We start from the raw sequence: 115,343 nt of genomic DNA, 5'->3' as shown, positions 1-115,343 counted from the left end.
TTGGCAGTTCAACAGGTGGGCCGCAGGCGTTGTTTGAAGTGTTGCGCGGGCTTGCCGGGGTGCGGCAGCCAATTTTTATTACGCAGCATATGCCTGCAACCTTTACCACGATCCTTGCTGAGCATATTACCCGTTTAACGGGGTTGAAATGTCAGGAAGCGCAAAACAAAATGCCGATTGTCGCCGGACAGGTTTACCTTGCCCCTGGTGATTACCACATGACAGTCGAAGGGCGCGGTACTTCGCGCCATCTTATGCTGAACCAGAATCCGCCAGAAAATTTCTGTCGGCCGTCTGTTGATCCGATGCTTCGGAGTATTGTGGCAAGCTATGGTGGAAATATTCTAACCGCGATACTGACCGGAATGGGTCAGGATGGTATGTTGGGTGGTCGCGACGTTGTAAATGCCGGGGGAATGGTCGTGGCGCAGGACGAACAAAGCAGTGTTGTATGGGGGATGCCAGGTGCGGCCGCGCATGCGGGTATCTGTTCTGCGGTTTTACCAATTGGTGGAATTGCGGCCTATATCAAAAAATTTGCGGGGGGTCGTTAACCCACAATGATGAAGCCGGATGACTTCGATTTTGTAAGCAGGCTGATAAAGTCCAAGTCCGGGCTCGTTCTGAGCGAGGACAAGACTTATCTGCTTGAAAGCCGGCTGATGCCCATTGCGCGTAAGCGCGGGCTTAAAGACCTTGGCGAATTAATTGGCGCGATGCGCGGTGGCGACCGTAATTTGGTCGAAGAAGTCGTCGATGCAATGACGACCAATGAAAGTTTCTTCTTCCGCGATACCAAACCGTTTGATCAATTCCGTCATGTTGTTTTGCCACACATGATCAAGCAACGTGCGTCCAAACGCCATTTGCGGATTTGGTGTGCAGCAGCGTCTTCGGGGCAGGAGCCCTATTCGCTGGCGATGATCCTGGATGAATTCAAAACCCAGCTTGCCGGTTGGCGGGTTGAAATTATCGGGACGGACATTTCGCGCGAAATTTTGACAAAGGCGCGCGCAGGGCTGTATTCCCAATTTGAAGTTCAAAGGGGACTCCCGATTGGTCTTCTGGTCAAATATTTCCAGAAGAAAGAAGACCAGTGGCAGATTTCATCGGAAATCCGTTCCAAGGTTCAATACAAAGAATTCAACCTTCTGGAAGATTTCCGACCGCTTGGGCAGTTTGACATCGTTTATTGCCGTAACGTGCTGATCTATTTTGATCAGCCGACCAAAAGCGATGTTTTGGCGCGTGTTTCGGCCTTGATGCCGGATGATGGTTTTTTGTTCCTTGGGGGCGCAGAAACCGTCCTTGGGATTTCAGATAAATTCAAACCGCTTGCCCGTCAGCGTGGGATTTACCAGTTGAACCGTCCCGGTGCACCAGAAGTTGACCTGACCGCGCTTGAAAAGGCGCAGGCAAGTGGCACAGCCGCCGCAAGCAGTGGTGCTGCAGGTGCCGCAGCAGGCGGATTGGCGTTTCCCAAGCCCAAGCATATGCAAACAGGTGCCGCTGCGGCAGGAACCGCAGCCCGACCGGCAACGACGGGTGGCCTTCCGCCACGCCCGACGACAACCGGTACTGCAACCGCCCGTCCGGGCCTGACAGGCACGACCGCACGTCCGACGACGACGGGGACGGCTGGAGCAACTCCACCACGTCCGGGCACGACCGGAACCACAGCACGTCCAGGAACAACCGGAACGACAACGCGGCCGGGTGGTGTCGGGACAACTGGTACTGGTTCAACTGCCCGTCCGGGAACGACAGGAACAACCGGTTCTACAGGCTCGACATATCGCAGGCCGCTTGGCACCGGGACCGCTGGAAGTGGCACTGGAACCACGCCGACGCGTCCTTCAAATCCGTCAAGCAGCACAGGAAACTCTTCTGGTACGACGAGACCGTCAACCACGTTTGATCGATCACGTTTCGGCAAACCCGAAGACAAGAAATAGTCCGCTCGCCGTATTTGAACCGACTGTTTTCGCCAAAGTGCGGCGTCGGAAAAAAACATCGCAATAGATACAAAAACGCCCCGGTGCAGATCCGGGGCGTTTTTTGTGTAGCGGGCACTGTTGTTGTAACTCTTCTGCACAACGGAGTTGCGCGAAAAGTTATATTTTATGCCACAGCACTGTTCGTGTCCGGGTCGCGCAGGACATAGCCCCGGCCCCAAACCGTATGGATATAGTTGTCGCCTTTGGTAGCAGACTGAATTTTCTTACGCAGTTTGCAGACAAAGACGTCAATAATCTTGAGTTCCGGCTCGTCCATACCGCCATAAAGGTGGTTCAGGAACATTTCCTTGGTCAGTGTCGTGCCTTTACGCAGCGACAACAGTTCAAGGATGCCATATTCCTTGCCGGTCAAATGCAATGGTGATCCATCGACGTCGACCGTGCGTGCATCAAGATTAACGTTGAGTTTTCCGGTCGAAATCATCGACTGGGCATGCCCACGTGAGCGACGGACGATCGCCTGTACGCGTGCCAGAAGTTCTGTTTTTTCGAACGGCTTGGTAAGATAGTCATCCGCACCAAAGCCAAGACCTTTGACCTTGTCTTCGGTTTCCGTCAATCCCGAAAGGATAAGAACGGGGGTATCGACGCGTGCGTCGCGCAAACGTCTTAAGACTTCATAGCCGTCTATATCAGGCAGCATCAAGTCCAGAAGAATGATGTCATAATCGTAAAGTTTACCGATCTCGAGACCATCTTCCCCAAGATCCGTCGTGTCGATCACCATGCCTTCAGACTTGAGCATTAGCTCAATGCTATCAGCATAGGTGTTATCATCTTCAACCAGCAGCACCCGCATGTCTCTGCTCCGTTACCGTGTTCCGCAATAAGTCCGTGTTAATCCGGTTATTCGACAAGCGCCCCAACGATTGTCGGCGGGAATTTCTTTCCCATTTCGTTAACGATACGTTGCTTTGCGACTCGTGGCAAGCAGCCGAGTCGCATCTTGTTAACTTTTTTTCATCGTAAAGGGCGACTCGGGACCGGAATGTGAGTTTTCCCAACGGTTTGCTGTATTAATACGCAAAGACCGATAAAGACAAAAAAGTTGTCTTTTTATCGTCTACACAGCTTTTTAATACCGAATATGACTATATATTTGGGACGACGCGGTGCGATTTGCCACCCCTTGACCATTGGGGGTGATCAAAATTCCGTGTTAAAACAAGTATGAACCACCGCAACCGGAAAAGATCCAGAACGTGTTCCAGATCGGTCGAAACATCATCGCAGAACTTCGCCGCATTCCCGACTACCGCGTGGTCGGGCGGGTTACCGCGGTTTTGGGCCTTCTGGTGGAAATCGGCGGGGTTGAAGGTGCATTGTCCGTCGGGGATCGCTGCAAGGTCAAACGGCGCGATGGCAAGGGAGTGATTTGCGAGGTTGTTGGGTTTCGCAATGAACGCGCGCTTTTGATGCCGTTTGGTATTCTTGATGGCATCGGGATCGGCTGTGAAGTTGAATTGGGCGATACCCAGCCACAGGTTTACCCCGATGAAAGCTGGCTTGGGCGTGTGGTCAATGCATTTGGCGAACCTGTTGATGGCAAAGGCCCGCTAAGCGAAGGCAGCAAAGCCTATCCAATTCGCAATATGCCGCCATCGGCCCATTCGCGTCAGCGTGTTGCCGGCAAGATTGATCTGGGTGTTCGGGCAATGAATACCTTCCTGACCTGTTGCCGCGGGCAACGTATGGGGATTTTCGCCGGGTCGGGTGTCGGTAAATCCAGTTTGCTGTCGATGATGACGCGCCATACCACATCGGACGTATCAGTGGTTGGTCTGATCGGCGAACGTGGGCGGGAAGCCCGCGAATTCATTGAAGATGATCTGGGCGAAGAAGGTTTGCGTCGTTCGGTTGTCGTGGTAGCGACATCGGATGAGCCGCCCTTGATGCGGCGTCAGGCAGCTTATATGACCATGGCGATTTCGGAATATTTCCGCGATGTCGGGCGTGATGTGCTGTGCATGATGGATTCTGTCACCCGTTTTGCCATGGCGCAGCGTGAAATCAGCTTGTCAATCGGGGAGCCACCGGCATCGAAGGGCTATACCCCGACGGTCTTTGCCGAATTGCCACGTCTGTTGGAGCGTGCTGGTCCGGGTGGACCGGGGCAGGGATCAATCACCGGGCTGTTTACCGTTCTGGTCGATGGTGATGACCATAACGAACCGATTTCTGATGCGGTGCGTGGTATTCTTGACGGGCACGTAGTGTTGGATCGATCCATCGCCGAGCAGGGCCGATATCCGGCAATCAATATCCTGCGCAGTGTGTCGCGTACGATGCCCGCCTGTAACAGCGAAGAAGAAAACCATATCGTGTCACGTGCGAGGCAATTGCTTGCGACCTATGACGATATGGCCGAATTGATCCGGCTTGGCGCGTATCGTCTGGGAACGGACCCCAAAGTCGATGAAGCGATCCATTATTTCCCGCTGATTGAAGAATTTCTCAAACAGCGCAAGACCGAATGTACACGGCTTAATGAAGGCTATCTTGATCTGGCGCGCCGCCTTGATCTGTTGGCACAGCAGCCCGAAGACCCACGTGTCGCCAAAGGGGCCCAATCGCAAAAAACACAGCAGGCCGCCCAACCGGCCGCCGCCGCGCCGCAAGGCATTCCAGATGAAATGCCGCCCCATCGGCCTGCTCCACCGCCATCAACGGGTCCGACGATTACCCGCGGGTCAAAGGTCAATAGCCGGTCCAAGGCGGGCAATACAGCCGACCTTAATGATGCCAAACGTGCCTTGCGTCGCGACCAAGGCGAGAAACCGCAATGACGTTCTTTGCTTTATGCGACGGCCGGTTGAGAAAGGTTTCTGGGCTGATGGCTTCTGAGGACAAGGGGTAACCCATGGCCAAGGACTTCAAAACACTGGTGCGGATGCGCAAATGGGCGCTGGATGAAAAACAGCGCGAATTAGGCGAGATGCAAGGTGTGTTAAATAACCTTCTTGCCGAGAAAGACGCGCTTGAAAAGGCGGTGATTGCCGAACAAAAGGTTGCTGCTGAAAACCCGGAACTTGCCGGTTTTGCCTATGGCGGCTTTGCCAATGCGGTGATCGCCGAACGCGAAGCGATTACGAAAATGATTGCCGAGCAGGAAAAAAAGATCGACGTCTTTCGCGATGAAGTTGCCGATGCCTTCAAGGCAATGAAAACAGCCGAGATCGCCGAACGTAACAGGGCAGAAGCCGCGCAAGCCGAAGAAGACCGCAAAGAGCAGGAAGAGCTGGACGAGATCGGCATGCGTTCTGCGACACGGGATGACGGACTTGTTTAGGGTAACGACCCGCTCAATCAGGCAGAAACATCCACGCCCGTCTCAATCCCGGTAACATCACGCAAATCACGGGTCGAAAGTGAAAACACTGTCTTGGGCGTGCCCGCGGCCAGCCAGACGGTGTCTTTTTCCAGAAGCTTCTTGTCAATCAGCGTTTCCACCGGCTTTGCATGGCCAAAGGGCGGTACGCCGCCAATCACATATCCGGTGGTTTCTCGGACTTCGGTGGCCTCGGCTTTGCGGATCGGCAGACCAAGAAGGTTTGCCGCCTTGTTCATATCAACCTGATCCGCCCCGTTCATGACGATCAGGATCGGATTGAGTGTTTCCGTCACAAAAACAAGCGATTTACCTATGTCGCTGACGTTACAGCCAATGGCCTTGGCAGCATCGACAGCCGTGTGCGTGCCTTCGGGAAATTCGAACACGTCGATTTGCGTAAGACCATTTTCCTCAAAGGCATTTTGTAAACATTGAGGTGGGGCAACTTTCTTCATCAGCCGTTCTCTTGTGCACGGTTTTTGAGTTTGCGCTTGCGATTGAGAAGGTTGAGCGTTTCGACAGACAGGCTAAAGGCCATTGCGAAATAAATGTAGCCTTTGGGCACGTGAATTTCGACACCATCAAGCAACAAGACAAACCCGACCAGAATTAAAAACGATAAGGCCAGCATTTTGACAGAAGGGTGTTTTTCAACAAAGTCGCCAATGGTCTTAGCCGCCGCCAACATCACCAGAACCGACAGGATAACGGCAATCACCATGATGGATATGTGATCCACCAAACCGACCGCCGTAATCACGCTATCAAGCGAGAAGATCATATCAAGCAACATGATCTGAACGATCGTCATGGCAAAACTTGACATCACTTTGCCGGGTCCCTGTTCTTCGGGTTCGTCAATGGAATGGTGGATTTCCTTGGATGCCTTGGCAATCAGGAACAACCCGCCAATAATCAGGATTAAATCACGTCCACTGACCTCCTGCCCGAATGCTTCAAACAAAGGCGCGGTCAATTGCATGATCCAGGTAATGCCTGCCAAAAGGCCCAAGCGCATCCCCATTGCAGCCAACAAACCAATGCGTCTGGCCGATGCCTGCTGCTTTTGCGGAAGTTTGGAAACAATCACGGACAAAAAGACGATATTGTCGATGCCCAGAACAATTTCGAGGGCGGTCAGGGTGGCAAGTCCCATCCACATATGTGGATCGCTCATCCATTCGAACATGATTTCATTCCCAATATAGGCTGTGATGGCAATAACCGGATCGGTGATAAGGTGTGTGTCAACACGTTCTAACGCAAGCGTGAATTGATTTTGCCGGGCGAGTATAGAAAAACTGGCATCCATAAAGTCAAACAGCTCACCCGACCGCATCCCATATAGAAGGGTGAAGGGGGCAGTTGATCATAAGGTGAAAAAGGATTGTTCAAGATGCGATTGAAAATGCGCGCGTTTGTTTCTGCCCTGACTTTGGTAACGGGCATTGCCACCGCATCTGTATCCGTTCCGGCCTTTGCCGACCCGGCACCAGATGTTGGCAACTGGCAATCGGTTCTGGATCAAGCCCGTGGTCAAACCGTTTACTGGCATGCCTGGGGTGGGGAACCGCGCATTAATGATTATATCGCATGGGCGGGTGAACAGGTTCGCGAACGGTATGGCGTGACGGTTGTTCAAGTGAAATTGACTGATACCGCCGATGCTGTGACCAAGGTTTTGACGGAAAAGACTGCCGGTGTTGATGACGGTGGTGCGGTTGATATGATCTGGATTAATGGTGAAAACTTTGCCGCGATGAAGCGCAACGAATTGCTGTTTGGTCCGTGGGTCGAAGAAACGCCGAATTTTGACTATGTCGATGTTGCTGGCAAACCCACCGTGATCAATGATTTCACATTGCCGACCGATGGGCTTGAAGCACCGTGGGGCATGGCACAGGTCAGTTTTTATTATGATACAGCCAAACATGACGAGGTGCCAAAATCAGCACAGGCATTGCTTGAGTGGCTGGTGAAAAATCCGGGTCGTTTTACCTATCCGCAACCGCCAAACTATATGGGATCGACCTTCCTTAAACAGATCCTGACCGAACTGGTGAAAGACCCGAAAGTCTTGCAGCAGCCTGCTGATGAAGCGGATGCGCAGAAAGTTCTGGCACCGCTTTGGGGATATCTAGAAGATTTGCAGCCGCTGTTGTGGCGCAACGGGCAGGCCTATCCACAGAACGGCGCATCGATGCGCACCCTTCTTGCTGACAATGAAGTTGATATCGCCTTTTCGTTCAGTTCCGGCGAAGTGTCATCGGCGATCGAGGCGTTTGAACTTCCAGATACTGTGCGATCCTATGTCTTTGATACAGGAACTCTTGGCAATACCAACTTTGTCGCCATCCCCTATAACGCATCGGCCAAGGCCGGGGCCGTGGTTCTAGGCGATTTTCTGATGTCGCCTGAAGCACAGCTGCGTAAACAGGACCCACAATATTGGGGGGCTGATACCGTCCTTGCGATGGATAAACTGCCCGATGACATGCGCAATGCCTTTGCCAATCTTGATCTTGGCATTGCATCCCTTTCGCCTGCCGAGTGGGGCACTGTTTTGCCCGAACCCCATCCAAGCTGGATGGGGTTGGTCGAACTTGAATGGCAAAAACATTACGGCGCGGTTCAATAATCGCGCATGTTGCGATTTATTCCGATCCTGACAATTGTGATTATGATCGGCCCGGTTTCGGCTGGGTTGATTGGCACATTGTTGCCTGCATTTGGTGTTTTGCCAGCCCTTGGCGGCGATAGCCCCAGCCTTGATGCGTGGGCGAGGCTCTTTGTCCAGCCGGGCCTTGATCAATCCATTCGGTTGTCCTTGGTCAACGGGCTTGCTGCGACCTTGATATCGGTTGCGATTGTTTTACTGTTTTGTGCCGCGTGGCAGGGCACACCGGTTTTCCGCATGATGCAACGGGTGCTGTCGCCAATTTTATCCGTGCCACATGCAACGGCGGCATTTGGGTTGGCATTTTTAATTGCGCCATCTGGCTGGATCGCGCGTGTCGTCGCACAGTCTGCCGGATGGGATCGACCAGTCGATATTGCAATTATCCATGATCCATTGGGGATGGCGATGGTGGCGGGATTGATCGCCAAGGAAATCCCGTTCCTGTTTCTCATGACGTTGGCGGCCTTGCCACAAGCAGAAACAGAACGCACAGCGCAAGTCACCGCAACATTGGGATATGGCCGGATTGCCGGATGGTTCAAGGCGAGTTTGCCGCGCATCTACCCGCAAATCCGTTTGCCGATACTGGCCGTTCTCGCCTATTCGACGTCGGTTGTCGATGTCGCGATGATTTTGGGGCCGACCACACCAGCCCCCTTGGCTGTGCGGATTCTTGGATGGTTGTCTGATCCTGATCTGGCATATCGGTTTATGGCATCAAGTGCAGCAGTGCTTCAGTTGCTGATCGTGATTGTCGCGATGGGGATATGGATACTTGGTGAAAAGACTGTTGGCTTTGCTGGACGCCATTGGGCCGAAGATGGGCATCGATTGAAACGGGATGACGGAATTCGGCGTTTTAGTGCCGTTCTGGCCGTGATTGCAGCAGGGACGGTTATCCTTGGTCTTGTGATCCTGTTGGTTTGGAGCATCGCCGGGTTTTGGGCTTTTCCTGATGTGTTGCCCCGCAATTTCAGTTTCCGGCTTTGGATGCGAGAGTTTGATATGATCGGGGGCAGCCTCTGGGCTACATTGCTGATTGGTATTCCGACGGTTCTGATCGCGGTGGCACTTGTTTTAGGCTGTCTGGAAAATGAAATACGCATGGGGCATGGACCAGGGCGCGGGGCCATATGGCTGATTTACGTGCCGCTTCTGGTGCCGCAGATCAGCTTTATGTTTGGATTGCAGGTCTTCTTTACCCTGATCGGGTTGGAACGCACATTATATGCCGTCGTCTTGGCGCATCTGGTGTTTGTATTGCCTTATGTGTATCTGTCGCTTTCTGATCCGTTTCGCGCCCTTGATCCACGCTATGGGCAAACGGCCTTGTGTCTGGGGGCAGCGCCAAACCGGGTGTTTTGGCAAGTTCGTTTGCCGTTGCTTACCCGTGCAGTTTTGACAACCATGGCGGTCGGGTTGGCGGTAACGGTTGGTCAGTATCTGCCAACTTTGTTGATCGGGGCCGGTCGATTTGCCACGGTAACGACCGAGGCGGTCGCACTGGCATCTGGCGGAGATCGCCGGATGATCGGGATTTATGGATTGCTGCAAATGGTGCTGCCGTTTACCGGATTTGTCGGCGCACTTTTGATACCAGCCGTTCTGTTCCGTCATCGACGGGGCATGAATGTGCAAAGCAAAGGATAAGGAATGCCAGTTTCGGGCAAGACAGGTCTTGAGTTACGCGATGTGCGCATAAGCCTTGATGGGCGAGAACTATTGAAGGTCAATTTGACCATCGCACCGGGCGAGGTCGTGACCCTTATGGGGCCAAGCGGATCGGGGAAATCAAGCTTGCTTGGCCATATCTGCGGAACGCTTTCAGCCCAGTTCACGATATCGGGCGAAGTTATCCTTGATGGCATGACCCTTGATGGCTGCGCGCCGCAGGATCGCCATGTAGGCATTCTGTTTCAGGATGATCTGTTGTTCCCGCATTTATCGGTTGGTGGCAATCTGGCCTTCGCGCTGCCATCGCAGATCAAGGGAAAAGCAAACCGTCGTGAGCGGGTTGAAGAAGCCCTGATCAGTGCCGGTATGGAAGGTTTTTATAATCGTGACCCGGCAACGCTTTCGGGTGGGCAGCGCGCACGTGTTGCCCTGATGCGGGTTTTGGTGTCAGAACCTTGCGCGCTGTTGCTTGATGAACCATTTTCAAAACTTGATAGCGGGCTTCGTGATCAGATCAGGTCATTTGTTTTTGATCTTGCGCGCGAGAACGGGCTGCCGACTTTGATGGTAACCCATGATCCCGAAGACGGCGCGGCTGCCGGTGGCAGGGTTATCAATCTCGCCTGATATTTCGGTGTGACCCGTAATACAGGCAGTGCCAAATTTGCTGGCAACCGGCGTTGATTGGCCCTATAGCATCTTACCGCCCAAAATATTTTGTGCTTAAGTCATCAGATTAAGCAGCTCGTGCGGCATGGAGAATGTCGTCAATGTTTCCAGATGAAATGTATGCTGTTGTTCCAGATGCCCTTGATGGCAGTACGTGCGAACGCCTGATTAATGGTTTCGCCAAGGACATGGATGATGGCGGACTTGTTCAAGGACAGTCAGCAACGCATATCCGGCAATCGAAAATCACGTGGTTTAACGAAGAAGAGGAACCGGCTGTGTCACGCCGGATCACGGATCTTGTTGCTGATGTGAACCGCAACTGGTTTGATTTTTCCCTGACCGACTTTGCCGAAGACGCCCAGATTGCCTGTTACGTTGGCGATCAGCGCGGTCATTATGACTGGCACAGTGATATCGGATCGTCTGAAGTTGCCCGGCGGCGCAAGATGACCTTGGTTATTCAGCTTTCCGAACCTGATCAGTATGAAGGTGGCTTGCTGCAACTCAATCCGGCAGGGCATTTCATTGATGCGCCAATGGAGCGTGGAACGGCGATTTTTTTCCCAAGCTTCGTTTTGCACCGGGTTGCGCCAACCACAGCGGGCCTACGTTATTCCCTGACCCAATGGGTGCATGGAAACCCGTTTCGCTAAACCCTGTTTAATACCGTTCAAGCCGATCCAGAAGACGCGGATTGCCCCATTTGGGCTGACGGTCTTCAAGGGCTGCTTCATGATGGAAAATCTGATCATTGTCAGCGGTCTGTTTGTCCAGTCGCAGACTGATCCAGCGCGGTACGAGTTCATTGTTGAAATCGTCCATCAGCAGCACTGCCGCACTTTCGAAATTCTCAAACGCGATATTTGATATTTCGGCATAATATTGCGCAAGGTCGTCGGTCTTAAGGATCAACCGATCCGGGACATAGCGCAGCGTCATGCGGGCAGGGAAAACGTTTTTCGCACCGGTCAGGTTGCTTTGCAACGTCACGACATAATCAACCTGCGGGCCCGGATTTGTTTCCGTCAGGATCAGGTTTCGACGTTGATAAATTTCAAGCATGTCTTCTAACCGTTTCTAATTTTTAAGATCATGAAGAATACGCGCCTGTTCTTAACAGGAAAAGCATTCATTTTTGGGCGTTGCGGGTAGTTTAAGCTTCGATCCCGTGATGGGAATTGGGGCCGCTGTTATTGCCCGTCGGGGCAATATGGACAAAGCGCGACCCGTCCTGAAACAGGATGTGGCCTTTATATCCCGATATTTGCAATGCTTCGCGGAAGATGCCGCGAATATCGTCACGGTTATGCGGTTGCAGCGGGTTTTCCGTGCGAATGATCAGATCAAATTTGCTGTCTTCGCCTTTGACCAATCCATCAAGTTGGGTATGGCCGACGGCGCTAAAGGACAGATCAAGCAGGAACCGGGTTCCCTGATCATCTTTTTTGTCGGGATCATCTTCGCGGTCACCGTGGCGCCAGCCCAGTTGAAGCTGTTCGATCCTATCGCCCATATTGAACGGCATCGCCATCACACGCCAGCCATCCGGGCGATCGTCGCTTGCCATGGCGCGCAACTGGGCAAAGTCGCCTTCAAGCCGTTTCAGGCCGCCGCCATCAAGATCAGACAAGCTTGAAAGACTGTTCGCCGCACGATCCCCCATCCAGCCACGGATACCGCTGCCCGGGCCTGTCATTGCGGCAAAAAAGAACATCATGGTGGTGGTCAGTTTCGGGCCAGCCTGCGGCAGATTGTTCAAAAGCGACATGGCCGCACCCGGGTCATGCTGCTGAAGGGCTGTGATGGCCGTTTGCAGGCTGCTCCAGTCGCGTGACAGGGCGGCATTCTGACCACGTGCAATCAGTTCCGCCTCGGTCATCGGCATGGAGGTCGTAACCTTGCCACTGCCCGATGCATCAACGCTAAAGGATAAGGTTGCCCCAACTGGGGCAGGTACCGGCAGTTTGATCCCGACGATGCCAGCCGATGTGCGCAAAGCGGTAAATCCCTGCGGCAACATGCGGGCTTCGGCGCTATCAGATGGCAAAACGGTTCCGCTTAGCAACAAGGCGGGACTTGGTTGCCCGGCAAGTTGAGGTGTTGCCCCAGCCGTCGTCATACCAGCCGCCCCACCAGCAGCAACCAGTCCACCTGCGCCGCCCGCTGTGGTACCACCTGCAGCGGCATTTAAGACATTGGCGGCTTGCTGCGGTGTTACAGTGCCCTGACCAAGGAAGATGACTTGCGTCTGACTTCCGGCAGGCAATTGCGTGCCGTTGGGCATGGTCAGGATCGACGTCGTCATGGCACTAAAGGTTTGACCGGGTGTAAGGGTGGTGGCGGTGATGTTGCCAGTTGAAAGACCACCAGACGTCCCAGGGGTGAGGGTTTGCGGCAGAAGTTGCAGGCGCATGCCATCGGCAGGATTTGCGCCCGCTTGTCCTGTGCCGGGATTGGTTGTTGGAATGCGGGCCCAGATCAGATCGCCAAGATTACCCGGAAGTTGTGTCGGGACTTTTACGGTGACCTGCCCAAGGGCGGTGGCCAGTGTCAGTTGATTGCCAGATTGCGATTGCACCGATGCCTGCAAAAGCGTTTCCACAGGCAGCTTGGCCAAGGCCGCAGCAACCTGTGGCGATGTTGCATTGGTAACGGTCGCGGTGACCTGTGCCGGGACCGATCCCTGGCCCGATCCCTGGCCCGATTGTGCCGATGCGCCCGCCGAGGCCTGACCACCGACCGAAGGACCGGGTGATATGGCTTGTGGCGGGAGCGTCATGGCACAATTACTCCTCGAGAAGGATTTGTGCGATGGCCTCTATATCGTGGGCGGCATCGCAATTTGGATGACGGGTCAAAAGCGGCGTTTGATTCCGAATGCATTCGGAAACACGCGCATCAGCCCGGATGACACCCAGAAGCGGTGGCGAAATCTTAAGGAAGCCCTCGCAGGCTTTCAGAAGTTTGCTATAGATCGCCTGACCTTCTTTTTTATCCTTGGCCATGTTGATGACGACCCGAATATCGGTTTTCGGGCGGGCCATATGCGTGATTTTGATAAAGGCATAGGCATCGGTCAAAGAGGTCGGATCACCATTGGTTATGACAATCACCGTGTTGGCAAGTCCGGTCATTTGACGGACACCCTGATCAACACCAGCACCCAGATCGATCAGAACCTTGTCATAGGCCTTGCCAGTCTGAAGCAAATCATCAGACAGGGCCTGAAGCCGGGAGGCTGGAAGGTTGGCAAGGCTGCCCGATCCACTGCGACCGGCAACAATGTCAAAACCGCCATCGGGGAAGTGGGTGACGGCCTCTTTCAGGCCGATACGGCCAGCAATGACACCGCCCAGATCATGTTTGGGCATCAGGCCAAGCTGAATATCGATGTTTGCCAGACCAAGATCGCCATCAAACAGAAGCGCCTTTTGCCCTTCGAGAACCATGGCATGGGTCAGGGTAATCGAGAACCAGGTCTTGCCCACGCCGCCTTTACCAGATGCGACGGCAAGAACATTGCGGCCTCTGGTGCGCGGGGCAGATTTGGGTGCAGAATCAGACTTGGTAGTCATTTCACGACCTCGGAGAAGCTCGGTTTTGCGGTATCCGCGCGATGGGATGGTATCAGAAGTTTTGCCAAGGCAAGGGGACTTAAGGCAGTTAAACCGTCCGCAACCTGAGCTGTCATACTGACATTACAAAGGGAAAGATTTCCTGAATCAGCCCCATATAGCGCACCGCCAAGGCGGGCTGCAACATCCAGACGTGAAATCATCACGCGTGTTGCACCACCATCGGCAAAGGCATTGGCGATATCAGCAGACTCATCTGCATCAATTCCTGCCGGGTTAACCAATATCGTTTCGCTTGGTATTGCCTGCATGAATTCACAAAGCGTGCCAATATCATTTCCAAGATACGGATTGCAGCTTGCTGTATCGACCAGAATGACATCCGCTTCGCGGATATCGTTAAAATGGTTTTTGAGTTCGTCAGGCGATTTGGCTTGTATCAGATCAATTTTTAAAATGCGGGTAAAGGCTTCAAGCTGCGCAATGCCGCCAGCACGTTTGTAATCGGTTGAAAGAACAGCAACTTTGCGTTTTTTCATCACCGCACGTGCAGCCGTTTTGGCAACGGCCAGCGTTTTACCTGATCCCGGGGGCCCGACAAAGGCCAAGGCACGCGGTGTATTTTTTTCTGGCAGCGGCGAAAAATCAAAAATTTCGTCAAGCGCACCGGCCAATAATTGCTGTGCCGATGCCGCGGCTGTTTCGCGTGCCATCAGGTTGCAAATACGAATGCGCAGCCTTTCAGGCAAATTGTGCCGTGTAAGTGCTGTTTCGACCATATCAAGCTGTTCTTGCAATGCCGGGGCAGGGCCACTGTCATCGTCGAAATCAGGATCATGATCAAGGGCCGCTGTCAGACGCACACCGCTTCCGGGGATGTCCTGGGTTGATACAATGATCGCATCATTGCCCATATGCTCTTTTACAAGCGCCATCGCCTCGGTCATTGTGGGGGCGGTAAAGGTCTTAAGACGCATTTATTTCCCCCCAATCATTTCTGCGGGCATTCAGAGCCATCTGCATGAAACCAACCAATCAGACCTGCCCCAGTGTTTTAAGTTGTGCTTTGGGGTGAATTTCATTTTGTGACATCACCACCGTGCTTGGACGGAATCGTTCAACAATAGAACGAACATAGGGACGAATGCCCGGACTTGTAAGAAGGACAGGCGATTCTCCCATCATACCCAAGCGTTCAAATGTTGTGCGCACCTTATTGATAAATTCCTGAAGCTGGCTTGGCGGGATGGAAAGCTGTTTTTCCTCGCCCGATCCAACAAGGCTTTCGGCAAAAATCTGTTCCCATTGCGGTGACATGGTCACAAGCGGGATAACACCTTCCTGATTGGTGTTCACATCTGATAACTGACGGGCCAGACGGGATCGCACATGTTCGGTCATAAAGGTCGGATTGCGGGTAAAGGCGGTTGCCTCGGCCACACCTTCAAGGATGGTTGGCAGGTCACGAATGGACACGCGTTCGATCAAAAGGTTTTGAAGCACTCGCTGAACACCACCGACGGAAACCTGACCCGGAACGATGTCTTCGACCAGTTTTTTCTGATCGTCATCAAGTTCATCAAGCAGCTTTTGCGTTTCGGCATACGACAGCAATTCTGGCATGTGGTCTTTGATCACTTCGGTAATGTGCGTCGTGATCACGGTTTGCGGGTCAACCACGGTATAGCCACGGAACATGGCTTCTTCCTTCATGCCCTGTTCGATCCACATGGCAGGCAGGTTAAAGGTCGGCTCCATGGTCTTTTCGCCCGACAGGGTAATTTCTTCGCCGCGCGGATCCATGACCAGAAGCATGTTCGGGCGCAAGTCGCCCCGGCCTGCCTCGATCTCCTTGACCCGAAGGACATAGGTATTGGCAGGGAGCTGCATGTTGTCCTGAATACGGACAGATGGCATGACAAAGCCCATATCACCGGCCAGTTGGCGGCGAAGTGCCTTGATCTGATCGGTCAGTTTTTGACCCCGTTCGGTACTGATCAGCGACAGCAACCCATAGCCCAGTTCAAGCCGGACATAATCCATGCGCAGCGCATTGGCGATGGGTTCTTCGGCGGGTGGGGCGGCGGCATCGGCTGCGGCCTGCGTTTCTTTCATCTGTTCGGCGTCGACAGCGTTCTTCTGGCGCTTGCTCATGTAATAGGCGAGATAGCCCAACCCGATCGCAAGACCGAGGAACCAGACCATCGGAATACCCGGCAGAAGCGACATGCCACCCATCAGGGCAGCAGCAACACCAAGAGCTGCGGGATAGTTACTGATCTGGCCAAAGACGGCTTTTTCTGTCGCGCCATCAAGGCCACCTTTGGTGACCAAAAGACCCGCTGCGGTCGAAACGATCAGGGCCGGGATTTGCGATACCAGACCATCACCAACCGTCAGAATGGTATACACCTCGGTGGCTTCGCCAAGGGAAAGCCCCATCTGCGCAGTGCCGATGATGATGCCACCAACCACGTTGATAAACGTAATCAGAATACCGGCAACGGCATCGCCACGGACAAACTTCGATGCACCATCCATGGAGCCGAAGAACGAACTTTCGTCTTCAAGTTCCTTACGGCGCGCCTTTGCCTGTTCTTCGTTGATGATTCCCGACGACAAATCGGCATCAATCGCCATCTGTTTGCCGGGCATGGCGTCAAGGGTAAAGCGTGCTGCGACCTCGGCAATACGGCCAGAACCCTTGGTGATAACGACGAAGTTGATGATCACCAGGATGGAAAATACGATAATCCCGATGACAAAGTTTCCTGAAATCAGGAAGCTGCCAAAGGCCTCAATCACCGCACCGGCGGCATGTGTTCCTTCGTGACCATGACCCAGAATAAGCCGGGTTGTCGCAATGTTCAGCGCCAGACGTAACGACGTTGCCACCAGCAAGATCGTTGGAAACGAGTTGAATTCCAGCGGTTTTTGAATGAACAACGATGTCATCAGGATCAGAACAGAGAAACTGATCGACAATGCCAGCATGAAATCAAGCAACCATGGCGGCATCGGGAACATCATGACCACAAGGATCATGACAAAACCAAGCGCCATGGCGATATCGCCACGTTTCATCGCCGATAAGACACGGGACTGAATGATTGCGCCTATATTGACGCCGCCGGGCGCACCACCACCGGGGCCGTTAGAGCCGCCCGATCCAGTCGGTGTGATGTTTTGACCTTCGGCCATGGTGTTTGCTTGTAATCCTGTTGGTTGCTTTGTGTCTGGTGCGCTTTGTTACCCTTTGATACGGGGGCGCTAACGACAAGAAATCCTGTTAGTCGTGGCCGTCACCCGGTGCCGGAACTGCCAGTCCATCGTCGGTATATTGGCGCAATTTGTTGCGCAATGTCCGGATGGAAATGCCAAGAATATTGGCGGCATGGGTACGGTTGCCAAAGCAATGCTTAAGCGTATCAATAATCAGATCACGTTCAACATGCGCAACCGTCCGCCCGACCAAGCCCGCTGTTGCCGATCCATCGCCCGACCCACCTTCTGCATCAGAACCAGCCGCGCCATCATCATCGATTGTTTCAGGCGTGATCGGGGCTTGCGCCGGTGGTTGCGTTTGTGGGCTTGGCTGATAGGCCGATGATGCTGCCCCATAGGCCGCATTGGCACTGGCATAGGCCGAGTTCGCCCGCGCAGATGCAGGTGAGGGTGCCGGTGCACTTGGTGCCTGCGGTGCGGGCGCAGGTGTGTGTTCACTGTTCGGGGATCCGGAAAGCATGATGGCTTCTGGGCCGATTTCATTGGGGCCCGCAATCAAAACCGCGCGATGCATGGTGTTTTCAAGTTCACGCACATTGCCGCGCCAGTGATGGGACTGCAGACGCGCGATGGCAAGCGGGCTAATCGGGCGTACGGGGACATCATTGGCTTCGGAATATTTTTTAACGAAAAACTCGGCCAGTACCGGGATGTCATCAGGACGTTCGCGCAAAGCAGGAATATCGAGATTAACAACGTTCAGGCGGAAATACAGATCTTCGCGGAAATTGCCCGCATTGACTTCTGCCTCAAGATTACGGTTCGAGGTTGCCAGAATACGGACGTCGATCTTGACCGGGGCTTTGCCGCCCAGACGGTCAATTTCCTTTTCCTGAATGGCGCGCAGAAGCTTGGCCTGAAGGCGCACATCCATTTCGCTGATTTCATCAAGCAAAAGGGTGCCGCCATTGGCTTCTTCAAACTTACCAACGCGTCGGGCCTGTGCGCCGGTAAAGGCACCTTTTTCATGCCCGAAAAGTTCGGATTCCAAAAGATTGTCCGGGATCGCAGCACAGTTTACGGCAACAAATTGCTTATCCGCACGGTTGGATTTGCGATGGACAAAGCGCGATATGATTTCCTTGCCGGTCCCGCTTTCGCCTGTGATCAGAATGGACGCCGAACTGTTGGCGACCTGCGATGCCAGACGTAGGGTTTCGGCCATGCGGGCATCGCGGTGGATCAGGGCGTGACTTTCTTCGGTGACGGCTTCGAAAATGGCGGCGATCAGGTCTGCTTCTGGGGGAAGCGGGATGAATTCCTGCGCACCGGCTTTAATCGCGTTGACAGCACCATTGACGTCATTGCCAATGCCACATGCAACGACCGGTACATTGATGCGTTCCTGACTGATGCCGACGATCAAGGCGGCAACATCCAGTGTGATGTCAGCCATCACCAGATCAATACGGTTGCCTGCCCGCAGGATATTAAGCGCAGTTGTGACGCTTTCGGCCAACTGGACCGAAGCGCCCCGCGCCATTGCGATCTTGCTGGCTGCGCCTATTTGTCCGCCCAGTCCACCAACGATCAGTACCTGCATAGTCTCATCTCTTTCCGATCAGTTCCAAGCGGCCCCGAATGCCAAAAGAATATGTCGGTTCTCGGGGCCATCTTATTCACGTTTATGATCAATCGAAATAGCTGACGCGTTTTGATGGCGGCAGAATCGAATTGATCAGCATTTCCAGTCGGCGCGGGTTTTCCTGACGGCCAATGGAAACGGCACCGACCATATAGACCGAATTTAGCAATTCTTCATCGCCAGAGTTACGTTCAAGTTTCCCGGCAAGTGGGACAAAGACCATGTTGGCCAAGACTGCACCATAGAAGGTTGTCAGAAGTGCGACGGCCATGGACGGACCAATTGACGACGGATCATCAAGGTTACCAAGCATCTGCACCAGACCGATCAGCGTCCCGATCAAACCCATTGCCGGGGCGACGTCACCGGCTTTTTTCATGATGTTGGCACCTTTTTGGTGGCGCCCGATGGTTGCGTTCATGTCTTTGCGCATGATGGCTTCGACTTCTTCGGCAGGGGTGCCGTCGACGACCAAAGACAGACCTTTCCAAAGATATTCTTCGCTTTGCAAGCTATCAAGATGCCCCTGAAGCGACAAAACGCCGCCTTTGCGCGCGATTTCTGCAAGTTGCAGGATCTGGAGTGCGGCATCGGCCGGGTTGCGTGATTTGTGGAAAATCGTTCGCATCAGGACTTTGCCTGATCCAAGGAACTCGCCAAGCGCAAAGCTCACAGCTGTAATCGCGGCAGTACCGCCGATAACAATCAGAACAGAAGGGATATCGATAAAAGCACCCGGTGAGCCGCCAAAGATAATAGCCGCAATCACAAGCGCGAAGCCAATAATCAGTCCCCCGACTGTCGCAATGTCAAACGACGTTTTAGTCCCCCCTTCGGCCATAGTCGCAATTCCTCTCTTACGTTAGCCTTTTTCAGACTTAATGATTTCCGTCATGGTGACGCCAAGCCGATCCTCAACAACCACGACTTCGCCGCGCGCGACGAGACGGTTGTTCACATATATATCAATAGCTTCCCCAACCTTACGGTCAAGTTCTACTACAGCACCACGACCAAGTTTCAGCAATTGGCTGACCTGCATGGTTGCTTTTCCAAGGACCGCCGAAACCTGAACGGGAATATCGTAGACGGCTTCCAGATCTTTGGATGTTTTCATCTGCTCACCGCCAGAGTCGGCAGCGGCCAGAAGTTCAGTGCCTTCACCCTCTAGCTCAATGTGATCATCATCAAGTTCCGAGAGTTCTAGATCGTCATCATCAGCCATTTTCGTCTCCTGCGTCTTTGGTTGGTTGCTTCACAGCAGCCAAATCTTCGGCTTCGGTCGGGTTCACGGGCATTTCTTTTTCCGCACTTTCAGTCTGTCCCCTTTGACTTTCGGGTGCGGGCGGTGCCGGTTGAGGTTCCGGTGCAGTGACATTTTTCTGTTCCGGAACACCAGATTCTTCTGGTGTCTGGGCAGGCTGCCCTGCGGCATTATCTGCCTTGGTTATCTCATCAGCATCGTCTGTCGTTGCCTCGTGGCTCGGTTCCGGTGCCTGTTGTGCGTTTGGTGCGGCTGCTTTTTCCTGATCTTGCGGAGTTTCCAGCATGCTGTCAGCTTGTGGCACCGCATCATTCAATGATGTTTGCACATTCCGTGCATCGGTGCCATTGCCTTCTTTGGAACCATTGTCGACTTGGTTTTCCGTTGGGCCCACATCTGCGGACGGTGCCGGGTTTTGGGGGTCTGTCATTGCGGATGGCATTGACACAGTGTGAGAGTGTTCACTGCCTTCCGATGATCCACTGGTGGTGTCGGATATTGGGTTAGTACCTTCCGAACCCTGTGTTGTGTCGTCAGAACCAGCCTGTTGGGCAGAACCTTCTGGGGCGTTACCTGTTGTTGACGGAGCTACTTGCTCAGTCAGGTCAGGTTGTGCCGGATTTGGTGTGTTGTCCGAAACATTTGACGGGGCATCTGCGGCATCTACTGGCGTATCATTATTTTTAGGTTCTGAAAGACGTGTTTCCTGAAGATCCAAGTCGCCCATGTCACTTTGTAAAAGGCCATGATCTGCGGCGTGAAGTGAAAGAGCGTTATCAATGATCTCGTTGATTTCGGACCACACACGGGCCGTATCGCGAACAGCGGTGCCATCGCCCCAAGATACCATGCAATCGCCAATGGCGACGTCTGGTTCACCCACCACGATCACCTTGCCGGAAAAGCCACGTGACAACGCAATGCGTTCTGATACCGCAGCGAGTTCCTGTTCAAGGTCAGGATGAACTTTTATCAGGACCTTTGGGGCATCAAACAGATTGGCAAGGCACTGACGAACGATATCTTCGATTTCGGTCAGTTCATATTGCTTTGACCAAGTCGGTGCCAGTTTCCGTATGACGGCAAGGGCGACGTGAATGGCATCCTCATTTATTTTTGCATTCGCGCGTTTTTGCTGCTCGTCAATCTGGTCTAGTTTTTCGGCAATGACGGATTCAACATCGCCAATGGCTTTCTCAACCGAAGCCATCACTTCCTGATGACCTTGCTCAAACCCTTGGGCATGGCCTTCGGTCAAGCCTTGCGCATGGCCTTTTTGCTCGGCCTCGGCGACCATCTGGGCTGCTTGTTCTTCGGTATAGACGGGGGGCGGTGGTGGTGGCGTGTCGTCTTTCTTCTTTTTTTTTCTTTTTGCCAAACGCGTAATGCTCGTCATCGCCTCCGGATGAGCGAATGACATTGTCTGCATCATCAAAACTTAGAGAAAATGTGAACTTTTCAATGGCCGTCATATCAAACTGCTAAACCGCCTTGAGCGACAAAAGGAAGGCAGCCACAGGGCTGCCAGTGAGCCGACGACTGTTCGGAGAATCAGGTCTCCTGATACAGCCAGTTGCGAATGATCGAAAGAGCTTCTTCCGGGTGCTTTTCCACGATCTCGCCGATTTTCTTGACCGAGGATGCTTTCACACGGCCTTCAACCTGCGACAGGTTGATCAGTTCTTCGCCGTCATCCATACCCGGTGCCATTGGTACTGGGGCAGGGCCGGCAAGGGCCGGGGTCCCATCTGCGGTCATATCATCAGACAAAAGCTGTCGCTGAGCCATATCGGCGGCACTTGGCAAGGTTTCGAAGGCACGGGTCAGAAGCGGGCGAACCACCAGCAGGATGACCAGAATGGCAACGATGGCCAGAACCAGCATCTCGGCGATGCGGAAGATTTCAGCTTTATCAAGCCCAAGGAAGGTTTCAATATCTTCATCTGCGAATAGATCGTCGGTATCAGCAAACCGCATATTGATGACTTCAACCTGATCGCTACGCTGTGGGTCATAACCAATAGCGCTGCGTACGAGGGCGGCGATCTTTTCAAGGTCTTCCGGTGCGCGTTCCTCATAAAACCGCTCACCATTTTCGTCGGTGGTGTATGTGCCATCGACCAGAACCGCCACGGTCACGCGGGAAATCTCACCGATTTCCTTGACCTGCGTGGTGGTAGTTTTCGAAATCTCATAGTTCACCGTTTCTTCGGAACGGTTTTCCTGACTTTGGGTTCCAGAACCAGCCCCGCCACCAAAGTTGGCATCTGGTAGATTGTTCTGAAGCGTTACAGGGTCAGTACCCTCTGTTTCGGAGTTAGTTGCATTCTCTTCAATGGTCTGGCTGGACCGAACAACCCGTTCATCAGGGTCATAGCGTTCATTTGCTGTGGTGACCTTGTTGAAGTCCATTTCAACAGAAACTTCGGCACGGACTTCGCCATATCCAAGGGAACGCGACAAAAGGTCTTCGATGGTGTTGCGCAGGCGGCTTTCGGTGCGAATACGCATTTCATCGGCAGATTGTGTCAGGAAAGTCGAAGACTGCTGTTCTCCATCGCCACGGGCCAACAAACGACCACGTTCATCAATGATGGAAACTTTGCTTGGGTTAAGCTGTGGAACAGCAGCAGCAACCAAATGCTGAATTGCGATAACCTGTTCAGGTTTAAGTTCGCCACCGGCCATTTTTACGGCGATAGATGCACTGGCTTCCTGAGTCTCACGCGAGAACATTTGACGTTTGGGCAGAACCAGATGGACGCGGGCCTGCTGGATCGACTGGATCGAGCTGATGGTGCGGGCAAGTTCGCCTTCCAGTGCGCGAACATGATTGATGTTCTGCTCAAAACTGGTGGCGCCAAAGCCGTCGGCATTGTCAAAAACTTCATAACCAACCGAACCGCCAGCAGGCAGGCCGCCTTCGGCCATGCTCAGGCGCATGCGGTTGACCTGATCGGCAGGTACAAGGATTTCAGTGCCGTTATTAAGAAGTTGATAATTGACCTGTTGATCTTCCAGACGGTTGACAATCTGGCTGGCGTCGCCTGGATCAAGATCACGATATAGTAGTTCCATATTCGGAGCGGAAACACGCAAGATCAGAAAGGCAAAGAACACAAGCAGCAATACGCCCACGCCACTGATAGCCATCAGGCGTGTAGGTCCCAGACTTTTGAATGTTTGTAACAAGCCGCCCACGTTCGACTGCTCCGAAACGAAATTTTACCACTGTCCCCAATGCGGGTCGGTCCATACGGAAATCGACCAGCATTAACAACGAATAGTTCTCCATGCTGAAGAACAGGTTAACAACCGGCAATTTTTGCCGAGTTGGATGATTCAATTTTGCCAGTGATTTGAATCATTTGTATCTTTGTTAGCGTCTTTCGCCAGCTCTTAATGTAGTGAGTCATCTTGTCAAAAAGAAGCCCGGCATGTGTGCCGGGCGAGTCGTTCAGCGGATATTTCACCGCAGGGCAGGTTAACACCCTGCAATGAAACCTAATTACCGTTTGATTCGAATAAGTTCGTCAAGCATCTCGTCGGTCGTGGTAATCGTTTTGGTGTTGGCCGAATACGCACGCTGGGTAACGATCATGTTGGTGAATTCTTCACCCAGATCGACGTTTGATCCTTCAAGGGCCGATGCCACAACGTTCCCTGCACCATTCAGACCCGGTTCACGTAACAGATAGTCACCCGATTCACGGGTCTGGCGGAATACGTTACCTGTGTGGTTTTCCATTTCATCAGCGGCTTCAAACGTTGCAATGGCCAGTTTGTAGACCGGGCGTTTGACACCGTTGGCGAATTCGACCTGAAGGAAACCTTCTTCGGTCAAGGCATAGTTCACCATGGTCCCGGCTTGCGCACCGTCCTGGTTGATGAAGTGGGTGGTGTAGCTGACAAGGTTACCGTTGGCATCAGAACCGGCGGCAAACTGGGTAATCCCGTTGCCAAGACCAATGGTGCCGAAATCAAGGTTGATCGCACTATCATCCGAACCGTTTGTCCATTCGGCTGAAATGTCCGCATCGGTCAAATCACCGGCGGTCCCAACTGTGACCGCCCCAATGGTCGCGGCAACCCCGGTAAAGGTCTGAAGGTTGCCTGAACCGTCAAACGTAACGGTCCCGGCCTGGATCAGGCCGTTTGGGTGATCTGTGGAATCAAGTTGGCCAGCGGTCGTTTGACCGGTTAACTCAAAGCCCCAACGGTTTTGACCAAGTTTAACAACCTGCAAATTGACGGTGTGGGCAGAACCCAGCGAGTCATAGATTGTAACCGGCATCGTGTTGTCTTCGGCAACGGACCCTGATGCAAGATCACCCGCAGTATAGGTTGCTGATAGTGTGCCGGGAACAGTACCAAAACCTAATGCGGTTAGTGGGGTGCCCCCGGAGTTGGCGAGAACGACGTCTTGGTCTGCAAACGCGCTAGTAAGGGTCAACGTATCGTTGGTTCCGGTGGTTGTGGTCGTGGCTGAAATCCCGGTCACAGCACTAATGGCAGCGGCAAGAACTTCAAGCGTGTCACCAGTGTTGATCGTGATGGTCGTGGTTGTACCATTATGAGTGATATCGATACTGTCGCCGTTGGCGATGCCGGCTATTGCTGTCAAGTCAGTAGTATCATAGTCGATGCCAACCGTCGTCGACACGTCGGTTGCACCAACAACAGCGGTTTCATCGGAGTTCAAGTTTGCCCCAAACTCAATCGATGTGGTCGAAGCAGCTGCTGTCAGGATCGAGTTGATATCAAGAACCTGCAAATCGGTAACCGCGGAGCTGTTTGAGGTCGTCACGTTACCCGCTGTGTCAAGAAGCTGCCCGTCGCGATCGGTTGCCCAACCTTGAACATAGTAACCGGCGGTGTTGCGCAAATAACCGTCATTATCGGGTTTGAAATCACCTGCACGGGTAAAGAACAACTCGTCATTGCTGCCCGGCGACGCAGTATTGCGGACGATGAAGAAGCCATCACCGGAAATTGCCGCCGCCGTGGTTGACGAGGTTGCCTGCAGCAAACCCTGTTTGCTGATCAGAGCTGTCGGGTGGAACCGAACGCCACCCGGTGTATAGCGGGTGTCTGAAGCGGCCTCGGTCACAAGGGTCGAGAAACGCCCGATGGTCCCCTTATAACCGATTGTATTAAGGTTCGAGATGTTGTCCGAGATGACGCCCAGATTCTGAGACTGCGCGTTCAGGCCGGAAACACCGGATATCATTGCACCAAAAAGGCTCATCTTGGACTCCCGACAACCAAATAGATATGTCTGCTGTGTTGAGAAAAGAGATCATTGCAGGGTGGGTTAATACCCTGCAAAGAAACCTAATTACCGTTTGATTCGAATAAGTTCGTCAAGCATCTCGTCGGTCGTGGTAATCGTTTTGGTGTTGGCCGAGTACGCACGCTGGGTAACGATCATGTTGGTGAATTCTTCACCCAGATCGACGTTTGATCCTTCAAGAGCAGATGCCACAACGTTCCCTGCACCATTCAGACCCGGTTCACGTAACAGATAGTCACCCGATTCACGGGTCTGGCGGAATACGTTACCTGTGTGGTTTTCCATTTCATCAGCGGCTTCAAACGTTGCAATGGCCAGCTTGTAGACTGGACGTTTAACGCCGTTGGCGAATTCGACCTGAAGGAAACCTTCTTCGGTCAAGGCATAGTTCACCATGGTCCCGGCTTGCGCGCCGTCCTGGTTGATGAAGTGGGTGGTGTAGCTGACAAGGTTGCCGTTGGCATCGGAACCGGCGGCAAACTGGGTAATCCCGTTGCCAAGGCCAATGGTGCCGAAATCAAGGTTGATCGCACTATCATCCGAACCGTTTGTCCATTCGGCTGAAATGTCCGCATCGGTCAAATCACCGGCGGTCCCAACTGTGACCGCCCCAATGGTCGCGGCAACCCCGGTAAAGGTCTGAAGGTTGCCTGAACCGTCAAAGGTAACGGTCCCGGCCTGGATCAGACCGTTTGGGTGATCTGTGGAATCAAGTTGGCCAGCGGTCGTTTGACCGGTTAACTCAAAGCCCCAACGGTTTTGACCAAGTTTAACAACCTGCAAATTGACGGTGTGGGCAGAACCCAGCGAGTCATAGATTGTAACCGGCATCGTGTTGTCTTCGGCAACGGACCCTGATGCAAGATCACCCGCAGTATAGGTTGCGGACAAAGCGGCCGGAAGTGTTGCAAAGCCCAATGCTGCAAGCACACCATCCGGATCAGCAAAAGTCACGTCCTGATCAGCAAAAGAACCGGTAACTGTCAGTGTGTCGTTGGTGCCGGTTGTCGTGGTTGTTGCTGTGGCGCCCGTCACGGCACTGATTTTTGCCGCCAGACTTTCAAGCGTATCGGTGGCGGCGATGGTAATGGTTGTTGTCGTACCGTTATGGGTAATATCGAATGTGTCACCCGTCGCAATGCCAGCAAAACCGTTCAGAAGTGTGGTGTCATAATCGGCACCAACAGTGGTCGAGGTATCCGTTCCACCAACAACAGCGGTTTCATCGGAGTTCAAGTTTGCCCCAAACTCAATCGATGTGGTCGAAGCAGCTGCTGTCAGGATCGAGTTGATATCAAGAACCTGCAAATCGGTAACCGCGGAGCTGTTTGAGGTCGTCACGTTACCCGCTGTGTCAAGAAGCTGCCCGTCGCGATCGGTTGCCCAACCTTGAACATAGTAACCGGCGGTGTTGCGCAAATAACCGTCATTATCGGGTTTGAAATCACCTGCACGGGTAAAGAACAACTCGTCATTGCTGCCCGGCGACGCAGTATTGCGGACGATGAAGAAGCCATCACCGGAAATTGCCGCCGCCGTGGTTGACGAGGTTGCCTGCAGCAAACCCTGTTTGCTGATCAGAGCTGTCGGGTGGAACCGAACGCCACCCGGTGTGTAGCGGGTGTCTGAAGCGGCCTCGGTCACAAGGGTCGAGAAACGCCCGATGGTTCCCTTATAACCGATCGTATTAAGGTTCGAGATGTTGTCCGAGATGACGCCCAAGTTCTGAGACTGCGCGTTCAGGCCGGAAACACCGGATATCATTGCACCAAAAAGGCTCATTGTTCTTCTCCTGCAAGTACAGGGTGTTAATCAAATCCGGATGAGTGCCCTTAGGCAGCTTCGTCCTGCGCGTCGTTGTTTCCGGAACCGTTATCGGTTGTATCTGTGCTGCTCGCGCCCAATTTTACGTTGGTAAGCGTTGAGAACGGCACGGATACATCACCAATGCGAAGGTAAATGTCGGTATCGTCAATATCGACACTGTCGACAGATCCGATGATCCCAATCGCAACAGATGCCGGTTTGCCTTTTTCATCGGCAAAGGTGTCGCCATTTGCGGCCTTCGGTTTGAGGACAAGTGTGTAAGCACCTTCGGCCTGTTCAACACCACTGTTGTTCTTGCCGTCCCAGGTAAAGGTCTGGAGCCCGGAAACATCGGTGAGTTCTTCAGAATAAATCGTTGCACCGCTTTGATCCTGAATCTGCAATTCCAGACGCGGAACTTCAGGGGAAACATTGTATTTGTATTTAAGCTCGCCATCTTCTTCGAGCCAGTTGGTATCGCCAACGGCTTCGATTTCAGCACCGACATAAGACAGTGCCGAAAGCTGACGCTGCTGACTTTGCATCGAGATCAGGTCTTCGAGGTTTTTGTTGCTCTGAATACCTTGCTCTACCTGTGCGAACTGGCTCAGTTGGTCGGTGAATTTATCACTTTCCATTGGCGAAGTCGGGTCCTGATTTTGCAGCTGTGTCGTCAGCAATGTCAGGAACGTATCGAAGTTCTGAGCAAGCTGATTTGACGAACTGCTCGACGCGGCGTTGGTATCCGACGAGGAAAGTCCAACATTTGTCAGGGATGAAACGGTCATGGGATTTTCCCTCTACCTTCTCTAAATCCGGATATCGACAAGGCCATTGGGATTAATCCCATAGCCAATGCCAACATGTTCGGCGAGTTCAGCTCCGCTCAGGACATCGCCATCTTCCGGGCTACTGCCCTGATTAGCGGACATCTGAGATTGACCTTTGCCATCCTGACTTTGGCCGCCTTGATCTCTGTGTTCAAAGGTGAAGCTTTGACTGTCTGCATTCAGGCCGGCATCCTTAAGAGCCTGCTGCAATGCACGTGAATCCTGACGTAACAAGTCGAGTGTTTCACGTGTATCGGCCTGAATGACACCTTGGATACGACCATCGTGGCCGATCTCCATTTTTACATCCACACGTCCGAGATGTTCGGGACGAAGCTGGACTGAAATCTTATCAACGCCGTCACTGGCGGCGTTCTTGATCGAGACAGCAACTTGCTGCTGAACCTGTTGTGCCGGGGCATGGCGCGCAGTTTGTGCGGTTTGCCCACCGGTATTGGTTTGCTGCAATGTGCTGGTGGTGTTGAGTTGGCCGTTTGCCGCCTGCGTTGTAGCTTCGGTACCGCCAGTTGCGGTTACGGCACCTGCTGCTGCTGTGTTGGTTTGAGCAGCGGGATTGTTCTGTATGGTTTGCGTGCCAGCTGCTGCCATGGCCTGTTGGGCTGCCTGGGCAGTTTGTGCCGGGTTGCTTGCAGTTGCCTGTTGAGCACCGGCAGCATTCGACGACTGGCTGTTTACAGATGCGTTTGAAATTCCAGAGGTATCGGATTTGGCTTTGCCATCACCGCTCATGGAATCGATAACACGCGACAGGAACTTGTCTGATGAAAGCTCATCACCTGCTGCGTCGTCGGCACCATTCATCGCCATTTTGGCGGATGCGCCAGCGGCAGGCTGAGACAAGGCGGTTGAACTCATCAAGCCATCGGTTGTGGCTTCTGCAGATGTCGCGTTTGCCGCCATACCGGCTGAGTTTTGCCCCGCAGCTGCTGCATTAGAAGCAGAGCCCTGTGCAATGCTGGATTTAGCATTCGCCAAAGCAATTTCTTCGGGGGAGCCAGGAAGCGGGACGGAGGACTGGACAGTTTGCACTGACTGGTTAGGATCCGTTATACCAAGCTCTGTCTGGGAAGGATCACCAGCAGTATCTTGCGCAACATTGCCATCGTCAGCTTGTGCGACGTCTTTGCTATCGCCATCAGAGGCAGCGTGATCATCGGGTGCGCTGTCAGAGTTATCTGCATGTTCCATATCACGATGAACGCCATCGTCGTCAGTATGACCGGCGTCCAGATCATGATTATCATCAGATTTAGAATCATCGACCTTGGCATGGTCATCACGATGATCTTGATCCGCACGAACAGGTTCGTCATCGCGACGATTGTCGGATGCTGAATAGTCGCGATCAGTGTTGTGTTCGCTGCTACGCTTTGCGTTCAAATCGGCGCGGTTTTCGTCCCATGTACTCTGGGCAGATTTTGCCGCGTCATGTTTGATCTGACTTTTGCGCTCAGACCAGTTTTCTGTGACTGACGCCATTACATCACCAAAGCCCGAAGCCGCGCTATTGCTGGCGGGTGTACCGGGAATGGAAACGGTTGGCATAATGCTGTTTGTAATCGCAGAGCTGTTCATGACCTTGGTCCTTATGGAAACAGTGTCAGAACAGTTGCAAGCGGCGGGCCAGTTTTGATCGTTAATAAATTGTATAGATTTTCAGGGCGTTAGGCTGCATTCGCCGGCAGGGGAAAATTTTACCGAGAGGGGCGAACTTGATGAGCGGGCAAAAATGATCACGTTGCCGGGTTTCTTCAAGGTTGGCTTGTTTCTATGTCTTAAAACAGGGTCGCGTATGTGAAAAAGGCCCTCGAACAATCGAGGGCCTTTGAAAATCTAATCGTGATCGCAATCGGGCGAACCCTAAGCTGATATAGAAAGCCCAGGCTTAGGCGGCGCAACGTTTTCAGTATCAACTGCTGCTGAAGATTTAGGAGAAGATTCAGCGTTTGTAAAGTGTTGACCTTGCTGTGCGCTCATGACGGCCTGACGCAATTCACCTTCGCTTTTCTCGGCAAGCTCGGCCCATGCATCGCGAAGAGGGGTCAATAGCATAGAGACCTCAGCCGCAGCTTCAGGGTCATTATGACGATCAACATCCATCAAGCGAAGTAAGCAGTGTGTATAAAGCTGCTCAAGATTCGCGGCGATCTCCCCACCTTGGGCCATGTCGAGAGTGTTTGAAAGATGAGCAAGAAGTTCCTGGACATTGCAATTAGCATTGCATCGCGCTTGAATGTCTTTGCGCTCAATCGCGTTTTGTACTTCTTGTAAGCGAGACAAGATCTTTTCATACAGCATGAATACCATCTTGGCTGGTGTTGCTGTATTGACCTGTTGTTGCCTGTAAGTATGGGCGGCGTGTTCGTTCATACGACACTCCTTGGTATGCGGTGCGTCTCCGTAGTGTGCATGTATGGCAGATAAAAGTTAACTACTTTCTTTTCCTGCTGCCATCAATTCGTCGAGAGAACTCTGAATATTCTTCATTCGCGAAAGGGCTGCTTCCATCGCAATGAACTTATCCATCAGGACTTCACGTTGTCGCGCAAGGCTCTCGTCTATCCGTCCAACTTTATCCTCGTATGACGTATTCTGGGTTTCTAGATCCGCAATTGCTTGCGTAAGAGTCCCGTTTTCATCGTCAAGCATGGAGTCCAGTGCAAAGTACAGCTGTGATCCGATACCGTTTGTTGTGGTAACAGATGCGGTATCCGCTGCGTTTTTATCACCACTATAGAACAGACGAAGTCCGTCTTCCGTGACGATTGAAGAACCGGTCACCGTGGCGGTTAACCCTGCGGTGGTGACACCATTGACCGTAATATCATAGGTGACGCCATTGATAGCACCAGCAGCGGCATCAATGTTGAAATCGTAGGTCGCGGCACCTGTCTTGTTGCTAAAACCAGTCATCGAGACATCTGAATTGTCCGATGTTCCTTTGAACAAGAACAGTTCCATCACTTCGCTTGGGTTGTTCAATAGCGCTTCGTTCAGGGCTGTCTCATCAACCTCTAGCGTTTTTTCAAGGCTTGAGTCCTCGGTTGCGCCATAGCCCAAGAAAGAAATGCCGACTTCCGCAAGAACAGTGTAATCATCCTTATCTACCCGGTCCGTCACGCCATCCGCAAAGGTGCCTGCGATCTGTTGCAATGAGGCTTCTATGCTTTTAACGGCGGAATTTCCAAGAAGCACGGCATCGTCGGAGGCTTTGAATGTGGTCGGATCAACATAAGTCTTGTCGTTGATAAACGACTGCACGGCATTATAAGCTTCAACGAAGTCAAGAATTGCGGTTTTGGCCTGATTGAGGTCCTGCTCGACTTCTATTGTTACTTTTGTTCCAGGTTCTGCATCATAGAGACTGATCGACAGACCATCAATTAAATCGGAAAATTCGTTTGAGCCACGCGTGACAGCAATCCCATCAAGCTGGATCATTGCGTCATTTCCATCATCAATAACGTTTGTAGCGTTGATAGTTGTTGGGTCACTTAGAATGCCAAGGCTTTGCAGTACATTACCGCTATCGTCACTAAAGGACATGCGATTATCAACACCTTCTTCCGTGGAGGTGAGAATAATTGTACTTTCAGTCGCAGACACCTTCACAACAGATGCCTGAACACCTGTGCTGTCCTTGATGTTGTTAATTTTGTCGCGAATTTCTTGAAGGCTATCGCCCGCAGCAACTGTTACGGTCGAACTACCAGCCCCACCGGTCACGGTAAAGCTACCTGTTCCAGTGATCCCGGTTATGTCCGCGCTTGCCGCGACAGCCTGAGTATCACTAGACAGTTTATGCTTACTAGCTACTTGGTCAATTTCAAAGGTATAGCTACCGCTTTCGGCAGCGTTTGAAGCGGCAACACCGATCAAAGATCCAGCGGAGGTGCCGTCTGAGGAGGCAAAAATCGTTTTAGATTCGAAGATGTTTTTCGAATTGTCGAAGCTTGTAGCACCGTACAGGTTCGCCATCGAGTCTTTGAGCGTACCGACCAGTGTCTGAAGCTCTTTCAGCGCTGCTATTTTCTCGTCGTTTGCTTCAACACGCTTTTCGAGATTATCGGCCGGAATGCGACGGGCAGCAATCATCTGGTCGACGGTGTCGACGAAATCAATGTTAGACGAGCCACCAGACAACTGGACACGGCCGTTTTCGCCGACATAGATATTATTTAGATTTAAGCTGCTCATCGGTTTAGCTCCCTGGGCGTCTTCAGTTGGCTGTCGCTAGTAAGCGTGCTGTGCCACTATTAAATGGCCGAAGCAAGAAGCGTGCCTGCCGATAACCCAATCGCTTGATTAAATTTCTTCGTCCACAACGCTGCCGAGATATTCACGCATATGCGAAAATAGTTGCTGCAGCTCTTTAGACGGAAGTTCGCGCAGGACTTCTCCGCTAGCGCGATCCATGATTTTTGCAACAACACGACCTGTGTCCTGGTTGAAGTTTAATTCAACACGTGCATCGTTGTTTGCAATTTCGGGGATATCAAGATTAGCCAGAGCTTTTTGAAGTTTAAAGCCTTGACTACTACCTGATCCCTTCGACCCAAAGGTCGCGAGATCAGTTTGAGCTGAAACATTGATTGCAGGCGCAGAAGGGGTAGAAGAAGGCTTGCTGCTCTGTGCCGCTGCACTACTGGAAGTATATGTGTTGATAAGTTCCATCTGACCCTCCTGTGCCACGCTGGAGTAAAAGATAAACCGGAAATGGGATGAGGGAAAGCCCTCATCCCAACTCGGATATCAGGATTACTGCAGGAGACGCAGCAGGTTCTGCGGCATCTGGTTGGCCTGAGCCAACATGGCAACACCAGACTGAACCAGGATCTGCTTGGAAGTGAACTTGGTCATTTCGGCAGCAACGTCAAGGTCCATCAGTGTTGAACGGGCCGCTTCGTTGTTTTCTTGCGACGAGGCCAAGTTTTTGGCTGCGAAGTCAAGACGGTTCTGGCCCACACCAACGTTGGAACGTGCAGTCTGCAGAGTATCGATGGCGGTATCAAGACCGGCAATCGAGGCCTGAGCACCTGCAAGTGTGCTAACATCAAGGGCTGCAACACCAAGTGCTGCGGAGCTAACCGATGTCAGGTTGAAGGTGAGACGGTCAACTGCCGCATTGTTACCAGAGCCGATCTGGTAGGTCAGCGAAGCTGGACCGGTCTGGGCTGCAACGTCAAACGTGTTGTTGGCGGTGATGTCAGTACCAAAGGCGAATGCGGAGTTCAGGGTAAGCGTAATACCAAGTGCACCGAATTCAACGTCTGCGGTCTCGGCGCCAGCCAAAGCGGTAACACCAATGTCGTCCAAGTCAACCGACTGCGAGAAGTTCGCTTGGTTGGTGTTGGTCAGGGTCATGGTGTTGGTGGCGTTGTCGAAGGTGATCGAGATCGTATCAGCAGCTACAAGGCCAGCATCACTGTTGATTTTGAAGGCAGCAATACCGTCTGCTGCTTCAATGTTGGTACCAACTGCGGTAGGATCGACACCAAAGGTAGTCTGACCAGAAAGCAGTTGAATGCCGTTGAAAGAGGTCGAGTCAGCAACACGCGATACTTCGGCGTCAAGCGCCTGAAACTCATCGTTCAAGAAGCCACGTTCAGTGGTTGACAAGTTGTCAGATGCGGCCTGAACAGCCAAAGTTTTCATACGGGTCAAAACGTCGTTGATGGTAGACATGCCGCCATCGGCAATCTGCAGCATCGAGTTTGCCTGGCCAACGTTAACCGTAGCGGTTTTGAGAGCTTCAACCTGTGAATTTAGGCGAGCACCAATTGCCATGGAAGCAGCATCGTCACGTGCGGAAACGACGCGGGTACCAGAAGACAGTTTGGTAAGGGAACGGGTCGCCATTTCATCAGAACTGCTCAGATTACGGTGAGCAACGTTGGCGGCATAGTTGGAAATGATATTAAGAGCCATTTTATTTCTCCTACATGGATAGCTCGGAATAGCTTCTGCTACTCAAAACCTGGCGACATTGCCAGACTATCATCGAAAAGATCTTCCTGATCACACGATGACGGGTGCTTTCGTAAGTTGAAATATACTTATGTATGGCTTGGCTGTCTAGCAAAAAGTGAACAAAAAATTAATTTTATAAATCAATGCATTAGTCGATTTGTCGTGGAGGGGTAACGCCGTTGAGTCGAATAGTAGTCTGCTTAATTGCATAAAAATAGTCAATTCTGGTCAAATTTACGAATCGACTGATTGGGAGGCTGGCGGGCCAATCTCTACTAGGGTCTGGACTCAATTGGCCCAACATCTGATTGCGAAAATCCGGACCATATTAAGGAAGTTTTCTGCTGACTTTTCGTATCGGATAGTCAGCCGCCTCATATCCTTCATACGGCAGAAGAAACGCTCAACAAGATTGCGTTTGGCGTAAAGACCCGCGTCATGAGGGATAGGCTTTCTAGCATTTGCCTTGGCGGGGATCACTGGCAAGGCACCTTCATCCTCTATCTCCCGACGGATACGTGCACTGCCATAGGCCTTGTCGGCGACAATGGCCAATGGTGGTTTTGTCCAATTCAGGAAGCAGTCGATCATCTTGCTGTCATGGAGTTGTCCGCCACTGATCGCAAGGCGTAACGGGCGACCGAGTACATCTACAGCGGCGTGAACTTTACTTGTCCTGCCGCCGCGTGAGCGTCCAATACCCTCTGCCAGTTCCCCTTTTTTGAACCAGCCGCGGCGCGGTGAGCCTTCACTATTGAACTGTCGATAAAGACAAGCGCATCTTCATGTTCTGATGCTAGGGCCTCGAATATCTCGCGCCATATGCCGCGCTCTCCCCAGCGGACATAACGATTATAGACTGTCGTAGGCGGACCATATCTTCCTGGAAGATCCCGCCAGGGCGCGCCGGTTCGAAGAATGTAGAAGATGCCATTAAGAACTGTTCTGTCGTCCCGCCGTTTCGGCCCACGACCGTCAATAGGAAGAAGCGGAGCAATGATCGTCCATTCTTTATCGCTCAAATCAAATCGTGCCATGTGATAACTCCCTTTCCCAAAGGATGAATCACATTCCGACTATAAATTTCAAGCGTTCCAATTGGGTTCAGACCCTAGTAGTATAAGGCGGAGATAATGAAGGAGGGCTCGTGTGAGAGCCCTCCTGTTATAATGTATTTTATTATTCTGCTTCGTTGTCAGTAAGCAGAGCTTAGCCTTGAAGCAGACGGAGCAGATTCTGAGGCATTTGGTTGGCTTGTGCGAGCATGGCGACACCCGACTGAACTAGAATCTGCTTGGAGGTGAACTGGGTCATCTCCGAGGCAACATCAAGATCCATCAATGTCGAACGGGCCGCTTCATTATTTTCTTGCGACGAAGCCAAATTTTTGGCTGCGAAGTCAAGACGGTTCTGGCCCACACCAACGTTAGAGCGTGCTGTTTGCAAGGTGTCAATCGCGGTGTCGACGCCGGTTATGGCGGCCTGAGCACCTGCAAGCGTGCTAACATCAAGGGCTGCAACACCAAGTGCTGCTGAGCTAACCGATGTCAGGTTGAAGGTAAGACGGTCAACCGCTGCATTGTTGCCAGAGCCAATTTGATAGGTCAGCGATGCCGGGCCGGTCTGGGCTGCAACGTCAAACGTGTTGTTGGCGGTGATATCTGTGCCGAACTGGAATGCGGAGTTCAGCGTAATCGTAATGCCAAGTGCACCGAATTCAACGTCTGCGGTCTGAGCACCAGCCAAAGCGGTAACACCAATGTCGTCCAAGTCAACCGACTGCGAGAAGTTCGCTTGATCGGTGTTGGTCAGGGTCATGGTGTTGGTCGCGTTGTCGAATGTAATCGAGATCGTATCAGCAGCTACAAGGCCCGCATCACTGTTGATGGTGAAGGCTGCAATACCGTCGGCGGCTTCAATGTTGGTTCCGACGGCAGCCGGATCTACACCAAAGGTCGTCTGACCAGAAAGCAAATTGACGCCGTTAAAGGACGTTGAGTCCGCAACACGGGAGACTTCTTGGTCGAGTGCCTGGAACTCGTCATTCAGGAAGCCACGCTCGGTGGTTGACAAGTTGTCTGATGCTGCCTGAACCGCCAAAGTTTTCATCCGGGTCAAGACATCGTTGATTGTTGACATGCCGCCATCGGCGATCTGGAGCATCGAATTTGCTTGCCCAACGTTGACCGTGGCTGTTTTAAGCGCCTCCACCTGTGAATTCAGGCGGGCACCAATTGCCATCGAGGCCGCATCGTCGCGTGCAGAGACAACGCGTGTGCCTGATGAAAGTTTGGAAAGCGAACGTGTCGCCATTTCATCTGAATTGCTCAGGTTGCGGTGAGCAACGTTGGCGGCATAGTTGGAAATGATATTGAGAGCCATCTTTCTATTCCTACGTTAGTTGCGTGCGACGGTCTTCACTTGTTACCAGTGCATCACCGGGCTGTGTGGCAATTCGGAATCTGTCCCCAAGCCCGCTGCTCAGAATGCAATCCTGAGTGTTATCGTACTATCTGGAGGTGGTGAACGCAATAGTTGTGCCAGTTTTAGGATTTAAGTGTTGTATAGCTTGGATTTCGTTATACTAAAGAAAATCATAATGTTGTGTTGTTGAGCCGTGCCAACTTACCCATGAAAGTTGTGGGCAAAATTTACCGTGCAGTTTTGCGACACCAGAACTGGTACATGCCCCTGAAGGTATCAGGAAAGCGTTCTTCAAACCTATGCCACCGATTAAGCACTAGGCTTGGGGGGCATTCAGGGTTCTCTTTTCTAAATTGAACCAGTGTTTGTGGTGTTGGCGTTTCAAATCCGATAAATTCTAATCCCAATGTATCTAGGGCGCGCGCAATTTTCGGAATGGTGAAGCGATGTTCCTGTACGTGAAAAATTAAGTCTCTGCAAGGGCTTAGGCTGTAAAAGTCGCCTCGCATACAAAGTTGTATCAGTTCAGGGTCACCTTTTTCAGCAGCCGCGACGATATCTTGCCGGCAACGTCGGATTTCGGATGCGGAGGCACCATAGCCCCCTTGTTCGATGAAGTTACGGGCGGCAATAATGTCTGGTCGGCCCTTCTCGCTATACAAGCCGATTTTCATGAGGCCGTTATCACGCAGAAGGCTTACCAAAACCTCCCATCCTTTAAGTGGCTCGGCCATATGATGAAGAACGCCGCCGCATTCAATCATATCAAACGTTTTGCCAATCTTGCCGAGTTGGAGGATGTCGCCCTGAATGTATTCAATGTTTTTCAAGCCCATCTCGCGTGTTTTACGGAACGCGTAAGAAAGGCTTCCAAGACTGAGATCGACAGCAGTTACTTTCGTGCCTGAAAACCGTGATGCAGCCTGAATGGCATGTTGACCGGTTCCGCAACCTGCAACGAGAGTATCCGGAGCCTGCGGTGCAGTGTACTCATCCAGCTTGAAAGAAAGAGGCGGGGCACAGAGCACATCTTTTATGGGTTTCGGTGTCAGACGAGATGTGTGAACCCAGCGAGGATAAGGATTTTCCTCGTATTGTGCGCGAACGCTTTGCGATGTGGCATCTTGTATTTCTGTGATTTGTGGGATTGTCTCGCTCAATTCTCTTTCAGTCGCAGGTTCAGTGACTTGTAAGCGGTAGGCTTGTGATATTTGACCATCATTCTCAGGAACTGGTATGTCCGATTTCCACGGGATATTTTTTAGCGGTTCGTAACAGCCGACGAGCAACCATAAATATGGCGAAATATCTTGATTTCGTGCAAACAGATCTTCTATTCGGTATTTCAGATCTTCAAGATTCCCTTGTTCTTCTTCGTCGATGGTGTAGGCATATTCATTGATAAAACACTGTTGTGCCAGAGCCGCGATGAAATCAATCTCGTTGTGGAGATCCTCGCCCTGCGACATTTTGGACAGCAAAGCCCGGCGAAGGGCGGTCAAAAGCCGTTCGATGCGTAAGTCTGCAATCGGTACGCGGGCCAGCAAGCGCATGAAAAGTTGAGACTGCGTTAGAATCTTTATATCACTCAGAAATGAAGGAGCATCACCCGACATCGTATCGGACGTGTCAAGAAGGCGTGTAAACTCCTCGCGATGCCGTAAGGCACTGACGATCGGGAACATCAGAGTTGCTGGTGACAAATCATTCTTTTCGAGAAGTGCCAGCAAGGAAGTTTCGAGGTCATCATTTGTGCTGGAAAAGGTCATGCCTGAAACGCAATCACTGAAGGCTGTCCAGTGGCGATCTTCACCTGGGCAGAAATTTGTCGCTTGGCTATGAAGTTTTAGAGCTTCTTGATGACGTGACAGGAATTGTAGTGCGATGCCCGCCGACGTAAGTACATCAGCATCCATCGGATTGATAGCTCGCGCTTTCAGGTAGCTTTCAAGAGCTTCTTCGTATCTTTGTTGTTTGGTAAGGATATCACCAATGGCTTTGTGGCCTTCAGCGCTATTGGGAACAAGGCTTACTGTTTTACGATAGCAATCAAGACCTGCGTCTAGCTTGTTGTTGGAGGCAAAAAGGGCGCCAAGGTTTTTATGTGCAGCGGCATAATCAGGCTTTATCGCAATGGCGCGGCGATAGCTTTCTTCTGCATCAGCCGTTTTCGCCGTTGCATTTAATGCGACGCCCAAATTGTTGTTTGCTTCTGCGTTATTGGGAAAAACAGAGAGTGAATTCTGTAAGAATTCCACCGCTTTGTCATGTTGACCAGATTGCAGAAACGCCACTCCTAATAAATAAAGAGCCGTCGGTTGCTTTGGGTCCGTTGACAGGATTTGAGCATATGTTTTCACGGCGTTTGACAAGTCGCCGCTGGCATGATGCTTTTTCCCGACAGAAAGAAGATGTTGTACTTCTTCGGAAACTACAGGCAACGCGGCCGAGGGGGGCCGCGTTGTTGATTTCGAAGTATTTGATCGGGATTTTTTTTCGTTGCGTCGGCGTTCACTTCTGTTCATTTGGTGCCTAGTCTTTATTAAAGGTCCAATTGTACAGGGTAGCGATCATTGCGCATGACATGCTGCCAAGCTACTTGGCGTCCTGTATCAACAATGATCGGCGCACGTACATTGGTTGACATCGTAACGCCTTTTCCGCCTGGCGCACTGCGAATGGTAACAACCATCAAGATTGCCATGTCTGAAGCGCTGATCGCGAGGCTTTTCTGCGCAACCACCAAATCTTTATCATCATAAACATCGCTTTCCATATTATATGGCGCAACGAAGAAAGACAGATTGGCATCTGTCAGGCTTTGATAAAGTTTGAACTGATCAAGGGCCGCATTTGGGATGTTGGCCAACCCAAAGACGTGATGGTCCGGAAAGCCAAGAAGGCCCACAGGCATATAAATGCCTTTATCCCAACTGAATTCAATGTCGCCAAAGCGTGTTTCCACGGTGACCGATTCAGGTGTTTCGTTTTCGGCGACGTTTTCGGTTTCCATATCCCGTGATACTCCGACGGTCGAAAGGTTTTGTCTGAACGCTGTGTTGAAAGTATTAGGCCAGCAAAACAGTTAAAAATACATTTCACTAATCAATGTAATCAGCGCAAATAGTTAGCCAAAGACAAATCTGCTGCCCTTGATATTGCGATAAAGCTCGCCTGCAAGGCCGTTTCATGCTGTGTCAGTTCAGCAAGCGTCAATGGGACGTCGACGGTTTCAATGTCACTGATGGCTTGTGCAGCAAACACTTTGAAATCTTCGTGACGTGTTTCAAAGCGTTCAATATTGGCAATATCAAGCCCGATCTGACCTTGCACGTTAGGTAGGTCTTCAATGGCCTGGGAAACGAAGCCAATGGCTACGACAAGTGCATCTTCATCTTCAGTCCCGGCCGCGATGCCAAGTCCTTGAATTAACTTCTGAAAGGCTGGGTTGTCGCCCAAAATTCCATAAGAGACGTTATATCGGTCATCGACCCGCACGTCCAAGACCTGTTGGTCGCCATTGTAATAGTCTGTATCTTCGCGGGGGTTAGGAATTTTTTCCATTCCCAGAACGGTCAGAATATCACCAGCGCCAGTTTCCGTGATCGTTATCGACCCATTGCCAACATTTTCAATGTTTAGGCGCGTCGTGCCTTCACCGCCCAAACCACGCAATGACGCCATAGCGCCGTTGGTCGTGACACTGTTAATCGCAGTCATAATATCGTCGATGTCATCGGTGGCAGCATTATAGTTTACTGTCGAGGTGACGCTGTTGCCATTGACGTCGGTGCTGACGATCTGAAGTTGTCCGGAGGTCACACTCAAGCCAGCTAGGGTTGTTGAGTTGGTGAGGTCGTTGTCACTCGAACTTATATAGTTGTCCGGCGCGGACATCTTTTCAATGTCTACTGCAGGTTCTTCTGAGCGGCCACCTGAAAACAGATAGCGGCCATCAAGATTCGTATTAAGCAGGTTGGCAATTTGTTCAAGTGCCTGAGTCGCCTGACTGCGCACATTAACATCAGCAGCCTGCAGGTTTGAGCTGGCCTGAATCAGCAATGTTTTCATCTGCGTTGCGACAGTAATCATACTGTCGACGGCAGTTTCCATGCTTTGCAAGCGCAATTTGGTTTGCGTAGTGTTGCGTAGATATTGCTCAGTACGGGTATATTCACCCTCAAGATTCAGCAGGCGCTGTGTGCTGTCTGCAATACCGGCATAGTTCCGCGATTTATAGCCGCTTGACGCCTGGTTTTGTAAATCAGTTACGCGCGATGCGTTCCGGATCGCGAGATCCGAAAGCAGGGTATGGTTTGTATAGGTTGCGACACGAGATACCATGGCGTCCTCACTATTCTAAGTCGCAGTTTAAACTGCATTGAGCAATGCATCAAACATTTCATCAACCGTCGAAATGACTTGGGCCGATGCGGTGTAGGCGCGCTGGAAGATAATCAAATCTGACATTTCTTCATCAAGGTTCACGCCGGCCTCGTTCTGGATGCGGGTGCTCAGATCTGTCACAAGGCTGGATTGGAATTCATAGGCGTTTTCAGCAACTTTGGTTCGGGTCGCAGCGGTCGCGACAATGCTGGCGGCAAAGTCGGTCAAGGATGTGCGTTTGCTCGAAAGGCCATCGGTTGCTTCAAACTGGATATCGGTTCGTTCAAAGGTATTGCTTAGCGATAGTGCAGCACTGTTGTCACCTTCGTGAATACCAAATTCGATACCAAGGCCAAGTACAGTGGTGATTGCATCTGCGTTGGGCAGGCCATCATCACTGAAATAGAATGGATCGCCATCCGCATCTGTGATGCTGAGTTTGTAGCCACCAGCCTGACTGTCGAAGATAACGTCAGCGGTGATGTTGTTATCGGTCAAGGTCGCACTGTTATTGATCGCATCTGCAATATCTTGCAGTGATGTCGTGGTGTCATAATCGATATCAACGTCGGTGAAGGCACCGCTGACAGTCAGGGTGTAGTTCAATGGCGGTGGAACAAGTGGGCCAAGGTTCGGAATTGCTGCATCCGGGTCAACGACTGCATTGGAAGTTTTGTAAGTGTCAGCATTCATTTGACCTCGGACAATACGTGACGGATCATTCTGAATGGCTGATGAGATGGTCATGTTGCCCGCAAGGCTGGGCTGATCTTCAGTCAGGCCGATCTTTGCCGCCATCGTGCCGGAATCATTGATCGAGATATTAGAAGTGTAATCGACGACCAAGCGAAACCTGTCGCCATCTTCGACGATGAAAGCCGTGGTTTCGGAATCAGCAACCGTCATGCCGGCCCCTTGAAGGGCGGTGCGGATACTATCGCGGACATCTTCAAGTGAATCGGTTGCGGTATAGTTGACTGTAATTCCGCCAACTAAAACACCGGATCCGGCTGAAATGGTGAATGAGCTCGCCGTAGCATTAAGTGCTGTGGTTGAGCTGCTTTGCGCGGTCGAGGTGATCGTGTCAGAACTTTTGGCTGTCGCAACGAAATCATTCAGTCCAAAATAATGCGACATGCCTTGCTGACGGCCGTCACCCGTAGTGATCTGACTGTCGAGCTCGTTGATGGCGACCCGGTTACCGTCCTGACCCTCGATGACAAGTTTATTGTCAATCAGTGATGCCGTTAGATAAGTACCGGCGTCCGAACCGTTGATTGCATCAATGATGCCCTGGACCGTCGCAGGTGTTGTTGGAAGGGCTATGTCTGACCAACTGTCGGACGCAATAAGTTGCCCATCTGCATCCAGTGCGGCAACGCGGAATGCACCAGTTGCCGTCAGTGGGTCACTGGTCGCGACCGTACGGTTTCCCGACAGGTTGGTCGGTGGCGGGAAGGATGTGCCCTTGTTGTGTTCTTCGTTAATAGCATCGCGCAATTCACCGGCAAGTTCATTGATCTGATCATTGAGTGCGGGGATTTCCGAATCACGCATTTCAAACAGACCCTTGAGTGTGCCTGTGCGCAGCGTATCGGTAATGTCTACACCGTCCAAGGACAAACCAGAGCCACCTGTGCCGGGTTCAAAACCGGCTGTCTGGGTAAAGGAAAGCGAGTTTGGGGTGCGGTCCAGCAATGTATTGGCGCCAGCAGCCGAATAGATCACCATCGAGCCATCACCGCGGGTAAAAGTTGTGATGTCGATGATTTTTGAAAGCTGGTTTAATTTCTGGTCGCGCTGATCTTCAAGCTCGGTCGTTGGCTGTTCAAGGTTTGTCAGGCGGATAATACCGGTATTAAGATCTGCAATCTGGCTGAGCAGGGTGTTTGCTGTGTCTACTTCATCAGTAATCTGGTCATCAATATCGTCACGCATGTCTTGAAGCTGGGTTGAAAGCTTTTCGAATGATTCCATCACTTGGATGGCGCTCTCTATCGCTTCAATACGTGGGGATGTTTGGTCGGGGGTAACGCCAAGCTGCTCAAACGCATCGGCAAGATCGCTGATGCGTTGGCTGATTGCTGCATCTGACTGGGGCGTACCAAACAGAGTTTGAACACGCTGGAAGAATTCAAAGCGAACTTCTTCGCGACCGGCTTTGCCAAGCTCGCCGCGAACTTCGCGTACCAAGCCTTCATTGACGTTGCGATAGATATCGGCAACCTGAGAGCCCGCACCGATGCCGTCAAGGGTAAGGGTTTCCTGGCCTGCGATCTTTCTTGAATAGCCTGCCGTATTCACGTTCGAGATGTTCGAAGACGTGATCGCAATACGGCTCTGTGCCGTGTTAAGGCCAGTAATAGCAGTGTTGAGAGCCTGGGTCAGTGACATGATACGTGCCTTTGCCCTTAAAGCGTTTCATTGACGCTATATGCGCCGCCGGAGGACTTGTTGATTGTTCGACCATAGCCGCCCAACGATGCTTTGCTGGCTTGTGCCGAACGGTTATATGTCGTGCATTCTTCTTTTGATTTGTCATTGACCGCACGGACAATGGCCTGAACCATCCGCTCGTTGGTGGCTTTTGCTGTCTGAAGGGCAATCATGTTGCGCCGTGCCGCTTCCTGAAATTCGGCCTGAAGTTCGCGCAGTTCAGCACGGTCTTCTTCGGGCATGGCGCGAAGTTCTTCACCTTGACTGCGCAATTTAACGACCAATTGTTCATACTGCATCGACAGGGCAGATTTTTCTGACAGGAACTGTTCATATTCTTCCGGTGCGAGTGTTCGCAGGCCCGTGGTTTCACGTTCCAGAAGGGACATCAGGTCGTAAGTGACGCTTTTCAGCTCTGTAACCAAATCTTGAGTGGTCATTTTTAGCCCTCCTGGATTCTGAGGATTTCACGTGTGACAGCATCTGCAATTCCGATGCCACCTGCGCTTGTCATTTCTTTGGCGTATTCATCTACAAGCATGGAGCGCATCACGGTCTCGCCGTGCCCACCGCCAAAAAGCTCGTTGGTCTGCACACCCTCAAACATGTGGCTGAGCATCTGACCTAGAAACATTGATTCGAATTCTTTTCCGGCTTCGCGGGCTTCTTCGTCGGTCTTGATATGACCGTCCGTAAGCGTATTCATCCGCGAGGTTATGCTGTTCTGAGAACCGTACTGAGCGCTGGCCTGAGCCTGCGCCATCATGGCGGTTGCGCCGTCGGTCATCATCACATCACCTCGATTTCAGCCTGAAGGGCACCAGATGTTTTGATTGCTTGCAAAATAGTGATCATGTCACGTGGCCCAACGCCAAGGCTGTTCAGGCCATTGACCAGTTCCTGAAGGCTGACGCCGCTATTAAGAACGCCAAGCTGATTGTCTTCACCTTCATCGACGTCAACATTGGTGCGATCGACGACCTCGGTCGTGCCAGCATCAGAAAACGGTGAGGGCTGCGAAACCTGTTGGCTTTCCGTAACGCGGATGGTCAAGTTGCCCTGCGCAATTGCGACACGGTTAATTCGGACATTTTCACCCATAACAATGGTGCCAGTGTTTTCGTCGATGACGACACGGGCAATCTGATCAGGTTCAACGCGAAGCTGTTCAATATCAGTTAAAAGGGCGACGACATTTTGATTGTAGCGTTCCGGAATGTTCAGGCGAACTGTGCCCGGATCGCTTGCACGGGCAGAAACTTCACCGAGATAGGCATTAATTGCATCGGAGACGCGACGTGCCGTCGTGAAGTCCGGATTGCGCAAGATAACCGACATGTCTTGCATGGAGTTCAGATTAAAGTCGATTTCGCGTTCAACGATACCGCCGCTTGCAATACGTGCAGATGTCGGAACACCCTTTACAATGGTTTCGGCATTGCCACCGGCGGAGAAGCCACCAACAGCAAGGTTACCCTGTGCAACAGCATAGACTTCGCCGTCCGCACCGACCATCGGGGTCACCAGAAGGGTACCGCCCTGCAGGCTTTCGGAGGTGCCGATTGCGCTGATGCTGACATCAATACGTGCACCCTGACGCGAAAATGGAGGAAGCGTTGCAGTGACCATAACAGCCGCAATATTATCAGAATCAACATCTTCGATTTGTTCACGGACGTTGATGCCTAGACGTTCGAGCATGGCGACCATGCTTTGGCGGGTAAATTCTGCATCGCCAAGATCGTCACCCGTGCCATTCAAGCCAACCACAAGGCCATAACCAACCAGCATGTTGTCACGTACGCCTTCGAAATCGGCGATGTCTTTAATACGTGATTGTGCATGTGCAGGGGTAAGCTGCGTCAGGGCGAGCATTCCCAATGCGACAGTCAATGTCGCTTTACGTGCTATTTTGCCAAGACCTGTGATCATATTCTCTGTTCCGCTTTGACTTGGGATGGCATGCATCCGGCAAATGGTGCGATTGATCATTGAACCGCGTTTGCAAGCTTAATTGCGAAAATCGTGCCAACTGAGGCTTTCCGGGGTTGGCGATGACTAGCCTGCTGAAAACTGTGAAAAAACACGGTTAAATGCAGATGTGGGGACCATTGGGGCATCCTGTTTGTGTCTACCCGGCATTTTTTTCCCGTTGCGCGGTTCCCGTGATTGAGGGAGACTCTATAAGGAACGTAAGCGCGGTGGTCGGGATTGTTCCTGATCTGGCCGCACGGTCGGTTTTTTTGTAAGAACAAACTGACCACAGTGATTACAAGATAGTACCACAACAGAACGGAAACGGGTCATGAAGGTTAGCGGTTCCAAGGCGACCAATGCGGGCGGAACATCACGCAAAAAATCGTCAGGCACGTCTGGTAGCGGTAGTGGTTTTGCTGATGCCATGCGTTCTGTTGGTTCGTCTGGTGAAACTGGTGGTGCATCGGGTGTTCATAGTTCCGGGTCCGTAAGCGCACTTGATGCGTTGCTGGCTTTACAGCAAAACGGTGATGCACTCGATTCCCCGAAAAAGGCAGCGGTCTTAAGGGCCAAAAGTATGCTTGAGCAGCTTGAAGCCGTTCGCGATGGTTTGCTGAGTGGGGCGCTATCAGGGCCGCGCTTGCAGCAGCTGATCGGGTTGATGGATCAGCAGCGTGAAACGATTGATGATCCGGAACTGTCTGCGGTTTTAGACGAGATTGATCTGCGTGCCCGTGTCGAACTTGCGAAACTAGAGGTTTCAGGGCTGATTTAGCTGTTTAATTTCTGGTGTTTTTTATCGAAAATCCGCAGTAATCCGCCTGTTCTAGTGCAAATCAAGATTTATTTGTACAACCGGCTTGCGCCGTTAGCGTGCTGCCTCTATATTGCCGCGCGATCGATGAGTCCTGTATAGAGGGCATACATGACTATCACATTACCACCAGACTATCGTCCTGCTGAGGACGAAGAGTTTATGAACCCGCGCCAGCGGGAATATTTCCGGCAGAAACTTCTCGCTTGGCGGGCTGAACTTCTGCACGAATCTTCGGAAACATTGGCGAACCTGCAAGATGGCGGGCTTCAGGAAGCCGATCTGAGCGACCGCGCGTCTGCGGAAACCGATCGGTCACTTGAACTTCGTACTCGTGACAGGGCGCGTAAGTTGATTTCAAAAATTGATGCTGCTTTGCGTCGAATTGAAGACGGATCATACGGTTACTGTGAAGAAACTGAAGAGCCGATCAGCTTGAAAAGACTTGAAGCTCGTCCAATTGCGACCCTGAGCATTGAAGCACAGGAACGCCACGAACGGATGGAGCGCACACGTCGCGACGATTGATCGCGCCGGGTGTAAAAAAGTATAGGGATCGGGCATCGCCCGATCCACGTCATGCAACGTCATGGCCTTGTGGGAGATTACTGGTTAGGGATAACCAAAATCAAAAAGCCCGGTCTTTATGGCCGGGCTTTTCCTTATTTATCCATCTGTTTTTAAACAAAAAGACCGCCCGAAGGCAGCCTTTTGAAGATGTGTTTAGATGATGGCACGATGTCGGCTGATCGGAACCAGGCAAAGGATCAGCCTTTCGTGCGCCCAACTGGTTAGAACGGTAAGATAATGTCGAGAACTTCACTGCCATAGCGCGGTTGCTGGACATCCGAAATCGTTCCGCGGCCCCCATATGAAATACGCGCCTCAGCAATTTTGTCATAGCCGACTTCATTGCCTGAGCTAATGTCTGCCGCACGAATCACACCGGCAATCTGAACTTCTCGGACTTCGCTGTTGACCCGGATTTCCTGACGGCCGTGAATAACGTAGTTCCCGTTGGGTAGAATCTGAATGACGATTGCTGCAACACGTAAGTTGATTGCTTCGGTTCGATCCAGCGTACCATTACCACGGTTGGACGAATTGCTCGACATATTAAGCGCGTTGGTCGGGTCAATGGTTTCTGGCAGAACCTTGGTAAATTCTGCTTCAAGGCCAAACAGATTGGGGACACCAAGATCTTCGGAATTCGTGCGAGACCGCAGGGTGTTGTTTGACAGGTTTGCATTATCGGACATTTCAACGACGACCGTCAGAATGTCGCCAACCTGATTGGCACGCTGATCTTTAAAGAACGACCGTGCGCCAGAACGCCAAAGCGAATTCGGATTGCTTTCTGCGACCTGCGGGGCAGGCATCGGCAAGCTTACCGGTCGATAGCTTTCGGACTGGGTCGGGTTGTCGATGGACGACAGTTTTGGTGGTGCGCCAACTTCGGACAGTCGTTTCATCGCATTGCAGCCCGAAAGCAAAGCTGTTGCGCTGATCAGTCCGGTGACAATGGCGACACGGCGCCATGATATCTGTGCATATTTGCCGGGCATAAGTTCCTCCTGGGTTCCTGCGTATGTCTACGCAAGGACCATGCCAGTTACATAAAGGTTATGGAGGAAAAGCTTGCCGGGTCGAAAGCGTGATCGACGGAAAGCTTACTGCGACATGGCGGGCAGGGCGCGGACTTCGTTTTCGGCAACAACTTCTACCTGAATGGTTTTGTTGCTTGTTTGATTGATCACCCGGATCACGTCTCCCTTGGAACCGTTTTCAAGGGCTTTTCCCCGTGCGGTTAATGACATATTGGCCGTCACCAGACGGATGATGACTAAGGATCCGCGACGCACGAGGATTGGGCTAGTCAAATCACGAAACATCATCGGTTCGTTGGGATTGGTTGGGCGGATTACTTCCTTGCCGATCACATCATTGATGTCTCGGATTGCGTTGGACGGTACGCGTTCAGTTCGGAAATCGCGATATTCGACCTGATCTGGACGGATAATATGCCCGCGCGAAACGGGTTCCACGAGCACAGGGACGGTCGATAGGGGGTAATATTTGCCGCTGATCCTGTATGTGCGCTGCTGTGCGGTTTGTTCGCCGGTTGTAACACTGGCGACAAAACGTTGCGTGCGGGAGTTGACTTCAATGCCACTGACCGTAACGTCATTAAGGGCGTCAACCGGAAGGTGGATTTGAAAGTTTTCACTTGAAAGATCAACCGTAAAGGGCTGTCGAATGCCGTGGTCGATCAACGCAATTTCAACAGCGTCACGGATTTCATCAATCGTGATGGTCTGACTTGCCCGGGTGACAACGACCTGATCGGCTGTTGTGCGCGGACGCCAGGTCACGTTGTGTCGTTGGGCGATGCCATAAAGCCAGCGATAATCGAGAACAACTTGTTTGCCCGGTTGCGGCGCATGGGCAACAGCGATGTCGGCTTGTTGTGGGTCTATGCCAGAAAAGATATCCCCAAGGGTCACATATTCTCCGTCAATCAACGCATCAGGTTTCAGCAGGATGTTTTCAGTGATCTGCTGGCTGTTACGCGAATTGCTGCCTTGGGAGGATTGCGCAAAGGCACTCTCCGTCGAAAGACCGAGTGACAATAATGCGAGCGTGAGGATTATATTCTTTATCTTCATGCGCCTACTATACCACGTAACGGTATACATCGCGTAAACACAGTTTGCGCAAGTTCGCGACCTGTAAGACCGCGACTTGCGCAAAATAAAGCCTGTATCCAATTCACGATATTAACGCAGGTTGCTGACTGCGCTCATCATCTCATCGGTGGTCGAGATTGATTTGGAATTCATTTCATAGGCACGCTGTGCCTTGATCAGGTTGGTGATTTCCTGAACCACGTTGACGTTTGAGGATTCAAGATACCCTTGCTGAACCGTACCAATGCCAACATCACCCGGCACCCCGGTATTTGCTTGACCGGATGCTTCTGTTTCAAGGAACAGGTTATCCCCAAGTGCATCAAGGCCCGGTGGGTTGATAAAGGTGGCAAGCTGAATTTGCCCCAGATTTTGCAAGGCAACCTGACCATCAATCTCGGCGTAGACTTCGCCGGTGCTGTTGATCGTTACCGATGTTGCGTTATCGGGTACCGTGATGCCCGGCTGAACGGCATAGCCATCCTTGGTCACAAGTGCGCCAGAAGCATCAAGCTTGAGCGTACCATCGCGGGTATATGCGGTTTCACCACTTGGCAGATCAATCTGGAAATACCCGCGTCCCTGAATGGCAATGTCCAATTCGTTTTCGGTCAATGACAACGTGCCTTGGCCCATGTAACGACCAATCGCTGCAGTTTTTACACCAAGACCAACCTGAACGCCGGTTGGGACGATGGTTCCGGTATCTGAAGACGGGGATCCTGCACGACGCAGGTCCTGATACAGCAGGTCCTGAAATTCTGCGCGCTGGCGTTTATAACCAGTCGTCGTCATGTTGGCGATGTTGTGCGACGTTACATCCACGTTAATGGACTGAGCCTGCATTCCCAAAGCGCCGATATCAAGTGACCGCATCTGTCTTCTCCTTCGATTGCGCTAAGCTTGCGCTAAAATTTCGTTCTATCGGGGGTCGGCGACCGCTTAGGCGCGAATATCCCCAAGTTTATTGATCATGTTGCGCATCCGCTCGTTCTCGCTTTCAAGAGAACGGGTGACCGACTGATAGGTCCGCAGAACATCAATCATCTGCGTCATGGAGCCGATTGGGTTGACGTTGGATTTTTCAAGAGCGCCTTGCACAATGCCCGCGTTTTCAACTTGCTCAATGATGACGCCGTCCTCTTGATTGTCAGGCGCGCGGTAAAGGGTGTCGCCGGTAACGATCATGCGTTGGACATTATCAACGGTGACAACTTGCAATTTGCCGATTTGGCCAATGTCGGTCGAAACTGTGCCATCGCCCTTGATCTCAATCTGGCCGTCGGCTTCGTTGAAGAAAATCGGCTGATCTGCATCACTTAAGACCGGGTAGCCGTCGTTGGTGATCAACTGTCCGCCGGGATCGAGTGTAAAGTTACCATTGCGGGTGTATTGCGTACCTGACGGGGTTTCGACAGCAAAGAACATGTCCGGCTGGCTAAGTGCCGCATCAAGTGGTCGGTTGGTATGTTCAATATTGCCAACCGTGGTGTCACGGTATTGCGATATGTCCTGCACAAGAGAAATCTCGCGTTCGCCACGGAATGGGGCATCGCCGTTTTTTGCCACCCAGTCGGTGAACATCATCCGCTGCTCTTTGTATCCGGTCGTGTTCATGTTCGCCAGATTCTGCGAGATATTGTTCATCATGCTGCGCAGCGACTTTTGGCGTGACAGTGCGATGTATGAAATATTTTCCATGGTCCATTCCCTTGTGGGGCTGTAATTCTGCTCATCACAAATGCGAAAGCCGTGCCAATAAGATCAAGCAGTTGAAATTAAACATAAAAATATGTATCCGGCATTTGTTGCCGTGCGATTTTGGGCGTGTTTGGCAGAAACTGCCGTAACACCCTTGTCGCAAGGGGATAAAGTTTCCGAGTGCTTGCACTAGATAAGGATATACAGCCTCAAAAGAGATATAAGGCGGGGCCCCAAAGAAGGTGTTTGCAAGGCCTGTCAAGCGCCAGAAGCTTGCAAATATTAGCGATTTGGTGTGTTTCACCTGTCAAGCTTGCGGGTAAAATGTAAAGTTACTCCGATACAGACTCATCATTTTGATTGGTCTGGCGGTGGGACTTTCTGATTGTTGGCTGGATCATCAGATGTCACGCAGGGGGAATCTGAACTGTGCCTTAGCAATCGGAAGCGAAACGGATTTTTAACGTGATAGCGTTATGGCTGTTAATGCGGCACAGTGTTTGCTGGATATGAAGGCAGAACTTCAAAAGCAGGAATTTGCGAAGCGATGGGCGAAGAATCCGACGAAATTGAAATGGACGAAGGTGGTGGCCGCAGCAAGAAGATGCTGGTCGTGGTCGTTTTGCTTGTCCTGCTTTTACTTGGCGGTGCTGCCGCAGCGTATTTTACCGGGCTGCTTCAGCCGGTGATTGATATGTTGACCGGCGGCGACGGGACGCAGACCGAAGAAGTGATCTCTGAAGATTCAATCGAAGAGGCACCGGGTGTTCCGGAAAATGTCGGCTTTGTCGATCTGCCGGAAATTCTGGTCAACCTGAATACGGGCGGTGGCAAGCAAAGCTACCTTAAAATCCGTGTCAGTCTGGAGGTCGCCGATCAGGCCATGTTGCCGCAGGTCGAGACGATGATGCCGCGCATTGTTGACAACTTTCAGGTTTATCTTCGTGAATTGCGACCAGAAGATTTGTCAGGATCGGAAGGGATGTTCCGATTGCGCGAAGAGTTGATGATACGTGTTAGTGCTGCTGCCAAACCGGCGAAAATTAACGACGTTCTGTTCAAGGAAATGCTGGTACAATAAGCTTGTAGCAGCCCGAATGCCTAAATCAGGAAGTAATCGCTGATGGCTGATGATGACGATGATGATGCACTCGCCGCTGAATGGGAAGCCATGGCAGGCGATGACGATGGTGGTGGAGATGACGGCGGCGAGGATATGGCCGCCGAATGGGAATCCATGCTCGGTGACGAGGATGAAGAAGGCGAAGACGAACCTGCCGTCGGAGGCACATCTGCGCGTGTTCTGAACCAGGATGAGATCGATAGCCTTCTTGGTTTTGATGACGGTTCAGGTGCGGGCGACCAATCAGGCATTCAGGCGATTATCAACTCGTCGATGGTGGCTTATGAACGACTTCCGATGCTTGAAGTCGTGTTTGACCGCCTTGTCCGCATGATGTCGACATCGCTGCGTAACTTTACATCGGACAACGTGGAAGTCTCGCTCGATAATATCCTGTCGCTGCGTTTCGGCGATTATCTCAACTCGATCCCGTTGCCGGCGATGCTGGGCGTTTTCAAGGCCGAGGAATGGGACAACTATGGTCTTCTGACGGTTGATTCCGCGTTGATCTATTCGATCGTGGACGTTCTGTTGGGGGGGCGTCGCGGTACGGCTGCAATGCGTATCGAAGGCCGCCCTTACACCACGATTGAACGCAACCTTGTTGAACGTATGATCCATGTGGTCCTTGGTGATCTTTCGGCTGCGTTTGATCCTTTAAGCCCGGTAACGTTCCGGTTTGAGCGTCTTGAAACAAACCCGCGTTTTGCAACGATTGCCCGTCATGCCAATGCCGCGATTGTCGCAAAATTGCGGATTGATATGGAAGATCGCGGTGGTCGTCTTGAACTGCTGATCCCGTATGCAACGCTGGAACCTGTTCGTGAACTTCTGCTCCAGATGTTCATGGGCGAAAAGTTCGGTCGTGACTCTATCTGGGAAAACCACCTCGCAAACGAACTGTGGCAGACCCATGTTAATCTATTAGCTGTCCTTGATGAACAGGTGATGCTGCTGGGCGATGTCATCAATCTTGAAGTCGGCAACCGTCTGGTTCTTAATACCAGTCCGACATCACCTGTCGAAGTAAGGTGTGGTGACGTTCCCCTGTTTAAGGGAATGATGGGGCGCAAGGGTGACAGGATCGCTATTCAGGTTCGCGATCGTGCGCGCATAACCGAGGAAGAGAAGTGATGGACTTCGCGTTCTATCTGGACATTGTAATGATCGTCCTGCTGGTGGCGACGATTGTGTATGCGGTGATTTTGAACCGCAAGCTCGCAGCGTTCCGCCGCAGTCGCGAAGATATGCAAAATTTCCTGACGGCTTTTAATGCCGCGAACGAGCGGGCTGAAACCTCGATCAACGCACTTAAGGATATGGCCGAACAGTCTGGCGAACGGTTGCGTGAAGACATTGAAAAGGCAAGTGCGCTGAACGAAGATCTGACCTTTATGGTTGATCGCGGCGAAAGCATTGCCAACCGTCTTGAAAAGGCAGCAAGCGATGTTAACGCAGTGCGCCGTTCCGGCAATGCCGGGGCAGGACATGAGCAAGTCAATGTTACCGCAGGCAGAAATGCATCAAGTCCGTCCGGTGCCGGGAACAGCGGCGGTTCGGGCGGATCAAGAGGAGCGGGTAAAGATCGTCCTGACATCATTGATGATCGTGACCGGGTTGGTGTTGAAACCCGTGCCGAAGAACTGGCTGCACGTATGGTCGGCGATATCGAGCGCGGCTCGAAAGGCATGAGCAATGATCGCCATGACCGTGATGATCGGACGGTTGGCGGTGATTCTGGTGGCTATGATGATCTTGATCGGTTTTCTGGCGGGGGTAACAAAGGGCTGTCGGGTTCCGATATGTATGATCAGGACGAAGATGCCGGTCGTTCAGAAGCAGAACGCGAATTACTTGCTGCTTTGCGGTCGGTTCGCTGATTGTTTTCGATGACGTCGGGGATGTCGCGCCCTTGTTATCATGACATTTCTTTTTATCTAAAGAGAGTGATGTCATTCTGTTAGAATAAGAGAATTCAAGCGTGAAGGAGCATGGGCACAGTGTGCCAAATTGCTTAGGTGAGTGAATGTCTGGTGTGCGTATCTTACCATTGGTTATCCTTGTTGGGCTGATGGTGTTGTCAATGCGGGTGGTAAACCTTTTCTCGGGAAGTACGGATGTTGCCGTGGCGCCCGAGCCCGCTGCTGTGAGCATGGTGCAGACTGCGCGCGCGCAGGCTCCGGCAACCGATCCCGCCGCCGAAGAGGCCGCAACGCCGGAAAATGGCGCGCCGGGGCTTGATGACCCTGCCGGGATGACGATGGAAGGTGATCCGTTAAACGGGGAATCAGATGTTCCGCCGACGCTTGGAGGGGATCCGACCCTGTTTACCCAGGAAGAAATTGACCTGTTGCAGAACCTTTCAGTGCGCCGTGGGGAGCTTGATCGCAAAGAACAGCGCCTTGACGAGCGTGAAAGCCTGATTGCCGCGGCCGAAGCCAGGATTGATGCCAAGATCGACGAGATGAAATCCTTGAAAACGGCCATCGAAGGTTTGGTCGAGACCAAGGAAGTACAGGAAGATGATCGCATCAAAAAGCTGATCAGTGTTTACGAGAAGATGAAACCGAAAGACGCTGCCCGTATCTGGAACGATCTTGATATGGACATTCTCTTGCAAGTGGCCTTGGGCATGCGCGAAGCAAATACCGCTGCGGTCCTGTCACAGATGACCCCGGAACGGGCGCGGGCTCTGACCTCGGAGTTGGCATATAAGCAAGATATTAATATGCTGCCGCTGCAATAGGGGCAGCTGAACAAAAGATTGACCGTTCTTTGTGAGAGTTTAAAAGAAAGAGAACGGGCAGTTTTTCGAGAATAGTCAATGTGATGGCACATTTTTATCACTGGTTAAAAATCTTGATTAACCAATATTAAATATGTACATCACGATTATTAGGGGCCTTGCGACTATACATGCGAATGTGTGGCAAGGGTGAGAGATCAGATAGCTGATGGAGTTGTGAATGGCCGTCGATCCGAATATGCCGATCCTGATTGTAGATGATTACAAAACAATGTTGCGTATCATCCGTAACCTTTTACGGCAGCTCAACTTTACGAATATCGAAGAAGCGACTGATGGTAGCATGGCGCTTCGTAAGCTCCGTGAAGCTCCTTTCAGTCTTGTGATTTCCGATTGGAATATGGAGCCGATGACCGGTCTTCAGCTTCTTAAGGAAGTCCGTGCAGATGCCAAATTGAAGGATATGCCCTTCATCATGATTACGGCAGAAGCCAAAACCGAAAACGTCGTCATGGCTAAAAAAGCCGGTGTATCGAATTACATCGTCAAGCCGTTCAACGCCGAGACGTTGAAGGGTAAAATGAAGACTGTTATTGGTGATTTCTGATCAGGAGCGCGGGACATTTGTCCCGCGATACCGCCTATGTCCAAAGCGAAAGCGTCCAAGGACGACCTCCGGCAGCTATTAAATGATCTTCGGGCACGTCTTGATGGCGATGATCTGAAGATTGAACAACTGTCTGAGCTGATGGATCAGCTGTCACGCTTTATGGGTGATAAGCCGTCCGATGATCAGCAACGCCTGTTTGGCGAACTAGACGAGCTTTCGGGCATTATTCGCAAGATGAAGTCCGAAATTGCGTCGCTTCGTCCCGACGATATCAAGGCTGAATACATTCCCAATGCGACCGACGAGTTGGACGCAATTGTGGATGCAACAGCCGGCGCTACCCATGAGATCCTTGATGCCATGGATGCTTTGGAAGAATTCGCATCAACATTGCCGCCCGAACAGGCGGAAATAGTGACCGGTGCGACGATGCGGGTTTATGAAGCCTGTAACTTCCAGGATATTACCGGACAGCGCACAACCAAAGTTATCAAGGCGTTGAAATCCATCGAAGAACGCGTTGAGGGACTTGTGGCTGCCTTTGGTGAAGAAATTGCCAAATACGCCGCTGCAAATCCCAAGAAGAAAAAAGAAGCCGAAGGCGAAGAGGCGCTGCTCAATGGGCCGCAACTTGAAGGCAAAGGCGTATCGCAGGCTGACATCGACGCGATGTTTAATTAAGTGGCGTTGATATGGCGGAGATAGAAGACGACGGACCAACACCACCATCTCCCCCGTCAAACGGGGCGGTGGCGTTGTTTCTCGCACTTTATCTTTTGCTTCTTGCGTTCTTTATTCTGCTTAATACCATTTCGACCTTTGAAGAGGTCAAAACACGCGAAGTGCAGGAAAGCCTTTCCTCGGCATTTGCATCCATCCTTCCCCCGACGACCAGTTTGCAAACAGTGACCTCCATCGAGGGGCCTGTGGTTGCAGCTGAAGACATGCAGGAAAAGCTCGGCCATCTGTTTGACACCGCCATTAAAGTGGTGCGTGTCCAAGTGATCCAGCCGGGCAAGCTGATGGAAATCATCATGCATGTGGAACAACTTTTTGATCCCAATTCCATTCTGATCCGCGAACGTCAGGCCGACTTCATGCAGCAACTGGCAGAAGTGCTGGCCGATGAAGAAGGCTATGCGTCCTATGAGATGGAAATGGTCATGGGGAGTGAGATCGGGGCAAAGGGTTCCATCGAGATTGAAAACAATCTGCAGATCGCCCGCGCAGGGTCTTTTGCGCGCGAATTGATTGATGTTGGTGCCCCCGAAGACCGTCTCTATGTCGGGATCGATCCCGGTGCAGATCCGTTTATTGTGACCTTCCGGTTCTTTTGGAATTATGGTCCGAAAGAACCACCAGAGCCGATCGAAAAAACAACGGCACCTGCCGATGGTACGGCACCGACACCAGCACAAGGCGGTGTTAATGGACCGGCACCGGCGCAGTTGATCCCGCAAAGAATGACAATTCCTTTGCCAGGGGCTGGTCAACCTGCTGTCAATCAACCTATTCCGCTTGGGCCGCAAGCCGGGGGAGGTAGCTAATGGCTGAAGAAGAATTCAAAAAGGATGATGGCCCGACCGGACCGCCGGTCTGGATGCTGAGCCTTGCCGATCTGATTTCGCTGTTGCTGACATTCTTCGTGATGTTGTTTGCCATGTCCAAGGTCAAGATTGACCGTTGGGATGAAGTTGTTGATTCGCTATCTCAAAGCATCAAGCCGGCACCGAAGGAAGAAAACGACGAACCAATGGCCAGCCTGAATATTCCGCGTGTTTATCGCAAACCGGCGATGAATCTGGATTATCTCAGTGCGGTGATTGACGATGCAATTGATGATAATCAGGTTTTAGGGGATGCGCGCATGTCGCGCGACGCCGATAAGCTGGTGATATCATTGCCGGGCGATATTTTGTTTGTTGCCGGCAGTTCCGAGATGACAGCACAGGCGCAGCAGGCCTTGTTTGTGCTTGGCGGGGTACTGCGAAATATTGGTAACCGCATTGGTGTGCAAGGTCATACGGATCCGCGCCCGCTTAGCGGTCGTGGCAAATATGCATCGAACTGGGAGCTTTCTTTGGCCCGTGCCGGTGCTGTTGCCAACGAATTAAAAAAATCAGGTTACACAGATTACATAAATATTTACGGATTTGCTGCATCAAGATACGACCAGCTTCCTAAGTTGCTAGATGAGGATGCGCGTTTTTCAATGGCGCGCCGGGTCGATATTGTTATCGAACCTCATGGGGGAAGCGGGATCGGAGGCACGTAGGTATGGCGAAACTTGCCGTGCGCGTCCTGCTGGCGGTTGTTATTGCGACCACCACGGCAATTTTTTTGCCTTCCAGCGGAATGCGTCCAGCAATGGCCCAGGTAGCGGATCCCGTGATTATCCGCTCGGGCTTGCATAACGGCTATGGACGAATTGTTCTGCAATGGAGCAAGCCGGTCAATTATAACGCCGAGATTGTCGGCGATCAGCTTGTTGTGCGTTTTGATCAGCCTTTGGTGGCGTCTTTGCGTGGGGTCCTTACCCCGGTTTCCCAATATGTTTCTGATGGCTTCTTTGATCCAGACGGGCAGACGATTGCCTTTGTCCTGAATGATGACTACGAAGTGCGCGCCTTTAATGTTGGCAGCAACGTGGTGCTTGATATTCTTGATAAACCACAAGCAGCCCCCGTTGCGCCAACACCGTCTCCTGCGCCTGCGGTTGATCAGGCAAACCAGTCTCCCCAAATCACACCTGCACCAACCACGCCGGTTGAAACCGTTGCGACCGAAAATCCTGCAGGGGATGTCGCAACGTTAGATGTGCGGGTTGGCCGTCATCCAACATTCTATCGATTGGTCTTTGATTGGCCTAACCGTACAGATTATACCCTTGAGGGTGAAACAGGATCGCAGACCGTTGCGTTTGAGGCACCCGCGCAGATAGATGCGGCCGGAATTTCACGACGTCTGCCCGAAGGTGTCCGTATCCGGCAAAGTGGCACGCAACCGCTTGATGTTGTCGTTGAAACCACACCGGCACGGCCGCTTCGCCATTTCCGGTCCGGGAATATGGTTGTGGTAGATATCATGGGGGCGCAACGCGCTCCTGCGACCTCAGGTGCGGATAGTCGTCCAACGACGGCACCAAGCAGTCAAACCGCGTCAAATGATGTCTCAGCGCCAGCAACGCCAAGTGCGCCGCCTGCACCTACACCCGCAACGGCGGGCAACACCGTTGCGGAAGAAAACACAACTGACGCAAACCTTGATCCAAATTCACCCGAAGCAATGGCACAGGCGGCTGCACAGGCCGAGAACACCGCGTCTGAAGGTGGGGCAACGGCCCCGGCAGAACGCGTTAATATCGGGGACCTTCCGGTAACCGTTGATCAGACTGCGACCGAACTTTCCCTTGGTTTTGCATTTGGGCAACCGGGTGGGGCCGCAATCTGGTCGCGTGCCGGGTTCCTGTGGGCGGCCTTTGATGTTCGGGCGACGCTGGATCTGGAAACTGTGCGGCAGGAAGCCGCGCAGATCATCGGGGTGATTGAACAGATTGACAGCCCGTATGCCACGGTGTTGCGCATGACGGTTCCCGACGGTGTCGGTTTATACACAACTGGCACCGGGGATGGCGACTGGCGGGTGACGTTCCAGCAAGGTGTCATGCAGCCGGTTGAAAAACTTGGCCCCTCGATCGAGCTTGATGACCAAACACGTGCGCGCCTGATTGTGCCGCTTGAAGATGTCGGACCGATCATTCCGGTAGATGACCCGGAAGTTGGTGACACGTTGCGCGTGGTGACAACCACACAATCAGGTTATGGCATCGAAGTCGCGCTGCGCTATCCGGAATTTGAAGTTCTGCCATCTGTTCAGGGTGTTGTCGTTGCCCCGATGAATGAAAGTGTTCAGGTTGCCGACCGCGACGATGGTCAGGCCGTGATCGTTACGGCCGCCGACGGCCTTAATATTTCACCAGAAGGCGCGCGTCTTCTGGCGTCCGCGACAGGGGTTCGGGCAAGTACGGGTGATGGCCGTGAAGGATTGATCTTTGAACTTGATGACTGGCGTATGGGCGGACTTGATAATTTCAACAAGGCAATCCGCAAGTTGCGGGGTAAGGTTGCGGAAAGCGGCGATGAACACCGCAACAAGGCCCGCCTTGGCCTTGCCCAGTATTATCTGGCCAACGGACTGGGACCAGAAGCAGATGCTGTCGTCTCGGCGATGGAAGACGATGATCCGCTGATTGCGCAAAAGCTTCAATTCCGTGCGCTTAAAGCAGCCGTCAAGTTTCTGGATCGCGACTACGCAGAAGCCGAACGTTTGCTTGAAGACGAACGTCTGCAGGCCATTCCGGAAATGAAGCTTTGGCGGGCGGTAACATTGGCAGCGCGCGGGCGCCCGAATGAGGGGGCGCGTGATTTGCTGGAAAGCGTTCATATCCTTGATTTCTATCCGCCCGAACTGATCAGCCGCATTGGGCCGCTCGCAACCGAGCAAGCCTTGATTGTAGGCAACCCCGAAGCGGGTATGGATTTGATCGAAAAGATGCTGGTTACCAGCGGCTTGAGTGAATCCAAGATCATGGATATCCAGTACCTCAAAGGCATCTTTGAAGAAGAAGCTGGCGAGCTGGAGCAAGCAGTTGCAACCTGGGATCAGGTCGCAGAAGGCGATAACCGCAAAGCCCGTGCACATGCGATCTTTGATCGGACGGAACTTTTGATGCGCCTGCAGCGCCTGACCGTCGAAGACGCGATTGAACAGCTTCAGAAATTGCGGTTTGCATGGCGTGGCGATGCCTTTGAAATGGCTTTGCTGAAACGGATTGGCGAGTTACAGATCGAGAACAAAGAATTCCGCGAAGGTCTAAACACCTTGCGACAGGCGGCGATCTTCTTCCCGAACAAGCCGGTGGCAACCGAAGCAACCGACATGATGCATAAAACGTTCGAGAACCTGTATCTCGGCGATGACATCAACAGTATTTCAGCGATTAAGGCTGTCGCACTGTATGACGAATTCCGCGAACTGACCCCCGCAGGCGAGAAGGGCGATGAACTGATCCGCCGCCTTGCCGATCGCATGGTCAGTGTCGAGCTGTTTGAACGTGCCGAAGACCTTCTGGAACATCAGGTCAACTTCCGCCTTGCTGGTGTGGAAAAGGCCCGCGTTGGTGCGCGGCTTGGGTTGGTTTATCTGCTTGATGGCAAACCCGAAGAAACCATTCGGGTGATTGATGAAACCGAAGAACCGGGATTGTCTGAAGAACTTGCAACCCAGCGGCGTCAGTTGCGCGCGCGTGCGTTGCTTGATGTTGATCGCGGGGCCGAAGCCATTTCATCGCTTGATGGTGATCTTTCACGCAATGCGGAACTTTTGCGTGTCGATTACTATCGCGAAGACCGCGACTATTTGGCCGCGGCTGAAACCTTCCAGCGTCTGGTCGGCGAAGACCCGGTAGATGAAAGCGAAGGTATTTCAGACGAGCGCGGGCGGTATCTTCTGAACTGGGCGGTCAACCTTGCAATGGCGGGGCAGGAAAGGACGCTTAACATGCTTAAGCGCCGTTATGGCCAAGGGATGTCGCAAACGCCGTATGCCCAGGCATTTAGCCTGATTACATCGTCGCCAACGCAAGGGTTGATAGACTATCGAACCCTTGCAGACAAAGTAGATGAAGTCGAAAACTTCCAAGGCTTCCTCGCGACCTATCGCGATCAGTTGGAAAAATCTCAGCTTAGTGCTATAAATTAACCTTCGATAAATTTGTCGTGGTGTCGATTTCGCTGGAAAAGCGCGAGTTGTGCCCAATTTGTGTTGGTTTAAGAACGTGTTGGCGAGTGTAGTGCTGTGATGGATCGTGCACTTAAAATGGTCTATTACGATGAGGCGAATGTCGAAAAAGACATTTTCGCGCAGCTTTCGCTTGCCCAAAAGCATTTCCAGGGCGAAGGAATGCCACGTGACGAGGCCGCAACACGACGTATTCTTGACCAGATTCACCGCCAAAGCCGCGCATTTGCTGCAGTTTGCTATGGTTACATGCGCAGCAAGGGACTCGGCGTTTCCGAAGATCTTGGCGAAGGCCAGCAATGGTACCGTGAAGCCGCCTATTGGTTCCACGATGAAGCATCTTCTGGCGGTTCTGTTTCGGCAAATAATCTTGGATATCTTTATGCCAAGGGGCTTGGTGTTCAGGAAAACGCCCAGACCGCAGCGCACTGGTTTGAAGAAGCCGTCGAATTTGGTTCTGTCGCAGCCCTTTATAACCTTGGCGTTTGCTATTTGAACGGCTGGGGTGTGCCGCAAGATGATGAGAAGGCGATTGAGTATTTCGAGCGCGCAAGTGCGCTAAATGATCCGTCTGCTGCAAGTGTTCTTGCCTATCTTTATCTTGAAGGTCGCGGTGTTGATCGTGATCCGTCCAAATCATTCGAATACAACATGCGTGCCGCCCGCGCAGGCAGCATCGAAGCCGCCGCAGCCCTTGGCTATGCGCTTGGTGTGGGCTTGGGCGCGGAACGTAATATTGCCGAAAGCATCAGTTGGTTTGAACTCGCCGCGAGCGAGGGGGATGCATATGCCCAAGCCAACCTCGCAATGTATTTCAGCCATTCATCCGATCTGAAACTGTTTAACCGCGGTTGGACGATGCTGACCCATGCCTGTGATCAGGGCGATGCATCTGCCAAATATCAGATGACCCAAATCCTGATTTTCGGTGTGCCCCACCGTGAACCCGATTATGCCAGTGCCCTTGATTTGGCGATGGATCTGGCCGAGCTTGGTCATCCGGGCGGTTATCACCTGATCGGGGTGATGTATGAACATGGTCTTGGTGTGCCTGTTGATATGCTGCGCGCTGCAACCTGGTACGAGCGCGCTGCGCGCAAAGGTTCCGCCAATGGGCAAGCCGCCCTTGGCCGCCTTTATGCGATTGGCAGTGGCGTCGATCAGAACAACATTCTTGCCTATTACTGGCTGCGGATGTCTGCCCCGACCGAAGGCAGTCAGGCCCAGCGTGAAATGGGGGCTATCCATGCCCGCATGAACGATAAAGAACGTCAGGAAGCCGAAAAATACGTTTCCGAGAATCCCGGTCCGCGCCGTGGCAGTTTTGGCCTCAAGCCGCTTGAACAGGGTGTTCTCAACGTTGGGCAGCGCCGGACGTAAGGTTTTCGTATCACTAAATGAAAAAGCCGCCAGCATATGCTTGGCGGCTTTTTTTTTATGTCTGTCTCGTCCTGAAATACGTTGTCACCTATAGGAGATGACAATGTCGATGTCAGGCATAGAGCGCCGTAAGCGCACACAACGTGATTACAATATGGGCTTTAAGCTGGCTGTTGTAGAACAGGTCGAAAAGGGCGAAATGACCTACAAGCAGGCACAGATGCGGTATGGCATACAGGGCCGTAGTACTGTCCTGAAGTGGTTGCGCAAACATGGTAAGCTTGACTGGTCGACAACGAGGCACAAAGCCATGTCCCCATTGAAAGAAACGCCTGAACAGAAGATCAAGCGCCTTGAAAGGGAGCTTGAAGACGAACGGATCCGCGTCATGGTGATGGATGGCATGATCACCATCATGGATGAGGAATATGGAGCGGGTCTGCGAAAAAAGTACTTATCCGAACTGCGAGAACATTACAGGCGCAAGGGCAAGTCAGTCTGAGCCGGACCTGTCGATGTTTTGGTCTTTCAAGGCAGTCGGTTTACCAGTTGTTGCAACGCCGTTGCCGACGACAGGAACAGCTCGCACCACTTTATGATTGCGTCATGCGCTTGCGCCAGCATATGCCCCGGATTGGCGCACGTAAACTCTATCATTTGCTGCAGGATGACTTGCGTCGTCTTGGCATCAAGATGGGGCGTGACCGTTTGTTTGACTGGCTCAGAGAGCATCGTCTTCTGGTACAGCCACGAAAGAATTACACCAAAACCACCCACAGCAAACACTGGATGAGAAAGCATCCGAACCTGTTGGCAGGGCACAAGCCAAGCCGCCCTGAGCAAGTGTTTGTCAGCGACATCACCTATATCGAGAGTGATGAAGGTGTGCATTATCTGTCACTGGTGACAGACGCCTTCTCGCGCAAGATCATGGGGCATGTGCTGAGCCACAGCATGGCCGCTTCTGAGGTTGTCGGAGCCTTGAAGCAAGCAATCAAAAACCGGATCACCAAAGAGCCGCTGATCCACCATTCTGATCGGGGGCTCCAATATTGTTCAGGCTGTTATCAGGAGGTGTTGAGAAAACATCAAATTACACCGTCAATGACCGATGGCTATGATTGTTATCAGAATGCCTTGGCCGAGCGCATGAACGGTATTCTCAAACAGGAGTTCCTCTTACACCGGTGCAAAACTTTCGAGGATCTCCGTAAACTGGTCAAAGAGGCCGTTGATACTTACAATACCATCCGACCGCACATCTCTCTGGAAATGCAAACTCCAGAAAATGTGCATCAAAAAGCCAGCGGATGATCATCCGCTGGCTCAAGTAAAACCGTCAACGTATTTTAGGACGGCACAGTCTGATCTGGATGGGGCTATGTACTCGCTAACGCCCGAAACTTTCGACAAGCGATCCGGCAATCAGATACCAGCCATCCACCATCACAAAGAAAATCAGTTTGAATGGCAGGGAAATAATGACCGGCGGCAACATCATCATACCCATCGACATCAGGATACTGGCAACCACCATGTCAATGATCAGGAACGGAATAAACAGCAAGAAGCCGATTTCAAACGCACGGCGTAACTCGCTGATCATAAAGGCCGGGATCAGGGACCGCAGGGGAATACTGTCGGGTGTGGTGACTTCAACGCCAGCCAAATTGACGAACAATTGAAGGTCGCGTTCGCGGACTTGGGTCATCATGAAATCATGTACGGGTCTTACTGAACGCTCGAACCCTTCGAACTCATCAATATTGCCATTGATCATAGGCTCTAGGCCTTCGTCCCAAACGCGTTCAAGCGTCGGCATCATGATGAACAATGTCAGAAACATCGCCAGACTGACCAATACCTGGTTTGGCGGCGATTGCTGGATGCCAAGGGCCGTACGCAGCAAGCTTAAAACAACAATGATACGGGTAAAGGAGGTCACCATCATAAGGATCGCTGGTGCGATGCTTAAGACCGTAATCACGCCGATCAACTGGATCATCCGCCCGGATGACGTCACGCCCGGACCATCACCAAGATCAAAGTTAAATGACTGGGCCTGTACCGTGTCGCCACCTGCGATGATGGCTATCAACGGGAACAATGACCAAATCGCACAGGATGTTAACCAGCGCGGCGCACGCCACCCGGCTTTGACCGGTTTTTCATCGCGGGAAGCTTGGGATTGGCTCTCAAGGCGGCTCATGCAGGGTTTTTCCTGTCGTTGATTTCCAAGCGCGCGCCGATGGTGGACGCTGTGCTGTCTTTGCCCATTGGGTCTGTTGTTGGGTTTTCCGGCTCATTGGAAAGTGTGCCGCTATCAAGCAAGTCTGAAAAATGCGTGCCGATATTGCGTTCAATCACGGTGTCGCCTTGCGGGCCAAGGATGACAAGATGTTCGGTATCATCACGTTTGAGCAAGACCAGCCGTCTTTTGGTATCAACAGGAATGACTTCAACCACGGACAAACGGCGTTTGGTGCCCCGGCGGTTGATGTTGCGTGCGCCGGGAATAAAGCGCCGCGCGATCAAGGCGAAAATGCCAATGATCCCCAATACAAAGATCAGGGCGGCAACAAACCGGTAATAGGCACTTAGTTCCATCAGGTAGGGTTCTCCGTGAACAACCTGCGACGAATGTCAACTAATCGGTCGTCATCGTTTTTTGTATGCCATCGGCATTTCTGTTTACCGCGCTACAGACCCGCAGGCAAGCTGGCATCCAAAACGCAATCATTGGCGAATTCTTTAAAATCAGCCCGTTCGTCGTATCATGCCTATTTGGTGCGGGCAGCCTGCGCATAGGCATTGGTTGCCTGTGTGGTGTTGCTGATGCCGCGCAATTGGCGCTGAATATCGGAATGTTCTTGCTGCATATTGGTTTCGAACTGGCCAAGTTCTTCGGTCAATGCTGCCAAAAGCGGGGCGACTTCACGACGTTGTTCTGCTCCCATGGCGCGGGCTTGATTACACAGATCGGCAATACGCGTTTCAAGGGCAGAAAGTTCGACAACCTTGCCGTCATCAAGATATCGTTGACCGGTTCTGATCAGGGACAGAACACGTTTAAGATCTTTCTTGAACTGATCGGGCTTGAATTGTTCAGGGCTCATGATTGGCCTTCCGCGTTTCGATCAACTGTTGTTGCTGCCGTGACCTGATCTGTTGGGTCAGTGTGGCTGCGTGATGGACCGCCGTAAATACGGTTGATCCGGTATATATAGTTCAAAATTTCAGCAACGGCGGCAAAAGCTTCAAGCGGGATTTCGCTTTCAACATCTACAGCCATCAGAATTTCTGTCAGATCGGTGTCCTTGCGGACCCGTATTCCGTTGGCAAAAGCGACCTGCAAGATCTGTTCCGCGACACTGCCTTCGCCCTTTGCGCTAAGTGTTGGGGCATTGTCCCGGCCATGCGCATACCGAAGTGCAACCGCTTTTTGGTCACGGCTGGCCGGTGCGGCAAGATTTTCCGTCCTGCTGACCGGTGTATCGGTGATATCATAAGTGGGCTTTTTCCCGCTCATACGGCCCTTCAATTCAGGACGTTTGTACCTGCCTAGCTTAACTTAGCGTCGAGCATAGAACAAAGATGGTCAACAAATCGTTGTCGACATTGACCAGTTCGAGGTCGCGTAAATCAAACAGGAAAAGAATAGGGCGAGAGCCAGATGGGGGTCAATGTCCCGGCTACCTGCCTGGATGATGACGGTGCCTGTTGTCAGACATATGTTTGCGGACGCAGCGGCGTTGCCGACTTCGTCCTGATTAATCAGTCGTTACCGGCATTCTCGCCAGTATCTGATTCCGTTTCGGTGGCGTCCTTGGCCGGACTGGCGGTACTCCCGAGATGGCGAATAATATCTTCGCTGACAGCAGCAGAACGGTTTTCTTCCTGAATGCGGTCATAGAGTTCGCGCCGAAGAACCTGAACATCTTCGGGGAAAGTGAAGCCAAGTTTTACGGTCTTGCCACGGACCTCAACGACGGTGACTTCGATATTGTCGTCAATGACAACGGAGTCGCCAACTTTTCGTGTGAGATAGAGCATGCAGTGTCCCGGTTTCGATAGATGGCAAATATAATTTACCAGATCGATCACAATATGCCCGCTTTCAAACGCGGGGTCTAGTACCCGCGATGAATTGTGTGAAATGTGTGGAAAAGCAAAGTTCTTTCCGCCTTTGGCACGCTTCATGCATTTCTGTTTGGCAGGATTAAACGACACGGCAAAATCAACCGTTCGGGCAATCCCGGTCCCACAGGGGCGTGACGTTAACTTCGGCTTTACCCGCGCAATCAATACTCAAGAAAGCGCAGACAAGGAGCAGGCAATGGATATCGGCAAACTCGGCATGTTCGCCAATCTCAAAGAAAAGATGGACTGGCTGACACAGCGCCAGGAAGTCATTGCGCAGAATATTGCCAACTCCGATACGCCAAATTACCGTGCCAGTGATCTCAAAGAATTCGATCCCAAGAATATCGGCCGCGACCGCCAGTTCATCCTTGCGATGCAGGCGACCACGCCGGGCCATAGTCAGGGTATCAACAAACCACAGAACTTTAAGGACGAAGAAGTGCGCAAAAACTACGAAGTAGCGCCGGGCAAAAATGCCGTCATCCTTGAAGAACAGATGGTCAAGATGAATGAAAATCAGGTCGATTATCAGACCATGACCCGTCTTTATGCCAAGCAGAAATCAATGTTCATTTCTGCCCTTGGCCGCGTATAACCGATAGTAGAGAGTTAAGATCATGGAACTTTACAAGGCTTTCAAAATCTCTGCTGCTGGTATGCGTGCTCAGGGTACGCGTCTTCGTATTGCCGCAGAAAACGTTGCTAACGCAGACAGCCTTCCGACCGCACCGGGGCAGGAGCCCTATCGTCGTAAGCTTCTGACATTCAAGAATGTCATGGACCGCGAAATTGGTGCTGAGATGGTCAAGGTCAATAAGGTGATGCCTGATCGTTCGGATTTTGGTATGAAATACGAACCAAGCCATCCAGCCGCCAACGATCAGGGCTATGTTCAGACCCCGAATGTTGAAACACTGGTTGAAATGATGGATATGCGCGAAGCACAGCGTTCCTATGAGGCGAACCTCAATGTGATACAGTCTTCGCGTAGTATGTTGCTTAAGACCCTTGATATTCTGCAGTAAGAAGTCGATATCAAAGGGATGAACACGTTTAAGGAATAAAACCGATGGTCGGCTTTAATGATGCTGTTTCTGCCTACCGCAATGCGGCTGCAGGCAAAACAAATACCGTCGCAGAAACTGTGACTGGTACAGGCACGGCTGTGAACCCGGGGGAAAGTTTTGCCGATATGGTGCGTGGCGCGGCACATGATGCCCGCGACACGATGGCAACCAGTGAAATGATGACCCAAAAGGCCATTGCCGGTGATGCAGAACTTCACGAAGTCGTCACGGCGGTTTCTGCTGCTGAAGTGACCTTGCGGACGGTGGTTTCAGTTCGTGACAAGGCTGTTGAAGCCTATCAGAGCATTCTGAACATGCCGGTCTGATCTTTGTGATTGAAACCATCTGACAAAGCCGTACGTGTTCGTGCGGCTTTTTTGGTTTTAAGAGCCACAGGAAAAAACAGGAAATCATGGCAATAGGCGTGTCAAATCCTGTATGAATAATGGTGGTACTTCAATGTACTGCATGGATATGAAGGCGAGGCGGGAAGACCAGATGGATCAAGCTGAAATCATGGACGTGGCCTATGACGCAGTGTGGACACTGCTGAAGGTGACCACGCCGCTGATGTTGATCGCCCTTGGTGTTGGTCTGGTTGTGGCCTTGTTTCAGGCACTGACACAGATTCAGGAAATGACTCTGACTTTTGTGCCAAAAATCCTTGTAATGTTCATTGCCCTTTTGGTGCTGTTACCGTGGATGATTACGGAACTGACCGAATTCATGGGACGCATGGTTGACCATTTCATTGGTCTTCCCAATTAGCGACGAAAATACCGCGCGTCTGGCGCGTTGATGTAAGGCAGCCGAAGACAAGATGGATCTTCAGGGACTACTTACCCTTAATGTTTATGTCGTCCTGATGACTTTCGCCAGGGTGGGGGCGGCCTTTGCCTTCATGCCCGGTATTGGTGCCCGTGCTGTTCCTGCCCGTGCGCGTCTTTTGTTTGCTGTTTGGGTGGCTGTGGTGATTTCACCCTTGGCAGGGCCCCTGTTCCCGCCGCAACCCGCCGATGCGCCGTCACTTTTGATCTCACTTGCCTATGAAATTACCGTCGGGCTGTTCTTTGCGTTGTTTGCACAGGTGATGATGGCGGGCTTGCAGACAGCAGGGTCAATTATTGCCTACCTGTCATCTATGGCTAATGCCTTTAGTGCCGATCCGTTGTCCGGTGCACAAAGTGCAGTGACAGGGAATTTCCTGTTGCAGGTTGGGATGGTGCTGCTGTTTACGACCGGCATGGATCATTTGATGATTCAGGCCGTGTTTGAAAGCTATACCCTATTCCCGCCCGGTGGAGTCTTGCCCGTCGGGGATATGAGCGAATTTTTTGCCACCGCAATCAATGACAGTTTTGCGATTGCGACCCAACTCTCCGCGCCGTTTCTGATTGTTGCGCTGTGCCTGCAGATCGCGTTGGGTCTGCTCAATAAATTGATGCCGCAATTGCCGGTATTCTTCGTTGCAATGCCGATCCAGATTGGGTTGGCACTGCTTTTATTGACCTTGGCCCTGCCATCCATGATGATGGTGTATCTTGGATATTTCGAGAACGGGCTTGAGGCGTTTCTCAGTCCGTAAGGCCTGATCCGCGGCATTTGTATGCCGGTATCGGCCCAAAATGGGTTTGCCAATGGCAGAAGAAGACGACAGCCAAAAGACAGAAGACCCCACAAGTAAAAAGCTTGAGGACGCGCGAAAAAAGGGTCAGGTGCCGGTTTCCAAGGAAGTCGGTAACTTTATGCTGTTGTTTGGCGGCGGTCTTGTCATGATCATGCTGGGTCCATCCATGGCTGAAGGTGTGCGGGATCTGTCTTATGGCTTCATTGAGCATCCGCATTTGTTCGACGTTTCTGTCGCCGGGTTTCCCCTTCTGTATAAAGACGTAATTCTTGGCATGCTGTGGGTGCTTGGCATTCCGTTTGTCTTGCTGGTGTTCTTTGCCGCGACCGGGCATATCATTCAAAACGGGATTGTTGTTGCGATTGACCGGATTGAACCAAAGCCTGAAAAACTCAATCCGCTGAAGGGACTTAAAAACCAGTTTTCGATGAAAACGATGGTCGAGTTCATCAAGAATGTCAGCAAAATCATTCTGGTCGGGGTTGTTCTGACGCTGGTGATCATGCCGGAAATGCTTGATATCGAGCTTTATCCGCAGCTTTCACTCGCACTCACGCTTGAGCGACTTTACGACATGATCGTGATCTTGCTGATCGCGACAATTTCACTGACGGCTGTGATTGCAGGGCTTGATTTTGCTTATCAACGCTATGAGTTCACCAAGCAGATGAAAATGTCGCGCCAGGAGATCAAGGACGAATACAAACAGACCGAAGGTAGTCCGGAGATCAAAGCCAAAGTTCGTCAAATCAGGATGGAACGTGCCCAGCAGCGTATGATGTCGAACGTGCCCAAGGCCGACGTTGTGATCACCAACCCGACGCACTTTGCTGTCGCCCTGCAATATGATGTCGGTGAAATGGCGGCCCCCATGTGCGTTGCCAAGGGGCAGGACAATATCGCGCTTAAAATTCGTGAAGTTGCCGAAGAACACAATATCACGATCATGGAAAACCCGCCGGTGGCACGCGCCCTGTTTGCGACGGTCGAGGTTGATCAGGAAATCCCACCAGAACATTACAAAGCTGTCGCCGAAATCATTTCCTTCGTCTTCCGCCAAAAGGGCAAGAAGCTTGGGTGATGTCTTGCGATTAGGTATCCAAGCTTAACCACCATTTTCATGTTGAGTTATAATAATTTTGGATCTCAACGATCTAGATCAATTCCTTGAACCGCGATCTAACTTACTTAGAAGGTAGAATCGGAGGTGCGTATAGTATTTTCTATACATATGGCAAGGTGTCTGGAGTGAGTAGAGCGTTCAGGCTGCCGAATTGAGTGGGAATAGATCTATGAAGTTAAGGATTTCAGGGCAAATCGCTCTTTCGAATGCGATCATTGTAGTGATGTTGATCGCTGCAGCCATTGGTATAGGCATCGTTAATGACGATGGACGTCGTGCGACTTCTGAGGCGACCGAAATCGGTGTTGTCGCCAGCACTGATATTCCGGTGTTGATCAAAAGCATTGAAGGGGCGCGTTACAACGTTATTCAAGTCCAGCAGTGGTTGACGGATATTTCGGCAACACGTGGATTGGATGGATTGAACGATGGTTTTGATGAAGCCGAAGCAGCAGCAGTGGGCTTGGTCAAAAATATTTCCGTTGCCAAAGAAGTTGCCGAAAAACTTGGCCAGACTGATTTGTTAGCATCTCTTGAAGTCGTTGAAGCCGCTTTCCCAGCATATTACGCAGCCGGCAAGCAAATGGCACAGGGCTATATTGATGGTGGCCCCGAGGTCGGTAACAAAATGATGGGGGATTTCGATGCTGCTGCGGCTAACCTTGCCGAAGCGCTTGAGGTTGCGGTCGAAAAAACTACAAAATACAGCTCAGCGGTTGAAGCTGAATTGGTCGAAAAGCTACAGGGCCTTGAGAACAATGTTCAGTTTATCTTCATCTTGACCACGATTGTTACAATCATCTCGATCTTTGTTTGTGCCCTGATTGCGTGGATAATGCACCGCCGGATTTCGCGTCCGGTCGCCGAAAGCGTTAGCATGTTGGCAAAGCTCGCGGATGGTAACTATGATCTTGCGATTAAAAAAACGCTCAGGAATGACGAAGTTGGTGACCTTGTTCGCGTGATGCATGTTTTCCGTGAAACCGGTATGAACAATGTCAAAATGCGCGAACAGCAAGAAGCAAATCGGACGCAAGCAGAACAGCAGCGTCAGCAGTCATTGATGGAGATGGCGGAACGGGTTGAAAATGAAACTCGACGGGTTGTTGAAACGATTTCGGGACAGACCAACGAACTGGCCAACGCGGCACAGCGTATGTCGAGTTCAGCCGACCTTGTTCAAGGCAACGCCGAAACAGTGGCCGCTGCTTCATCGCAAGCATTGGCAACGGTTGAGGCCGTGGCAGGTGCCGGTGAAGAACTCAATTCGTCATTGGGTGAAATAAACAGTCAAATTGCACGTGCTAACCATGTAAGTGCAGATGCCGTTAAGGCGAGCCGTTCAACCGAGAACACAGTTTCCCAATTGGCTGAGAGTGTGCGCGGTATTGGTGAAGTGGTTGAGCTGATTTCCGGTATTGCCGAACAAACCAACCTTTTGGCTTTGAATGCAACAATTGAAGCTGCGCGTGCGGGGGATGCAGGCAAAGGGTTTGCTGTTGTGGCACAGGAAGTCAAAAACCTGGCGACCCAGACCAGTCGATCCACCGATGAAATTACCCGTCAGATTGCCGAAATTCAGGCTGTTACAGATACTGCCGTCAAAGCAGTGGCCGTGATTGGCGAAAAAATTCATGAAATGGATGAAGTTTCGACAGCAATTGCGGCAGCCGTTGAAGAACAAAGTGCTGCGACGGCAGAGATCGCTCGCAATGTAAATGAAACTGCTGCGGCCTCGCGGGAGGTTTCTGATCGCATTAGTGAAGTTTCAATCGAAGCATCGGGAACCGGGCGAATGGCGCTTGAGGTTGGTGAACTGGCTGAAAAAGTTGCATCCGCTGTACGGGATCTGCGAACCGTTCTGGTCGAAGTCGTTAGAAGCTCGACCGATGATGGTAAGCGGCATGAATCCAAAGGGCATGACGCCTGAGTTTGTTTTGGTTATCAAGATTGAAGTTTGTTGAAAAAGGCGGGAACGGTTTTGTGTTCCTGCCTTTTCCGTATCGGGTAGATTTGAGGTGATGACTGTAGTTGGTCGCTTACAATAAACTTGTCGGTAGCCAGTTGGTCGATAAGCAGCTAAAAGTATAGACTATATTGATAAGTTATTGGTGCTAAAGGCGGTCGCGTGCTGTTTCGGGGACTCATCCTTGCTGTAAGTGTCGCATTTCTGGCGTTTGTCTTCGTCCTGATGGACGTGTTGGCAAAGGCGGGTCTTGACGCGCGTTTAATGTGGATCATCGGTGCGATGGTCACAGGTGTTGCTATTGTTGCCGTGGCTGCACTGGCCTTGTCTGCGCGATGGCGAAATGGTGGTCATGCTGAACTGGGTCCGCTGGTTGCCGGGCTTGCCAGATCTGATATTGGCGTTGCGTTGATTGATGCATATGGCCGAACGCTTTACGCCAATCCTGCTTTTCCGCACAAACTTGGTATTGAACCGGGATCGGACATGCTTTCTGCGCTCGAAGCGCGGTTGTCTTTCCTGTGTATTGGTAGTGATGATCTTGCTGAATTGCGGACCCGTGCGATGCGCGGCGAAGGCGGACAGATGTTTGTTGATATATCGCGGTCTGACAAGTTTGAACAGTCGAACCTAAACGACGATCTGGTTTCGGACGAGGCCAAGACAAAAGGTACCGATAGGGCCGTTCAGACATCTGGGGCCTGCCTTCGGATTGCGGTAACCGCGGCCAATGCGCGCGCCGGGCAGATGTTATGGACTGTCGACGGCGTTGATGCTTCGGTCATGGGCGATGCTGGCGCCTCCCTTCTTTTGCCATCTGAAAATGATCAGCCAAGCTTTGCACTTTCTGCGCCGCAGGGATCTGAAATGGTGGCGAATCTTCCGGTGGCGGCAGCCGCTGGTGGGTTTGAGCTGGCCGATCAGATGATTGAACGGTTGCCGGTTGGTGTTTGTGGGCTTGATGAAGAAGGACGTATTCTTTACCTCAACCGTCGTTTGGCCAGTTGGCTTGGCGGGGAGCCTCAAGAGTTTAACAATGGCACGGTCGAGCTTGCCGACCTGATTGTTGGTGATGGCATCAATGGTGAGGTGAAATTCAAGGTCAATGGCGGCGACCCGATCCGCTGTTTTGTCACCCATTCGATCAACGCACCGGGGACCGGCCCCATTCGCAGTCAGGCAGTGATTTTCCCCGATCCAATGCCGGCCCATGAATGGGAACATGCCTTGGCGGAAACTGAACGTCGAGTGCGCTGGTTCTTTGATGAAAGCCCGCTTTCAATCGTGCTGGCGGATATGTCAGGCACGGTAACCGATGCCAACCGCGCCTTTATTGATACAGCAGGACAGAACCACGACAAGGTTGTCGGACGTTCGATCCTGGAGCTGATCCTTCCAGAAGACCGTGATGAAGTGGCGCGCTATCTGTCCAAGGCTGTTATGGGCATGGGCAAGGGCGGTCAGATCGAAGCCCGTCTTGTCGGTGCACGCGGTGTTGCCGCCCAGATTTATCTGCAACGTGTTGCAGGGCGTTCGGGCGAAGCCGGTGCGTTGCTTTTGAACTTCCTTGATACCACTGAACAAAAGAACCTTGAGGAACAATTTGCCCAGTCTCAGAAAATGCAGGCTGTTGGTCAGCTTGCCGGTGGGGTGGCGCATGATTTCAACAACCTTCTGACCGCAATGATCGGGTTCTGTGATCTTCTGTTGTCGCGCCATGGGCCGGGCGATCCGAGCTTTGCCGACATCATGCAAATCAAACAGAATGCCAATCGCGCCGCCAATCTTGTCCGGCAGCTTTTGGCGTTTTCACGGCGTCAGACATTGCAGCCAAAAATCATCAATATCACCGACGCACTAGCTGAAATGTCGAATCTTTTACGCCGTCTGATCGGCGAGAAGATTGACCTTAAAGTAAGTCATGGGCGTGATATCGGTCTGGTTAAAGTCGATCCGGGTCAGCTTGATCAGGTGATTATCAATCTTGTGGTCAATGCCCGCGATGCGATGGCAGGTGAGGGCGGAACATTAACGGTTCAGACCAGTACGGAAATCGTTGATGAACCAACCGCAACCGGCACCGAAGTGATCCCGCCGGGCGACTATATCGGCATCAAGGTTTCAGATAACGGCATTGGTATTCCAAAAGACAACCTGACCCGTATTTTCGAACCCTTCTTCTCGACCAAGCAGCGCGGCGAGGGCACGGGACTTGGCCTGTCGACGGTTTATGGCATCGTCAAACAGACGGGCGGCTTCATTGCGGTCAATAGTGAAGAAGGCAAAGGCACGACCTTTACCATCTATCTGCCACGCTATGAGGCAACCGAAAAAGAACTTGCTGAAACGCAGGCGGTGGCAGAAGAAGCCCCGTCCCGTGATTTGACCGGCACCGGTGCAATTCTTTTGGTCGAGGATGAAGATGCAGTGCGGACATTTGGCGCACGTGCGCTACGCAGCAAGGGCTATGACGTGTTGGAAGCCAACAATGGCGAGAACGCGCTTGAGGTCTTAAACAAAACCGACAAGACGATTGATCTGGTCATTTCCGATGTTGTCATGCCCGGTATTGATGGACCAAGCCTGATCCGGATGCTGCGCGAACAAAAGCCGGAACTTAAAGTCATCTTTATCTCCGGCTACGCGGAAGATACTTACCGCGATGAACTTGACGAAGAAAACGGCGTGCATTTCCTGCCAAAACCCTTCTCGCTTAAAGACCTTGCGACCAAGGTGAAGGAAGTTCTCTAGACGCTTTGGCGTCAGTTAATCTGTCCAAAAATGAACAAGGCGTCTGATTTTCAGACGCCTTGTTGTTGTTCAGGCTGCAATGTTTTCATCGGTGGGGCCGAAGAACTCGTAATGGATGCGGTTGGTTTCCACACCGCGTTTTGCAAGCGCATTTACCATTGTTCGCAGGAATGGTTTGGGGCCGCACAGGAAAAAGTCGGCATTGTGAAACGGCGTGTTGGCCGAGAGCCAGTCCGGTGAAATATATCCGTCGTGATCATGCGTTTTCCCGCAGACATCGTCGTTTGTCGGATCACTGTAGAAGGTCATGACAGACATTTTTCCATGCTGTTTTGCGATCTGACGGACATGTTTGTCCATCGCATGGGTTCGGCTGTTCAGCGCGCCATGGACATAATAAGCCTCGATGTCTGGGTAATGCGCACCGATGGTTTCAGCCATGCTGACCATTGGCGTCAGGCCGACACCGGCGGACAAAAGTACAACAGGACGTTCGGGTTCATCAGGCAGGAAGAAATCACCAGCTGGCGGCGTCAATTCGATAACATCACCAATCTGCGCCGTTTCATGCAAAAATCGCGACCCGCCTTGGCCGTTTGGTTCGAGTTTGACGGATATGCGATAGTGGTCGTTATTCGGGGCGCAGGATATCGAATAGTTCCGCTTTATCGTGCGTCCATCTTCAAGTTTAAGGCGCAGTGTCAGATACTGTCCGGGGCGATGGGCCAGAACGGGCAACCTATCGACCGGCGACAGGGTAAAAGACCTGATCACTTCACTTTCCAGCTGTTTGCCCGATATCGCGAATTTGCGCCATCCATTCCAACCGCCCTTGCTGTTTTCAAGCGTTGTGCGGATATCGGCTTCACGATTGATCAGGATGTCGGCAAGGAACCAATATGCTTCTCCCCAAGCCGCAAGAACGTCTTGGGAGATATCCGGCGCAAGGACTTCTTCAATGGCAGCAAGAAGTGCTCGGGCAACATATTCATAATGTTCGGGCAAAATGTGATAGCCGATATGCTTGTGCGCAATGCGTTCGACGACTGGGGCTAGCGCATCCAGATTGTCGATATGCTGTGCATAGGCGATCAGCGCAGCAGACAGGGCATGGATCTGTGATCCGTTCTCACCTTGGTTAGAGTGATTGAAAAGCGCACGGATATGATCATCCTGAAACAGTTTTCCATACATCACTGTCGTAATGTCGCTGCCCCGCGTGGAAAGCGCAGGGACGGTTGATTTTACCAATTCGATGGTGCGTGCAGAGAGGGCGTTTGACATTGCAAAATCTCTTTTCAGGCTGTGGTTAAAGACAAGGGTGACGGTTCGGCACTTTGTGAAAGGTGCCGGTCACATGCGAAATCGTTGTGGATTCAAACGAGGTTAGCTGTCTCGCTGGCGTGCTCGCGATGATCTATCAGGGATGCGCATCGACATGTTGTTGTCCGTGACACGGCTCATACATCACGGCCATTAGCCGCGACGCAATGCGCCGAGCCTTTGTCTGCATGATTATGGCGATGTCTGGTGACAGCATTTCGTTTGTGGTGGCCGTCCATATTTCAAGCCAGCGATCAAACATATGTGGTGTAATTCGGTCGGAATGCAGCGTATGCATGACAAGCGGATTTCCCTTGTAGCGACCCGATGTCAGGATCAATGACGACCAGAAGTCTTCCAGCCGGGCGAGATGTTCGGTCCAGTCCTCCACAATGTCGTTAAAGACGGGCCCAAGCTGAGGGTCCTTGCGCACGCGCCCATAGAACACCGACAGCAGTTCTGTAATTCTTTGCGGGGGTAGTTCATCAGCAGGTTTCATGGCGACCTCTTAATAAGTATTTTAAATACATATATTGTGGTAAATATGCATTGTAAATACCAATTTTATGACATCGCACTTTCAATTGAGCGATTTCAATCTAATGCTTTGACCTGAAGGGGGTTATTCAGCGTTCATGCTGATCAAAAGATCAAACATGCCGCTCTGACGTTTTAAGATATCCGCGAGTGTGACTTGATCGAGTGTCCTGAAAAACGATTCTTCTGCATCTTTAAGAACAACCGCCAGACCACAGGCAGATGCCAGTCTACAGTTGCCACGATCTTCGTGCATACATTCGACAAGGGCAGTCTGGCTTTCAAGTTTGCGCACGAGTGTTCCGATGGAAATCTGATCAGGTTCCCTTGCCAATGTGATTCCGCCACTGCGTCCGCGGATTGTCTCAATATAACCTTCGTTCGCCAGCCACTGGGTGACCTTTGCAAGATGGTTGTATTTGGCGTCATGTATGGCGGCAATTTCACGCGTTGACATCAGGCGACCATTGGCGGTTGCGAGATGCATCATGACTCTCAAGGCATAATCAGTGAAACGGTTTAACTGCATGAATTCATTCTACAGATAAAAATGCGCATTTGAAATGCAAATAATTGTGCGCCGATCATCGTGTGCGTTTGATTGCGATGTTCAACGTATTATCGCTCACCCGGCCAGATAGAATGCGGATCCACCATAAAGGGTGAGCATCGCAACACTTTCCCAGCCAATATTGCCAATGCCGCGCCGTTCGCGGTTGAGCATGCCCAACAACAATACCCCGCTCATCAGGATGACCAGGGCGATGGTGAACAGGTGTTGGTCGTTAAAGGCGGCATAGATTGATCCATCGCGATAGGCAAAGTCCGATGCGGCCAGAAACAGCACGTCAAACGCATTGCCGCCGACAATATTCCCGACCGCCAGATTGACCGCCCCCAAGCGCACAGCGGCAATCGCAGAAACAAATTCCGGGAAGGATGTCGAAATCGCGGTCAGGAAAGTACCGACCGCTGTTTGGCTAATGCCGGTTTTATCGACAATTGCCAGACCCGCCTGACCGATCACATGACCGGCAATCGCGGTAAGCAGGGCAAAGGCCAGGAATTCTCCCCATAGCCTTGCACTGCTTTGTGGATGCGCATCGGGTCTGTGCTGCTTGGCGTCTTCTTCGGTCAGATCGGTTTTCTTGGGGTGCCACATCGGTTCGTCACGGATTTCCGACAGCAATCTCAAGCCAAACCCATAGATAATGAACAGCAAGATTGATGCCGGATGAATGTGAAATATCATCCATTCCGGCCCGGCATAGGCAAGGATGGGCACAGAAAGCATGCTGACAAGCAGTGTCGTCTGGGCAAGGCCGGTTGCACTTGCCGCGGCATGTTCCAGATTACCCTTGCGATAGACCAGATCGGCAATTGCCAGAAAGGTTGTTTGTGCGGCAATCCCGCCAAGCGCATTCCCGATGGCCAAATCAGTATGACCCTGCCAGGCGGTGGTGACGGATAACACACTGCCGGGAAGGCTTGTCGATATGCCGACAAACAAGGCCCCGGAAATGATCTGGCCCATGCCGGTTCGCTCGGCAAGTTTGATGGCAATTCCGGCAAGTCGGGTACCAGCAAAGCCGATAATCAGCGTGCAAATGGCAAAGATTACGACGATCAGGCCAAGCGATTGTTGGGCAAGGTCAAAGGGCATCAGGCGGGTTCCGCAATCAAAAAGGATCTACCTGATCTAACAACTGGCAGGCAACCTTGTTCCGTAGGAATTATGACCGGCCAAAGCGATCGCGTTTTTCAGGGAGTAGAATAAAGTCGTATTGTGAAGCTGAAACCCGACCTCATGCCAAATGCGCGCTCTGTCGTTGCCGTGGATGAAAGGAATTTTAGCGTGAATTGGCGCCCCTAATGGTGACAGACCTATAAAAAGAGCTTGTGGCCAAGGTTAAGGTGGCTCTTTAACCGCAATTCACGTGTTTTAACTTACTGTTTTAGAGGGTTTTCTTTTTGAAATCATCGTCAAATCCGATAAGCTGACTCAACAAGAAAAATTCGGGCATCGACCTGATATGGGTGTGGCACTGGCAAACTGTTCTAAAACGTTAAAGGCTTGCAATGTGATGTAAGTCCGAGAACAGGGATGCCTAAGGTGAAAACAACCGGGCTTTTACGGGCCAGTTTGACCGTTGTTATCGTGATTGTTGCTTTGATGCTTTCTTTTGGTCTTTTGCCATCGGCAATCGCCAATGAGAAATGTTTGCGTATTGCGTTTCCTGAAATCATTGGAAATGAAGATATTCTCAAAGGGGCCGAACTATATCGGCAAGATATGGCTGCCTCCGGCCAATGTATCAAACCAGTTTTAATCCCATTAAATCGATCAATCGTTGAACTTGATCATGGTTCTTTGGACGGTATTTTTGGTTGGACCGAAGATTTAACAGCCTTGGTTACCGTGCCATTACTGCGTTCTAACAAGCCAGTGTTGGAAGTCCCGGTTTTCTTGGTCGCCCGCGACCCATCCGTGCTCAGCATTAAGGATTTGAAGCAGCAGGTACTTGGAATCTGGCTGGGGTTTGATTGGGCAAAGCAGGTTAGCCAAGGTCACGAGAATACCGTCGAGGTTTCCGGTGGGCCTGTCATGATGCAAAAAATGCTTTTTGCAGGGCGAATTGATGCAATGCTGGTCGATGGATATACATATTCTGAAATGCTTGATCTCACTGCATTCACAGCAACCGTGCTGAAAGAAAACAAGATTTACAGTTGGTTGAAAGAAGAACATCGATCGCACCTGACCACCTTCAATGCGGGCATAGACCTTTATCGTCAGCGATTTGGTGAATGGGCATCGAATTGACATCCGTGGCATGAAGCTCACCTTCAAGGTCTTGCGGTTTTCCCCTATATCCTAAATTTGGACAGCCAAATTTAACGGCTGTCAGTACGCAGACAGCGGGAAGAAATATTTGTCAGCGTTATTGGGCAAACAACTTGTTAGAAAAGTTTCTTTTTGGGGGACTATCATTGCGTATAGGAATTATGAGGGGGCTGACTTAGAGTAACACTCTGCGAAGTATGGAACTAAAATCCGCAGCCTAGGCAACATTTCTGTAGAAACTGCTTCGAAATGAAGTGGCGAATAAGAAACGATAGAATGAGAGGCGTTTGATGAAGCTATTCTTTGGAATGGGCCTGTGGATTTTGTGTGTTTTGATGCCATGGCAGCAGACAAAGGCCGAGGAATGCTTGCGTTTTGGTGCCCCTGACGACATTACGGGGCGAAATGTTGGTCAAATGTTTATGTTGGTGATGGCGTATCACGACATATGCACCTCGATAAAATATTTGCCCAACAAGCGGTCGACAGAAACCCTTTTAAGCGGAGAAATCGACGGGGAAATATTGCGGATAGGGGAATATAAGCCAGGTAAGGAAGGCGAATTTATACGTGTTCCTACTGCAATTGGTGGAACGCAGCGATTGCTTATAAGTCGTCATAATGACATCAAGGCACTTGATGATTTAAAGGATGGCAGTTTGGGCATCTGGCTTGGTGCGATATGGCACAATGAATTTTCAAAGAATGTCACAAATCGAGTTCGGTTGCCCAGTTTCGATGTCATGGTTGCCATGCTGTTGAATGATCGAATTGATGCCATCCTGATGGATAGTGCCACTTTCAAGTTATATAAAACTCAGATACCGCCAGAATACGTGCATGAGCAAGGCATTGAAAAATTCTACACTTGGATTAACCGGGGAAAGTCCGCCCAAGTGCCTGTGCTTGATCAAGCGATTGCGGCCTATCATCGGAACGGACCACAATTTTATATCAAGGCAATGATGCAGTAAGGTCGCGTTCTGGACCGCGTTCAACGACACTGTGATCGCAAAAATTACCCTTCCGGACCGGAAAGAGAATTAGTTTGTGTGTTCTCCAACAATGCATCGTGCCCGCGATGGGTAATGTCAACTGGATCGCCTGTGTTTTGGCGGGGATGAACGCGGCCAAAGAAATCAGAAAGCTTTTTGGCGACGTCTTCGGGTTGGGAAACTTGATGTAGGGTAAAGCTGTGACCCAAGCGGTCTGTAATATGCAAATTGCCATAATCAAAAATATTGCCGATAACGCTTTTGCTAATCTTGGTTGATTTGATGGATTCAAATCCGCGATCATCCTGATCCTTACGCAGAACCCCGCTTCTGGTGACGATGCGGTTATTGGTGATCACGCGTTCAAAGAAGAACAAATCGCGGATCGCCGTCAATGGCAGAAGAATGCTGTCTTTGGCCGCACGGGTTGAAACGCCCAGCGCACGGTGGAGGACTTTCCAGATGATGGAAAGGGCAGCCAATATCACGCCAATCAGCGCAATCGAGAAGACAAACTCGTATTCTTCCCAAATCTGATCAAGGGCGGCAAAAGCTTCGGGACCGGTCAGAAGGCTTTTGAATTCCGGCATCAGAAAATCATAGATTTCGCGCCAGTGATACGATGCGTAAATCAGGGCCGCGATCCAGATGATCTTGATCAGTCCGGGGATCAGAACCGACACCGGTGAAATCGGCAAATCCATGATCACCACTTCGCCGTCCTGAAGGTGGCGACGAATGCCCTTGAACGGTTTTCCGGTACTGTCGTCCTGCTGCGCCTTGCTCATCATTGTATCCTTGGTGGGATGTTTTCATGAACATACGGTGCACAGGAAAAATCGCAATTGCAAACACTGGCAAAATCACGCTTATGGATAACCGGTTGTGCCCCGCGACCAATCCGGTGAAAAACCGGCAATAGAACAAAACTCGGAAACGCGCCCCATGATCCCATTGTTTGGCGAAGCTGCCGCCTTTACTGCTGCGCTCTGTTGGGCGACATCAAGCATGATCTTTTCCAATATCGGCGGGAAAGCTGGTGCGCAAACGGTCAATCGCGGGCGTTTGGCCTGTTCAATATTTTGCCTGACCATCCTGCATTGGGTTCTTGAAGGTCAACCATGGCCAAGCAGTGTGACATGGGAACAACTGAGCTGGTTGTCTTTGTCATCCGTGCTTGGACTGGTGATTGGTGATGCCATGCTGTTTCAGGCCTTTGTCATGATCGGTGCCAGACTGTCGATGTTGTTGATGTCGACGGTTCCGATCATGGGGGCGGTTTTGGCGTGGGTGTTGTTTGATGAAACCCTGCGCCCGATTGAAATCACCGGTATTGCCCTTGGCATTAGTGGGGTGCTGGTGGTTATTCTTGGTAAAAGGGGACGTCCCGCCGGGCTTGCCGGGCGCAATTATGTGCTGGGAATTCTGTTTGGGTTTGGCGGGGCAGTGGGGCAGGTCGCCAATCTGATTACTGCCAAATATGCCTTGATAGATGGCTATTCCGCACTTTCGGCAACGTGGATCCGAACATTGGTCGCGGTTATTGCCATGTGGGGTGTCGCGTTATTGCTTGGCCGTGTGCGCCGAACGGTGACTGCCTGTGTGGCGCCCGATGTTGGCAAATGGTTGTTCCTTGGTGCATTGATCGGGCCGGCGGTCGGGGTGTGGCTTTCGATGTTGGCGGTTCAGAATGCCAATGTCGGGATCGCATCGACCTTGATGGCTTTGCCGCCGGTTTTGCTGATTGTGTATGAAGGACTGATTTTGCGCCGATCCGTTGGCTGGCAGGCCGTTCTGGGCACATGCCTTGCCTTTGCCGGGGTGGCGTTGCTGTTTACGAATTAACCACGCCGCTCTTTGATGTGCGTTCAGCCCTTTTGACTTTCCGGTCAATCGGATAAGGTTTAGGCAAGTATCGCAAAAGACCATCAGGACAAAGCCATGACCCGTGTAACTGTTTCCATCGAAGACGATCTGATGGAGGCATTTGATGCCTTCCTTGACAGCCGTGGTTACACCAATCGATCCGAAGGATTTCGCGATCTTATTCGTGAAAAACTGCAAAACACCAAGCGCGAAGAAAATGCCGACGGGGTGGGGATTGCGGTCCTGAATTATGTCTATGACCACGAAGAACGCATGCTGGCCTCACGTCTGATGAGCACCCAGCATGAACATCACAATCTGACCGTATCGACAGTGCATTTTCATATCGATCATGACACCTGCCTTGAAAGCGTGACGCTGCGCGGTAGACTCTCGGAAATTCGTGCCTTTGCGGACAAAGTTTTGGCCCAACCGGGAGTGCGTCATGGGCAGCTTTATTCCGTGCCCGGCGAATTGCATGTTGAAACCCATCATCACGGCGAAGGTGATGAAGGACATGCGCACAAACACGAACATCTGAAAATCACCACTTGATCGTTACCCGATCGTTACCTGTCGCTACCTGATCGTTGTACGGGTTTAAGCTTTTAAAATGTTGTGCCCGGCCAGTAACTTGGCCGGGTTTGTTGTTTGCGACTGGAATATCTCGCCTCATAAAAGAGAACAAACTTGCAACATCTAAAATTTTATGACAATGTTCGCATTATGTTCTCAATCGTTCTGCTGGCATGTACAGGGTTTTCAATCTGTTAGGGCAGCAGGTTCTTTTAGCGGTGGCGTTCCGCAATTAGGCCCGGGGAACCGCCTGCGTTGCATCCTACCCGGCCCTGTGGAATAAGAGAGTTCGAGCAATGATTCAGACCGCGCTGCATTTGGTGGATAAGGATACTATGGATAAGCAGAAGGCACTTGAAGCCGCCCTTGGGCAGATCGAACGGGCATTTGGCAAAGGTTCGATCATGAAGCTGGGCCAGCGGGACAGCGGCATTGATATCTCGGCTATTTCGACCGGTTCGCTCGGCCTTGATATTGGGTTGGGTATTGGCGGCTTGCCGCGTGGCCGTATTGTTGAAATTTACGGTCCGGAAAGTTCGGGTAAAACCACACTGGCCCTGCATACCATCGCTGAATCCCAGAAACTGGGTGGCACATGTGCCTTTGTCGATGCAGAGCACGCTCTTGATCCGGGATATGCCCGCAAACTGGGCGTGAATACAGATGAATTGCTGATTTCGCAGCCAGATGCGGGCGAACAGGCGCTTGAAATCGCCGACACACTGGTCCGGTCCGGTGCGATTGATGTTCTGGTCGTCGATTCGGTTGCTGCCCTTGTGCCGCGTGCCGAGCTTGAAGGCGAAATGGGGGATACCCATGTTGGCCTGCAGGCCCGTTTGATGAGCCAGGCTTTGCGTAAACTGACCAGTTCGGTTTCGCGGTCGAACTGCATGGTGATCTTCATCAACCAGATCCGTATGAAGATCGGTGTGATGTTTGGCAGCCCGGAAACCACATCTGGTGGTAACGCGCTTAAATTCTATGCCTCGGTTCGTCTTGATATCCGTCGTATCGGTCAGATCAAGGATCGCGACGAGGTCGTGGGCAACCAGACCCGCGTCAAAGTTGTGAAAAACAAAATGGCACCGCCGTTCAAACAGGTCGAATTTGACATCATGTATGGCGAAGGCATTTCCAAGATGGGTGAAATCCTTGATCTTGGCGTCAAGGCCGGCATTGTCGAGAAATCAGGTTCCTGGTTCTCTTATAATTCTACCCGTATTGGGCAGGGCCGCGAGAATGCCAAAACCTTCTTGCGGGAAAACCCGGAAATGACCAATGAAATCGAAGCCAGCATTCGTGAAAGTGCCGGTTTGATCGCCGAAGAAATGACCAATATGAGCGAAGACAATCCGTCCAACGACGATTGATCGACTTTGCGGTTCTGAAATGTGAAAGCGGGCGCCTTGTGCGCCCGTTTTTTGTGCCCAAACTGTCGCAAGGGCTCCTGACTACAAACTTCCAGAGGAGGGCTGCTGCGGCCATTGGCTGGGCGTTTTGCCCGTAATGCGCAAAAATTCACGGTTGAAGTTTGATTTGGTATTAAAGCCGCTTGCCAGCATTGCCGTGGTGATATTTTGTCCGGCTTCCAATTCGCGGCAGGCATGTTCAATCCGGTATTTATTAATGTAGCGTGACACATTTTCACCCGTCGCAGCGTTGATCGCCGTTGAAACCTGTTTTAGCGGATAGCCCAAGCGCCGTGCTAGCCGGGCGAGTGTCAAATCGGGATCAAGATACAGCTTCTTGTCTGCGATCAATGTTTCCAGCTGACCCATGATGTCGGCAACCGGGACATCATCAGAGGCTTTGGATATTGGCGGCACCGGGTGCATCACACCCATACTTGATGCGGGGCCATCTTCAATTTCATCTCGCGGGTCTGAGGCGATGTCAGGCGACAAGGACAGAAAGCCGATGGTAAGTAGCGCGATGGATGAAAAGATGCTGAGAATCAAACCCGGCGCACTGTCATAGCCAAAGGAAAGCGCCAGCGAGATACACACATCGCTGATGGCCGATGCGATCAGTGCAATGGCAATTGCCCGCCAGACCAAGGCCGGAACATGCCCCGACGCCAGCCGCGCATGGGCAAGATCATTTCCCTGCCGGTGAAGCATCACAAGGATTGCGCTGCCATAACCGACAAAGACCACAACCAGCAAAGCATCAATCACGATTGGGGCTGCAATGATGGCACAGGCAATTCCGACGGGCACAAGAAAATGAAGAAGGTCGGTCGCATGACGCCGCGAACGGATGCCGCCGTCAAGAAAGGCGACCCACGCCAATGCCGGAATGAAGGATGCGGTGATTGGTTGCAAAAGACGGAGTTCAGAGACCCCGTAATATTGCACCACGGATACGGTAACACTTTGACAGGCACATGCCAGTAGCAAGGCCGCAAGCAGTCGTGGCGTGTTGGAAAACAGGGTTGCGCGCAGGAATAAAAATCCAAGCAGCAAAGCCACGACCATCGGAACGGGTAAAACGATCATGGGACTACTCAATCCAACATCACCATGTCCCAAAACCGGTTTTGCACGTCCTTAAACCGGTTCGAGGACGCCACAACCCCAAAGCAGGAGCAATTTCAATCCGTTCAACATTAAAACACGGATAGAAATCATGAAACATGTAACTTCTGCGATGGCCATTGCTGCCGGGATTGTGACGTCTTTGGCATTCGGTACGGCACAGGCTGCTGATGAATATGCCGGCTATGATCGGTTTGATGTGCGCGCCGCACATCGATCAATGCCGGTTGCGGCGTCTATCTGGTATCCGGCGGGAACCCATATATATCGTGCCCCGGTCGGCAGGAGTTCGATCTGGAAAAGCACAGATGCCTATATCGGGGCTGCAATCGAGGCGGGAAAACATCCTCTTGTTCTGTTATCGCACGGGTCGGGCGGGAACATGGACGCGATCGGCTGGCTGTCATCGCAACTGGCATTGCGCGGTGCAATGGTGTTGGCTGTCAATCATCCTGGAACGACATCGGGTGATTCATCCCCGCGCCGCACGATGTATCTTGGGCAACGCTCAAACGATATCAAAGCAGCCCTTGATCAGGTTTTGGACAATCCGGAATTCGCCCCCTATATCGACAAAGATCAGATTTCGGCCGTCGGGTTTTCACTTGGCGGGACCACGGTGCTTAATCTTGCCGGGATGCGGTTTGATCGCGATGCGTATCGTGATTATTGCGACACATTCCAAAACAAGGCGCAAGATTGCGCATTCTATCGCAAGGGTGGTGTCGATTTCGCCCATCTGCCCGACGATTTTGCCGCTGATGCCTATGATCCGCGCATCACAAAGACCGTCGCAATTGAACCGGGCATGACCTATGCGGTTAACGAAGACAGCATCAAGGCGGTTTCCAATCCCGTTCTGTTTGTCCGTTTGGGGATTGAGCATGGCTGGTTGGCAAGTGATCTGAGCGAAACGGGAAGCAATCTTTTGGCCCGGATGGAAAATGCCAAGATGGCGGTGTTTTCCCCGGCGGATCATCTGACATTTTTGGCCGAATGCGTGCCAGGTGCAGTCGAGTTGCTTGAAGAAATGGAAGATGATCCGATTTGCTCAGATCCCGAGGGAACTGATCGTGGTATGATCCATCGTCAGGTTGTTGATGAAGTCGCCGGATTTCTTGACCTGCGTTAAACGCGATGTCCAAAGACGATATCTCTGATCGGGGACGGGGCAAATGCCGCCTTGTTCCCGATCTGCCCCAAAATGATCACGATTGGCCAAGATGCTTGGAAAGCCAAGGCTTGCACCTGCCTTAATTGCGTCAAATTAAGTGTTTGGCTGGTGATAGGGGAACAAATGCCGGTTTCTTCCGTTTTGATATGTGTAAAGAAATTTGCACCTGAACAAACAGGAGAAACGATAATGACTGACTTTTTGAAGAAGTTCCTTGCCGTTGCGATGATCACTGGCATGGGTTTTGGTCTTGCCGCGTGTGAAACCGCAGAAGGCTTTGGCAAAGACATGGAAGATGCCGGTGAAGCCATTCAGGAAGAAGCCGACTAACCAAAATGTTCTGCATATTCGTTCACATGCGTGCTGGCTGATTTCCCCCTTCGGGCCAGCGGGCAGTGGCGGATAGAAACAAGGAGAATACCATGTTAGGTTGGGCAATCTTTTGTCTTGTCTTGGCGCTGATCGCAGCCGTGTTGGGTTTTGGCGGTTTGGCCGGGACGTTTGTTGGCATTGCGCAGATTCTGTTCTTTGTCTTTATCGCGCTGTTTGTGATCTCGCTTCTGGTCAATGCGCTGCGTGGACGCAGGCCGCCCCTGTGACGGCGCGCTGTGATCCAAAACAGATCGCCAGACAAACAAAAACATATATACGAGCATCCAGAACCGGCATGCCATTGCATGCCGGTTTTGCTATGCGCTGATAACAGTTGCGCGCCGCGACTTTGCCCGACAATATAAAGCGATAACAAAGAACATGACGCGCATGGGCGCAGGTCACCGAGACGGAGTAAAAAGACAAATGTCGATCCTTGTTAAACGCATTTTGGCCGTGGCCCTGATTGCCGGGTTTGGTTTCTCGCTTGCTGCCTGTGAAACAGCAGCCGGTTTTGGCCGCGATGTGGAAAAGCTTGGCGAACAGATCCAGGAAGGTGTGGATAAATAACCATCCCGCCCGTTGCAACATCAAGGCTGACCCTGTCTCCGCCGACCCTTTCTGACATTCCTGATCTGTATGCATTCCTTGGTGATCGGGATGCCATGTACCATACCCGTCATGATGAAAGCTTCGCGGCCTGTCGTAAACGCGTTCTCGTTCATGAATGGCGGCGTCGCCATGACGGGTTTGCCCCATGGGTTGTCCGACGGCGGGAGGCGGAAGATGTTATTGGCTGGGGCGGACTCTATGTTGATCCGTTTGATCCGGACTGGGGACCGGAACTTGGATATTACTTTCACCCCAAAGCATGGGGGCAGGGATATGCATCCGAACTGGTCAAGGCTGCACTTGAAGTTGCCCAAGGTTCTGGCGGGATTGAAACGCTGACCGCCTTTGCCCACCCGGAAAATCTATCGTCGCGTAAGTTATTGTTGCGACATGGGTTTAAGCATATTGATTTTGTGCCGGGCATGAACCGGGATCGGTTTGGCTTATCGCTTCACCCGTGCCCGTCGCTTTCGCGAAAATGACCGGATCGTATTGCTAAATTCGTAAAACATAAGACAATTACCCCTGACATCTCTCGCCCGACTGGACAGCGTGAGGTCGAGCCGTTAAATAGTGCAGTCCATCCGCCAGAATGGTGGGTGCATTTGTTCCGCGTTTTCCGGGTTGGAGAGATATGCAGACCGTTAATGATATCCGCACCACATTTCTGGAGTTCTTCCGCAAGAACGGCCATGAAGTCGTTTCCTCCAGCCCGCTGGTGCCGCGCAATGACCCCACCCTGATGTTTACCAATGCCGGGATGGTTCAGTTCAAGAACGTTTTCACCGGTCAGGAGCACCGCGATTATACGCGCGCGACGACCTCGCAGAAATGTGTGCGTGCTGGTGGCAAGCATAACGATCTTGAAAATGTCGGTCATACCGCCCGTCACCACACTTTCTTTGAAATGCTCGGCAACTTTTCGTTTGGCGATTACTTTAAGGAAAATGCGATTGAATTCGCATGGAACCTGATCACCAAGGAATATGGCCTGCCGGCAGATAAGCTGCTGGTGACCGTCTATCATACCGATGACGAAGCCCATGGCCTGTGGAAGAAAATTGCCGGTCTGACCGATGACCGCATCATTCGCATTCCGACCTCTGATAACTTCTGGTCGATGGGCGATACTGGTCCGTGTGGTCCGTGTTCGGAAATCTTCTTTGACCATGGCGATCACATCTGGGGTGGCCCTCCGGGCAGTGCAGATGAAGACGGCGACCGTTTCATTGAAATCTGGAACCTTGTCTTTATGCAGTATGAACAGATGGCAAATGGTGATCGCGTTGATCTGCCAAAACCATCAATTGATACCGGCATGGGCCTGGAACGTGTTGCTGCTGTTTTGCAGGGCAAACACGATAACTATGACATCGATCTTATGCGTGCGCTGATCGAGGCATCGGCAGATGCGACCAATACTGATCCCGATGGTCCGCATAATGTGTCGCACCGTGTGGTTGCCGACCATCTGCGTTCAACCAGCTTCCTGATTGCCGATGGGGTTCTACCATCCAATGCCGGTCGTGGTAACGTTCTGCGCCGTATTATGCGCCGTGCCATGCGCCATCTGCACATGATCGGAACGCAAGACCCGGTCATGTATGAACTGGTCCCGGCACTTGTCCGCAAAATGGGCGGGGCGTTCCCGGAATTGGTCCGCGCACAGGCTTTGATCGAAGAAACGCTTAAGCTTGAAGAACATGGCTTTAAAACCATGCTTGATCGCGGGCTTAAGATGCTTGATGACGCGACCGATGGCATGGACGAAGGTGCGATCCTTTCGGGGGATGTCGCATTCAAGCTTTATGACACCTATGGCTTCCCGCTTGATCTGACGGCCGATGCGCTTAAACCGCGCAAAATCGGCATTGATGAAGACGGGTTTAGCTCCGCCATGGAAGAACAAAAGGCCAAGGCACGTGCCGCATGGTCGGGTTCTGGCGAAGCCGCAACCGAAGAAGTCTGGTTCGATATTCAGGACCGCGACGGTGCGACTGAATTCTTGGGCTATGAAACCGAAACCGCCGAAGGTGTTATCACCGCGTTGGTCAAGGATGGTGCCGAGGTTAAAACCGCATCCAAGGGTGACGAAGTTGCCGTGATTGCCAATCAGACGACCTTCTTTGGTGAATCTGGTGGTCAGCAGGGCGATTCAGGCATCATCAAAACCGAAGGCGGTGCGGTAGTCGAAATCACGGCTACGCAAAAGAAACTTGGCACCTTGCATGTTCATCTTGGCAAGGTTGTTGAAGGCGATGTCAAAGTAGGCGATGCCGCAGAATTCCGCGTTGATCATGCGCGTCGTTCATCCTTGCGTGCCAACCATTCGGCAACCCATCTTTTGCATGCGGTCATGCGCAAGCATCTTGGTGGCCATGTCACCCAAAAGGGGTCGTTGGTTGCCAAGGATCGCCTGCGTTTTGACGTCTCGCACCCAAAGCCGGTCACGGCAGAAGAAGCCGCGATCATTGAAGCCGATGTGAACCGCCTGATCCGTGAAAACAGCGAAGTCACTACCCGTTTGATGACCCCGGATGAGGCGATTGAACTGGGTGCGATGGCGTTGTTTGGTGAAAAGTACGGCGATGAAGTCCGCGTTGTTTCCATGGGCCTGCCAGAAACCAACGAACATGCCTATTCGCTTGAACTTTGCGGCGGCACGCATGTGAAGCGTACCGGTGACATCGGCATGTTCAAAATCGTTTCCGAAGGTGCCGTTTCAAGCGGTGTCCGCCGGATTGAAGCCCTGACCGGCGATGATGCTGCGAACTATATGACTGCGCGTGAAAACGTTCTAAGCACGGTGGCATCTGAACTTAAAGCAGCACCAGAAGATGTTCCGGCCCGCGTTAAAGCGCTTCAGGAAGAACGTCGTCGTCTGGAACGTGAAGTATCCGATCTGCGCAAGAAGCTGGCAACGGCCGGTTCCGGCGGAGCATCGGGCGGTGATGCGTTCAAGGAAGTCAACGGCGTCAAACTGGCCCTTCGCGCGCTTGAAGGCATTCCGGCCAAGGACCTTAAAGGTATGGTTGATGAACTGCGCGATCAGATGGGGTCAGGTATTGTCGCACTGGTTTCGGATGACAATGGCAAGGCATCGATCGTGGTTGGCCTGACCGATGATTTGAAAGACAAGTTCAGCGCAGTTGATCTTGTGCGGATCGGTGTTGACAAGCTTGGCGGTAAAGGCGGCGGTGGCCGCCCGGATATGGCACAGGGTGGTGGTTCTGATCCATCCCAGGCCGATGCCGCATTGGCCGCGATTGAGGCATATGTTGCGGGCTAATCACCAAAATATAGAGTTTTAGAAAAGGGCCCCGTCGGGGCCCTTTTATTATGCAGAGTTAGGAGAGTTGTATATTCTGGGTGTTGAATAAATCTTTTGGTTGCGCATTCTTGATCTCAAGGGATAACCTTTGGTTGTGTCATTTGGGGGAGATCAAGCATGAAGCCCGATTACTTGTCGCAAGGTGAGGCGGCTCGCCTTTTCCCTGTCTTGGCAACGACATCGAAAGAAGGTCGCACGACGGCAATTGTTTTAAGCTGTTTGGCGAGTATTCAAGAATTCGGGCAAAGTTTGCTCAGGTCAGTAAATGTTCGTGTTGGTAAGACAACTAGCGTCGATGCGTTTACAGAAATCGTTTTTTCTGGAGATAAATCTGCGACAAAAGACCGCCCTGATGGTCTTTTGATTGCCACGACCGGTAAACGTGAATGGCGTGCATTGGTAGAGACAAAAGTGGGTTCCAACCTTTTGGACGATGATCAGGTGGAACGCTATCGTGCATTGGCTAAGGCGCATGGGGTAGATTGCGTCATCACGATATCCAATCAGTTTACATCCCGCCCTGAAAACCATCCTCTAATATCCGTTCGTAAGAGTCGTTCAAAAATTCCTGTCTACCATTGGTCATGGATGTTCATTTTGACGACTGCTGATCTGCTTATAAGCAATGACGAAGTGGCCGATGACGATCAGTTGCTTTTGTTGAATGAACTCAAAAGGTTTTTGACCCATGAGAGCACAGGCATCAAAGGTTTTGATCGTATGCCTGCCGAATGGACTGACTTAAATAAGCTAGTGTCAGCGTCAGAAGGTATTCCTGCGAAATCTGAGGCCGCACAAGTTGTATTAGAGGCATGGCATCAGGAAACGCGAGACCTCTCATTGATTCTTAGCCGCCAGACAGAAACTTTGGTTCGAGAGAAATTGCCACGCAAGCATCTCGAAGATCCAAGCCTTAGACTAAAAGAAGAATTTGCCAACCTTCGCGATACGAAACGTTTGAGCGCCACACTTGTGATTCCGGATGCTGCGTCGCCTGTCGAAATCTATGCCAACCTTATGACTAGAACGATTTCCGTTGAGATGTTTTTGAGAGCGCCCGATGACAAAAAAACGACCAAGGCAAGGGTGAATTGGCTGCTGCGGCAGCTCAAAGGTGTATCAACGTCGGATATGCATATTAGGCTAATGTGGCCGGGAAGCAGCGAAGCCACTCTGTATCCACTTGAAGCTTTGAGAGAGGATGCTGCCATTTCGGAAGAGGGCAAGGAAGGTATGCAGGTTCTTGGTTTCCACGTATTGTTATCGCGCAGGGTTGGGGTGAAGTTTACTCAGCAGACAAACTTTATTGCTCTCTTGGAAGAGATTGTCCCAGAGTTCTACCGAGAAGTCGGACAAAATCTTGTTGCTTGGCGTAAGGCGGCTCCGAAAATCAAATCGAACCGTGATGATGCAAGAGACGTTAGTGTCGATGCGTTGGAAGATGAGGCGGAGCATATGGCGTTAGATGGATGAGTAAGAAGTAGAGAGGATGTCTGCAAAACTCCCTCTCTACAGCTACCTATCAAGTTTCGTTTAAACTACGCTTTTTTCTCTGATCAATTGCCAACCCAAATTCATTCCGGCGGCCGCGATCAGGATTGCAACCGCACCGATGATTTGACCGATATCCGGGCGATAGCCAAAGGCGATCAGGTCGACAATGATGGCAACAACCGGATAAATGAAACTCAGCGACCCTTGTAAATGGGTGGGCAGTTTTTGAACCGCGCCATACATCAACACATACATGATCCCGGTATGAACCACGCCGACGGTGACAAGTGATCCCCAGCTTTGTGCGGTGTCAGGCAGGTTATGCAGATCGGCAAACGGGATCAGCATCAAGATACCGACACAGACCTGAATAAGTGCGATCAGATGCGGTGGGGTGCCTTTCAGTTTTTTGGTGATAATGGCGGCGGTCGCCCAGAAGAACGCAGCCCCCAATGCCATTAAAATCCCGCCAGCATAATCAGACCCGGTAAAGCCGCCGGTTGGTTTGCCGGCAATGATCAAAAGCAACCCGCCAAAGGCAATGCCAAGCCATGCGAATTTATTCAGCGTCAGTTTTTCGCCAAAAAATATCGCGCCAAACAGCACCAGCATAAAGGGCTGGGTATTATAGACCGCCGTTGAAACCGAGATCGACGCCATCGAATAAGACTGAAACAGCATGAACCAGTTCGTCACAATTGCCACCCCGCCAAGGGCCGCCCAACCCAGCATGCGGATGTTTAAAAGCCCACGCAAAAGCCCCATCCCGGCACAAATCAGCAAAAGTGTTGCTGCCCCAAACACACAGCGCCAGAACACAACATCCAAAGCCGGGCGGTCTGACATCACGACAAACCAGCCGATTGTTCCCAAAATCGTCATTGCGGCGGTCATTTCGACCGTACCGCGTACTTGTTCTTTCATCGGAAAGCTCCGTCTTGAATTTCATTTGATGGCGTAACTTTCCGCTTTTTTGCCGCGGTTTTATATGGCTTGAACAAGGTAGTTGTTGCATGTAGCCTTTTTTATCTAAGTAAAGTTGACAAATTTATGAGATTTGTAAGGTCATGGACGAAACAGATCAGAAGATTCTAAAAATCTTGATGCGCGATGCCCGTATTTCGCAAAAGGAACTGGCCGCCAAGGTCGGGCTTTCTGCCCCGGGTGTGGCCGAACGCGTCCGGCGATTGGAAGAACGTGGAATCATTCGGGGCTTTACCATTGATGTTGACCCCGAAGCATTGGGCTATCCGTTACAAGCCATCGTGCGCATTCGCCCGCTTCCGGGGAAGCTTCATATCGTGCAGCAGCTGATTTCGGAAATTCCGGAATTTGGCGAGTGTGACAAGGTGACGGGCGATGATTGCTTTGTCGCCCGGCTTTATGTGCGCTCAATGGGGGAACTGGACGGGTTGTTGGATCAGATTGTCGATAAGGCCGAAACCAACACCGCAATTGTAAAATCAAAACCGGTTGAACGGCGCATGCCGCCGCTTACGGCAAAATAGCCATCAGGCCAGCGGTAGGAAGATATCGGTGATGGTTTCATGTTCGGGAACGTCGGGGTAAAACGCGACACGTTGAAACATCAGTGGGAAGTCGCCGGGCGTTTCCCCACTTTGGGGCAGCCAGTCGCGATAAAGCCGCAAGGCACTTTCGCCAAGCAGCTGATCACTGCCGATATGGCGCAGTCTGGCACAGCGACCAGCCGGCAGGATTTGCTCATAAAACCCGGTTTCTGTGTCATCTTCCGTCAACTGGTGCTTGGTCGCAACCGCCAAGCCCATGCAAAATTCATCGGGTGGGGTATCATCGGGATTGCACCAGACGATGTTAAACGTCGCGTGTTTGGATGGGTGAAGGTGATGGGCCTTTCGCCATGCGATGAACCGTTGAATGGTTTGGCCAATGCGTTCTGGCGGGCCGACATGATCAAGGCAAGCGGTTCTGGTTTCGGGGAAATCTAGGATCGCGACATCATCAAGAATGCCGGGATGCGTTGGGCTGCTCATTGAATTGATCCTCACAGTTTGGAGTTTGGCATAACGTTCCTGCCAGTGATCCCAATCCGGGTTGGCCCGAAAATCCGATGGGCTTTGCCCCTGTATCTGGCGAAAGGCACGGCTGAAGGATTCCGGACTGTCATATCCGGCATTAAAGGCAATTTCCGTGATCGACAGATTTTTGCGAAACAGCAGGCTATGTGCGGCGCGGCGCATGCGGATCAATCGGACATATTGCGTGACCGTTATGTCAAACAGGGCGGTAAATTGCCGGTGAAAATCAAACGGTGAATAGGCCGCAATACCGGCCAAGGTTTTAAGCGACATATCCTGATCAAGATGCACATCAATATGGTCAAATACACGGGAAAACCGTGCTTTGAAATTCTGGCGGTCGTGATCCTTCACACAGATATTCCTTGATTGGCTGCAACATCAGCGGCGGTGTTAAATTGCCATATATGATCGCGGAATACCTGATTGATCTTGCTGTTTTGACGGTTATTTTTCCTGATTGCGCAAGATACGGTTGATGGCGGTTTCAACAGCTTTGCGATCATTTTCTTCGCGAATGTCACGTTCTGCCGCCCGCAGGATCAGGCGGGCGTGATCGCGCAGGACTGTTGATTGGTGGTCTGTTTCTGACAGTTTAATCAGGCTTTCGATGATTTCGGTCATTGGCAACAAGACATCGGGCTTGGCACTTGCCGATTGGCGGATTTGATCAAAGGCCGCCCCAAGCATCCCGGCGAAATCCGAAAGGGATGCCTGAACGCGGATAATGCCGTCATCATCATTCCATGTCCCCACCGGGTATTTAAACGTCATGGCATGTGGCAATGCGCGGCCTAACCGGTAAATCACGGAAATCGCGGTAAACGGATCATTGATCCCCGGTGACAGGGCACGTAAGGCAACCTCGACCAATTGGCGCACCGCAAATTCGACATCAAGCATGGCGGTGCGGTGATTGCCGGTCAGGATCGTTTCGCTGATGTCGGTTCGGCAGGTTCTGATATCTGTGCTGAGCGGTTTGTTGTCGGCGGGTGAAACACAGCCAATAACGTCACCCTTAATCGCGTGTTGCCCGGCACGGACCATCAATGAAACGCAGATACCGCGTTCTGTCGCGATCTCGCACAGCTTTTTGTAATCAATGCCCTGAACATATCCCGAAGACGCGGCATAAAGGGCGACGTCTTCTGAAATCTCCATCGTATCGGGAAGGTCCACTTGCGCCTTTTCGGCCCGTTGGATCGGGTCTTGTAGTGTGCTGCAAGCCGACTGGATGGTGGTTTCAAGGTTATGGCCGACTTGCTGGATGACTTCATCGGCGACGATTGACCGTCCAAGGTGATGAACAAACAAGATCAGAACGAAAACAGAAATCACAAAAAGTGCGATGCCTATTGTCGCGCTAAGCTGTGGGATCGGCGCGGTTTCAGGCATGTCGCCCATCAGAAGAAGGGACGTGATCAGAAAAAGAATACTGCCGACAAAGGTGCCAAGGGCATTTTGGGTTTTGCTGTCACCCATGAAGTTTCGGATCATGCGCGGGCCAAGCGATCCGGCGGCCAAGGTCAGGACAACCATCGTGATCGACAAGGCAAATGTCGTCATAGTGACAAGGGTTGCCAAAAGCGTTTGCAGCAAATCCCGGATCGTTGGCAACTGATCAAATCCCGGCCAGAACGATGGCAGGATATCCCCCAGACCATATGACGGAAGCGCCATCACCAGAACGGCAAAGGCGGCACCGCCAAGGGCAAAAAGAAATGGCGATACCCACAGGCTGTAAGCCAGAAATTCCCATATGCGGATGAAGCGTTGAAACATGTTGGCAACCACTCAAAAAGGATAACGGGGGTGCAACGCCGTCCGATCCATGGAGCAGCTGCTTTGGGCTTAGGGGGTATGACCCTACGATCTTATGCTGGAAACGCATCATAACGGTAGCTGTTCCGGTCAAATGGGAAATGCGTGGCGGTTTTGCTGCTTATCGATGCTTTTCGCGCCATCGAATGACACCCATGCAAAATTACGAATTGTCCCGGTTTAAAAAATGAACCAAATTCGATTTTACGTCACAAACTATAAAGTCGATGAAAAGGCCGGGTTGCCATGGTTGCGCAGAACCGCATGGAAAAACGCCAAAAGCGTGAAGAACTGATCCTTGACGGGGCAGGGGAACTGATTGCAGAAGTTGGTTTCTTTGAACTTAAAATGTCGGACCTTGCCCGCATATGTGGCATTTCGGTTGGTACGCTTTACGGCCATTTCGCCAGCAAGGAAGATCTTTTGATCGGTTTGGCGGTGATGGCAGGCTCCAAACGTGCCGAGAAGTTTGATATTGCGCGCAATCATGATGGCAGCGCGATTGAAAAATACATCATCGCCAATCTGCTTGATCTGCGCTTTTCCATTGATCACCCCCAATGGTTTGAGGCGGAATATCTTGCCCTTGCCCCATCGATCTGGAAACGCGCGACCTCTGTGCGCCATCAGGCGCAGCTTGATCAGATCAATGCCATCACATCGATGTTTCAGGCCTTCCTCAGCGAAGGTGAGGCCGAACTTGGCATTGCATCGGATATGACCAGCCGCAGCCGCAACCTTAATCTTGGCAGTTGGGGGCTTGGTTACGGGATCAATGTGCTTGTTCTCTCGGAAATTACCGATCGCCACTACGGACAGGAATTGCGCAAAAACGCGGTCAATATCCTGTGTGACGGGCTGGCTGATCTTATGATCGGGGCAGGGTGGCAGGTTGAAGATGCCCGGCAAAAAGTCCGGACCCTTGCGGATCGTTACGTCGCCTTGTAACGGCATTCTGCCACACGCTACACGCCACGGGGTCCTTTTAAACACAATCACACAAGCCTTCTAACGCCCCACGGAGTTCATCCCTATGTCGCAGGAAAACAAGGCAATGTCGGCAGTCTTTTTGACTGTCCTGTTTGGCTTTGCCGGTTTCAGTTTGCCCTATCCGGTCTTTGGCCCGATGTTTTTAAAGCCTGAACTGGGGTTTCTTGATCCGTCGGTTCCCGAACAATATCGCACCATCCTGCTTGGGGTGGCGATGGCGCTTTATCCCATTGGGCAATTTGTTGGTGCATCCTGGTTGGGGCGTTTATCCGACAAGGTCGGGCGCAAGCCGGTTCTGGTGGCATCGCTTTTGGGGGCTGCAATTGGCTATATCGTTGTCGCCATCGGGGTTGCGAATGCCAATTTATCGATGGTGTTGATCGGGCGGTTTGTGTCGGGCCTCTGCGAAGGCAATATGGCAATCGCCCAATCCATCGCATCAGACATCAGCACACCGGCAAACAAGGTGCGCAATTTCGGCCTGATCACGGTTGCGATCAATGTTGGCTGGATCGTCGGTCCGCTGATGGGGGGATTTTTCTCGGACCCGTCTATTCATCCGTCTTTCAACGTTTCATGGCCGTTCTTTTTTGCAGCAGGCATGTATGGCTTCAATCTTTTGGTTGTTGCGGTGGTTTTGAACATTCCCGAATATGCCCGCCGCCGTGGTCGGACGGATAAGGGCGCACCAGTTGCCACCCGGTCTGTCTGGGCCACCTTGACCGATCCGGTTTTGCTGCCGGGCTATGTGGTGTCGTTTGCAAGCTATGTCGCGATCTATTTGTTCTTCTGTTTCTATGGCGTCTACATGGTGCAGAACCATGACGTGACAAGCAGTTTCCTTGGCATGTGTGCCGCCATCATCTCGATCCCGCTGATCTTGGCGGGATTGACGGTTGAACGGGCACAGCGGCCGATGGGGCTTCGTGGTGTTGCGGCCCTTGGTCATATGCTGCTGGCGGTTGGTCTTGTGACCTTTATCCTGCCCGATGATCTGGTGTGGATTTTTGTGCCGATGAGTTTGGCGGCCTTCGGGATTGCATGGTGCGAAGTAACCACCAGTCTGTTCATTTCAAACGGGGCGGGCGCGCATGAACAGGGCCTGGCATTGGGGATTTACCGATCCGTCCATGTTCTGGCCGAGGCCGCCGCCGTTTTGGTCGGGGGTGTTCTCGCAGGCCTCAGCAGCAATTCACCGTTTATTGTCGGGGGTGTTGCCGCAGTGATCTGTGTGATTGGTATTCTGGGCTGGGTGAAAACGCGCAGCTCTGAGGGGTCAATTGTCGAGGCACCCGTAAGCTAATTGCCAACCAAGCTGATCAAAAATACCCGCGTAATGACGAGGGTATTTCGGGTTCTAGATGTCGGTGGTTGCAAGGGCTGCATGGGCGATGAGCGCCACTGCGTCCTTGCTGTCTTGGCGTTTGTCATCGGTCAGTTCGGTAACGGTATCTGCAAGCGCGCGGATGTCATCAAGCCCGTCAATATCACGGCAAACGGCCATGACCCGTTCCCAGATCGCCTGATGATCCATGCCGCCCATGACGGTCAGGGTAATGGCCCGGTTCAGGGTGGCTTCGCTATGATCAGGGGTCTGTGCCAGAATTTGTTCAAACGCCTCAAACGCTGCGATGAATTGTCCATCGCGCAAATTGATCACGCCCAGATCGTTTGAGGCGGTCAAAGATGTCGGGTCAATCCGCAGGAGCTGCTCAACCGCGCGGCGTTCGCCGTCGATATCGCCATTTGCCCGGTGACAGGCGGCCATCAGCCGATGAATGGTTTGTGAGCCGGGGCTATGATGTGCTGCGGTTTGAAGCGATGACAGGGCTGTTTTGCTGTGACCAAGATCAAGCAATGCCTGACCGCGCAGGGTCAAAAAATCAGGATTGGTTGGCTTGGCGCGCAAAATGATATCGACATGGTTCAGCGCACCGCGCGGATCGCCATTTTCCAGCAGGGCGCGTGCAGTGTGATACAGGCAATCTTCATGGCCCGCATCAGATTGCAGCACCGTGCGGTATTCACCAAGTGCTTCGACAATCGAACCTTTTTCGTGAAGGGCACGCGCCAACCCGAACCGGGCTTCAAGATTATCCATATTTTCGCTAAGTGCCTGACGCAGCATATTGATGGCGGCATCAAATTGCCGCCTTTTTAACGCCGCAAGTCCCATCTCGGAAAAGGACATTGCATTCATTTCTCGTCTCCCAATCCGTATCTGATCCGTTGCCCGGATCGTTAAATTTATCGATTAACGATGGGATTATAGTGGCCGATTGCATCATTACCAGCCCTATATCATGTGGGGATGACGCAAGGGCATTGCGCGGTGTGACTTTAACATGAAACGCAGAAGACCCCGGAATTTTCCGGGGTCTTTGTTTGAAGCGGGTTTGTGTTGTTTAGTCCAAAAACTCGCTTGCAATCAGGTCCTGTTTCTCGCGGGACCAGGCAATCACATTGTCCAAGTTTTTCTGCCAACGCGGGTTGCTGTATAAATCCTTTGTCACGGATGTATCGGCAGGTGTGTAGCCGGGGAACGCGACATCTACCGGTTCACGATAGTCAAAGCCGTATTCAGCGATCAGGAATTTGTTCCGTCGCACAATGCGATGAACGGAAAACAGCATGCTGTCGGGGCGATCTATTACTTTGGAAGTTAGATAGACGTCGGCCTGTCGAAACACGCTGTCTGTTTCTGCTGATGGCCATGTGCTCCAGTTGTCAATATAGAAGCATATCTGTCGGCCAAGATCCCGATTGGCAACCTTCTCAAAGTAGATATCTTTTTCGTCGGGCGTACAGTGATCTGTCGAATAAAAAGAGAAGCCAAGTGGTGTCTCAAGCGCGGTCATCAGGAAAACAAGACCGTTGAGGTTGTGGTCATCATCAATACGGGCCAATGCGGTATGGCCAAAAGCTTGATAGTGGTTGTTTCGGGTGATCGATTGACCAACAACTGTCCAGTCGCCGGGGGGTAAAAGAACGTCACCTTGCGGCATGGTTATTTTATCTGAAAATACACGCCCGATTGGTACGTCTTGCTCAAACTGGGTCGCTGCGGTGACGCAGCCCGATAACAGCGCTGCAGTTGCCAGTACGATGAGTTTTCTTATCATTTGTGTCCCTTTCCTCACGTCTACAGAAGTTTTAAGTGTCTGTAAGGAAAGGGTAAACTATCCATAGTTGGTGGATTGCTCTCAAACGGATAGGCTCAAATGCGGGGCGCCCTATACCAATCTGCAATTTTTATGGCTGGTCACCATGTCGGTGAACAATGACCAGCCAAACTTCGTCGATTACGGCTTATGCAGCATTTTGACTTCCATGAAGTCTTCAAGGCCAAACAGCCCGCCTTCGCGCCCGATCCCTGATTGTTTATAGCCGCCAAACGGGCTTCCCGGACGCGGGAAGGCACCATTGATGCGGATCATGCCCGCGCGGAGTTTGCGCGCAACCCGGTCGGCCTTGGCATCATCAGGGGTCTGGATATAGGCCGCCAGACCATATGGCGTGTCATTGGCGATCCTGATTGCGTCTTCTTCGGTATCAAACGGGATCATGGCGACGACCGGGCCAAAGATTTCTTCGCGTGCGATGCGCATATTATTATTTACATCGGCAAAGATGGTTGGTTTGGCGAAATATCCTTCGTTCATACCATCGGGCTTGCCGACACCGCCGACCAGCAGTTTGGCACCTTCGTCAATGCCCGCCTGAATAAGGGTCTGAACCCGGTCATACTGAATATGACTGACCAGCGGCCCGACATGATTGCCTTCAACACGTGGATCGCCAACCTTTGCCGCATCGCCGACTTTTTTGGCGACTTTGACGGCCTCATCATAGATTGATCGTTGAACCAGCATACGGGTAGGCGCGTCACAGGTTTGACCGGTATTGTTGAAAACATCGAGAACGCTAAAGGTAATGCGGTCTTCGATATCGACATCATCAAAGACGATGTTGGGCGATTTTCCACCGAGTTCCAGCGTCACACGTTTGATGTTTTCGGCGGCATCCCGTGTGATCGCCTTGCCCGCCCGGGTTGATCCGGTAAAGGACATCATGGCGATATCGGGGTGGCGCGACATGGTCGCACCGGCAACGGGACCTACACCCTGAATAAGGTTAAATGCGCCCGCGGGGAAGCCGGCCTCATCGATCATTTCGGCATAAAGCATCGCGTTAAGCGGGGTGAATTCAGATGGTTTTAAAACGCAAGTACAGCCCGTTGCCAAGGCCGGGATGACTTTAAGAACAATCTGGTTGATCGGCCAGTTCCACGGCGTGATCAGGCCACAAACCCCGATTGGTTCACGCAACAGCGTTTCGCCGTTATGCAGGGTTTCTTCGGTTTTGAAGTCGCGCAAAACATTGATGAAATCCTGAAGATGGGCGACACCTGCATCGGCCTGCTGTTCGCGCGACATCGTAATCGGTGCGCCAAGTTCGGCCGTGATGGTCTGAGCGACTTCTTCATAGCGGCGCTTGTAGATCGCAAGCAGGCGTTCAAGCATGCCAAGCCGCTCATCAATCGTGGTCTGGCTATAGGTTTCAAAGGCACGCTTGGCCGCGGCAACCGCAAGGTCGACATCTTCTTCGCTGGCCAGCGTGATCTGGGTGATGACTTCTTCGGTGGCGGGATTGATGACGTCCATTTTCTGGGACGAGATCGGATCGATCCATTTGCCGTTAATGTAGAATTTGCCTGCGTTTTCCATAGGAAGCCTTCCTGAGAATTTGGGTGTAACTGGCCAGATCATGTTGCGTCATGTCTTGGCACTGATTTCTTTTTTCAGGTCCGTTCCCTCAGCCAGTCTTTGATAATCTTGCGGTGGCGTTCGCCGCTGTAACTGGCAAAATGTCCGCCATGGACCACACGCACCGGCAAATCATAAAGCCGTTCCATGGATCGCACATAATCACGTGCATTGGCATGATAAGTGTCTTCGATCAAAGGTCCATCATAAACGATGTCGCCGGAAAACAGGATGCCGGTTTTGGCTTCCCATAATGCAATGCCCCCCGGCGAGTGGCCCGGCGTGTGGATGACCTCAAAATGCCGGTCCCCCAGATCAATCACATCACCATCCTCGACTATGCGGGTTGCCGGGGCGGCCTTGACCGCATAGGTCGTCGACGCATACGGAAGCGGGGGCAGTTTGGTGAAAATCTCGTCGGTGACATAGGGATCCGCCAGCGTGTTCTTGCGCGTGGGTGCGGCCAACAGATCCGCTTCGCAGCGATGGCAAATGCGGTTTTCAAATTCGTGATGACAGCCGATATGGTCAAAATGAGTATGGCTTGCCACCGCCTGAACGGGTCGTTCCGTTACCAAGGGCACCCAATCGGTAAGTGATACGACGCCCATGCCGCTATCAACCAGCATATCGCTATCGCGCCCGCGAATGTGCCAGATATTGCAGCGGTAAAATTCTTCGATAAACGGTTCACCAATATAGGTGACGTCATCGCCCACGGTCTTCAGGCTGTACCAGTCTTCGGGTTTGGCGTGTTCCAGTGTCATGCCCCGGCGTCCTCCTGCTTTGATCCGTTTGTATGGCCGGGCAGGACAGTGATGGAGGTTGGATCAATGGTCAGATCAATCCACGCGCCAGGTTCAATGATGGCCGATTGCGGCATATGGGCGGTGATTGTCATGTTGGGATAGTCAACCGGGCTAAGATGGGCACGGTGATGGGTGCCAAAGAACGCCCCGTCGGTCACCTTTGCCTTGCCCAATGTGATTCGTTGGCCTGTGCCCGTACTTGCGCGAAAATGTTCAGGGCGGATCGCAAGCATAATCTTTTGCCCGGCCTTGATCGCATGATCACCAACAGAGGTTTCCGGCAATTTGACAGACCCGAGGATGGTGTTGATATGCGCGCCATCATCGGTGATGGCATCAAGGGTGCCGGGGATGAAGTTGACTTCACCCATGAAACTCGCGGAAAACACGGTTTTCGGGCGCATATAGATATCTTCCGGGCGACCGACATCTTCGATTTTGCCACCATTCATCACGACGATCCGATCAGCAATCGCCATGGCTTCTTCCTGATCGTGGGTCACGTGAACGAATGTTGTACCAACCCGTTTCTGAATGGCTTTAAGCTCGTCCTGCATCTGGCGGCGGAGTTTTAAATCCAGCGCGCCAAGCGGCTCATCAAGCAGCAAGACATCGGGTTCAACCGCCAAGGCACGGGCGAGGGCAACGCGCTGGCGCTGCCCACCGGAAAGTTCGTGCGGTTTTTTGTTCGCAGATGATTTAAGGCCGACCATATCCAGAAGGTCTTCTGCCTTTGCATGGCGTTCAGACTTGCCGATTTTTCGCATCTTAAGTCCAAACGCGACATTATCGCGCAACGTCATATGCGGAAACAGGGCGTAATCTTGAAACATTGTGGTGGTCGGGCGTTTGGATGGCGGGACCTGGCCCATATCGCGCCCGGCAATCTCGATATTGCCTTTGGTTGGGGATAGGAACCCGCCAAGAAGCGATAGCAATGTGGTTTTGCCACAGCCTGACGGACCAAGAAGGACAATGAATTCACCGGCCTCGATTTCAAGGCTGACGTTATCAAGGGCGGTAAAGTCGCCAAAGGTTTTGGTGGCGTTGCGTATGGATACGGGGGCGGTCATTTCTTTGCCGTCCTTCTAAAGACAATCAGTTCAAGGATAAGCAGCAGGGCAACCGATACAAGGAAGACAATGCTTCCGACCGCGTTGGTTTTCGGGTTCAGGCCCGACCGCAACATGCTCCAGATTTCAACAGGCAGGGTGACGTCAAAGCGCGACAGCAGGAACGATATGATGAATTCATCCCAGCTAAACGTCACCGAAAGGAAAAATGCCGCCAAAATTGATGGCATCAGCATCGGTGCGCTGACTTGTGTCATCACCTGCCATTCCGCCGCCCCCAAATCACGGGCCGCACGTTCGATGTTCTTTTGATGGTCCCCCATCGATGCGTAAATGATCGCAAAACACAGCGGCAAATTAATCACCACATGACCAACCCCCACCGTCCAAAGCGACAGCGACACACCCATCCAGTTAAAGGTTGATAACAGCCCAAGAGCAATGATCAGGTAACTGACTGTCATGGGGGCAACCAGAAGTCCGCGCTGTAACCGAGATGCCGGAAGGACAAAGCGCGCAAGGCCGTAAGCCGCACAAAATCCAAGCAGGCAGGCAACAGTTGATGAACCAAGGGCAACCATCAGGGAATTGCCAAGGGCGGACATCAGGCGGTTATCGGCAAAAACCTCGCCGTACCATTTTAACGTTGCGCCATTAAATGGCGGAACGGGCAGGCGACCATCCTGAAACGAAAACAGGACTAGGACCGCCACGGGTAAAAAGATAAAGCCGTAAAGCGCAATCAGATAGGCCCATGACAGGGTTTTGGAAAAGCGTGAAGAGATCATTTTATGTTCTCTCCATCTTAAGCCAGCGGGCACAAGCAATATAGGCCAGTGTGACGACCCCCATCAGAATGATCGAAAGGGTTGCTGCCATCGGGAAATCAGCCCGCCTGCCAAGTTGCAGCATGATGACTTGGGGCAGGGCAAGTTCATTATTGCCGCCCAAAATCTGCGGGGTGATGTAATCGCCAATACACAGAACAAAGGTCAGAAACGCACCGACCATAATACCGGGCAATGTTAGCGGTAACACAACATGCCAGAACACCTGAAACCCGTTGGCGCCAAGATCGGCCGCGGCACGGCGATAGTTTGGCGGCATCTGCACCAGATTGGCATAAATCGTCAGGGTCAGAAGCATGACGAAGAAATGCACAAACCCGATCACGGTGGCAGACCGTGTGCTGGCCATTTCAAGCGGTTCGGCAATCAGCCCGATCTGGATCAGGGTATTATTGATCACGCCGTTTTTGGCCAGAACCAGAAGCCATGAGTATGACCGGACAACATAGCTGGTCCAGAACGGCAAAATCGCCATGATCAATGCCATACGTTGCCATTTTTGGGGCACCCGTTCAGCAATAATCCATGCGAGTGGATAGGCCAGAAGGATGGAAATAAAGGTGACGGTAAAGGTGATTTCAAGCGAGACAAAAAGACCCTTGAGCAAATGGGCCTTTTCAAAAAACGTGATGTAATTATCCAGATTCCACGCCATCACCAATTCGCGCCCTTTGCGGGTGGCAAGGCTTATGGCAGCCATGACGATGAAGGGGATGACGAAAAACGCGACCGTCCACAGCAAAGCCGGGGTCACAAACCCCCAGGCGCGGCGATTTTCGCGTGTTTCAAGGGTGGTAGAAGCCATCACGGTGTCCTTTGTCGCACCCCATATGGTCGGTTCGGACCGGGGTGCTGTCAGTCGGTGACATTTGGGTGGGGCGCGGCCGTTCAGGCAATTCTAGCGCAAGTTTGAACCATTGCCCCGCAAAAAGCGGGGCAATGGTGGGTGGGCAACAAGCAAGGGATGCTTATTGCTGCAGCATCTCGACCCATGCATCCTGCATCTGGGCATCCAGATCGGCATCCGGGATCGGATAAAGTTGCGAGTTGGCAAGATAAGCTGGCTGATCATCCCAGCGCAGGGCGACCTTTTGCGCATCGGTCAGGTTTTCGCCTGCCTTGGCATTAGCGGGCATCCCCCAATAGCAAGATGAGGTTGCAAGACGCGACTGACCTTCGGGGCTCATGATGTATTGAACGAATTTCAGCGCCAAATCAGGCTTGGCTGAGTCTTTCATCACCGCAATCGACTGCGCCCAGCGAAGTCCACCCTGTTTCGGGATGACCCAATCAAGGTCGGGTTTGTCTTCGGACAAAACCGCCGTGATCCATTCACCACCGCCAACAAGAATGTCGACCTCGCCTGTGGCCAAAGCCGTCTGGGAGGAGACAACTTCACCAACCTGTTTGGAGACCTTCTTCATCGCAAACAGCTTTTCCTTGATCGCGTCCATATCGTCCGCGCCAAGATCGGCTGTGTCGATGCCAAGGCCAAGTCCAACCAGACCGATCACCGGCAGGTAATAATCATAAACCGCAATACGTCCGGCATATTTGTCCGACCAGATCACCGACATGTCTTCCATGTCTTTGGGATCAACTTTGGTTTTGTCGAACGAAATGGTGTTGTAGCCGAACTTTTCAGTGACGGCGTAGGTCTTGCCATTTTGCGTATTGTTTCCGGCCATCACGACTTCCGGGAACAGATCAGCGGTCGGCAGGGCATCGGCCGGAATTTCGGCCAGAAGATCCATTTCAACGGCGCGATGGACATCAACGCCATCAATCACAAGCACATCCCAGTCGCCCGGACGGGATTGTTCAATGATCGAAAGGCCCGCACCCGTGCCTTCATATTCCTTAAGATTGACTTTGACGTCGTATTGCTTTTCGAACGGCTCGATCAAAGCCGGATCAGTATGATCACACCAGACAAGAGCATTAAGCTCCTCGGTGGCCTGTGCGCTGTTGGCAATCGCGACTGCGCTCAAGATAAAGGTCGCAGCACCGCCCAGCAGCTTAATGCGGGTTTTCCCCGTGGAAACGTGACGAAACATTGGCTCTCCCTGATTTCATATTGAGGCCTCCCTTTTTATTGGGTATCTCGGCACTCATTTCGGTGCCGTTGAAAAAATATTGAACGTGTTCATTTTTTGAGTCAATGTAAATTTTGAACCCGTTCAGTTTTCCCGGAGTAACGATGTCAGGTTTGCGCGCCCAAAAGAAAGCCGACAAAAACCGCCGTATTCTTGAGGCGGCGACGACTTTGTTCCGCAAGGTCGGGTATGACAGTGCGCGCATTGAAGACATTGCCGACATGGCCGGTGTGTCCGTCGGAACGTTTTATAATTATTATAAAAACAAGGGCGACATGCTGATGGCGACGGTCTCGATGGAGGTCGAAGAAGTGCTGGCAGCAGGTGATCAGGTCATTGGTCGTGAACTTGACGATGTCGGCAAGGCATTGTCGGAACTGATCGGTAAATATTACGACCATTCCCTGACATATCTTTCTAAAGAAATGTGGCGTACCGCGATGTCACTTTCAATCGGGCAGCCTGAAACACCGTTTTCAAAACGCTATACCGCCCTTGATCACCGCCTGTCCAAACAGGTCTGTGATCTGTTTCGGTCCCTGCAAACGCGCGGGATCGTGCGCAAGGACGTTGATTGCGACGCCACGGGTGAACTCGTCTTTAACAATGTGAACATGATGTTCATCGAATTTGTCAAAGACGAGGACATGGATATTGACGGGTTGAAGGCCGAAGTCACCCGACAAAATGCCCCCGTCACGGCACTCATGTCACATCTGCCTTAGTCGCTAGACAGCGGCACCAATTCAGCCTGCACGTAACACCTTTACGGTCTCAATCAAGAAACTCGGTTTCTATTTTGGCGGCGTTGGCGCGGGCCCATCTGACCACGGCTTTGACATTGTCTTCCTTGTCTTCGGGGAAGAAAGGACGGGTCAATTCGACAGGATCACCGTCGGCATAATCGGGCAACATCTGATTTGCGTCTTGGCGATAATCAAACCCGTATTCGACATAAAGAAACTTGTGCCCGCGCGTAAAGCGATAGGCGGTGCTGAGCATATCATAAGGGCGATCAACCCCCATTGCATGGGCGTTGCTCATCGCGGTCTTTACATATTCGGCAAAATTATCGAACGCACTGATGGTCTTTTTCTTCACCCCAAAGCAGCTTTGACGACCAAGATCCACGTTGGCGTTGGTGTGGTGATAAAGAAGGTTAGGTTGCGGATCACAGAAGGACGCAGAATAGAAAGAATACCCCATCCCTGCATCAAGCGGACTGGCGATTGTGACCAATCCCCGCAGGAAGTTGTCACTGTCAATCCGGCCCAACGCGACGGCACCAAAGGTGATGTAAGAATTGTTTTGGCCTGTTTCGGTGGCAAGAACAGTCCAGTCGCCTTCTGGCAGTAAGACGTCGCCTTGCGGCAGGGTAACTTTGTCCCGGATCACTTTGCCAATCGGAAAATCAGTATGAAACTGATTGCCAACAGTTGCGACGCAGGCTGACATGAATAACGTCAAACCAAGTAACAGTAATTTTTTGCTCATTTTGTCCCTCAACCTTATTTTAGGTTGATAGTAACGGCATAAGATAAAATGCGAACCTGTCCAAAGGGGCAGGGAAATTGAAAGCGCGGTATAGGGAAAATAGTATCGAAACCGTCGATGATGCCTTGACTGAATGGGGTGTCACAATCCGGGCCGTTTCGGGTTCAACCATGTCAGCAGTTTTTAGCGGTCATATCGCGACTGGTATGGTGAAATCCCGGCATCGGCACTGCTGCGCAAATCGTCAGGAGGATGGCAGTTGCCGTTCCGTCACGGTGGAAAATTTGATCGAAAAATTTCCGATGGAATGGTAGGGATTTGCATCTTTGGGTTGAGCGCCGATAGCGGAGATTGCACATATGAGCACATCGATTGATCGTTATTTCACCGATGCAAAAAACTGGTCGAAAGAGATGACGCGTTTGCGCGAGGTTTTGCTGGAATGCGATCTTGATGAAGATCTGAAATGGGGAAAGCCCTGTTACGGATTTGAAGGCGAAAACATTGCCATTATCCAGCCGATGAAGAACGTTTTGGCTTTGATGTTTTTCAAAGGCGCGTTGCTCGACGATCCCGATCAACTGCTTGAAGCGCCCGGTCCGAATTCGAGATCCGGTCGGCGGTTCCGGTTTCGAACTCTCGAAGATATCGAGACTGCCAAGGACGCGATCGCGTCCTTTGTCGCCGAGGCCATCAAAAAATCTGGTACTGAAATCGAAAAGCCCGATGCAATCGAATTGCCACAGGAACTGATTATCCGGCTTGATGAAGACACAGAGTTGAAAGCGGCATTTGACGCCCTGACACCTGGACGTCAGCGTGGATATGGTCTGTATATTGCTAGTGCCAAACAGGCAGCCACCCGTCTGGCGCGTATTGATAAATATCGTTCCCGCATCCTTGAAGGCAAGGGGATGCATGACCGCTGATCAGGCGTCCTTATCGGCTGCTGCGTGCAAATAGGCTTGTGCCACCAACCGGCTTTCATCCTGTAATCGCGCCAATGCGTCACTTCCTGCTGCAAGTTGCCCGAAGCTTGCCCGCGACAAACCGGCAAGTGATGACAGCACGGTAAAGGTAACCTGTTTCGGGTCTTTGAAGGTCGCATCAGATGCCTGTGCCAAAATATTACAGATGGCCATGCCTATGCGGGCGAAAACATTGGAAGACATGCGCACCTGATTGATCGCACCGGCAACGCGATACATCGCCTCGGTTGCATCGGGGTTGACCATTTTCACAGAGACATAAGTATCTGCAATGCACGCGGCGAGTTCTGAAAGCGGGGCGGGTGGATGATGTGCTGCGATCTCTTCATAGGCGCGTGCCATTTCTTCGAAATGCTTCAGCAGGATGGCGTAAAGAAGCGCTTCCTTGTTGGGAAAGTATTGATAGAGCGTCCCAACCGAAACACCGGCACGTTCGGCGACCCGCGTGGTGGTCAGTTTGTTCATATCATCGGCCAGTAAAACCTGAATGGTTGCCGTATAGATCGCATCAACGGTCACCCCGGATCGTTCCTGAACAGGCTGTTTTCTGGGCTTTAGTTTCTCTGTTGTGGACGATTTCAATATGCGAATTCCAAGCTGAAGGATAATTCAGATATATTTGCATCATGACGATCGGGTCAAGACGGACCATATCAAACAGGCCTGATCATGACTGCAAACTTAAAACGAGCACCAGCAAAGCTATCAAATTGGATGCCCGTCCCACGATTGGAGAGTGGTACATATGCGTGAAGATCGCCAAAACTCAACCCTTGTGACCATTGGCCGCAGACTGTTTGTCGGTACCGTCATCGGGGCCGTTATTTCGGTTTCAGGCATGGTGCAGGCCATGGCACAGGATGCCAGGACAGCGCCCCGTATCCTGAAATTCAGCGATCATCAGCCATCTGATCGCATGCGCACGCGTTTCCTGCGCGACGTTGTCTTTCCGTTGATCGAGGTGGAATCAAGCGGGCGCCTCAAGATCGAAGATCACTGGGACGGCGAACTTGCCAAGGCTTATGATGCCTTGGGTGCAGTGAGCAGCGGGGCGGTGGATATGGCAACCACGGTGCCGGAATACACCGCCAAGGAATTGCCACTTCATCAGATATTCAAAAGCTTCATCGTCGGTCCGACGGGTGATCGCCAGGTCGAATTTTTCCAGCGTATTTACGATGAGGTCCCGGCCTTTAATGAAGAACTGGCTGCCAGCAACATAGTGCCGATCTTCTTTGGAACGGGTTATCCGGTGGCGTTCTATGGCACGAAGCCGATGGCAGACCTTTCGACCATCGCCGAGCAAAAATGGCGTTCGGCTAGCTTCTGGCATCTCGATTTCCTGAAAAACACTGGTGCGACGCCTGTGCGCGTGCATTGGGGGCCGGAAGTTTATGAAGCGATGAAATCCGGTGAACTTGACGGTCTGATGGTTAATGTCGATAGCGGCTATTTCCTCAATGCTCATGAGGTGGCACCAAATATTCTGGTCTCCTATGACTTGTGGCTTGGTCACGTCTATCCGCTCACCATGAACAAGGATGTCTGGGATAGCCTGAAGCTTGAGGATCAGGACGCGATCAAACGCGCGGCAAGCAAGGCCTATGAAGCCCTTGGCAATGTCATGATCCAAAGCTTTGATGCGCAGGTCGAAAAGCTGCGAGAGGCGGGGGCAAATGTCCGCATGCTTGACGTAGCCGAGGTCAAAGCCTTCGCCGCGGCCACCCGATATCAGGACGTTCAGGCGGCCTGGGTCACTGAACAGGAAGCCAATGGCATCACCAAAGCGGGTGCTGTGATGGGCGAGGTTACCGCGATCATGAACGACGTGATGGTGAAGACCAACTAAACCGCCTTCGGAACCAAATCTCCCCGGCCGACATCCGGCCAACCCCAGCGATGCAAGGAGCACGGTTTGTGTTCCTTGCATTTCATTTTGAAAACTTGCCCTCTTGATGTCGAAAGCCGGGGCTGTTCTCAACGTAAACCGTTGTTTAAAAGCGGTAATAAGGTGCATGCTCGATAACGAATAGACCAACAAGGACACAAAACCACAACATCAGCTGAGTGGGTTGATAAAGGGGGCACAAGAACAAGTTTTCAGGAAGTAGCAGTTATGCAAAGCCCCGTGCAGGCGTTTAATCGAAACTATGCGTAATTGCGGTCACCAGTCACAAGATTACAAGGTTGGTTTGCCCCCTTGCTCAAGTAGCTTTAACACCCTAGGTTAACGCAAACGTCAACCTTTGTTGCAGGGCACAAATGAAATTTCAGGGTACGGAAAACTACGTCGCAACCGAAGATCTGATGGTCGCGGTCAATGCCGCCATCACGTTGCAACGTCCGCTTTTGGTCAAGGGCGAGCCCGGAACCGGCAAGACGGTTCTGGCCGAAGAAATCGCCAAATCCCTTGGTAAAAAACTGATTACATGGTCGATCAAATCGACCACCCGCGCCCAGCAGGGTCTTTATGAATATGATGCGGTATCGCGCTTGCGCGACAGCCAGTTGGGGGATGAGCGAGTTCATCACATTGGCAATTACATCGTCAAAGGCAAATTGTGGGAAGCGTTCGAGGCCGAAGGCGACGATGCGCCGGTTTTGCTGATTGACGAGATCGATAAGGCCGATATCGAATTCCCCAATGACTTGCTTCAGGAACTCGATCGCATGGAATTCTTTGTCTATGAGACACAGGAAACCATCAAGGCAACCAACCGCCCGATCGTGATCATTACATCGAACAATGAAAAGGAACTGCCAGACGCGTTTTTACGCCGTTGTTTCTTCCATTACATCCGCTTTCCCGACGCCGATACGATGAACGAGATCATCGAGGTACATTATCCCGGCATTCAAAAACGTCTGGTCGCCGAAGCATTGAACCTGTTTTACGACATGCGCGATGTGTCGGGCTTAAAGAAGAAACCATCAACTTCGGAACTTCTTGATTGGTTGAAACTTTTGATGGCCGAAGATTTGCCGCCCGAAGCATTGCGGGCCAAGGATGCCAAAACCGCCGTTCCGCCCTTGCATGGTGCGTTGCTTAAGAACGAACAGGACGTACATCTGTTTGAACGCCTTGCCTTTATGGCCCGGCGCGAAGGGCGCTAAGCGGAATGTTCACCGGCTTTTTCTATAAGCTTAAAGATATCCGGGTTCCGGTATCCTTGCGCGAATATTTGCTGCTGCTTGAGGCGGTGGAAAAGGGATTGGCGGGTTATTCGGTTGAGGATTTCTATTATCTTTCGCGTGCTGCCTTGGTGAAGGATGAACGCCATCTTGACAAGTTCGACCGGGTTTTTTCCGAACATTTCAAAGGTGTGATTGACCTTGCCGATGGCATGGATGAGGTCGGGCAAACCGAAATCCCCGATGAATGGTTGCGCAAACTCTCTGAAAAATTCCTGACGGACGAAGAAAAGGCCGAGATCGAAGCCCTTGGCGGCTGGGAAAAACTGATGGAGACGTTAAAACAGCGTCTTGAAGAACAAAAAGGTCGTCATCAGGGCGGCAACAAATGGATCGGAACGGCGGGAACATCGCCGTTTGGCGCTTATGGCTATAATCCCGAAGGGGTGCGGATCGGGCAGGATAAATCCCGTCATCGCCGCGCGGTAAAAGTCTGGGACAAGCGCGAGTTTAAGAACCTTGATGATAGTGTCGAAATCGGCACGCGCAACATCAAGGTCGCCTTGCGCCGGTTACGCAAATGGGCCCGCACCGGGGCGGCGGACGAGCTTGATCTGCCCGGCACCATCACGTCAACCGCAAGGCAAGGCTGGCTTGATGTGCAGATGCGCCCCGAACGCCATAACGCGGTCAAAGTCCTGATGCTGTTTGATGTTGGTGGGTCGATGGATGACCATATCAAGGTCTGCGAAGAACTGTTTTCTGCGGTCAAAACCGAATTCAAACATCTGGAATATTATTACTTCCACAACTGTCCGTATGAAGGGCTGTGGAAGGATAATGCACGGCGCTGGAACGAACAGGTATCAACCTGGGACGTGATCAATAAATATGGCTCGGATTACAAACTGGTGATTGTGGGCGATGCCACCATGAGCCCCTATGAAATTAGCTATCCCGGTGGGGCGGTCGAACATTGGAACGCAGAAGCAGGCGCTGTCTGGCTTCAACGTTTACTTGATCATTTCGGCCATGCCGCATGGATCAATCCGCAGTCGGAAAACTGGTGGCCGCATCATCAATCAATCCAGATCATGCATAAATTGATGACTGGTCGGATGTTCCCGTTAAGCCTGGATGGACTTGATCGCATGACCGGGGAACTTAACCGCTAAACACGCGTTTCTTTATCAGCGTAACAGTTTCATGAAGATTGCAGATGGGTGATGCCCCGGCATTCCTGTCGCGTGAAACCACGCCTATAGTCCTGAAAACCCCGGACGGGGCAATGATCAAAGGAATTTAGGAATGCTGGTAGAAAAGATGATCCGGTCAAGCTTGCTGGCGGTTGGCATATTGGTTGCGGGTATGCATGCATCCTTTGCCCAGGATGTAACGCAGGAAAAAGTCGTAATCGCCCATCGCGGTGCGTCGGGCTATTTGCCAGAACACACTTTGGCGGCAAAGGCGCTGGCCTATGGCATGCGGGCCGATTACATCGAACAGGATGTGGTTCTGTCAAAAGACAGCATTCCGGTCATCCTTCATGATATTCATCTTGATGCGACAACGGACGTTGCGCAAAAATTCCCCGAACGTGCGCGCGAAGACGGGCGGTATTACGCGATTGATTTCACCTTGGCCGAAATCAAAACCCTGAACGTCACCGAACGGTTTAAGGCCGACACCGGCAAGCAGGTTTATGCAGACCGCTTTCCGGGTGAATTTGGCATATTCAAAGTCCCGACACTGGAAGAAGAAATCAAGCTTGTTAAGGGGCTGAACCATTCCACCGGGCGTGATGTTGGCATTTATCCCGAAATCAAAGACCCGGCTTTCCACCGTGCCGAAGGGCAGGACATTACCAAAACCGTGATCTCGGTCCTTGAAAAATGGGGCTATAACAATCCGGCTTCAAATGCCTTTGTTCAGTGTTTTGACTGGTCCGAAACCCAGCGTATCCGCAATGAGCTGAACTATCAGGGCAAGTTGGTGCAATTGATCGGCGAAAACCGCTGGGGCGCACCGGACGGAACCGATTATGACTATCTGAAATCCAATGACGGCATTCTTGAAATGGCCAAGGTCGTGGATGGCATTGGTCCATGGCTGCCCCAAGTTATAGAAGGGCTGAGCGAGAATGGCACGGCGATGATGACACCCACCCTGATTGCGGCCCAACGGGCACAGCTTATGGTTCATCCCTATACGTTGCGTGCGGACCAATTGCCTAAATGGGCAGGGGATATGGATATTGCATTAAAGGCGATTTTTGATGATGCCGGGATTGATGGCATTTTCACCGACTTCCCCGATCAGGTTGTGCAATATCTCGCCAGTAATCCGGGGGCTTAGTTTAAGCGCAAAGGTGGATTAACGGTTGTTGCGTTTCGTGCATCAGTTTGTTTCCAACCTGTGCGTTTCGGATGCCTGTTTGGGCTGCCATCATAAAGAATTGAGACATCAACCAAGGAGCTCGTGATGACCAAGGTACTTGTTCTCTATTATTCCATGTATGGGCATATCGAAACCATGGCCAATGCCGTGGCAGAAGGTGCGCGCGGCGTTGCCGGTACGCATGTCGACATCAAACGTGTTCCGGAAATCATGCCAGAAGAGGTCGCAAAGGCCGCCGGTGCGAAACTTGATCAAGTTGCACCGATTGCAAGTGTCTCAGATCTTCCAGAATATGATGCGATTATTTTTGGTGTGCCAACCCGCTTTGGCAATATGTCAGCCCAGATGCGGAATTTCTTTGACCAGACCGGTGGCCTTTGGGCCAAGGGCGCGTTGATCGGCAAAATCGGTTCTGTTTTTGCCTCGACCGGCACCCAGCACGGTG

The 115,343-nt window shown here is 51.8% G+C and carries 107 protein-coding genes and 2 pseudogenes (2 of these 109 cut by a window edge); 51 read left to right on the top strand and 58 right to left on the bottom strand.

Annotated features, from left to right (window positions below; all coding sequences use genetic code 11):
* Both ACQ0MK_RS12725 and ACQ0MK_RS12720 read left to right on the top strand, forming a co-directional pair.
* Nucleotides 1-554: the final stretch of a chemotaxis protein CheB gene (locus ACQ0MK_RS12725; protein ID WP_430472930.1), read on the top strand. 1,096 nt of this gene lie to the left of the window's left edge; the window shows 554 of its 1,650 coding nt (coding positions 1,097-1,650); its start codon lies beyond the left edge, outside the window; the stop codon is at nt 552-554.
* 9 nt (nt 555-563) lie between these two features.
* Nucleotides 564-1,373, top strand: a pseudogene (locus ACQ0MK_RS12720) (CheR family methyltransferase); the annotation flags it as partial.
* A 748-nt stretch (nt 1,374-2,121) separates the two neighbouring features.
* On the opposite strand, the gene ctrA reads toward ACQ0MK_RS12720, so the two are convergent.
* Nucleotides 2,122-2,817, bottom strand: a complete 696-nt coding sequence (ctrA, locus tag ACQ0MK_RS12715; RefSeq protein ID WP_430472929.1) for a response regulator transcription factor CtrA — start codon at nt 2,815-2,817, stop codon at nt 2,122-2,124.
* Nucleotides 2,818-3,220: 403 nt separating this feature from the next.
* Here ctrA and fliI point away from each other — a divergent pair, with 403 nt between their 5' ends.
* Together fliI and ACQ0MK_RS12705 are read left to right on the top strand one after the other, a co-directional pair.
* The gene (gene fliI / locus ACQ0MK_RS12710; RefSeq protein ID WP_430472928.1) at nt 3,221-4,804 is read left to right on the top strand and encodes a flagellar protein export ATPase FliI; all 1,584 of its coding nucleotides are present in this window, start codon (nt 3,221-3,223) and stop codon (nt 4,802-4,804) included.
* Between the two features lie 74 nt (nt 4,805-4,878).
* The gene (locus tag ACQ0MK_RS12705) at nt 4,879-5,307 is read left to right on the top strand and encodes a flagellar FliJ family protein (RefSeq protein ID WP_430472927.1); all 429 of its coding nucleotides are present in this window, start codon (nt 4,879-4,881) and stop codon (nt 5,305-5,307) included.
* 17 nt (nt 5,308-5,324) lie between these two features.
* Here ACQ0MK_RS12705 and ACQ0MK_RS12700 read toward each other — a convergent pair whose 3' ends face one another.
* On the bottom strand, nt 5,325-5,804 hold the full coding sequence (locus ACQ0MK_RS12700; RefSeq protein ID WP_430472926.1) for a YbaK/EbsC family protein: 480 nt from the start codon (nt 5,802-5,804) through the stop codon (nt 5,325-5,327).
* Nucleotides 5,804-6,538, bottom strand: coding sequence for a TerC family protein (locus ACQ0MK_RS12695; protein ID WP_430476029.1), 735 nt, complete (start codon nt 6,536-6,538; stop codon nt 5,804-5,806). Before ACQ0MK_RS12695 ends, ACQ0MK_RS12700 begins: the two co-directional genes overlap by 1 nt.
* Before the next feature lie 207 nt (nt 6,539-6,745).
* Between ACQ0MK_RS12695 and ACQ0MK_RS12690 the strand changes: the two genes are divergently transcribed.
* From ACQ0MK_RS12690 to ACQ0MK_RS12675, 4 genes are all read left to right on the top strand, one after another.
* Nucleotides 6,746-7,987 carry an ABC transporter substrate-binding protein gene (locus tag ACQ0MK_RS12690; RefSeq protein ID WP_430472925.1) on the top strand — a complete coding sequence of 414 codons (1,242 nt, stop codon included), beginning with the start codon at nt 6,746-6,748 and terminating at the stop codon, nt 7,985-7,987.
* Between the two features lie 6 nt (nt 7,988-7,993).
* Nucleotides 7,994-9,679: an ABC transporter permease gene (locus ACQ0MK_RS12685; protein ID WP_430472924.1), complete on the top strand. Its 1,686-nt coding sequence runs from the start codon at nt 7,994-7,996 to the stop codon at nt 9,677-9,679.
* A gap of 3 nt (nt 9,680-9,682) precedes the next feature.
* Entirely contained in the window at nt 9,683-10,330 is a 648-nt protein-coding gene (locus ACQ0MK_RS12680) for an ATP-binding cassette domain-containing protein (protein WP_430472923.1), read from the top strand.
* A 143-nt stretch (nt 10,331-10,473) separates the two neighbouring features.
* A complete protein-coding gene (locus ACQ0MK_RS12675; protein ID WP_430472922.1) occupies nt 10,474-11,028 on the top strand; it encodes a prolyl hydroxylase family protein in 555 nt (184 codons plus the stop codon).
* 7 nt (nt 11,029-11,035) lie between these two features.
* On the opposite strand, the gene ACQ0MK_RS12670 is transcribed toward ACQ0MK_RS12675, so the two are convergent.
* The 27 genes and pseudogenes from ACQ0MK_RS12670 to ACQ0MK_RS12540 form a co-directional block, all read right to left on the bottom strand.
* Nucleotides 11,036-11,437, bottom strand: coding sequence for a hypothetical protein (locus ACQ0MK_RS12670; RefSeq protein WP_350043470.1), 402 nt, complete (start codon nt 11,435-11,437; stop codon nt 11,036-11,038).
* Between the two features lie 91 nt (nt 11,438-11,528).
* Nucleotides 11,529-13,154 carry a hypothetical protein gene (locus ACQ0MK_RS12665; protein WP_430472921.1) on the bottom strand — a complete coding sequence of 542 codons (1,626 nt, stop codon included), beginning with the start codon at nt 13,152-13,154 and terminating at the stop codon, nt 11,529-11,531.
* Between the two features lie 7 nt (nt 13,155-13,161).
* The gene (locus tag ACQ0MK_RS12660) at nt 13,162-13,950 is read right to left on the bottom strand and encodes a MinD/ParA family protein (RefSeq protein ID WP_430472920.1); all 789 of its coding nucleotides are present in this window, start codon (nt 13,948-13,950) and stop codon (nt 13,162-13,164) included.
* The gene (locus tag ACQ0MK_RS12655; protein WP_430472919.1) at nt 13,947-14,927 is read right to left on the bottom strand and encodes a GTP-binding protein; all 981 of its coding nucleotides are present in this window, start codon (nt 14,925-14,927) and stop codon (nt 13,947-13,949) included. Before ACQ0MK_RS12655 ends, ACQ0MK_RS12660 begins: the two co-directional genes overlap by 4 nt.
* 58 nt (nt 14,928-14,985) lie before the next feature.
* Nucleotides 14,986-17,151, bottom strand: coding sequence for a flagellar biosynthesis protein FlhA (gene flhA, locus ACQ0MK_RS12650; protein WP_430472918.1), 2,166 nt, complete (start codon nt 17,149-17,151; stop codon nt 14,986-14,988).
* Nucleotides 17,152-17,239: 88 nt separating this feature from the next.
* Nucleotides 17,240-18,778, bottom strand: coding sequence for a sigma-54-dependent transcriptional regulator (locus ACQ0MK_RS12645; protein ID WP_430472917.1), 1,539 nt, complete (start codon nt 18,776-18,778; stop codon nt 17,240-17,242).
* An 88-nt stretch (nt 18,779-18,866) separates the two neighbouring features.
* Nucleotides 18,867-19,661 carry a motility protein A gene (locus tag ACQ0MK_RS12640; protein ID WP_430472916.1) on the bottom strand — a complete coding sequence of 265 codons (795 nt, stop codon included), beginning with the start codon at nt 19,659-19,661 and terminating at the stop codon, nt 18,867-18,869.
* 21 nt (nt 19,662-19,682) lie between these two features.
* The gene (gene fliN, locus ACQ0MK_RS12635) at nt 19,683-19,937 is read right to left on the bottom strand and encodes a flagellar motor switch protein FliN (RefSeq protein WP_430476028.1); all 255 of its coding nucleotides are present in this window, start codon (nt 19,935-19,937) and stop codon (nt 19,683-19,685) included.
* 100 nt (nt 19,938-20,037) lie between these two features.
* Complete coding sequence (locus tag ACQ0MK_RS12630) at nt 20,038-21,480, bottom strand: hypothetical protein (RefSeq protein WP_430472915.1); 1,443 nt, start codon at nt 21,478-21,480, stop codon at nt 20,038-20,040.
* A 155-nt stretch (nt 21,481-21,635) separates the two neighbouring features.
* A complete protein-coding gene (fliF, locus tag ACQ0MK_RS12625) occupies nt 21,636-23,237 on the bottom strand; it encodes a flagellar basal-body MS-ring/collar protein FliF (protein ID WP_430472914.1) in 1,602 nt (533 codons plus the stop codon).
* A gap of 355 nt (nt 23,238-23,592) precedes the next feature.
* Nucleotides 23,593-25,332, bottom strand: a complete 1,740-nt coding sequence (locus ACQ0MK_RS12620) for a flagellar hook protein FlgE (RefSeq protein ID WP_430472913.1) — start codon at nt 25,330-25,332, stop codon at nt 23,593-23,595.
* A gap of 90 nt (nt 25,333-25,422) precedes the next feature.
* A complete protein-coding gene (locus tag ACQ0MK_RS12615) occupies nt 25,423-27,159 on the bottom strand; it encodes a flagellar hook protein FlgE (RefSeq protein ID WP_430472912.1) in 1,737 nt (578 codons plus the stop codon).
* Nucleotides 27,160-27,209: 50 nt separating this feature from the next.
* Nucleotides 27,210-27,971, bottom strand: coding sequence for a flagellar hook assembly protein FlgD (locus ACQ0MK_RS12610; protein WP_430472911.1), 762 nt, complete (start codon nt 27,969-27,971; stop codon nt 27,210-27,212).
* Nucleotides 27,972-27,992: 21 nt separating this feature from the next.
* Entirely contained in the window at nt 27,993-29,609 is a 1,617-nt protein-coding gene (locus ACQ0MK_RS12605) for a flagellar hook-length control protein FliK (RefSeq protein WP_430472910.1), read from the bottom strand.
* Between the two features lie 285 nt (nt 29,610-29,894).
* Entirely contained in the window at nt 29,895-30,404 is a 510-nt protein-coding gene (gene fliS / locus ACQ0MK_RS12600) for a flagellar export chaperone FliS (protein WP_430472909.1), read from the bottom strand.
* A 57-nt stretch (nt 30,405-30,461) separates the two neighbouring features.
* Nucleotides 30,462-32,231, bottom strand: coding sequence for a flagellar filament capping protein FliD (fliD, locus tag ACQ0MK_RS12595; RefSeq protein ID WP_430472908.1), 1,770 nt, complete (start codon nt 32,229-32,231; stop codon nt 30,462-30,464).
* A 108-nt stretch (nt 32,232-32,339) separates the two neighbouring features.
* The gene (locus ACQ0MK_RS12590; RefSeq protein ID WP_430472907.1) at nt 32,340-32,708 is read right to left on the bottom strand and encodes a flagellar protein FlaG; all 369 of its coding nucleotides are present in this window, start codon (nt 32,706-32,708) and stop codon (nt 32,340-32,342) included.
* Nucleotides 32,709-32,792: 84 nt separating this feature from the next.
* Entirely contained in the window at nt 32,793-33,962 is a 1,170-nt protein-coding gene (locus ACQ0MK_RS12585) for a flagellin (RefSeq protein ID WP_430472906.1), read from the bottom strand.
* 333 nt (nt 33,963-34,295) lie between these two features.
* A pseudogene (locus tag ACQ0MK_RS12580) lies at nt 34,296-35,014 on the bottom strand (IS5 family transposase); the annotation flags it as partial.
* Nucleotides 35,015-35,213: 199 nt separating this feature from the next.
* Nucleotides 35,214-36,386, bottom strand: coding sequence for a flagellin (locus ACQ0MK_RS12575; protein WP_430472905.1), 1,173 nt, complete (start codon nt 36,384-36,386; stop codon nt 35,214-35,216).
* 269 nt (nt 36,387-36,655) lie between these two features.
* Nucleotides 36,656-38,953: a tetratricopeptide repeat protein gene (locus tag ACQ0MK_RS12570; protein ID WP_430472904.1), complete on the bottom strand. Its 2,298-nt coding sequence runs from the start codon at nt 38,951-38,953 to the stop codon at nt 36,656-36,658.
* Between the two features lie 17 nt (nt 38,954-38,970).
* On the bottom strand, nt 38,971-39,441 hold the full coding sequence (gene fliW / locus ACQ0MK_RS12565; protein ID WP_430472903.1) for a flagellar assembly protein FliW: 471 nt from the start codon (nt 39,439-39,441) through the stop codon (nt 38,971-38,973).
* Nucleotides 39,442-39,542: 101 nt separating this feature from the next.
* On the bottom strand, nt 39,543-40,772 hold the full coding sequence (locus ACQ0MK_RS12560) for a flagellin (protein ID WP_430472902.1): 1,230 nt from the start codon (nt 40,770-40,772) through the stop codon (nt 39,543-39,545).
* A gap of 27 nt (nt 40,773-40,799) precedes the next feature.
* Nucleotides 40,800-43,208: a flagellar hook-associated protein FlgK gene (flgK, locus tag ACQ0MK_RS12555; protein ID WP_430472901.1), complete on the bottom strand. Its 2,409-nt coding sequence runs from the start codon at nt 43,206-43,208 to the stop codon at nt 40,800-40,802.
* A gap of 17 nt (nt 43,209-43,225) precedes the next feature.
* Entirely contained in the window at nt 43,226-43,690 is a 465-nt protein-coding gene (locus ACQ0MK_RS12550; RefSeq protein WP_430472900.1) for a hypothetical protein, read from the bottom strand.
* A 2-nt stretch (nt 43,691-43,692) separates the two neighbouring features.
* Nucleotides 43,693-44,040 (bottom strand): rod-binding protein, encoded by a 348-nt coding sequence (locus ACQ0MK_RS12545; RefSeq protein WP_430472899.1) that lies wholly within the window; start codon nt 44,038-44,040, stop codon nt 43,693-43,695.
* On the bottom strand, nt 44,040-45,182 hold the full coding sequence (locus ACQ0MK_RS12540) for a flagellar basal body P-ring protein FlgI (RefSeq protein ID WP_430472898.1): 1,143 nt from the start codon (nt 45,180-45,182) through the stop codon (nt 44,040-44,042). The genes ACQ0MK_RS12545 and ACQ0MK_RS12540 overlap by 1 nt, the downstream gene beginning before the upstream one ends.
* A 373-nt stretch (nt 45,183-45,555) precedes the next feature.
* Here ACQ0MK_RS12540 and ACQ0MK_RS12535 point away from each other — a divergent pair, with 373 nt between their 5' ends.
* On the top strand, nt 45,556-46,002 hold the full coding sequence (locus ACQ0MK_RS12535) for a flagellar assembly protein FliX (RefSeq protein ID WP_430472897.1): 447 nt from the start codon (nt 45,556-45,558) through the stop codon (nt 46,000-46,002).
* Nucleotides 46,003-46,152: 150 nt separating this feature from the next.
* Entirely contained in the window at nt 46,153-46,569 is a 417-nt protein-coding gene (gene dksA, locus ACQ0MK_RS12530) for an RNA polymerase-binding protein DksA (protein WP_350043343.1), read from the top strand.
* A gap of 263 nt (nt 46,570-46,832) precedes the next feature.
* Here dksA and flgH read toward each other — a convergent pair whose 3' ends face one another.
* The 4 genes from flgH to ACQ0MK_RS12510 form a co-directional block, all read right to left on the bottom strand.
* Nucleotides 46,833-47,606, bottom strand: a complete 774-nt coding sequence (gene flgH, locus ACQ0MK_RS12525; RefSeq protein ID WP_430472896.1) for a flagellar basal body L-ring protein FlgH — start codon at nt 47,604-47,606, stop codon at nt 46,833-46,835.
* Between the two features lie 105 nt (nt 47,607-47,711).
* On the bottom strand, nt 47,712-48,707 hold the full coding sequence (gene flgA / locus ACQ0MK_RS12520) for a flagellar basal body P-ring formation chaperone FlgA (protein ID WP_430472895.1): 996 nt from the start codon (nt 48,705-48,707) through the stop codon (nt 47,712-47,714).
* 111 nt (nt 48,708-48,818) lie between these two features.
* Nucleotides 48,819-49,604 (bottom strand): flagellar basal-body rod protein FlgG, encoded by a 786-nt coding sequence (flgG, locus tag ACQ0MK_RS12515; RefSeq protein WP_430472894.1) that lies wholly within the window; start codon nt 49,602-49,604, stop codon nt 48,819-48,821.
* Nucleotides 49,605-49,670: 66 nt separating this feature from the next.
* Nucleotides 49,671-50,429 (bottom strand): flagellar hook-basal body complex protein, encoded by a 759-nt coding sequence (locus ACQ0MK_RS12510; RefSeq protein WP_430472893.1) that lies wholly within the window; start codon nt 50,427-50,429, stop codon nt 49,671-49,673.
* A 547-nt stretch (nt 50,430-50,976) separates the two neighbouring features.
* Between ACQ0MK_RS12510 and ACQ0MK_RS12505 the strand changes: the two genes are divergently transcribed.
* The 11 genes from ACQ0MK_RS12505 to ACQ0MK_RS12455 all read left to right on the top strand — a co-directional run bounded on the left by ACQ0MK_RS12505 (nt 50,977) and on the right by ACQ0MK_RS12455 (nt 63,401).
* Nucleotides 50,977-51,510, top strand: coding sequence for a flagellar basal body-associated FliL family protein (locus ACQ0MK_RS12505; RefSeq protein WP_430472892.1), 534 nt, complete (start codon nt 50,977-50,979; stop codon nt 51,508-51,510).
* 42 nt (nt 51,511-51,552) lie between these two features.
* A complete protein-coding gene (gene fliM / locus ACQ0MK_RS12500) occupies nt 51,553-52,686 on the top strand; it encodes a flagellar motor switch protein FliM (RefSeq protein WP_350043337.1) in 1,134 nt (377 codons plus the stop codon).
* Entirely contained in the window at nt 52,686-53,432 is a 747-nt protein-coding gene (locus tag ACQ0MK_RS12495) for a DUF6468 domain-containing protein (protein WP_430472891.1), read from the top strand. Before fliM ends, ACQ0MK_RS12495 begins: the two co-directional genes overlap by 1 nt.
* A gap of 146 nt (nt 53,433-53,578) precedes the next feature.
* Nucleotides 53,579-54,298, top strand: coding sequence for a MotE family protein (locus ACQ0MK_RS12490; protein ID WP_430472890.1), 720 nt, complete (start codon nt 53,579-53,581; stop codon nt 54,296-54,298).
* 220 nt (nt 54,299-54,518) lie between these two features.
* Nucleotides 54,519-54,905 carry a response regulator gene (locus ACQ0MK_RS12485; protein WP_008890394.1) on the top strand — a complete coding sequence of 129 codons (387 nt, stop codon included), beginning with the start codon at nt 54,519-54,521 and terminating at the stop codon, nt 54,903-54,905.
* A gap of 36 nt (nt 54,906-54,941) precedes the next feature.
* On the top strand, nt 54,942-55,589 hold the full coding sequence (locus tag ACQ0MK_RS12480) for a protein phosphatase CheZ (RefSeq protein ID WP_430472889.1): 648 nt from the start codon (nt 54,942-54,944) through the stop codon (nt 55,587-55,589).
* 11 nt (nt 55,590-55,600) lie between these two features.
* Nucleotides 55,601-56,455: a hypothetical protein gene (locus ACQ0MK_RS12475; RefSeq protein ID WP_430472888.1), complete on the top strand. Its 855-nt coding sequence runs from the start codon at nt 55,601-55,603 to the stop codon at nt 56,453-56,455.
* Nucleotides 56,455-57,183 (top strand): OmpA/MotB family protein, encoded by a 729-nt coding sequence (locus ACQ0MK_RS12470; protein WP_430472887.1) that lies wholly within the window; start codon nt 56,455-56,457, stop codon nt 57,181-57,183. Before ACQ0MK_RS12475 ends, ACQ0MK_RS12470 begins: the two co-directional genes overlap by 1 nt.
* A gap of 2 nt (nt 57,184-57,185) precedes the next feature.
* A complete protein-coding gene (locus ACQ0MK_RS12465) occupies nt 57,186-60,668 on the top strand; it encodes a hypothetical protein (RefSeq protein WP_430472886.1) in 3,483 nt (1,160 codons plus the stop codon).
* A gap of 99 nt (nt 60,669-60,767) precedes the next feature.
* Entirely contained in the window at nt 60,768-62,087 is a 1,320-nt protein-coding gene (locus ACQ0MK_RS12460; RefSeq protein WP_430472885.1) for an SEL1-like repeat protein, read from the top strand.
* 103 nt (nt 62,088-62,190) lie between these two features.
* Nucleotides 62,191-63,401, top strand: a protein-coding gene (locus tag ACQ0MK_RS12455; RefSeq protein WP_430472884.1) for an IS3 family transposase whose coding sequence is annotated in 2 segments (ribosomal slippage) — nt 62,191-62,530 and nt 62,530-63,401 — 1,212 coding nt in all. Because the reading frame shifts where the segments join, the coding sequence is not laid out codon by codon here.
* A gap of 76 nt (nt 63,402-63,477) precedes the next feature.
* On the opposite strand, the gene fliP is transcribed toward ACQ0MK_RS12455, so the two are convergent.
* The 5 genes from fliP to csrA all read right to left on the bottom strand — a co-directional run bounded on the left by fliP (nt 63,478) and on the right by csrA (nt 66,140).
* Nucleotides 63,478-64,296 (bottom strand): flagellar type III secretion system pore protein FliP, encoded by an 819-nt coding sequence (fliP, locus tag ACQ0MK_RS12450; protein WP_430472883.1) that lies wholly within the window; start codon nt 64,294-64,296, stop codon nt 63,478-63,480.
* The gene (locus tag ACQ0MK_RS12445) at nt 64,293-64,694 is read right to left on the bottom strand and encodes a FliO/MopB family protein (protein ID WP_430472882.1); all 402 of its coding nucleotides are present in this window, start codon (nt 64,692-64,694) and stop codon (nt 64,293-64,295) included. Before ACQ0MK_RS12445 ends, fliP begins: the two co-directional genes overlap by 4 nt.
* Nucleotides 64,695-64,867: 173 nt before the next feature.
* On the bottom strand, nt 64,868-65,203 hold the full coding sequence (locus ACQ0MK_RS12440; protein ID WP_430472881.1) for a hypothetical protein: 336 nt from the start codon (nt 65,201-65,203) through the stop codon (nt 64,868-64,870).
* Nucleotides 65,200-65,616: an EscU/YscU/HrcU family type III secretion system export apparatus switch protein gene (locus tag ACQ0MK_RS12435; RefSeq protein ID WP_430472880.1), complete on the bottom strand. Its 417-nt coding sequence runs from the start codon at nt 65,614-65,616 to the stop codon at nt 65,200-65,202. Before ACQ0MK_RS12435 ends, ACQ0MK_RS12440 begins: the two co-directional genes overlap by 4 nt.
* Before the next feature lie 245 nt (nt 65,617-65,861).
* Nucleotides 65,862-66,140 (bottom strand): carbon storage regulator CsrA, encoded by a 279-nt coding sequence (csrA, locus tag ACQ0MK_RS12430; protein WP_430472879.1) that lies wholly within the window; start codon nt 66,138-66,140, stop codon nt 65,862-65,864.
* Between the two features lie 145 nt (nt 66,141-66,285).
* Between csrA and ACQ0MK_RS12425 the strand changes: the two genes are divergently transcribed.
* The 8 genes from ACQ0MK_RS12425 (at nt 66,286) to ACQ0MK_RS12390 (ending at nt 74,764) form a co-directional block, all read left to right on the top strand.
* Nucleotides 66,286-66,825, top strand: coding sequence for a flagellar basal body protein (locus ACQ0MK_RS12425; RefSeq protein ID WP_430472878.1), 540 nt, complete (start codon nt 66,286-66,288; stop codon nt 66,823-66,825).
* 22 nt (nt 66,826-66,847) lie between these two features.
* Entirely contained in the window at nt 66,848-67,255 is a 408-nt protein-coding gene (gene flgC / locus ACQ0MK_RS12420) for a flagellar basal body rod protein FlgC (protein WP_350043323.1), read from the top strand.
* Nucleotides 67,256-67,299: 44 nt separating this feature from the next.
* Nucleotides 67,300-67,623, top strand: a complete 324-nt coding sequence (gene fliE, locus ACQ0MK_RS12415) for a flagellar hook-basal body complex protein FliE (RefSeq protein WP_350043322.1) — start codon at nt 67,300-67,302, stop codon at nt 67,621-67,623.
* Nucleotides 67,624-67,795: 172 nt separating this feature from the next.
* A complete protein-coding gene (gene fliQ / locus ACQ0MK_RS12410) occupies nt 67,796-68,065 on the top strand; it encodes a flagellar biosynthesis protein FliQ (RefSeq protein ID WP_430472877.1) in 270 nt (89 codons plus the stop codon).
* Between the two features lie 52 nt (nt 68,066-68,117).
* Complete coding sequence (gene fliR / locus ACQ0MK_RS12405) at nt 68,118-68,882, top strand: flagellar biosynthetic protein FliR (RefSeq protein WP_430472876.1); 765 nt, start codon at nt 68,118-68,120, stop codon at nt 68,880-68,882.
* Nucleotides 68,883-68,934: 52 nt separating this feature from the next.
* Nucleotides 68,935-70,005 carry a flagellar biosynthesis protein FlhB gene (flhB, locus tag ACQ0MK_RS12400; protein ID WP_430472875.1) on the top strand — a complete coding sequence of 357 codons (1,071 nt, stop codon included), beginning with the start codon at nt 68,935-68,937 and terminating at the stop codon, nt 70,003-70,005.
* Nucleotides 70,006-70,216: 211 nt separating this feature from the next.
* Nucleotides 70,217-71,977, top strand: a complete 1,761-nt coding sequence (locus tag ACQ0MK_RS12395; protein WP_430472874.1) for a methyl-accepting chemotaxis protein — start codon at nt 70,217-70,219, stop codon at nt 71,975-71,977.
* Between the two features lie 198 nt (nt 71,978-72,175).
* Nucleotides 72,176-74,764: an ATP-binding protein gene (locus tag ACQ0MK_RS12390; RefSeq protein WP_430472873.1), complete on the top strand. Its 2,589-nt coding sequence runs from the start codon at nt 72,176-72,178 to the stop codon at nt 74,762-74,764.
* Nucleotides 74,765-74,833: 69 nt separating this feature from the next.
* Here ACQ0MK_RS12390 and hmpA read toward each other — a convergent pair whose 3' ends face one another.
* The 4 genes from hmpA to ACQ0MK_RS12370 all read right to left on the bottom strand — a co-directional run bounded on the left by hmpA (nt 74,834) and on the right by ACQ0MK_RS12370 (nt 78,287).
* Entirely contained in the window at nt 74,834-76,048 is a 1,215-nt protein-coding gene (gene hmpA, locus ACQ0MK_RS12385) for an NO-inducible flavohemoprotein (RefSeq protein WP_430472872.1), read from the bottom strand.
* A gap of 136 nt (nt 76,049-76,184) precedes the next feature.
* A complete protein-coding gene (locus tag ACQ0MK_RS12380) occupies nt 76,185-76,586 on the bottom strand; it encodes a group III truncated hemoglobin (RefSeq protein WP_430472871.1) in 402 nt (133 codons plus the stop codon).
* Between the two features lie 123 nt (nt 76,587-76,709).
* The gene (locus ACQ0MK_RS12375; protein ID WP_430472870.1) at nt 76,710-77,153 is read right to left on the bottom strand and encodes an RrF2 family transcriptional regulator; all 444 of its coding nucleotides are present in this window, start codon (nt 77,151-77,153) and stop codon (nt 76,710-76,712) included.
* A gap of 96 nt (nt 77,154-77,249) precedes the next feature.
* Nucleotides 77,250-78,287, bottom strand: coding sequence for a sodium:calcium antiporter (locus ACQ0MK_RS12370; RefSeq protein WP_430472869.1), 1,038 nt, complete (start codon nt 78,285-78,287; stop codon nt 77,250-77,252).
* A 450-nt stretch (nt 78,288-78,737) separates the two neighbouring features.
* Here ACQ0MK_RS12370 and ACQ0MK_RS12365 point away from each other — a divergent pair, with 450 nt between their 5' ends.
* Nucleotides 78,738-79,448 carry a hypothetical protein gene (locus ACQ0MK_RS12365; RefSeq protein WP_430472868.1) on the top strand — a complete coding sequence of 237 codons (711 nt, stop codon included), beginning with the start codon at nt 78,738-78,740 and terminating at the stop codon, nt 79,446-79,448.
* A gap of 311 nt (nt 79,449-79,759) precedes the next feature.
* Nucleotides 79,760-80,443: a hypothetical protein gene (locus ACQ0MK_RS12360; protein WP_430472867.1), complete on the top strand. Its 684-nt coding sequence runs from the start codon at nt 79,760-79,762 to the stop codon at nt 80,441-80,443.
* A 44-nt stretch (nt 80,444-80,487) separates the two neighbouring features.
* On the opposite strand, the gene ACQ0MK_RS12355 is transcribed toward ACQ0MK_RS12360, so the two are convergent.
* The gene (locus tag ACQ0MK_RS12355) at nt 80,488-81,252 is read right to left on the bottom strand and encodes a PH domain-containing protein (RefSeq protein ID WP_430472866.1); all 765 of its coding nucleotides are present in this window, start codon (nt 81,250-81,252) and stop codon (nt 80,488-80,490) included.
* Between the two features lie 157 nt (nt 81,253-81,409).
* Between ACQ0MK_RS12355 and ACQ0MK_RS12350 the strand changes: the two genes are divergently transcribed.
* The 3 genes from ACQ0MK_RS12350 (at nt 81,410) to recA (ending at nt 84,276) form a co-directional block, all read left to right on the top strand.
* The gene (locus ACQ0MK_RS12350; protein WP_430472865.1) at nt 81,410-82,309 is read left to right on the top strand and encodes a DMT family transporter; all 900 of its coding nucleotides are present in this window, start codon (nt 81,410-81,412) and stop codon (nt 82,307-82,309) included.
* Between the two features lie 96 nt (nt 82,310-82,405).
* On the top strand, nt 82,406-82,885 hold the full coding sequence (gene nikR / locus ACQ0MK_RS12345) for a nickel-responsive transcriptional regulator NikR (RefSeq protein WP_430472864.1): 480 nt from the start codon (nt 82,406-82,408) through the stop codon (nt 82,883-82,885).
* 317 nt (nt 82,886-83,202) lie between these two features.
* Nucleotides 83,203-84,276: a recombinase RecA gene (gene recA, locus ACQ0MK_RS12340; protein ID WP_350043306.1), complete on the top strand. Its 1,074-nt coding sequence runs from the start codon at nt 83,203-83,205 to the stop codon at nt 84,274-84,276.
* Nucleotides 84,277-84,357: 81 nt separating this feature from the next.
* Here recA and ACQ0MK_RS12335 read toward each other — a convergent pair whose 3' ends face one another.
* Entirely contained in the window at nt 84,358-85,404 is a 1,047-nt protein-coding gene (locus ACQ0MK_RS12335; protein ID WP_430472863.1) for a helix-turn-helix domain-containing protein, read from the bottom strand.
* Nucleotides 85,405-85,534: 130 nt separating this feature from the next.
* Between ACQ0MK_RS12335 and ACQ0MK_RS12330 the strand changes: the two genes are divergently transcribed.
* The 7 genes from ACQ0MK_RS12330 (at nt 85,535) to ACQ0MK_RS12300 (ending at nt 92,405) form a co-directional block, all read left to right on the top strand.
* Complete coding sequence (locus ACQ0MK_RS12330; protein ID WP_430472862.1) at nt 85,535-86,575, top strand: alpha/beta hydrolase family protein; 1,041 nt, start codon at nt 85,535-85,537, stop codon at nt 86,573-86,575.
* A gap of 231 nt (nt 86,576-86,806) precedes the next feature.
* Nucleotides 86,807-86,947, top strand: a complete 141-nt coding sequence (locus tag ACQ0MK_RS12325; protein WP_430472861.1) for an entericidin A/B family lipoprotein — start codon at nt 86,807-86,809, stop codon at nt 86,945-86,947.
* Between the two features lie 92 nt (nt 86,948-87,039).
* Nucleotides 87,040-87,216, top strand: a complete 177-nt coding sequence (locus tag ACQ0MK_RS12320) for a DUF1328 domain-containing protein (RefSeq protein WP_350043302.1) — start codon at nt 87,040-87,042, stop codon at nt 87,214-87,216.
* 199 nt (nt 87,217-87,415) lie between these two features.
* Entirely contained in the window at nt 87,416-87,559 is a 144-nt protein-coding gene (locus ACQ0MK_RS12315) for an entericidin (protein ID WP_350047731.1), read from the top strand.
* Complete coding sequence (locus ACQ0MK_RS12310; RefSeq protein ID WP_430476027.1) at nt 87,556-88,083, top strand: GNAT family N-acetyltransferase; 528 nt, start codon at nt 87,556-87,558, stop codon at nt 88,081-88,083. Before ACQ0MK_RS12315 ends, ACQ0MK_RS12310 begins: the two co-directional genes overlap by 4 nt.
* A gap of 152 nt (nt 88,084-88,235) precedes the next feature.
* Nucleotides 88,236-90,890, top strand: a complete 2,655-nt coding sequence (alaS, locus tag ACQ0MK_RS12305; RefSeq protein ID WP_430472860.1) for an alanine--tRNA ligase — start codon at nt 88,236-88,238, stop codon at nt 90,888-90,890.
* A gap of 159 nt (nt 90,891-91,049) precedes the next feature.
* Nucleotides 91,050-92,405 carry a hypothetical protein gene (locus ACQ0MK_RS12300; protein WP_430472859.1) on the top strand — a complete coding sequence of 452 codons (1,356 nt, stop codon included), beginning with the start codon at nt 91,050-91,052 and terminating at the stop codon, nt 92,403-92,405.
* A 60-nt stretch (nt 92,406-92,465) separates the two neighbouring features.
* On the opposite strand, the gene ACQ0MK_RS12295 is transcribed toward ACQ0MK_RS12300, so the two are convergent.
* On the bottom strand, nt 92,466-93,350 hold the full coding sequence (locus tag ACQ0MK_RS12295) for a DMT family transporter (protein WP_430472858.1): 885 nt from the start codon (nt 93,348-93,350) through the stop codon (nt 92,466-92,468).
* 143 nt (nt 93,351-93,493) lie between these two features.
* Between ACQ0MK_RS12295 and ACQ0MK_RS12290 the strand changes: the two genes are divergently transcribed.
* Nucleotides 93,494-93,934: an Lrp/AsnC family transcriptional regulator gene (locus ACQ0MK_RS12290; protein ID WP_430472857.1), complete on the top strand. Its 441-nt coding sequence runs from the start codon at nt 93,494-93,496 to the stop codon at nt 93,932-93,934.
* Between the two features lie 3 nt (nt 93,935-93,937).
* On the opposite strand, the gene ACQ0MK_RS12285 is transcribed toward ACQ0MK_RS12290, so the two are convergent.
* Both ACQ0MK_RS12285 and ACQ0MK_RS12280 read right to left on the bottom strand, forming a co-directional pair.
* Nucleotides 93,938-94,837 carry an AraC family transcriptional regulator gene (locus tag ACQ0MK_RS12285; protein WP_430472856.1) on the bottom strand — a complete coding sequence of 300 codons (900 nt, stop codon included), beginning with the start codon at nt 94,835-94,837 and terminating at the stop codon, nt 93,938-93,940.
* Nucleotides 94,838-94,930: 93 nt separating this feature from the next.
* A complete protein-coding gene (locus ACQ0MK_RS12280; protein ID WP_430472855.1) occupies nt 94,931-96,265 on the bottom strand; it encodes a DUF2254 domain-containing protein in 1,335 nt (444 codons plus the stop codon).
* Nucleotides 96,266-96,550: 285 nt separating this feature from the next.
* On the opposite strand from ACQ0MK_RS12280, the gene ACQ0MK_RS12275 reads away from it, so the two are divergent.
* Both ACQ0MK_RS12275 and ACQ0MK_RS12270 read left to right on the top strand, forming a co-directional pair.
* A complete protein-coding gene (locus ACQ0MK_RS12275; protein WP_430472854.1) occupies nt 96,551-97,252 on the top strand; it encodes a TetR/AcrR family transcriptional regulator in 702 nt (233 codons plus the stop codon).
* A gap of 85 nt (nt 97,253-97,337) precedes the next feature.
* Nucleotides 97,338-98,597: an MFS transporter gene (locus ACQ0MK_RS12270; protein ID WP_430472853.1), complete on the top strand. Its 1,260-nt coding sequence runs from the start codon at nt 97,338-97,340 to the stop codon at nt 98,595-98,597.
* A gap of 54 nt (nt 98,598-98,651) precedes the next feature.
* On the opposite strand, the gene ACQ0MK_RS12265 is transcribed toward ACQ0MK_RS12270, so the two are convergent.
* The 8 genes from ACQ0MK_RS12265 to ACQ0MK_RS12230 form a co-directional block, all read right to left on the bottom strand.
* The gene (locus ACQ0MK_RS12265; protein ID WP_430472852.1) at nt 98,652-99,494 is read right to left on the bottom strand and encodes a tetratricopeptide repeat protein; all 843 of its coding nucleotides are present in this window, start codon (nt 99,492-99,494) and stop codon (nt 98,652-98,654) included.
* 205 nt (nt 99,495-99,699) lie between these two features.
* Nucleotides 99,700-100,434, bottom strand: coding sequence for a hypothetical protein (locus ACQ0MK_RS12260; RefSeq protein ID WP_430472851.1), 735 nt, complete (start codon nt 100,432-100,434; stop codon nt 99,700-99,702).
* Between the two features lie 162 nt (nt 100,435-100,596).
* Nucleotides 100,597-102,021 (bottom strand): aldehyde dehydrogenase family protein, encoded by a 1,425-nt coding sequence (locus ACQ0MK_RS12255; protein WP_430472850.1) that lies wholly within the window; start codon nt 102,019-102,021, stop codon nt 100,597-100,599.
* 74 nt (nt 102,022-102,095) lie between these two features.
* A complete protein-coding gene (locus ACQ0MK_RS12250; protein ID WP_430472849.1) occupies nt 102,096-102,827 on the bottom strand; it encodes an MBL fold metallo-hydrolase in 732 nt (243 codons plus the stop codon).
* Nucleotides 102,824-103,942: an ABC transporter ATP-binding protein gene (locus ACQ0MK_RS12245; RefSeq protein ID WP_430472848.1), complete on the bottom strand. Its 1,119-nt coding sequence runs from the start codon at nt 103,940-103,942 to the stop codon at nt 102,824-102,826. The genes ACQ0MK_RS12250 and ACQ0MK_RS12245 overlap by 4 nt, the downstream gene beginning before the upstream one ends.
* On the bottom strand, nt 103,939-104,730 hold the full coding sequence (locus ACQ0MK_RS12240) for an ABC transporter permease (RefSeq protein ID WP_430472847.1): 792 nt from the start codon (nt 104,728-104,730) through the stop codon (nt 103,939-103,941). The genes ACQ0MK_RS12245 and ACQ0MK_RS12240 overlap by 4 nt, the downstream gene beginning before the upstream one ends.
* 1 nt (nt 104,731) lies before the next feature.
* Nucleotides 104,732-105,595, bottom strand: coding sequence for an ABC transporter permease (locus ACQ0MK_RS12235; protein WP_430472846.1), 864 nt, complete (start codon nt 105,593-105,595; stop codon nt 104,732-104,734).
* Between the two features lie 163 nt (nt 105,596-105,758).
* Complete coding sequence (locus ACQ0MK_RS12230; protein ID WP_430472845.1) at nt 105,759-106,847, bottom strand: ABC transporter substrate-binding protein; 1,089 nt, start codon at nt 106,845-106,847, stop codon at nt 105,759-105,761.
* Between the two features lie 143 nt (nt 106,848-106,990).
* On the opposite strand from ACQ0MK_RS12230, the gene ACQ0MK_RS12225 reads away from it, so the two are divergent.
* Nucleotides 106,991-107,611, top strand: a complete 621-nt coding sequence (locus ACQ0MK_RS12225; protein WP_430472844.1) for a TetR/AcrR family transcriptional regulator — start codon at nt 106,991-106,993, stop codon at nt 107,609-107,611.
* A 49-nt stretch (nt 107,612-107,660) separates the two neighbouring features.
* Here the strand turns inward: ACQ0MK_RS12225 and ACQ0MK_RS12220 are convergent, their stop codons facing one another.
* Nucleotides 107,661-108,380, bottom strand: a complete 720-nt coding sequence (locus ACQ0MK_RS12220) for a hypothetical protein (RefSeq protein WP_430472843.1) — start codon at nt 108,378-108,380, stop codon at nt 107,661-107,663.
* Nucleotides 108,381-108,739: 359 nt separating this feature from the next.
* On the opposite strand from ACQ0MK_RS12220, the gene ACQ0MK_RS12215 reads away from it, so the two are divergent.
* Nucleotides 108,740-109,309, top strand: coding sequence for a YdeI/OmpD-associated family protein (locus tag ACQ0MK_RS12215; protein WP_430472842.1), 570 nt, complete (start codon nt 108,740-108,742; stop codon nt 109,307-109,309).
* Here ACQ0MK_RS12215 and ACQ0MK_RS12210 read toward each other — a convergent pair whose 3' ends face one another.
* On the bottom strand, nt 109,310-109,951 hold the full coding sequence (locus tag ACQ0MK_RS12210) for a TetR family transcriptional regulator (RefSeq protein WP_430472841.1): 642 nt from the start codon (nt 109,949-109,951) through the stop codon (nt 109,310-109,312).
* Between the two features lie 163 nt (nt 109,952-110,114).
* Here ACQ0MK_RS12210 and dctP point away from each other — a divergent pair, with 163 nt between their 5' ends.
* The 5 genes from dctP to wrbA form a co-directional block, all read left to right on the top strand.
* Entirely contained in the window at nt 110,115-111,218 is a 1,104-nt protein-coding gene (gene dctP / locus ACQ0MK_RS12205) for a TRAP transporter substrate-binding protein DctP (RefSeq protein ID WP_430472840.1), read from the top strand.
* 413 nt (nt 111,219-111,631) lie between these two features.
* The gene (locus ACQ0MK_RS12200; RefSeq protein WP_350046406.1) at nt 111,632-112,483 is read left to right on the top strand and encodes an AAA family ATPase; all 852 of its coding nucleotides are present in this window, start codon (nt 111,632-111,634) and stop codon (nt 112,481-112,483) included.
* Between the two features lie 5 nt (nt 112,484-112,488).
* The gene (locus ACQ0MK_RS12195) at nt 112,489-113,676 is read left to right on the top strand and encodes a vWA domain-containing protein (protein ID WP_430472839.1); all 1,188 of its coding nucleotides are present in this window, start codon (nt 112,489-112,491) and stop codon (nt 113,674-113,676) included.
* A gap of 133 nt (nt 113,677-113,809) precedes the next feature.
* Complete coding sequence (glpQ, locus tag ACQ0MK_RS12190; protein WP_430472838.1) at nt 113,810-114,856, top strand: glycerophosphodiester phosphodiesterase; 1,047 nt, start codon at nt 113,810-113,812, stop codon at nt 114,854-114,856.
* A 126-nt stretch (nt 114,857-114,982) separates the two neighbouring features.
* A protein-coding gene (gene wrbA, locus ACQ0MK_RS12185; protein WP_430472837.1) for an NAD(P)H:quinone oxidoreductase crosses the window boundary here: on the top strand, nt 114,983-115,343 show its 5' portion. 242 nt of this gene lie beyond the right edge of the window; 361 of the gene's 603 nt are visible here — the first part of the coding sequence; the start codon lies at nt 114,983-114,985; the stop codon falls past the right edge of the window.

It is taken from the genome of Thalassospira lucentensis, assembly GCF_050516545.1.
GTDB classification, from domain to species: domain Bacteria; phylum Pseudomonadota; class Alphaproteobacteria; order Rhodospirillales; family Thalassospiraceae; genus Thalassospira; species Thalassospira lucentensis_C.
The sequence above is the reverse complement of the archived record's forward strand: the minus strand, read 5'-3'. Positions and strand labels throughout refer to the sequence as shown.

What these genes read in the sequence shown, in the direction of transcription:
- ctrA (WP_430472929.1), bottom strand. Translation starts at nt 2,817, where the DNA reads ATGCGGGTGCTGCTGGTTGAAGATGATAACACCTATGCTGATAGCATT.
- ACQ0MK_RS12705 (WP_430472927.1), top strand. Translation starts at nt 4,879, where the DNA reads ATGGCCAAGGACTTCAAAACACTGGTGCGGATGCGCAAATGGGCGCTG.
- ACQ0MK_RS12700 (WP_430472926.1), bottom strand. Translation starts at nt 5,804, where the DNA reads ATGAAGAAAGTTGCCCCACCTCAATGTTTACAAAATGCCTTTGAGGAA.
- ACQ0MK_RS12695 (WP_430476029.1), bottom strand. Translation starts at nt 6,538, where the DNA reads ATGTTCGAATGGATGAGCGATCCACATATGTGGATGGGACTTGCCACC.
- ACQ0MK_RS12690 (WP_430472925.1), top strand. Translation starts at nt 6,746, where the DNA reads ATGCGATTGAAAATGCGCGCGTTTGTTTCTGCCCTGACTTTGGTAACG.
- ACQ0MK_RS12685 (WP_430472924.1), top strand. Translation starts at nt 7,994, where the DNA reads ATGTTGCGATTTATTCCGATCCTGACAATTGTGATTATGATCGGCCCG.
- ACQ0MK_RS12680 (WP_430472923.1), top strand. Translation starts at nt 9,683, where the DNA reads ATGCCAGTTTCGGGCAAGACAGGTCTTGAGTTACGCGATGTGCGCATA.
- ACQ0MK_RS12675 (WP_430472922.1), top strand. Translation starts at nt 10,474, where the DNA reads ATGTTTCCAGATGAAATGTATGCTGTTGTTCCAGATGCCCTTGATGGC.
- ACQ0MK_RS12670 (WP_350043470.1), bottom strand. Translation starts at nt 11,437, where the DNA reads ATGCTTGAAATTTATCAACGTCGAAACCTGATCCTGACGGAAACAAAT.
- ACQ0MK_RS12665 (WP_430472921.1), bottom strand. Translation starts at nt 13,154, where the DNA reads ATGACGCTCCCGCCACAAGCCATATCACCCGGTCCTTCGGTCGGTGGT.
- ACQ0MK_RS12660 (WP_430472920.1), bottom strand. Translation starts at nt 13,950, where the DNA reads ATGACTACCAAGTCTGATTCTGCACCCAAATCTGCCCCGCGCACCAGA.
- ACQ0MK_RS12655 (WP_430472919.1), bottom strand. Translation starts at nt 14,927, where the DNA reads ATGCGTCTTAAGACCTTTACCGCCCCCACAATGACCGAGGCGATGGCG.
- flhA (WP_430472918.1), bottom strand. Translation starts at nt 17,151, where the DNA reads ATGGCCGAAGGTCAAAACATCACACCGACTGGATCGGGCGGCTCTAAC.
- ACQ0MK_RS12645 (WP_430472917.1), bottom strand. Translation starts at nt 18,778, where the DNA reads ATGCAGGTACTGATCGTTGGTGGACTGGGCGGACAAATAGGCGCAGCC.
- ACQ0MK_RS12640 (WP_430472916.1), bottom strand. Translation starts at nt 19,661, where the DNA reads ATGGCCGAAGGGGGGACTAAAACGTCGTTTGACATTGCGACAGTCGGG.
- fliN (WP_430476028.1), bottom strand. Translation starts at nt 19,937, where the DNA reads ATGAAAACATCCAAAGATCTGGAAGCCGTCTACGATATTCCCGTTCAG.
- ACQ0MK_RS12630 (WP_430472915.1), bottom strand. Translation starts at nt 21,480, where the DNA reads ATGACGAGCATTACGCGTTTGGCAAAAAGAAAAAAAAAGAAGAAAGAC.
- fliF (WP_430472914.1), bottom strand. Translation starts at nt 23,237, where the DNA reads ATGGCTATCAGTGGCGTGGGCGTATTGCTGCTTGTGTTCTTTGCCTTT.
- ACQ0MK_RS12620 (WP_430472913.1), bottom strand. Translation starts at nt 25,332, where the DNA reads ATGAGCCTTTTTGGTGCAATGATATCCGGTGTTTCCGGCCTGAACGCG.
- ACQ0MK_RS12615 (WP_430472912.1), bottom strand. Translation starts at nt 27,159, where the DNA reads ATGAGCCTTTTTGGTGCAATGATATCCGGTGTTTCCGGCCTGAACGCG.
- ACQ0MK_RS12610 (WP_430472911.1), bottom strand. Translation starts at nt 27,971, where the DNA reads ATGACCGTTTCATCCCTGACAAATGTTGGACTTTCCTCGTCGGATACC.
- ACQ0MK_RS12605 (WP_430472910.1), bottom strand. Translation starts at nt 29,609, where the DNA reads ATGAACAGCTCTGCGATTACAAACAGCATTATGCCAACCGTTTCCATT.
- fliS (WP_430472909.1), bottom strand. Translation starts at nt 30,404, where the DNA reads ATGAACGAACACGCCGCCCATACTTACAGGCAACAACAGGTCAATACA.
- fliD (WP_430472908.1), bottom strand. Translation starts at nt 32,231, where the DNA reads ATGAGCAGCTTAAATCTAAATAATATCTATGTCGGCGAAAACGGCCGT.
- ACQ0MK_RS12590 (WP_430472907.1), bottom strand. Translation starts at nt 32,708, where the DNA reads ATGGAACTTATCAACACATATACTTCCAGTAGTGCAGCGGCACAGAGC.
- ACQ0MK_RS12585 (WP_430472906.1), bottom strand. Translation starts at nt 33,962, where the DNA reads ATGGCTCTTAATATCATTTCCAACTATGCCGCCAACGTTGCTCACCGT.
- ACQ0MK_RS12575 (WP_430472905.1), bottom strand. Translation starts at nt 36,386, where the DNA reads ATGGCTCTCAATATCATTTCCAACTATGCCGCCAACGTTGCTCACCGC.
- ACQ0MK_RS12570 (WP_430472904.1), bottom strand. Translation starts at nt 38,953, where the DNA reads ATGAACAGAAGTGAACGCCGACGCAACGAAAAAAAATCCCGATCAAAT.
- fliW (WP_430472903.1), bottom strand. Translation starts at nt 39,441, where the DNA reads ATGGAAACCGAAAACGTCGCCGAAAACGAAACACCTGAATCGGTCACC.
- ACQ0MK_RS12560 (WP_430472902.1), bottom strand. Translation starts at nt 40,772, where the DNA reads ATGGTATCTCGTGTCGCAACCTATACAAACCATACCCTGCTTTCGGAT.
- flgK (WP_430472901.1), bottom strand. Translation starts at nt 43,208, where the DNA reads ATGTCACTGACCCAGGCTCTCAACACTGCTATTACTGGCCTTAACACG.
- ACQ0MK_RS12550 (WP_430472900.1), bottom strand. Translation starts at nt 43,690, where the DNA reads ATGACCACTCAAGATTTGGTTACAGAGCTGAAAAGCGTCACTTACGAC.
- ACQ0MK_RS12545 (WP_430472899.1), bottom strand. Translation starts at nt 44,040, where the DNA reads ATGATGACCGACGGCGCAACCGCCATGATGGCGCAGGCTCAGGCCAGC.
- ACQ0MK_RS12540 (WP_430472898.1), bottom strand. Translation starts at nt 45,182, where the DNA reads ATGATCACAGGTCTTGGCAAAATAGCACGTAAAGCGACATTGACTGTC.
- ACQ0MK_RS12535 (WP_430472897.1), top strand. Translation starts at nt 45,556, where the DNA reads ATGAAGGTTAGCGGTTCCAAGGCGACCAATGCGGGCGGAACATCACGC.
- dksA (WP_350043343.1), top strand. Translation starts at nt 46,153, where the DNA reads ATGACTATCACATTACCACCAGACTATCGTCCTGCTGAGGACGAAGAG.
- flgH (WP_430472896.1), bottom strand. Translation starts at nt 47,606, where the DNA reads ATGCCCGGCAAATATGCACAGATATCATGGCGCCGTGTCGCCATTGTC.
- flgA (WP_430472895.1), bottom strand. Translation starts at nt 48,707, where the DNA reads ATGAAGATAAAGAATATAATCCTCACGCTCGCATTATTGTCACTCGGT.
- flgG (WP_430472894.1), bottom strand. Translation starts at nt 49,604, where the DNA reads ATGCGGTCACTTGATATCGGCGCTTTGGGAATGCAGGCTCAGTCCATT.
- ACQ0MK_RS12510 (WP_430472893.1), bottom strand. Translation starts at nt 50,429, where the DNA reads ATGGAAAATATTTCATACATCGCACTGTCACGCCAAAAGTCGCTGCGC.
- ACQ0MK_RS12505 (WP_430472892.1), top strand. Translation starts at nt 50,977, where the DNA reads ATGGGCGAAGAATCCGACGAAATTGAAATGGACGAAGGTGGTGGCCGC.
- fliM (WP_350043337.1), top strand. Translation starts at nt 51,553, where the DNA reads ATGGCTGATGATGACGATGATGATGCACTCGCCGCTGAATGGGAAGCC.
- ACQ0MK_RS12495 (WP_430472891.1), top strand. Translation starts at nt 52,686, where the DNA reads ATGGACTTCGCGTTCTATCTGGACATTGTAATGATCGTCCTGCTGGTG.
- ACQ0MK_RS12490 (WP_430472890.1), top strand. Translation starts at nt 53,579, where the DNA reads ATGTCTGGTGTGCGTATCTTACCATTGGTTATCCTTGTTGGGCTGATG.
- ACQ0MK_RS12485 (WP_008890394.1), top strand. Translation starts at nt 54,519, where the DNA reads ATGGCCGTCGATCCGAATATGCCGATCCTGATTGTAGATGATTACAAA.
- ACQ0MK_RS12480 (WP_430472889.1), top strand. Translation starts at nt 54,942, where the DNA reads ATGTCCAAAGCGAAAGCGTCCAAGGACGACCTCCGGCAGCTATTAAAT.
- ACQ0MK_RS12475 (WP_430472888.1), top strand. Translation starts at nt 55,601, where the DNA reads ATGGCGGAGATAGAAGACGACGGACCAACACCACCATCTCCCCCGTCA.
- ACQ0MK_RS12470 (WP_430472887.1), top strand. Translation starts at nt 56,455, where the DNA reads ATGGCTGAAGAAGAATTCAAAAAGGATGATGGCCCGACCGGACCGCCG.
- ACQ0MK_RS12465 (WP_430472886.1), top strand. Translation starts at nt 57,186, where the DNA reads ATGGCGAAACTTGCCGTGCGCGTCCTGCTGGCGGTTGTTATTGCGACC.
- ACQ0MK_RS12460 (WP_430472885.1), top strand. Translation starts at nt 60,768, where the DNA reads ATGGATCGTGCACTTAAAATGGTCTATTACGATGAGGCGAATGTCGAA.
- fliP (WP_430472883.1), bottom strand. Translation starts at nt 64,296, where the DNA reads ATGAGCCGCCTTGAGAGCCAATCCCAAGCTTCCCGCGATGAAAAACCG.
- ACQ0MK_RS12445 (WP_430472882.1), bottom strand. Translation starts at nt 64,694, where the DNA reads ATGGAACTAAGTGCCTATTACCGGTTTGTTGCCGCCCTGATCTTTGTA.
- ACQ0MK_RS12440 (WP_430472881.1), bottom strand. Translation starts at nt 65,203, where the DNA reads ATGAGCCCTGAACAATTCAAGCCCGATCAGTTCAAGAAAGATCTTAAA.
- ACQ0MK_RS12435 (WP_430472880.1), bottom strand. Translation starts at nt 65,616, where the DNA reads ATGAGCGGGAAAAAGCCCACTTATGATATCACCGATACACCGGTCAGC.
- csrA (WP_430472879.1), bottom strand. Translation starts at nt 66,140, where the DNA reads ATGCTCTATCTCACACGAAAAGTTGGCGACTCCGTTGTCATTGACGAC.
- ACQ0MK_RS12425 (WP_430472878.1), top strand. Translation starts at nt 66,286, where the DNA reads ATGCATTTCTGTTTGGCAGGATTAAACGACACGGCAAAATCAACCGTT.
- flgC (WP_350043323.1), top strand. Translation starts at nt 66,848, where the DNA reads ATGGAACTTTACAAGGCTTTCAAAATCTCTGCTGCTGGTATGCGTGCT.
- fliE (WP_350043322.1), top strand. Translation starts at nt 67,300, where the DNA reads ATGGTCGGCTTTAATGATGCTGTTTCTGCCTACCGCAATGCGGCTGCA.
- fliQ (WP_430472877.1), top strand. Translation starts at nt 67,796, where the DNA reads ATGGATCAAGCTGAAATCATGGACGTGGCCTATGACGCAGTGTGGACA.
- fliR (WP_430472876.1), top strand. Translation starts at nt 68,118, where the DNA reads ATGGATCTTCAGGGACTACTTACCCTTAATGTTTATGTCGTCCTGATG.
- flhB (WP_430472875.1), top strand. Translation starts at nt 68,935, where the DNA reads ATGGCAGAAGAAGACGACAGCCAAAAGACAGAAGACCCCACAAGTAAA.
- ACQ0MK_RS12395 (WP_430472874.1), top strand. Translation starts at nt 70,217, where the DNA reads ATGAAGTTAAGGATTTCAGGGCAAATCGCTCTTTCGAATGCGATCATT.
- hmpA (WP_430472872.1), bottom strand. Translation starts at nt 76,048, where the DNA reads ATGTCAAACGCCCTCTCTGCACGCACCATCGAATTGGTAAAATCAACC.
- ACQ0MK_RS12380 (WP_430472871.1), bottom strand. Translation starts at nt 76,586, where the DNA reads ATGAAACCTGCTGATGAACTACCCCCGCAAAGAATTACAGAACTGCTG.
- ACQ0MK_RS12375 (WP_430472870.1), bottom strand. Translation starts at nt 77,153, where the DNA reads ATGCAGTTAAACCGTTTCACTGATTATGCCTTGAGAGTCATGATGCAT.
- ACQ0MK_RS12370 (WP_430472869.1), bottom strand. Translation starts at nt 78,287, where the DNA reads ATGCCCTTTGACCTTGCCCAACAATCGCTTGGCCTGATCGTCGTAATC.
- ACQ0MK_RS12360 (WP_430472867.1), top strand. Translation starts at nt 79,760, where the DNA reads ATGAAGCTATTCTTTGGAATGGGCCTGTGGATTTTGTGTGTTTTGATG.
- ACQ0MK_RS12355 (WP_430472866.1), bottom strand. Translation starts at nt 81,252, where the DNA reads ATGAGCAAGGCGCAGCAGGACGACAGTACCGGAAAACCGTTCAAGGGC.
- ACQ0MK_RS12350 (WP_430472865.1), top strand. Translation starts at nt 81,410, where the DNA reads ATGATCCCATTGTTTGGCGAAGCTGCCGCCTTTACTGCTGCGCTCTGT.
- nikR (WP_430472864.1), top strand. Translation starts at nt 82,406, where the DNA reads ATGACCCGTGTAACTGTTTCCATCGAAGACGATCTGATGGAGGCATTT.
- recA (WP_350043306.1), top strand. Translation starts at nt 83,203, where the DNA reads ATGATTCAGACCGCGCTGCATTTGGTGGATAAGGATACTATGGATAAG.
- ACQ0MK_RS12335 (WP_430472863.1), bottom strand. Translation starts at nt 85,404, where the DNA reads ATGATCGTTTTACCCGTTCCGATGGTCGTGGCTTTGCTGCTTGGATTT.
- ACQ0MK_RS12330 (WP_430472862.1), top strand. Translation starts at nt 85,535, where the DNA reads ATGAAACATGTAACTTCTGCGATGGCCATTGCTGCCGGGATTGTGACG.
- ACQ0MK_RS12325 (WP_430472861.1), top strand. Translation starts at nt 86,807, where the DNA reads ATGACTGACTTTTTGAAGAAGTTCCTTGCCGTTGCGATGATCACTGGC.
- ACQ0MK_RS12320 (WP_350043302.1), top strand. Translation starts at nt 87,040, where the DNA reads ATGTTAGGTTGGGCAATCTTTTGTCTTGTCTTGGCGCTGATCGCAGCC.
- ACQ0MK_RS12315 (WP_350047731.1), top strand. Translation starts at nt 87,416, where the DNA reads ATGTCGATCCTTGTTAAACGCATTTTGGCCGTGGCCCTGATTGCCGGG.
- alaS (WP_430472860.1), top strand. Translation starts at nt 88,236, where the DNA reads ATGCAGACCGTTAATGATATCCGCACCACATTTCTGGAGTTCTTCCGC.
- ACQ0MK_RS12300 (WP_430472859.1), top strand. Translation starts at nt 91,050, where the DNA reads ATGAAGCCCGATTACTTGTCGCAAGGTGAGGCGGCTCGCCTTTTCCCT.
- ACQ0MK_RS12295 (WP_430472858.1), bottom strand. Translation starts at nt 93,350, where the DNA reads ATGAAAGAACAAGTACGCGGTACGGTCGAAATGACCGCCGCAATGACG.
- ACQ0MK_RS12290 (WP_430472857.1), top strand. Translation starts at nt 93,494, where the DNA reads ATGGACGAAACAGATCAGAAGATTCTAAAAATCTTGATGCGCGATGCC.
- ACQ0MK_RS12280 (WP_430472855.1), bottom strand. Translation starts at nt 96,265, where the DNA reads ATGTTTCAACGCTTCATCCGCATATGGGAATTTCTGGCTTACAGCCTG.
- ACQ0MK_RS12275 (WP_430472854.1), top strand. Translation starts at nt 96,551, where the DNA reads ATGGTTGCGCAGAACCGCATGGAAAAACGCCAAAAGCGTGAAGAACTG.
- ACQ0MK_RS12270 (WP_430472853.1), top strand. Translation starts at nt 97,338, where the DNA reads ATGTCGCAGGAAAACAAGGCAATGTCGGCAGTCTTTTTGACTGTCCTG.
- ACQ0MK_RS12265 (WP_430472852.1), bottom strand. Translation starts at nt 99,494, where the DNA reads ATGAATGCAATGTCCTTTTCCGAGATGGGACTTGCGGCGTTAAAAAGG.
- ACQ0MK_RS12255 (WP_430472850.1), bottom strand. Translation starts at nt 102,021, where the DNA reads ATGGAAAACGCAGGCAAATTCTACATTAACGGCAAATGGATCGATCCG.
- ACQ0MK_RS12250 (WP_430472849.1), bottom strand. Translation starts at nt 102,827, where the DNA reads ATGACACTGGAACACGCCAAACCCGAAGACTGGTACAGCCTGAAGACC.
- ACQ0MK_RS12245 (WP_430472848.1), bottom strand. Translation starts at nt 103,942, where the DNA reads ATGACCGCCCCCGTATCCATACGCAACGCCACCAAAACCTTTGGCGAC.
- ACQ0MK_RS12240 (WP_430472847.1), bottom strand. Translation starts at nt 104,730, where the DNA reads ATGATCTCTTCACGCTTTTCCAAAACCCTGTCATGGGCCTATCTGATT.
- ACQ0MK_RS12235 (WP_430472846.1), bottom strand. Translation starts at nt 105,595, where the DNA reads ATGGCTTCTACCACCCTTGAAACACGCGAAAATCGCCGCGCCTGGGGG.
- ACQ0MK_RS12230 (WP_430472845.1), bottom strand. Translation starts at nt 106,847, where the DNA reads ATGTTTCGTCACGTTTCCACGGGGAAAACCCGCATTAAGCTGCTGGGC.
- ACQ0MK_RS12225 (WP_430472844.1), top strand. Translation starts at nt 106,991, where the DNA reads ATGTCAGGTTTGCGCGCCCAAAAGAAAGCCGACAAAAACCGCCGTATT.
- ACQ0MK_RS12220 (WP_430472843.1), bottom strand. Translation starts at nt 108,380, where the DNA reads ATGAGCAAAAAATTACTGTTACTTGGTTTGACGTTATTCATGTCAGCC.
- ACQ0MK_RS12215 (WP_430472842.1), top strand. Translation starts at nt 108,740, where the DNA reads ATGAGCACATCGATTGATCGTTATTTCACCGATGCAAAAAACTGGTCG.
- dctP (WP_430472840.1), top strand. Translation starts at nt 110,115, where the DNA reads ATGCGTGAAGATCGCCAAAACTCAACCCTTGTGACCATTGGCCGCAGA.
- ACQ0MK_RS12200 (WP_350046406.1), top strand. Translation starts at nt 111,632, where the DNA reads ATGAAATTTCAGGGTACGGAAAACTACGTCGCAACCGAAGATCTGATG.
- ACQ0MK_RS12195 (WP_430472839.1), top strand. Translation starts at nt 112,489, where the DNA reads ATGTTCACCGGCTTTTTCTATAAGCTTAAAGATATCCGGGTTCCGGTA.
- glpQ (WP_430472838.1), top strand. Translation starts at nt 113,810, where the DNA reads ATGCTGGTAGAAAAGATGATCCGGTCAAGCTTGCTGGCGGTTGGCATA.